Source organism: Pararobbsia alpina, assembly GCF_965118125.1.
GTDB classification, from domain to species: Bacteria; Pseudomonadota; Gammaproteobacteria; order Burkholderiales; family Burkholderiaceae; genus Pararobbsia; species Pararobbsia alpina_A.
This window is the reverse complement of the sequence record NZ_OZ221287.1, coordinates 2,070,624-2,185,966: the sequence shown is the minus strand read 5'-3', so window position 1 is coordinate 2,185,966 and position 115,343 is coordinate 2,070,624. Positions and strand designations below refer to the sequence as shown.

Here is a 115,343-nt window from a genome sequence, read left to right as displayed (position 1 = left end):
TAATCGAGCGACTTGAAGAACGCACCGATCACCGGCAGGTCGCCGAGCACCGGCACCTTGCTCACGTTGGTGATGGTTTCGCGATCAATCAGTCCGCCGATGACAAAGCTCTCTCCATCACCGAGTTCGACCGTCGTATCGGCGCGGCGCGTGGTGATCGCGGGCACGGAAACGCCCGAGATCGTGACGCCGTGCGCGAAGTCGAGATCACTCGCCTCAGGTGCCACTTTCAACGCAATGCGATTGGCCGACAGTACGGTCGGCGTCAGCGTCAGGCCCACGCCGTAAGGCTTGTATTCGATCGCCGTCGAGCCCAGGCCCTGCGGCACGGGGATCGGCACCTCGCCACCGGCAAGGAAATTGGCGCTTTGCCCGGACAGTGCGACAAGCGTCGGCTCTGCGAGCACGCGCGCGAGGCCGTCGCCCTCGAGAACGGAGAGGCTGCCCGTCAGGCCATGCGAGCTCCAGTTCGCGACCAGATTGAACGCGGTCGCCAGCGGCGCATCACTCGAGGCTGTGCCGGGGTTGGCGATGCCGTAAGAGAAGCCGCTCCCCATCTTCTGCAAGTTGAAGCCCATTTCCTTGAGCACGGAGCGGCTAAACTCGACGACCTTGACGTCGACCTGCACCACGGGCGATACGGCGATCGTCGACTGGTCGACGACAACCCCGTCCTTGACGTTGGCCGCCTTGGCCGCAGCCACTGCGCGCTCATGCGAAATGACCGATGGCGAGGAGCCTTTGATGATCGTCGTTGCACCGGCACTCGATATCGTCGCGCCACCGGGATCGGCGAGCGCATGCGCCGCAGCGCTCGTCACGTTGATCGTGTAGCGTTGTGCGTCCGCCGCATCGTGCGTCCACACAAGCAGGCTGGTCGTCCCGGGTGCCTTGGCGATCAATAACAGATTGCCGGTCCGGCTTCCGCGCATGACCATGACATCCGCGACACTCGGGTCGCCGATCGCGACACGACTCAGCGATTTGCCCACCGGGATGGACTGCTGAACGCCGACGACGAGCTGGATCACCGAACCGTCGCGGGCTGAGGTCGGTGTACCAGCGGCGTCAGAGACCGGCCTCGCGCCGGTCGCCGCGTCAGCGGCGGATGCCGAACTCGCGAACGCGGTTGCAATAGTCGCAGCCACCATCAGGAGCACAGTACGGGCGAAGCTCGCGAATGCATCGCGAACCTTGTGCCCGGCTTCGGCAGCGAGAGTAGTTGTTGTCATTGTTGTTCTCCGGTCCGCCTCACCAACCCACGGTCTCGCGGCTCGTGCCGCGAATCACTTCGACGCCCTGATTCGACGCACGAGGCGCGGAACTCCGGCTCGCCACCGGAATCATCTGGGGTAGCGGAGGTTGCGCTGCAACGGGAAGCGGCATGGGCACGCCCGTGCGCGGCGCATTTTTGTCGCGCACCAACTGTTCGAGCATCAGTCCGGCGGCTGCACGGTTCGGCGCATCGCCTTGCAAGGCGGCCGCTCCGTTCACGGGTACGAGCACGGTGCCGCTCGGGCCGAACGCGGCATCGTCGGCGACCTGAGTGTCCGCGGGGTTCCGCAGGGCCAGCAACAGGCGTCCCGCATTGTCAGCAAGTGCGAGGGCATCGACGTGATCAACGGGTACAGCGATCACGGCCGTATGCGCGTTAAGCGGATCGTTGGCAGCATTCGGCGGGTTTTGAACGCCCTGCGGGGCGGGCCGCGATGCGGCGGTACCCGAACTCGCATCAGCCGAAGCTGGTGCGACAGCCTGCGCGCCCGTGTCGGTCACCGTCAGGTCCGCACGCCCGTAGGCCAGTACCCGCACTTTCGACAAGAGCAAGCGCGCCTGAGTACGGCCAATTTCGCCGTCCTGGCCGTCACGCCGCAGCAGCATGAAAACGTCGACCCAATCGCCAGGACGCACACGTCCGCCCACGCCGGCGAGTTCGTCCACTTTGACGGCGATCGCGCGTTCGCCGGGCTCGAGACGCCCCGCGAGTCCTTCGAGCAAGGCGCTAACGACGACGGGCTGTCCGGCATTGATATCCGAGAGCGGGACCCGACCGATCACCGACGTCGTATCCGCATAGGAGCCTGTCGGGCTCTGCGCGATGCGCTTGACATCAAGCGCGTCTGCCTTGATGGGTTGACCCGCCGGCAACGTGTGCGCAGCAACGACCACCGCGAATGTCGGCGCCGCCACGTGCGATACCGCAACGGGCGGAGGTTGCCTTGCGATCATCCACGCAAATATGCCGAGTGCAACGGCAACGACAAGCAGCAGTCCGGCCAGGACCTTCGTCAGCTTCACCATGTTCTTCTTAGCGAGTATCGATGCGACCTCGCCCCTCTTTTCCGTTATGCGCGAACCTCGCGGCTTGCAAGTTCCCGTCGCTGCGCCGCCTCGATTCACGTTCCCCCTGCGTCCCGCGTCGAACCTGGCCACGAACACCCGATCAGCGTGTGCATGTCAGTTCAGTGCCGGCTCGCGATCCGTCGCTGCCGTGCGGGTCCCTCATGTCCGTTGCCCGGACGCGCTTGCTCCTCGTAAGGCCGAACCATCGTGGCAAATTCGTCGGTTTGCCCGGGGCCGGCTGCGATCGCTCGTCGTCGATCGCGGATTCAATTCAGCAGACACGTCACCTGCGTCTGACGTGTTGTGTTTTCTCACTGCCCCGCTGTATCGCGAGGTCGCCTTGCCTTGCTTCGTTCTTCGAACTACATGTTCGACATGACTGCGGCCGGATCCAGCTGAACCGTCGAGCTTGCGCCGAGATTCGTCGGCGTGACGAATCCGAGTAGCGGAAGCTTTGGAACGATCGGATGATCGGCGTAGTCGTAATTCATCGTCACTGTGACGCAAACCATCGCATTCGACGGGCCACACGGCGCTTGCGACACGGTCGTGCATGAGGCGGCGCCGGCGGGACACTGTCCGGTCGACTGACCGCACGTCGTATTCGCCGTCGCACCGGTGAGCCATGTTGCGAGGCCGTTGGCACGCGAACACGCGTTGGCCATGCGCTGCGTGTATTGACCCGAAAGCGTTGTGACACCCGCCGCGTTGTTCAGCGCCGCACGCGCGCCTTCCTGGGTTGCGCCCGACAGCGCCATGTTCGCGCACAGGATCAGGCAGTACGCGACGATCGCGTAAAGCACCACGAAAAACAGCGGAAACACGAACGCAAACTCGATCGCCGCGACGCCCCTCTGCGCGTGCAACTCGTTGAGCTGCTTGTATCGCGCTGCGCTTCGACCGGCGATACGGTCATTGACCGGATGCCGGTGCACGCTCGTTGGAGCGAGCTTCGATGTGCGACTGGACGGAGCGGCGCGACGCATCGTCAACCCCCGATTCCAAAGAAGTCGGCCGGGTAAAGCCGATGCAGTGCGACGAAACAGGCGGCGATCACGAGAAACGCCGCATAAGGAGCGCCACGCAGTGGCTGCGATCCCGTGCCGCCATGAACGGCGCCAGATCCGAGCACGCGTCCGAACGCGACAACCGGCGGCACCCGCGGCCTCGCAATCGCGTAGATCGCATGCACGCCCGCCGCCGCGCTCGCGATCATCCAGACCGGCAGCAGCGTGCCGACGCCGAGCCAGAGTCCGAGGACCGTGAACACCTTGACGTCAGCGGCACCCATCGCGCGGAACACGTAAAGCGGCAGGAAGACGATGAAGGCGATCAATCCGCCCATCAGCGATTGTTCGATGGTGAACGGCAGTACCCGGAATCCGTCCAGGTACTGCGCAATCGCGCACACCAACCCGATTACGACGAGCCAGTTTGGCACTCGCCGGAAACGAACATCGAATACCGCTACCGCCGCCGTCCACGCTCCGAGCATCAGAAGCGGAATCGGCGTCATCAGCGTGCCGTCAGTTGGCCGACGCGTTCGACGCCGCCTGCTGGATGTTCGAGAACACTGTCTTCAGGTTGCCCCCGAGGGTGGTCAGCGTCGCAATAAGCGCGGCGACGATCAGTCCGGCAATAAGCCCGTACTCAATGGCCGTCACGCCGGTTTCGTCTTTAAGAAAGGTCTGAATTTGGGTTTTCATATTGGCCCCGATATATTTGTTTAGCCCGGAGAAACGATAATCCGAAACGGATTCAATGAATTTCACCGGGATTCATCAAACTTAACTCGCCTATTAGAAACAGGATCACACAGGCGAACCATAAATCATTTGAAAGTCTTTATTCAGCGTATCGATAGGCCACCTCCCCAGATTGCCTGTAGTCGAACTTATAGCGGACGTCCCAAATACAAGCAACATCTTTGTGTGATGAATCGTACAGACCACAGATGGGTACCGTTTTAGACGATTCGCGAGCGCGCAACAAGTACTCAACCACTGTTTTGAACGCCACCTCTAGTGCTTGTGCGCCATGACTGGCGGGGGTTCTAGAATTTTTTTCCTTTTAAACAGGCAACGTTTAAAACATCGGTCAATCCGTTCTGAGGGTTTTTACGGACCCACCTGTTACGTGACTCCCGTTACGAGTTCGAACGCACGTAACGTTACGAATCCGTTGGCATACCGCTCGCAAACGTTTTACAGATCGCGTTAACTTTCTTTTGACCGATTGATTCAAGCACCTCTCAACTCCCCGCAAACCCGCGCCGTTATTAGCATTCGTAGGATGAACCCGAGGTACTAATGCGTTTGTTTAGATGACATTGGCATAGGTGTTGCTGTTATTGGCTCGCCAAAGTTCATTCGGCCAATCAATAACGGGGGAAACCATGAAAAGCCAATCGACCTACGGGGTATTCAAACAAACTGCGATCGTCGGATCGATTGCCGCTTTAATGGCGCTCACCGGCTGCGCCGGATCGGGCTCGGCCAACATGGGCGCAAGCGGCTCGTCAGGCACGACGGCCACCACGGGCGGCAGCACGTCGGGTGGCGGCACATCCGGCGGCACGACCGGCGGTGACAACACCGGCGGCACGACGGGCGGCGGCGGACTCTCGGGCGGTACCGGCGGCGGCACGACTTCCGGCGGCTCGGGTGGTGGCAGCACCGTCGGCGGCACCAGCGCGAACGCCGTCGGTACGGTGGTCGGCAACACGGGCAACACGGTGACGGATGCAGGCGGTGTGGTGTCGTCGATCGGTAACCAGATCGGTAACACATCACTACCCGGCGTCAGCGCATCGACCACGCAAGCCGCAGGCACGACGGTATCGAGCGTCGGCACGATCGTCGGCGATCTCGGCAACGGCATCGCCGGCGGTCTGGGCCAGCTCGGCGCAAGCAGCAACCCGGTCGGCACGACCGTCGGCTCGCTCGGCAATGTCGTGACGGATGCGGGCCACACCACGCAAGACGCCGGTGCGCTCGTTACGAGCCTCGGTTCCGGATCGCTCGCTCCCCTCGCACCGGTCACGGGCGCGGTCGGCTCGGTCGTCAACACGGCAGGCGGCGCCGTCGTCAACGTCGGCACCCAACTGGGCACCGCACTGACGACAGGCCCGGTCGAACAACTGACGAGCACGACGAGCTCGGTGATCACGCCGATCACGTCGACGGTCGCCTCGGTCACGCAAACGGTGGGCAACGCGACCGGACTCGGCGCACCGCTTGCCGGCGCGCTCGGCACGCTCGGCGGCGCCTTCAATCTCGCCGGCTCGAAGATCGCAACCACGACGAACAACCCGATCGGGGCATCGACAGGTGCGCTCGTGTCGTCGGTCGGCACGACGGTCGCCAGTGTCGGTGGCCTGGTATCGGGTAACGCGACGCTCAACCCGGTCGCAAGCCTCACGGGCGCACTCGGTGGCGTGACAGGCACGCTCGGCGGCCTGGGCAGCCTGGGCGGCCTCGGCAACAGCAGCCCGCTCTCCGGTGTCACGGGGTCGCTGAGCGGTGTGACGGGCGCACTCGGCAACGCAGGCGCGGGTACGCCGCTCGCCGGCGTCACGGGCGCCGTCACTGGCGTCGTGTCGGGTCTCGGTTCGGCACTCGGCGGCGCCACGGGCGGCGCGGCAGGCAACCCGCTCGGGTCGCTGACCGGCGCGCTCGGCGGCCTCGGCGGTGCAACGGGCAGCAACCCGGTGACGGGCATCGTGAGCGGCCTCACGGGTTCGATCGGCGGTGCGACGGGCGGCGCTGGCGCAAGCAATCCGCTGGGTGCCGTGACCGGTGTCCTCAGCACGGTCACGAGCACGCTCGGCAGCACGGTCAGCGCCACGACGACCTCGACGCCTGCGCAAACCACGACGACAGCAAGCACGCCCGCAGGCGGCCTGGTCGCCAGCACGGGCACGAGCGGTTCGTCGGCGTCCGGCAGCGTCGCGGGCGTAGGCGGCCTGCTCGGCGGTGTCGTCGGCGGCCTGCTCGGCCACAAGTAAGCACGGCATGGCTCGCGTGACTTCGCGGGCACCGGCCACGCGCCGGGATCTTCGAAGTCACGCGGGAGCAGCACGGTTTTTCCGGGGGCGAGCCGGGGTGGAGTCACCCGGCCTGCCGGTGGTACCGGTAGTACCGGCCCGGCGTCCGCTTGACGCTCCGGTTCGGCTCGCGAGTCCTACACAAGGGAGACAAGACATGGATGGCATCGTCCAGCACGCAGTACCCACCGGGCACGCCGCAAGCGAACGTCCGGACGCTGTTTCAACGCAACGCCGGCGTGGCCGCATGGCCCGCGCGCTGTCGCTGAGCGCACTCGCCGCGGCCTGCGCACTCACGCTCGGGCTGACGGGCTGCGGTTCTGACGGCACGTCGACCACGGGCTCGACGGGTGCCTCGGGTGGCACCGGCACGACCGGCGGCTCGGGCACGACCGGCACGACCACGGCTTCGACAACGGGCGTCGCAACCGAAGTCGGCAAGACGGCGACCGATCTCGGCAACGTGATCGCCACGACGCCGCTGCCCGGCGGCATCAACGCGCAAGTGTCGCAAGGACTCGGGTCGACAGTCGCGAGCACGGGTGACATCGTCAGCGATCTCGGCACGGGCATCGGTAACGGTCTCGGCAAGATCGGCACGACGAGCGACCCGGTCGGTACCACGGTCTCGAGTCTCGGCAATGTCGTGACGGATGCCGGTGGCGCGGTCGTCGGCGTCGGCACCGCGATCGGCGGTCTGGGCGCCGCAGGACCGCTGAGCCAGTTGAACCCTGTCACGTCACCGCTCGCCGGCGCCGTCGGGCTGATCGGCGTCACGATCGAAAGCGGCGGCCAGACACTCGGCGCCACGCTGTCGTCGGGCCCGGTCCAGCAGCTCACGCAGCAAACGAGCACGGCGATCACGCCGATCGTCGCGACGCTCGGCAACGCAACGCAGACCATCGGCGGCGCCAGCGGCCTCGGCGCACCGGCGGACAACCTGCTGCAAACCGTCGGCGGCGCCGTGTCGCAAGGCGGCAAAACCGTCAGCCAGTCGACGAACAACGTCGTCGTCGCCGACCTCGGCAATGTCGTCAGCAGCGTCGGCAACACGGTCGCCGGTGCGGGCAGCGTGCTCGATCGCAACGGCATCAATGGCAGCGCGCCGATCGCAGGCCTGCTCGCCAATCTCGGCAATGTCAGCGTCGCGCCGACGACGGGCACGGGCACTTCGGGCGGCACGCTCGGACCGCTCTCGGGTCTGCTCGGAGGCCTGGGCTCGCTCGGCGGCTCGACAGGCGGCAACCCGTTGGGTTCGTTGACTGGTGCACTCGGCGGTCTGTCTGGCAGCAATCCGCTCGGTGGCAGCAACCCGCTGGGTTCACTGACCGGTGCGCTTGGCAGCGTCTCAGGCGGCAGCGGCGCAAGCAACCCGCTCGCACCGGTGACCACGATCGTGACGACGACCGTCGCGACGGTGACGTCGGCAGCAGGCGGCAGCTCTGCAGGCGGCGCGGGTCTCGGTTCGGTGACCTCGCTGCTGAGCAGTGTCACCGGCAGCCTCGGCGGCATCGGTGGTGTCGCGAACAGCAGTGCCGTGAATCACTCGGAAAAGACGCCGGGCGCCGTCGTGCACTAGTTGCATAGCAAACGGTCGCGCATCAGAGCGTGCATCGACACGCGCGCGACCGGCGCATCGGGCATCAGGAAGGAAGCAGGCATCAATCGGCAGGACCGCAGGGGACGACAGCGCGAGCTCAGGGAGGCAGAACAAGCGGGCGTAGCGCAATGCAGAGCCGGTATTTGACCGACGACGACGTCGGCGGGGTTCGAACCGATGGCAGGCGCGCAGCGCCTCGCCTCCCGGGCTCACCGCCACACGCGATGTCTACGGTCACACCGGTGCAGGGAGGACGGTGCCGGAAGGCGCCTAAAAAAATTGACGGGATGCCGGCGCGCAAGCGCCGGCCCTCCGCAGGCCAAGACAAGAAATCAAGAAACTACGAGGACGCATCATGAAGAACGCGCAGATCCTTTCGCCGATCGTCGCCGCATTGGGGGTCATCACGCTCGGCGCCGCCAGCCCGGCCTTCGCACAAGCCACGCGCGCACCGGTCGGCGGCAATCCCGTGCAGACCCTGCCGCAGATGAACGCGCCGCAGCCGGCGCCGAACGTCACGGTCCAGGTCGAAAAACCCAATCCGCAACTCGAACAACTGCTCGCGCGCAAGATCACACCGAGCAAGGTGCAGGTCGAGGGCGTCAAGGCGCTGCCGTTCAATGAAGTCGCTCAACGTTTCACGCCCCTCGTCGGCCACGAAACAACCATCGGGCAACTGATCGAGACGGCCAACGGCGTCACCAAGCTCTACCAGGACCGCGGCTACGCGCTGTCGTTCGCCTTTATCCCGGCGCAGGACTTCGCCGACGGCGTCGTGCGCGTGACCGTTGTCGAAGGGTATGTGTCGAAAGTACAGATCAGCGGCGACGCAGGCAATGCAGAAGCCAAGATCCGCGCGATCGCCGCGCATATCGAAGCCGACCGGCCGCTGCGCCGAAGCACTTTTGAGCGCTATATCAACGTGCTCGGGCTCATGCAGGGCGTCAAGATCGCAGCCAATGTCGCGCCCCCGACCACAACCGATGGCGGCACGACGCTCGACCTGAAAGTCGAACGCAAACGGTTCGATTTCAACGTCGGCACGGATTTCAACCATCCAGGCGTGCAAGCCCTCGCCACCGCCGTTGAAAACGGCGTGCTGGGCCTCGGGGAACAGTTGAGCGTCAGCGCCCTGTTTCCGCCCGGACGCGATGACCAGACGTATTTCGCGGCGAACTTCTCGGCGCCGCTCGGCAGCGACGGGCTGCTCGGCAAGCTCAATGCGTCGCACTATCACGGCGAGCCCACCGACAATCCCGGGCTGCCCTCGTCGGTGCACCGCGATGTCACGCAAGACAAGTTCGGCGGCGCGATTGCCTACCCGTTCCTGCTGTCGAACCAGCGCAGCCTCGTCGGCCAGCTCAGCGCGTACGCGACGCACGACGAAGATCGCTATACCAATACGATCACTGGCGCGGAACTTGGACTCAAGTCGAATGTGCGCGTGCTCTCCCCTGAACTCGACTATGTCGACACCAGCGACGGACAGACGCGCAAGGCGTCGGTGTCGATCTCCAAGGCATTCAATATCCTCGGCGCATCGAAGAGCGCGTTTTCGAATGTGGCAGGCGCCGCGCCGCAAAACCAGGTCGATATCCAGTTCTTCAAAGCCAACGCGAGCTACACGCAATCGAATACCTGGCCCTACGGCTTCGGCACGACGTTCTCGCTGGCCGGGCAATACAGCGCCGATTCGTTGCCGACGTCGGAACAGATCACGTTCGGCGGCCCGCGCTTCGGTCTCGGCTACGAGCCGGGCGAGGCAGCCGGCGACTCCGGCTGGGGCGCGTCGATCGAACTCAACCGGCAGTTCAACCTCGGCTATACCTATCTCCAGACCGTGCAGCCTTATCTTGAATTCGATACGGCGCGCGTCTACCTGCACTCGGGGCCGACCTATCCGAATCACCTCGCCTCGGTTGCGATCGGCGTGCGTTTCGGCGACCTCAAGCACTACTCGCTCGACCTCGCGCTCGGCAAGGCAGTCGGCGACGCGCCCGTCGAAAGCGCATCGCGCAGCCCCAGAGTCAACGCGAACTTCTCGTATAACTTTCAGTGAAATCGAGCGCCGGCGCGGCCTTGCGCGTGCCGGCGGTGCTTGAGACGAATGTTTAGAAGTGTCTCTCCGAGATACGCACGGCGCTTTCGCTTATGCTGGCTTCGCCTGCACGACAGCCCCACGCCCGACAAGGCGTGTGACGCGAGGCGCGCCCTGAGCCTCTCAAGGCGCCTTTCGCGCGGAACCGGTCCTCATCGCGGCCGGTCGTGCCGGCAGCGGGTATGACAACAACACACGCCAGGTTCACCCGGCGGAACCCGGCGTCCGTCGACAGGCCTGTGGAGCCCACTCCATGGTCTATCCGGCTGGCGCCATTCAAGGAGGAAGACATGGCAACTCAGACTGATTACGCGGCGCCGCGCACGCGCCGTTTTCTGCGACAGCTCCCGCTGATCGTCGCGGCGAGCGCGAGCCTCGCCTGCGCCTCGCTCTCTACGCTGGCACGCGCCGATATGCCCGCGACGCCGGTCGGCGTCTGGCAAACGATCGACGATCACACCGGGCAGCCCAAGGCACTCGTGCAGATCTCGCAGGACGCCGACGGCACCCTGAGCGGCAAGATCATCAAAGGCCTGGGTCCGAACGATCAGCCCGACCGCAAATGCGAAAAGTGCACGGACTATCGCAAGGACCAGCCGATGCTCGGCATGACGATCATCAACGGCATGAAGTCCGATGGCGACAAGTACGACGGCGGCCAGATTCTCGATCCCGAAAATGGCTCGCTCTACAAATGCACGATGCACACTGAAGACGGCGGCCAGAAGCTGATCGTCCGCGGCTATATCGGCATCTCGTTAATCGGCCGCTCGCAGACCTGGAATCGGCAGCAGTAAGCGGCGGTCACGGCGTTCCGGTACTGGCGGCGTGACCTGCGCTGCCGGTATCGACGCCCTTCACGACCCGAGTCGCTCACGCCGCTACCAACGCAAACGCGACCGCATCGAACACCGCCTGGCGGTGCGTCGATCGGTCGCGTTGCTGTATCGAAATCCGATACGAATGGGCTGGCTCGAAGCGAGACCCTTAGTTCGCTGACGGGGGTACGTGGTCGTCCGGTTCGTCGTCCGACCCGGTGTCCGGTTCGTCGTCCGGTTGGTTGTCCGGTTGGTTGTCCGGTTGGTTGTCCGGCAGGTTGTCCATTGAGCGTTGCGCTGTGTGGATCGGAGCCGGCGAAGATACCGACTCGGATTGCTCCGATGCCGATGCGTCTTCAGAGCCTGCAACCTGCGCAGAAGCGGACGCGGGTGCAGCGGCAGGCGCCGATTCGGATGCGGACTTCATCGGATTGGCCCACGCCGCACCGGCGCTGCTTCCCCATGGGCGAACCGTCGATGCGCTCGCGCTGGAAGCTGGCGGCGCCTGTGTCGCCCTGAATGGATTTCCCGCGCCGGCGACGCCCGCGCTCGGGTACGACGCCAAGGGCGCGCCATCCGACGTGCGGTGTCCTGCATACGCCTGACCTTGCGCCCCATACGACGCACGGGTGGCCTCATGCTCAGGCGAGTCGTACGCGGAAGCGGCCTGCGCCGCTTCGGCGCTCAAGGAAGCCGGCGAACCGGACGCATCGTCATGCAGACTCGCTACCGGCTCACAGGCCATCAGCGGCGCGCGCGAAGACATCGGCGAGAACGCGCTCTGTAACGCCGCCGCGTCCCACACCTTGTCAGGCCCCAGCGCACTCGACGCAGAGGCACCTTCGCCACATTTGGGCTTCGCCGGGGCACCCTCGACCTGAGGATGGCGCATACGCGCCACGATGGCCGTGTGGAACTCGTCGCCGGCCGGACCGAACAGGCGGTTCAGCACGGTCTTGAGCACACCCGTGCGTTGCCACGCCTTGAAGCGCCGGTGACAGGTTTGATAAGACGGGAACCGTCGCGGCAACATCGACCACGACGATCCACTGTGCATGACCCACAGCACGCCATTGAGGACTTCGCGCGTATTGGTCAGCGGGCGACCGCGCGTTTCCTTGCGCGGTTGCAATTCGGGCAGCAGCGGGGCAACCGCCAGCCACTCCTCATCGGTGAGGACTCGATAAGGTTTCATACGCTCTCCTGGTTATTTCAGCCACGCCAACCGCCAAGTGCGGCTGGCCAGCCCACCGAACTGAATTCAGATCGGACAGGGAGAACGTTATCGAGACGATGAGGTCCGGCAAATCAGATAAGTCCTAAATGCCAGTCAGTCTATGTCAATGAAGTGTTCACAATACGCCTCGGCGATTCGAGATACTCGGTTGACTGCATCTCGGTAATGCGCGAAACGGTACGAGAAAATTCATTAGCCATCGTACCTTCAACGTACAACTGATCGGCTGGCACCTCGGCCGACATCAGCAACTTGACCTTGTGGTCGTAGAGCACATCCACGAGCCAGGTGAAGCGCCGCGCCTCGGATGCCATCCGAGGTGTCATGCGAGGGACGTCCGACAGGACCACCGCGTGAAAGCGCGATGCGAGTTCCAGATAGTCGTTCTGCGACCGCGGGCCGCCGCATAGCGTCGCAAAATCAAACCATACTACGCCGTCCGCTTTGCGCAACGCCTTGAGTTCCCGTTGTTCTATATGAAGAATCGGACTTTCATCCGGAACAGCGGCCAAAGAGGCGAAGGCATTTCTGAGTGCCTTGTCGGCCTCAGCCCCGAGTGGTGTCAGATAAGCCTGAACCTGGGACAACGTACGCTGGCGGTAGTCGACACCCGCATCGACGTTCAGCACATCGAGCCGGCTGTTGAGCAGTTCGATCGCGGGCAGGATGCGGTCGCGATGCAGGCCATCGGGGTAGAGATCGTCGGGCTTGTAGTTCGACGTCATGACGAATTGCACGCCGTTCTCGAACAAGCCGAGCAGGAGCTTGTAGAGAATCATCGCGTCCGCGACATCGGACACGTGGAATTCGTCGAAACAGATCAGCCGGAATTTCTTCGCGACACGTCGCGCCAGCTCGTCGAGCGGGTCAGACGTGCCCTTGAGCTCCTGCAGCTGGCGATGCACCTCGCGCATGAACTCGTGAAAGTGCAGCCGCGTCTTGCGCTGCACCGGCACGCATGCATAGAAGCTGTCCATCAGGAAGCTCTTGCCGCGCCCCACTCCACCCCACAGATACGCGCCTTTCGGAATATCGGGGTGCAGGATCAGCTTGCGAAACGCGTTCGAACGCGTGGCCTTGTACTCGACCCATTCGTCGTAGCACGTTTGCAGACGATCGACCGCGGCGCGTTGCGCCGGGTCCGCCTGATAGCCACGCGTGGCCAGTTCGTGTTCGTAGTATTCAGTGACATTCATCGCGGGAATCGACCCATAACGGACAAAGGCGAGTCTATGCTCGCCTTTGTCCGGTTACTGCCATACACCGTGCGGTGCACGCCGCATTCAACCCGGAACCGTACCTTCGTGAGGCACGATTCGGTCAATGCGGCGCGTGGTGCTTACATATTGATCGCGCGCTTGTCGGCGGCGAGCGCGGCTTCGCGCATCACTTCGGACAACGACGGGTGCGGGTGGCAGATCCGGGCGATGTCTTCCGACGCCGCCTTGAACTCCATCGCCACCGCCGCCTCAGCGATCAGATCCGATGCGTTGGGTCCGATGATATGGACGCCCAGCACTTCATCGGTCTTCGCATCGGCGATCACCTTCACGAAGCCTTCCGCCTGATTGATACCCAGCGCGCGGCCATTCACCGCGAACGGGAACTGACCGGCCTTGATGTCGCGACCTTCGGCCTTCAGCTGCTGTTCCGTCTTGCCGACCCATGCGATCTCGGGCGACGTGTAAATCACCCACGGAATGCAGTTGTAGTCGATATGCGGCTTCTGGCCATCGATGACTTCCGCCACGAGCACGCCTTCGTCTTCCGCCTTGTGCGCAAGCATCGGGCCGCGCACGACGTCGCCGATCGCGTAGACGTTCGGCAGCTTCGTACGGCAGTGGTCGTCGACGTCGATAAAGCCACGCTCGTTGACGCCCAGACCGATATTCTCGAGGCCCAGGTTGTCGGTGTTCGGCACACGGCCGACCGACACGATCAGGCGGTCCGCATCGAGCTTCTGCTCGTTGCCGTCCTTGTCGGCGTACGCAATCGAGACACCCTTGTCCGACGTCGTCACGCTGCCGATCTTCACGCTCAGGTGAATATCGAGACCTTGCTTCTTGAAGATCTTCGCGGCTTCCTTCGCCACACCGACATCGCACGCGCCCAGGAACTCGGGCAACGCTTCGAGCACCGTGACTTCGGCGCCGAGACGACGCCAGACCGAACCGAGTTCGAGGCCGATGACGCCTGCGCCGATCACGGCGAGCTTCTTCGGCACCGAGTCGAACGACAGTGCGCCTTCGTTGTCGGCGACGAGCGTGCCGTCGACCTTCGCGAACGGCAGATGGCGCGCCTTCGAGCCCGTCGCGATGATCACATTGCGTGCGGTCACGGTTTCGGCTTCACCTTCGCCCGACACTTCGATCTGATAGCCGCCGTCGGTCTTCGAGACGAACTTGCCATGGCCCTTGAGCCAGGTGATCTTGTTCTTGCGGAACAGGAACTCGATCCCCTTGGTCATCTTCGTGACGATGCCTTCCTTGCGGGTCAGCATCTTCACGAGGTCGATCTTCGCGCCTTCGACCGTGATGCCATGGTCAGCGAGGTGATGATTGACCTTCTCGAACTCTTCCGACGAGGCCAGCAGCGCCTTCGACGGAATGCAGCCGACGTTCAGGCACGTGCCGCCAAGTGCCAGTTCGCCCTTCGGGTTCTTCCACTTTTCGATACACGCAACCGACTTGCCCAATTGCGCGGCGCGAACGGCGGCCACGTAACCGCCAGGACCTGCGCCGATTACGACAACATCAAATTCCTTAGCCATATTTCTTCTTTATCCGTATCCGTCGCGAGTGATTACAGGTCGAGCAGCAGGCGCGCCGGATCTTCGAGCGCTTCCTTCATCGCGACCAGCGCGAGCACGGCTTCACGGCCATCGATGATCCGGTGGTCGTACGACATGGCAAGGTAATTCATCGGGCGAACCACGACCTGGCCGTTTTCGACCACAGCGCGGTCCTTCGTAGCGTGCACGCCCAGAATCGCCGATTGCGGCGGGTTGATAATCGGCGTCGACAGCATCGAACCGAACGTACCGCCGTTCGAGATCGAGAACGTGCCGCCCGTCAGGTCTTCGAGCGAGATCTTGCCGTCCTTCGCCTTCTGGCCGAATTCGGCAATCTTCTTTTCGATGTCGGCGAGGCTCAGCTGATCGGCATTGCGCACGATCGGCACCACCAGACCGCGCGGCGAACCGACGGCGATACCGATGTCGAAGTAGCCGTGATAGACGATGTCCGTGCCGTCAACCGACGCGTTCACGACCGGGTACTTCTTCAGCGCGTGCACAGCGGCCTTCACGAAGAACGACATGAAGCCGAGCTTCACGCCATGTTCCTTCTCGAACTGGTCCTTGTACTTCGCGCGCAGGTCCATCACGGGCTTCATGTTGACTTCATTGAAGGTCGTGAGGATCGCGTTCGTGGCTTGCGATTCGAGCAGACGCTCGGCGACACGCGCGCGCAGGCGCGACATCGGCACGCGTTGTTCCGGACGGTCGTTGAGCCAGTCGGCAGCCTTGGTCGGCGCGGAGACCTGGGGCAGTGCCGGGCGTGCGGGCTTCGCAGCGGCGGGCGCAGCAGCCGGAGCGGCCGGCTTGTTGCCTGCGGCGAGCACGTCACCCTTCGTGATGCGGCCGTCGCGGCCCGTGCCCGACACGTCGCCAGCCGACAGACCCTTCTCGGCCATCAGCTTGGCGGCCGACGGAGCAGCCACGCTGCCCGACGATGCCGATGCGGCGGGTGCAGCGGCTGCGGGAGCGGCTGCCGGTGCCGGCGCAGCGGCCGGAGCCGGTGCTGCCTTGACTTCCGACGGCGCCGTACCGGCCTTGCCTTCGGTGTCGATCGATGCGATGACCTGATCGGCCGTCACAGTTGCGCCGTCGTCCTGGTCGAGCTTGACGATCACGCCAGCAGCCGGTGCCGGCACTTCGAGCACGACCTTGTCGGTCTCGACTTCGATCAGGATTTCATCCTGGGCGACGGCGTCGCCTGGGCGCTTCTTCCACGTCAGCAGGGTCGCTTCGGACACCGATTCGGACAGCTGCGGGACTTTGACTTCTACGATTGCCATTTCTGTGATCCTGAACTTGTTTTATGTGAGCTAGGCGCGCGCGTCTGCGCACCGTGCGGAGAGCCGCGCTCCCCGCACGTCGAAACGCCCGGTTATTTCGTGGTGACTGCGCCCTTCAGACGGCCGAATGCGCCTTCGATCAACGCCTTCAGCTGCTCGTAGTGCTTCGCGTAGTAACCGACGGCCGGCGATGCCGATGCCGGACGGCCGCTGTACGCAAGCTTCTGGCCTTCCTTCAGGCCTTCGAGCAGGTGATGCTCGATGTAGAACCACGGGCCCTGATTCTGCGGCTCGTCCTGGACCCACACGACTTCGGTCAGGTTTTCGTACTTCTTGAGTTCGGCTTCGTACGCCTTATGGCCGAACGGATAGAGCTGCTCGACGCGAACGATCACGACATCCTTGATCTTCGCTTCGCGGCGATGCGCGATGAGGTCGAAATACACGCGGCCCGAGCAGACGAGCATGCGCTTGACCTTCTTCGCGTCGATCGTGTCGTCGGTTTCGCCGAGCACCGGATGGAAGCTGCCCTTCGCGAGTTCCGACAGATCGCTGATCGCTTCCTTGTGACGCAGCAGCGACTTCGGTGTGAACACGATCAGCGGCTTGCGGAACAGGCGGATCATCTGACGGCGCAGCAAGTGGAACACCTGAGCCGGCGTCGTCGGCTGGACGACCTGCATGTTGTGGTCCGCGCAGAGCTGGAGGAAACGTTCGATACGTGCCGACGAGTGTTCCGGGCCCTGGCCTTCGTAACCGTGCGGCAGCAGCATCGTCAGACCCGATGCGCGGCCCCACTTGACTTCACCCGACGAAATGAACTGGTCGATCACGACCTGTGCGCCGTTCACGAAGTCGCCGAACTGCGCTTCCCATGCGACGAACGTGTTCGGTTCGGCGCTCGAGTAACCATATTCGAAGCCGAGCACGGCTTCTTCCGACAACACCGAGTCGATGACCGTGAACTTGGCCTGGCCGTCCGCGACGTTTTGCAGCGGGATGTACGTGCCGTCGTTCCAGCGTTCGCGATTCTGGTCGTGCAGCACGGCATGGCGGTGCGTGAACGTGCCGCGGCCGCTGTCCTGGCCGGTCAGGCGCACTGCATAGCCCGATGCGACGAGCGATGCATACGCGAGCGCTTCGCCCATGCCCCAGTCGAGCGGCGTTTCACCACGGCCCATCGCGCGGCGATCGTTGATCACGCGTTCGACGAGCGGATGGACCTTGAAGTTTTCGGGGTACGTCGTGAGACGCTCGGCCAGACGCTTGAGTTCAGCGAGCGGCACCGCCGTATCGGCAGCATCCGTCCACTTGCGGTTCAGGAACGGCACCCAGTCCACCGCGTACTTGCTCTTGTAGTTCGAGAGCACCGGGTCGATCGTGTGATGACCTTCGTCCATCGCCTTGCGGAACTGCTTCGAATACGCTTCGGCGTCATCTGCCGTGACCACGCCCTGGGCAACCAGGCGTTCGGCATACAGCGCGCGCGTGCCCGGATGCTTGCCGATCGTCTTGTACATCAGCGGCTGCGTGACCGCCGGCGTGTCCTGCTCGTTGTGGCCGAGCTTGCGGAAGCAGACGATGTCGACAACGACATCCTTGTGGAATTCCTGACGGAAATCGAGTGCGAGCTGCATGGCCAGCACGACCGCTTCCGGATCGTCGCCGTTCACGTGCAGCACCGGCGCTTCGATCATCTTGACGACGTCCGAGCAGTACAGCGTCGAGCGCGAGTCGCGCGGATCCGACGTCGTGAAACCGATCTGGTTGTTGATGACGACGTGAACCGTGCCGTGCGTGCCGTAGCCGCGCGTTTGCGCGAGGTTCAGCGTTTCCATCACGACGCCCTGGCCTGCGAAGGCGGCGTCGCCGTGGACCTGCACCGGCAGCACTTGCAGCCCCTGCTCGTCGCCGCGGCGTTCCATCCGTGCCTTGGCCGAACCTTCAACCACCGGGTTGACGATTTCAAGGTGCGACGGGTTGAACGCGAGCGAGAGGTGAACCGGGCCGCCGCTCGTCGAGATATCCGACGAGAAGCCCTTGTGATACTTGACGTCGCCAGCCGGCAGATCGTCGACGTGCTTGCCTTCGAATTCCGCAAACAGGTCCGACGGCATCTTGCCCAGCGTGTTGACGAGCACATTCAGACGGCCGCGGTGGGCCATGCCGATCACGATTTCCTGAACGCCCTTCGCGCCTGCGTGGTGTACGAGTTCGTCCATCGCCGCGATAAAGCTTTCGCCGCCTTCGAGCGAGAAGCGCTTCTGGCCGACGTAGCGCGTATGCAGGTAGCGTTCGAGACCCTCAGCAGCCGTCAGGCGCTCGAGGATGTGCTTCTTCTTTTCGGCCGAGAACGTCGGGGTCGCGCGCGTCGATTCGAGACGCTCCTTCCACCAGCGCTTTTGCTCGGGATCCGAGATGTACGCGTATTCGGCGCCGATCGTGCCGCAATACGTGTCGCGCAGCGCCTTGATGATTTCGCGCAGCGTGGCTTGCTGGAAGCCGAAATACAGGTTGCTCGCGTCGAACACCTGGTCCATGTCGGCTTCGGTGAAGTCGTAGAACGCCGGTTCCAGTTCCGGAATCTGCGGACGTTCCTGACGCTTGAGCGGATCGAGATTCGCCCAGCGTGCGCCGAGGAAGCGATAGGCATCGATCAGCGACTGGACGAACACCTGCTTGCGCGCGGTCGACATCTCGGTCGCACCGGCACGGGGCAGGAAGGTGTTGGAGCGCGCGCGTTGCGCAAAGGATTCGACGATCGGCGCGTGGGCCACGTCGTTGGCGGCCGAGCCGTCGACTGCGGGCACGTTCTGGAGCGCGTCGAAATACTCGCGCCAGTTGTCGGGCACCGAAGCCGGGTTGTCGAGATACGCCTCGTACAGTTCTTCAACGTACGGAGCATTGCCGCCGAACAGATAAGAGTTCGACTGGGATTCTTTCATCATTTTGACGCTCACCTTTCTTCGAGTTTCTCGAGAAACGCGTGGTTACTCAACCTTCCGCGACACGGCCTGACCGATTAGCGGATGCGCAAACATCAAGTTGTGCAGGAAGGACCAGAAAACAATGCTTCACTACGCGGCGAGAATATCACGTAAGCATAGTCGACGCAGGGCCGGACACAAGCCTTGTGCCTCGCCCCGCCTTGTCTGGCGGGGCTTTCGCCCGGCTCTGCACGTGTTCCGGGCGTCACGTCTGGCTTGTGTACGGCGCACGTATGACACGCCTTACACCGTTCAATCTCGCCACTTCGATCCGCGCTGACTGCATTTACGGCTCAAAAAGCGACTTCTTTACTGCCTATATTGCGACAACTGCAATTTCTGCAACGCACACCCCCACCGGGCCGTGCACCGCGGAAACAAAAAAAATGGGCCGCACGATCCTCTCGTACGGCCCATCTGACTGACTTAGTCGGTGACCGCCTCACGGCTGGCCTTGCGACGTTCGTGCTCCTTCAGGAAACGCTTGCGCAGACGAATCGTCTTCGGCGTGACCTCGACGAGCTCGTCGTCATCGATAAATTCCACTGCGTATTCCAGCGACATCTGGATCGGCGGCACCAGGCGAACCGCTTCGTCGGTACCCGACGCGCGGACGTTGGTCAGCTGCTTGCCCTTGATCGGGTTCACGACGAGGTCGTTATCGCGGCTGTGAATACCGATGATCATGCCTTCGTACAGCGCATCGCCCGGCACCACGAACATGCGGCCGCGATCCTGAAGCTTCCAGAGGGCGTATGCCACCGCGGCGCCGTCATCCTGCGAAATCAGCACGCCGTTACGACGTTCGCCGATGCTGCCGTCCTTGATCGGGGCGTACGAGTCGAAAATATGGCTCGCGAGGCCCGTGCCGCGCGTCAGCGTCAGGAATTCGCCCTGGAAGCCGATCAGGCCACGTGCCGGGATGCGGTATTCGAGACGCGTACGGCCACGGCCGTCCGACGCCATATCGAGCAGTTCGCCCTTGCGGCGGCCGAGTTCTTCCATGACCGCGCCCTGATGGCCGTCTTCGAGGTCGACCGTCAGCAGTTCGTACGGCTCGCTGCGCACGCCGTCGATTTCGCGCGTCACCACACGCGGACGCGACACGGCGAGCTCATAGCCCTCGCGGCGCATGTTTTCGATCAGGATCGTCAGGTGAAGCTCACCGCGGCCCGACACTTCGAACACGGTTTCATCGCCAGTGTCGCGCACACGCAACGCCACGTTGTGGTTGAGTTCGCGATTCAGACGGTCGCGAATCTGGCGGCTCGTGACGAACTTGCCTTCCTTGCCGGCGAGCGGCGACGAGTTCACGAGGAAGTTCATCGTGATCGTCGGTTCGTCGACGGTGATGCGCGGCAGCGCTTCAGGCGCTTCCGGCGAGCAGATCGTGACGCCGATGCCGATGTCTTCAATCCCGTTGATCAGCACGATATCGCCGGCTTCAGCCGATTCGACCTGCTGGCGATCAAGGCCCTGGAACGTCAGGACCTGGTTGATCTTGCGGTTCTGGATCTCGCCTTCCGGGCCGTACTGCATCACAACCGGCATGCCGGGCTTGATGCGGCCACGACGGATACGGCCCACGCCGATACGACCGACGTACTGCGAGTAGTCGAGCGAGGTGATCTGGAGTTGCAGCGGGCCTTCCGGGTCAGCGTCACGCACGGGCACGTTTTCGAGGATGGACTCGAAAAGCGGGCGCATCGTGCCTTCGCGGTCTTCCGAATTCAGGCTGGCGTAGCCGTTGAGCGCCGACGCGTAGACAACCGGGAAATCGAGCTGTTCGTCGGTGGCGCCGAGCTTGTCCATCAGATCAAACGTCTGATTGATCACCCAGTCCGGACGCGCGCCCGGACGGTCGATCTTGTTGACGACCACGATCGGCTTCAGGCCGAGCGCGAGCGCCTTGCGCGTCACGAAGCGCGTCTGCGGCATCGGGCCTTCGACGGCGTCGACGAGCAGCAGCACCGAGTCGACCATCGACAGCACGCGCTCGACCTCACCGCCGAAGTCGGCGTGGCCCGGGGTGTCGACGATGTTGATGTGGGTGCCTTCGTACTCGACAGCGCAGTTCTTCGCAAGGATCGTGATGCCACGTTCCTTTTCGATGTCGTTCGAGTCCATGACCCGTTCGGCAACCGCCTGGTTGTCACGGAAGGTGCCCGACTGGCGGAGCAATTGGTCGACGAGTGTGGTCTTGCCGTGGTCGACGTGGGCAATGATGGCGATGTTGCGTAGAGCGCGGGTCATATAGAGGGGGCAGCAGGCCGAACGGACGAAGGGATGGGCTGTATCGGCAGGGATTGCGGTCAGATGCGATTCAGCGCAAGTCGTGCGTTAGGCCTTTTTCGACTATCGAAAACCCGTAATTCTAGCACGGAGATAAGTCGAAAGCTTGTCTGCTTATAGAAGAGGTAACCGGTAAGTGTGACGCAAATGTCATTTTGCTGCCAGGGAGATACTTGCCGCGTCAATCAAGCTCGCCTACACTTCTGCCTAGACAAATATTGCAGTCGCACTTAAAACACTACATGCACGAGTTGACGCCGCCGACATCCGCCGAATTCGCCGCCCGCATGGAGGACAGCATCGGCTACCTGCTCGCGCGGGTGCGTTCGAACCTCTGGAACGCCGTGACTCAGCACACGATGCAGGAACTCGGCGTGACCGCGACCCAGGCGTCGATGCTCTCGATGCTGGCAAGCGGCCAGTGCCTCGCCGCCGCCGAACTCGCCCGACAGTACGGCATTGATGCAAGCGCGGTGACCCGCCTGCTCGACCGGCTCGAAAAACGCGGCCTGCTTGTACGGGTGCGCAGCCAGGACGACCGGCGTGTCGTCAAGCTCAGGTTGACCGAGCAAGGCAGCGAGTTCGCGGAGCGGATGCCCGCGATCTATGAAGAAGTCGTCGACCGGTTGTTGCGGGGATTCGCCCCCGACGAAGTCAGTTTGCTCAGAAGCATGCTCAAGCGGATGCAGACCAATTCGAATGACCCGGTCTGAAACGGGTTCGATGCCGGGCTGAATCCAGGCTGATACCGGGCCGAACGCAGCGCATTCCGCTGGATTCCGGCCCCGGTCGGGCCGAAATCGCAGAACACAGAATTATCGCCTTACCGTCTTTATCGCCGTACCGTCGTCGCCGTATCGTTGCCGTTTCATCGCCTGATCGCCGCCGCTGCACGCGTGCGGGCGCCGCGTTCGAACCGATTCACCCGGTCCGGACCGTGCCCTGCGTTCATCAATCGGCGTCGATCGGCGTGCCGGCCCTGTTGCACCGATCTATTGAAGGATTAACTTGAGTCAGGCAATGAGTGCTTTTCTCCCTCTTTCCACCCGCCTGCCCCGGCAGCGGGCGATTGCGTCAGCCGCCGCGCTCGCGCTTGCCGTATCGCTCTCCGGCTGCGCCGGCTGGCGCGGCATCGGTAGCGACAAGACGACGACGGATGTCAATCAGCTCGACGCGCATCTGAGCATCCCGGCGCAAGGCGGCAAGTGGCCGGATGCAAGCTGGGCCGATCAGTTCGGCGACGCGCAACTCGGCCAGCTGATCGCCGAGGGCCTGACCGACAGCCCGACGATCGCTGAAACGAAGGCGCGCCTCGAAAAGGCCGCGGCCTACGTGCAGAGCGAACGCGCGGCCGAGATGCCCGTCATCAGCGGCAAGTATTCGTGGACCCGCGAGCTCTATTCAGGCAACGGCCTGTTCCCGCCGCCGTACGGCGGGACGTGGTACAGCGAGAACAACGCCCTGATCAACGCCACGTGGGATCTCGACCTCTGGGGCAAGAACCGTCAGGCGACCGCTGCCTCGATCTCGCAGCAGAAAGTCGCCGAAGCCGACGCACAGGAAGTGCGCCTGACGCTCGCGACCTCGATCGCGCAGACATACACCGAACTCGCTCGCGAGTACGCGCTGCTCGACGTCGCCCAGCGTGAAACCGAGTCGCGCCGCGAAGTCGGCCGCATCACGGTCGGCCGCGTCGCTGCCGGCCTTGACACCCAGGTCGAACGTCGCACGTCGGACGGCAATATCGCGTCGAGCCAGGCATCGATCACGCAACTCGAAGGTCAGATCACCACCACGCGCTATCAGCTCGGCGCGCTGCTCGGCAAGGGCCCCGATCGCGGCCTGTCGATCGCCAAGCCGACAATGAATCCGACCGTCGATGTGCCGATGCCCGACAACGTGCCGGCGAATCTGCTGTCGCGCCGGCCCGACCTCGTCGCCGCGCGCTGGACGATCGATGCGAACCAGCACGACATCAAATCGGCCAAGGCTGAGTTTCTGCCTGACGTGAATCTCGCCGGTTTCGCGGGCTTCGACGGGTTCGGCTGGGCGAAATTCCTGCAATTCGGCAGCCGGCAGTTCCAGGTCGGCCCGGCGATCAATATCCCGATCTTTGCCGGTGGCGCGCTGCGTGCCAACCTCAAGGGCAAGTACGCGGACTTCGATCTGGCTGTTGCCGAGTACAACCAGACGCTCGTCAATGCGCTCAACGATGTGGCGACGCAGATCGCGTCGATTCATTCGACCGAGAAGCAGCTCGTCGACGCCGAAGCCGCGTATGACGCGCAACGCCATGCGTACGAACTCGCGGTCATCCGCTACAAGGCCGGCCTGTCGCCGCAGCTTCAGGTGCTCAACGCCGACGAAAACCTGCTTGCGCAGGAGCAAGGCGTCGTCGCCCTGAAAATGAACCGGCGCTCGCAACAGATCGCGCTGATCAAGGCGCTCGGCGGCGGCTTCGATGCGCAGGAAGAAGGACTCAATCCGCCGCTCGCGGGCGCGGTCAAGGGTTCGGATGACGCAGCCGGCATTCCGGGTACTGAAGGTGCCGCAGGCGCCTCGGCCCCGGGCGCTGCATCGGCAGCCGCTGCAGCGACACCGCCGTCCCAGGCATCGAATAACTAACGCGAACGCCCCTGAATACAACATCGGCGCATCGAGCGACCGAACCCGGGCATACCACCATTACGAGTGAATCTCTTACTGAGATTCAGGCACGAGATCAGAGAGTACGGAGCAAACCATGAGCACCCCCCAAGGCGCGGCACCGGCCGAACAACCGAAGAGCGGCAAGCGCGCTCGCATGATGCTGCTGCTGGCGCTGGTCATCCTGATCGCGGCTGTCGGCTACGGCTTTTACTACTTCACGTATGCGCGCTATCACGAAGACACCGATGACGCCTATGTGAACGGCAACGTCGTGCAGATCACCCCGCAAGTCGTCGGCACGGTGGTCGCCGTCAACGCGGACGACACGCAGACCGTGCAGATCGGTCAGCCGGTCGTCGTGCTTGACGCGGCGGACTCGAAGATCGCACTGCAGAACGCGGAAGCCACGCTCGCGCAAACTGTGCGTCAGGTGCGCACACTTTACGTGAACAACAACGCGTATCAGGCCGACGTTCAACAACGCCAGGCCGACCTCGCGCGCGCGCAGGACGACCTCAAGCGCCGCCTGGCTGTGGCGCAGACCGGCGCCGTCTCGCTCGAAGAAATTTCGCACGCGAAGGACTCGGTGAAGGTTGCGCAAGCCGCGCTGATCGCGTCGGAACAGAACCTCGCATCGAACCGTGCGCTGACGGAGCGTACGACGATCGCCGGCCACCCGAACGTGATGGCCGCTGCGTCGAAGGTGCGTGACGCCTATCTGAACTTCGCACGCAACACGCTGCCGGCGCCGGTCACGGGCTACGTTGCGAAGCGCTCGGTTCAAGTGGGCCAGCGCGTCTCGCCGGGCACGCCGCTGATGGCCGTCGTGCCGCTCAACGGTGTCTGGGTCGATGCGAACTTCAAGGAAGTCCAGCTCAAGAACATGCGTATCGGCCAGCCCGCCGAACTGACGGCTGACGTGTATGGCTCGTCGGTTGTGTACCACGGCAAGGTGGTCGGCTTCTCGGCAGGTACCGGCAGCGCGTTCTCGCTGCTGCCCGCGCAGAACGCGACGGGTAACTGGATCAAGGTCGTACAGCGCCTGCCGGTGCGTATTGAACTCGATCCGAAGGAACTCGAAGCGCATCCGCTGCGCATCGGCCTGTCGATGCAGGTCAATGTGGATGTGAAGGGTTCGAACGGCAGCCAGCTCGGCAACGCGAAGAACACGGTCTACGAGACGGACGTGTTCGCGAAGTACGGCGAGCAGGCGGATCAAGAGATCGCTCGCATCATTGCTGAAAACACGGGTTCGACGTCGCTCGCGACGAAGTAAAAGCCTTGAGCGACATCGCGGTGTCGCGGTGTCGCGGTGTCGCGGTGTCGCGGTGTCGCGGTGTCGCGGTGTCGCGGTGTCGCGGTGTCGCGGCATGACGAACGCTCACAGGCTTGCAGTTCCGTAGTTACGTAGACACGCAGTCATTCAGAGGCAGCAAGATGGCGGAAGCCAAACATATCGAGCACGGCCCGCTCACAGGCGGGCAGCTCGTGATCGGCACGATTGCCGTGTCGCTCGCGGTGTTCATGAACGTGCTCGATACGTCGATCGCCAACGTGTCGATCCCTTCGATCTCGGGCGATCTCGGCGTGTCGTCGGACCAGGGCACGTGGGTCATCACGTCGTTCGCGGCGGCCAACGCCATTTCGGTGCCGCTCACGGGCTGGCTCACGCAGCGCATCGGACAGGTCAAGCTGTTCACCTGGTCGATCGTGCTGTTCGTGATCTCGTCATGGATGTGCGGCCTGTCGCCGACACTCGGGTTCCTGCTCGCCTCGCGCGTCCTGCAAGGGGCCGTTGCCGGACCGATGATTCCGCTGTCGCAAACCCTGCTGCTCGCGAGCTATCCGCGCGCGAAAGCGCCGATGGCCCTCTCGTTATGGGCGATGACGACGCTTGTCGCGCCCGTGTGCGGGCCGATTCTCGGTGGATGGATCTCGGACAACATCTCGTGGCCGTGGATCTTCTACGTCAATATCCCGGTCGGGATCCTGGCGGCGTTTGCAAGCTGGTGGGTGTTTCGCACGCGCGAGTCGGCAAAGCATCACGCACCGATTGACGCGATCGGGCTTAGCCTGCTGATCGTCTGGGTCGGGACACTGCAGGTCATGCTCGACAAGGGCAAGGACCTCGACTGGTTCTCGTCGACGACGATCGTTGCGTTGACGTTGATCTCGGTGATCTCGTTCGCCCTCTTCGTGATCTGGGAATTGACCGAGGACCATCCGGTCGTCGACCTGTCCCTGTTCACGCGCCGGAATTTCACCGGCGGCACGATTGCGCTCTCGATCGGCTATGGTCTGTATTTCGGCAATCTCGTGCTGATCCCGCTGTGGCTGCAGACCACCCTCGCCTATACGGCGACCAAGGCCGGTCTCGTGATGGCGCCGGTCGGGTTGTTCGCGATCCTGCTGTCACCGCTCACGGGCAAGTTCCTGCCGAAGACCGATCCGCGCTTTATTGCCACGGCATCGTTCCTGATCTTCGCGCTGGTGTTCTGGCTTCGTTCGCTCTACACGACGAACGTCGACACGTATTGGCTCGTCATGCCGACCCTGCTGCAAGGCATAGGGATGGCCGGTTTCTTTATCCCGCTTGTGTCGATCACGCTCAATGGTCTGCCGGGTAACAAGATCGCGGCCGCATCGGGGCTCTCGAACTTCGTGCGGATCATGTGCGGCGGTATCGGTTCATCGATCTTCACCACTGCATGGGATCGCCGTTCGACCCTGCATCATGCGCAACTCACTGAGCAGGCTAATGCCTATAATCCGGTGTTCACGCAGAACATGCAGATGTTCCAGTCGCATGGCGACAACTCGCTCGGCTATCTGATGTTCAACAACTCGGTATCGCAGCAGGCTGCCATGCTCGGGGTCAATGACCTGTTCTGGCTGTCGTCTGCGATTTTCGTCGCGCTGATCGCGCTGATCTGGATCACGAAGCCTGAACGTTCGACGCCGGACTCGGCCGCAGCGGCATCGGCAGCGCACTGATCGGTTCCTGTCGGGAACGCGCGCAATGAAAAAGCGCCGGACGCGTTGAGCGTCCGGCGCTTTTTGTTTTGGGGCAGACTTCGTGAGCCTCGAACCGTTGGCCTTTAATCTTTAATCCTTAGACCTTGGTCCTTGGTCCTTGGTCCTTGGTCCTTGGTCCTTGGTCCTTGGTCCTTAGTCCTTGGTCCTTGGTCCTTGGACGGAAGACCACCTTAACGACGGTTCCTCCGGTCTTCGTGCATGCGTCCTTAGGCCGACTCGGACGACGAGGCAATCACACGCTCCGGTGCGATCACACCTTCGAGTAGTTGCGCCGTGCCGAGCAATCGCGCGTCATGCGCATACACACGCACGCGCTCAGGCGCTCCTGCGACGCGCTCTCCAACGCGAAGCTTTTGCCCATGGAGAAATCGTTTCGTCTGCTCCGCATCGAGATCGACGCGCTTGAACGTGGACAGCAGTGCATCTACTGGTGCGAGCAACGCGTCGCGCGATTCGAGCGGCGATGCATCGATCTGCTCGAGCGTGACCGCGCCATCCAGCGTCAACGCTCCGACGCCGGTGCGCCGAAGCATCGTCAGATGCGCACCGCAGCCGAGCGCCTCGCCAATGTCTTCACCAAGCGTGCGCACGTAGGTGCCCTTGCTGCACGTGACGCGAATCGTCGCGAACGGCAATGCGCAGTCGATGAGTTCAAGATGATGAATCGTGACTTCGCGTGCCTCGCGTTCAAGCGTTTCGCCTGCACGCGCGTATTCGTAGAGCGGCTTTCCGTCGCGCTTGAGCGCCGAATACATCGGCGGCACTTGTCGGATCAGGCCACGAAAACCGTCGAGACTCGCGGCCACATCGTGCGCGGTGCACGTCACGTCGCGACGGTCGGTGACCTCGCCTTCCGCATCGCCCGTCGTCGTGCGTTCGCCGAGTTTCAACGTCGCTTCATAGGTCTTGTCGGCTTCAAGCAAGTCCTGCGAGAACTTGGTCGCCTCACCAAAACACAGTGGTAGCAAGCCCGTCGCGAGCGGATCAAGCGTGCCCGTGTGGCCGGCTTTCTTTGCGCTGAACAGCCGCTTGGCGCGCATCAGCGCATCGTTGCTCGACAAACCCAGGGGCTTGTCCAATAGCAAAACGCCGTCAAGCAGACGGCGCGGGGTCTTCTTTGGAGCGTTCATCGAGGCGTTATTCAGCAGCGTCGTCATCCTTGGCGCGCGTCGCGTTGGCTTCGTCGATCAGTCGCGACATCTCGACCGCACGCTCGACCGTCTGGTCGTAGATGAAGTGCAACGTCGGCACCGTATGGATATGCAAGCGTTTGAACAACAGATTATGCAAATGACCTGCGGCGTGATTCAACGCGACTTGCGTCGCCTTCGGGTCGCCCGTCAGCGTCGTAAAGAAGATCTTTGCGTGAGCATAGTCGGGCGTGAGCTCGACGCTCTGAATCGTCACAAGACCGATACGCGGGTCTTTGACCTCGCGCGCGATCAGCTCCGACAGATCGCGCTGGATCTGATCGGCAATTCGCACATTGCGATTGGGGGTGGCACTTTTTCTTGGCATCACAGACTCCTGTCCAATGCGGTTGCCGCTGCTTGCCGGCACATGGCGCCTGACAGGGCGCCTGGCGGCTTCCGGGCTTCGCCGGACGATCACCGTATTGCACGTATAGCTCAAATGAATTCGGCGGCCTGAGCCGCCGAACTCTCCACGGAACGTGCCACGCATCGGCGGCCGCTCCGGGCATCAATGGGACTGCAAACGGACCGCTTCGCACGTTGTGCGCTGCGGTCCGACGCGGCTTACAGCGTCCGCGCGACTTCCGTGACTTCGAAGACTTCGAACTGGTCGCCTTCGACGATGTCGTTGAAGTTCTTCACCGACATACCGCACTCGAAGCCTTGCTTGACTTCCTTGACGTCGTCCTTGAAACGCTTGAGCGAATCGAGTTCGCCCGTATGGATGACGACGTTGTTGCGCAGCACACGCACCGACGAAGAACGCTTGACGATACCGTCGAGCACCATACAACCGGCCACTGCGCCGATCTTCGGCACCTTGAAGACCTGACGGACTTCGACGAGGCCCGTGATGACTTCCTTCTTCTCGGGCGCCAGCATGCCCGACATAGCCGCCTTCACCTCATCCACAGCGTCATAGATGATGTTGTAGTAGCGGATGTCGACGCCGTTCGATTCGGCCAGCTTGCGAGCCAATGCATCCGCACGCGTATTGAAGCCGATGATGACCGCCTTCGACGCCGTCGCGAGGTTGACGTCCGATTCGCTGATGCCACCGACCGCCGCATGCACGATCTGCACACGCACTTCGCTCGTCGACAGCTTGGTCAGCGCATGCACCAGGGCTTCCTGCGAACCCTGAACGTCGGCCTTCACGATCAACGGCAGGTACTGGACTTCGCCTTCCGTCATCGAGTCCATGAAGTTCTCGAGCTTCGCGGCCTGCTGCTTGGCCAGCTTGACGTCGCGGAACTTGCCCTGACGGAACAATGCGATTTCACGCGCCTTGCGCTCGTCCGGCAGCACGATGACTTCTTCGCCTGCGTTCGGCACTTCCGACAGACCCTGGATTTCGACCGGGATCGACGGGCCGGCTTCCTTCGTCGGCTTGCCGTTTTCATCGAGCATTGCACGCACACGACCATAAGCCGTGCCCGCGAGCACCATGTCGCCGCGCTTGAGCGTACCCGACTGGACGAGCACCGTAGCGACCGGACCCTTGCCCTTGTCGAGCTTCGCTTCGATCACGAGGCCCTTCGCCGCAGCGTCGACCGGTGCCGTGAGTTCCAGCACTTCGGCCTGAAGCAGCACGTTTTCGAGCAGATCGTCGATGCCCATCCCGGTCTTCGCCGAAACAGGCACGAACGGCGCATCGCCACCGTACTCTTCCGGCACGACGCCTTCGGCGACGAGTTCCTGCTTCACGCGCTCGACGTTCGCGTCGGGCTTGTCCATCTTGTTGATGGCCACGACGATCGGCACATTGCCGGCCTTCGCGTGGGCGATGGCTTCCTTCGTCTGCGGCATCACGCCGTCGTCAGCCGCCACCACCAGAATCACCACGTCGGTTGCCTGGGCACCGCGGGCACGCATGGCCGTAAAGGCCTCGTGACCCGGCGTATCGAGGAACGTCACGACGCCACGCGGCGTTTCGACGTGGTATGCGCCGATATGCTGCGTGATCCCGCCGGCTTCACCCGCTGCAACCTTCGCGCGGCGGATGTAGTCGAGCAGCGACGTCTTACCGTGGTCGACGTGACCCATGACGGTCACGACCGGCGGACGCGGCAACGCTTCCGCGTCGTGCGCTTCACCGCCCATGTCTTCCGTCAGCAGCGCTTCCGGATCGTCGAGCTTCGCGGCAACGGCACGGTGACCGAGCTCTTCCACGACGATCATCGCCGTTTCCTGGTCGAGCACCTGGTTGATCGTGACCATCTGGCCAAGCTTCATCATGACCTTGATCACTTCCGAAGCCTTGACCGACATCTTGTGCGACAGGTCGGCGACGGAAATCGTCTCCGGCACGTGCACTTCGCGCACGATCGGTTCCGGCGCCGTGAATTGCGGACGGTCGTCCTGATGCTTGCCGCGGCCACGCGGGCCACCACGCCAGTTGCGGTCGACACCGCCGCTCGAATCACCGCGCGTCTTGATGCCGCGGCGCTTCGAGGCGTCGTCTTGCCAGCCACCCGGCTTCGCGCCGGGACCGCGCTTCTTGTCGGCACCGCCAGCCGGTGCGCTACCCGGCGCGGCCGGTTGCGCAGCAGCTGCAGCCGGCTTCTTCGCCGATGCTGCCGGACGAGCCGATCCGCTGCCCTCGGGGCGTGCGGGCTTGTGCAGCGTGCCCTTCGCTTCAGCCGACTTCGCGGCGGCGGCAGGCGCTGCCGCAGGCGCCGGCGCCTCGACAGGCTTCGGCGGCTCGACGACCTTCGCCTTGCGCGGCGTATTCATCATTTCGCGGATTGCGCGTGCTTCGGCTTCAGCTGCCGCACGGCGCTTGCGAATCTGCTCTTCCTCGGCACGGGCGCGATCGGCAACAGCCTTCGCTTCGGCCGCGGCCTTTTCGGCCTCGACACGCTTGGCTTCGCGTGCGGCATTCGCCTTGTCGTCGGCTTCCTTGTCGGCAGCTTCCTTGCGAGCCTGTGCTTCGCGGTCGTCCGCGCCCTGAGTCACCGCGGCCTTCTCGGCGGCGGCGCGCGCTGCGCGCTCCGCGGCTTCGGCGGCTTCACGCTGGGCGGCTTCTTCCTCGGCCTTGCGGCGTTCGGCAGCAGCGGCTTCCTCGGACTTGCGGCGCTCTTCCGCTTCGCGGGCGAGTTGTTCCTGACGAGCCTGAAGTTCGCGCGCCTCGCGTTCGAGCTGTTCGGCGCGTTGCGCCTCCTCGGCCAGGCGAGCAGCTTCCGCAGCCTCTTCGGCCTCGTTTGCGCCCGGCACTTCGACGCCATCTTCGCGCTTCACGAACGTGCGCTTCTTGCGTACTTCGACCTGAATCGTGCGAGCCTTGCCCGTCGCGTCGGATTGCTTGATTTCCGACGTTTGCCGGCGCGTCAGCGTGATCTTGCGCTTGTCTGCTTCGCCCCCGCCGTGCGCACGGCGCAGGTGATCGAGCAGGCGCGCCTTGTCCGCCTCGGACAAGGCATCCGCTTCACTCGCTTTCTGCACACCCGCCGCCTGCAGTTGTTCCAGCAGAACACCGGACGGCATCTTAAGTTCCGCGGCAAATTGGGCTACGTTGTTGCTCGCCATTCAAACCTCATCAGGCAGGACCTCGACGGCCCTGCGGTTAAAACAATCTCGACCGCTATCTCTAGACTCGCATACTGATCTCACTGAAACCAGTGTTCGCGCGCCTTCATGATCAGCGCCTTGGCGGATTCATCATCCATTCCGGTCATCTCAACCAGCTCATCCACTGCGAGTTCGGCCAGATCGTCGCGCGTCTGGACCTTGTGCTCGGCAAGTTTCGTAAGCAGGTCAGGGGTAATGCCGTCCAGGCTCTTCAAGTCGAGGGCAACATTCTCCACCTTTTCCTCGTTCGCGATGGCCTGCGTCAACAACGCGTCGCGCGCGCGGTTACGCAGTTCGTGAACGGTTTCCTCATCGAATGCCTCAATTTCAAGCATTTCGTTGAGCGGCACATACGCAATCTCTTCGAGACTCGTAAAGCCTTCGTCGATCAGGATGTCGGCGACTTCTTCATCGACATCCAGACGCGAAATGAACAAATCGCGATAAACGCTGCGTTCCTGATTCTGCTTCGCAGCCGATTCGTCCGGCGTCATGATGTTGATCTGCCAGCCGGTCAGCTCGCTCGCGAGGCGCACGTTCTGACCGCTGCGGCCGATCGCGACCGCGAGTTCGCTTTCGTCGACGACCACATCCATTGCATGCTTCTCTTCGTCGACCACGAGCGACTGAACCGCCGCCGGAGCCAGCGCGCCGATCACGAACTGCGCCGGATCTTCCGACCACAACACGATGTCGACGTTTTCGCCGCCGAGTTCGTTACGGACCGCCTGCACGCGCGAACCGCGAATGCCGACGCAGGTGCCGATCGGGTCGATACGCTTGTCGTACGCGACGACTGCGATCTTGGCGCGCACGCCCGGGTCACGAGCGGCCGACTTGATCTCGAGCAGGCCCTGCTCGATTTCCGGCACTTCGAATTCGAACAGCTTCATCAGGAACTCGGGCGCCGTGCGCGAGAGTTCGATCTGCGGGCCGCGGGCCGTGCGATCGACCTTCGTGATGTACGCACGTGCGCGATCGCCGACGCGCAGATTTTCCTTCGGGATCATCTGGTCACGGCGCAGCAGCGCTTCGACGCGGCCCGACTCGACGACGAGGTTGCCCTTGTCGAGACGCTTGACCGTGCCGGTCATGATCTTTTCGCCGCGTTCGAGGAAGTCGTTGAGGATCTGCTCGCGTTCCGCGTCACGCACCTTCTGCAGGATCACCTGCTTGGCCGCCTGCGCGCCGATCCGGCCGAACTCGATCGAAGCGATCGGTTCTTCGACGTAATCGCCGATGTTGATCTCCGGATTGTCTTCGCGCGCTTCGAACAGAAGGATCTGTTGATCGGGCTCTTGCAGACCTGCCTCGTCCGGCACGACCAGCCAGCGGCGGAACGTTTCGTGTTCCCCCGATTCGCGATCGATGTGCACGCGGATATCGGCATCGTCGTAAAGCTTCTTCGTGGCCGACGCCAGCGCGGCTTCGAGCGCGGCGTACACGACGTCCTTATTGACGTTTTTCTCGCGCGCCAGCGCATCGACCAGCATCAGTACTTCGCGACTCATTGTTTGCGGCTCCTAAAATCTACGTGCGGAACAAGACGTGCCTTATCGATATCGGCCAGTGTGAAATCGAGCATGGCCGGGCCATCCTTTCCTTCAAACTCCAGTCCTATCGTCTCGCCTTCCGGCGCATGCAGCACACCGCGGTACTGTTTGCGGCCATTCAGCGGCTTTTTCAACGTCACCGACGCCTCGCTTCCTGCGAAGCGCGTGAAATCCGCCAGCTTCTTGAGAGGACGATCGAGGCCAGGTGACGACACCTCGAGACGTTCGTAGTCGATGTTCTCGACCGTCAAAACGTGTTGCAGTTGGCGCGTGACCTTTTCGCAATCTTCAATTGCAATGCCGGCTGGCTGGTCGATGAACACGCAGAAATGTCCGCGCCCCGTTCGTTCGAAGTCGACCAGTTCATAGCCGAGGCCAGTCACTGTGCTTTCTATCAGTTCGGTCAGTTGCACCATTACCCCAGGAGTTGTTGCGTAAGCCCGGAGTGGTGAACCCGTCCGGCTGTCATTCGTGTTCCGGTCGCCTCGCTGCCCGTTCGCTTGGCTGCGCCAGCAACCGGCCCGCGAGCCAGCGAAAGGATGTCGTGCTAAACCGTTTCGGCAAAAAAAAATGGGCGTAACGCCCATCATCTCTTGCCGGTGGTCGCTCGTTGGGCAGCGCGAACGCGCTTTGATAAATCACCCAGCGACTGCGAGATTTTACACTTTATTCAATACATTGGCAACGCCGCGCCTGGCCCGAGGACCGCGCGCGGCGGTCCTGCGAAGCCCTTCACGGTGTTCAACGACCGCGTCCACGGTTGCGTTGACCGCCGCGGCCATTGCCTTGACCGCCAGCATGGCCACCGCCGTTCCCCTGGCCGCCAGCGTGCCCGCCAGCGTTGCCGCGGCCATTGCGCGGGCCGCCACGACCGTTACCGCGCGGCGCCGTGTTGCCATTGGCATTGCCGAATCCGCCAGCACCGGAATTGCCGTAGCTCGTGTTGCCGCGGCTGTTGCCAAACCCCGACTCACTCTTACCGAAGCCCGACTCACCCTTGCGCGGCGCACGATTGCCGATGTTGTCTGGCAAATGGCCGGTGTTGCGCGGCGTTCCCGTAAAGACACCGGTGAACTGCGCCTGAGTGCGACGGGGACCGCGCGGTCCGAAACGGCCCGCGCCGCCGGCACCCTGCTCGGCCGCAAAACCCAGCGCCGTCTGCATCGGATCGGGCTGGCGGCGCTGCGGCGACTGACCGCGCGATGCACCACCGCGCTCTTCGGTCGGCGCCTTCAGGCCCACGGCGCCCATCAGCGCGCGCACCTGGTTGTCCTCGAGCTCTTCCCAGCGGCCGCGCTTGAGGCCTCGCGGCAAGGTCACCGGGCCGTGACGCGTACGAATCAGCCGGCTCACTGTCAGGCCGACCGCTTCAAACATGCGGCGCACTTCACGGTTACGCCCTTCAGCAAGCGCCACGTGATACCAGCGGTTGGTGCCTTCGCCGCCGCCGTCTGCGATACGCAGGAAGTTCGCGGGACCGTCTTCCAGTTCGACGCCCGCGAGCAGCTTCTGACGCGAGCCCTCGGCCAGTTCGCCGATGACGCGTACCGCGTATTCACGCTCCACGCTGTAGCGCGGGTGCATGAAGCGGTTCGCCAGGTCGCCCGAGGTCGTCAGCATCAGCAGACCTTCGGTATTGAAGTCGAGACGGCCCACGGCCAGCCACTTCGCCGTCTTCATCGTCGGCAGCTTGTCGAACACGGACGGACGCCCTTCGGGATCCGAATGGCTGACGATTTCACCGGTCGGCTTGTGATAAATCAGCACGCGCGGCGGCTTGTTCTGGATCTTGCGCTTGACCGGCTTGCCGTTGATCCGGACCTGATCGGTCGGCATGATCCGCTGGCCGATATGCGCCGGCTCGCCGTTGACCGATACGCGCCCGGCCAGAATCAGCTCTTCCATTTCGCGGCGCGATCCCATGCCAGCTTCGGCCAGGACCTTGTGCAGCTTCGGTGCGTCGTCGTCCGGCGACAGCACGCGCTTGGGCTTGTCGGCCGGCTTGCGGCCACGGCGCAGCATCGGCGCGCGCACACCCGTGCCGCCGCTATTGTCGGCATCGAATGCCGGCGACGTCACATAGGCAAACAACTCTTCGGCATTGCCTTGCGCATTCGCGCCTGCATCGGCGCCGCCGTTCTTGCCGGCTCCGCGACCGCCTTGCTTCGGACCCTGCGCGGCGTCTTGCTGACGTCCGCGATTGCGTCCGTTGGCGTTGCGGCCCTGGCGTTCGCCACCTGCGCCGCCACGCGCTTCATTGCCACGCGCGTCGTTGCGGCCTTCGCCGCGTGCCTCGCCCTGACGGCGACCGTTGTTGCGACCCGGACGGCGGCCTTGCTGAGGCTGTGCGTCGTTCGACGCTGCGCCGGCCTCGGCGCTCACGCCTTCCGAACCCGATGCCGACTCAACCGGGGCTGCGCTGCTTTCGGCCGACACCGGCGCGAAAGACGCATCGCCTGCACTTTCGGACAGCGGCAGCTCGGCCTGCGCGGACGCGGTGTCTGCGCGCTTGCGGCGCGGCGCCGCCGCGCGGCGAGGACGCGTTCCTTCGCGAGCAGCGGCGGGACCTGCCTCGCCTTCCACGCCCGGCGCAGCGGCCTCGGCGCCAGCTGGCGCGTCGCCTGCAGCCTGCGCGCTCTCCGCGCCTTCCGCATCCTTCGACTTGCCGGCACGTCGCCGTGCAATCAGGCTGCGCGGACCGCGACGCAATCCACGGCGTGCGCCGCGTTCGCCGTCAGCACCCTCTTCGGATGCCGCAGCGGGCGCTGCCGCCTCGGATTGCACCGGCGCTTCTGCGCCCGACGCCTCGTGAGCGACGCCCGAATCGGGCGACGCCGGCTTGGCCTTCTTCGCGCGCGGCGTGCGTGCGCGAACCGGCCGCGGCTCGTCTTCACGATGCTCGGGCGAATCGTTGCGTTCTTCGTCTTTCAAACTAAACCTCTGAGAGTCGTGGCCGGGCCGCCCAGCAGGCGCGCAGCGGCCGTCCTACGCCGATCAGGTCTCGCGCGGAATGTCGTCCGGGCGTTCCGTCAGCGGATCGTTCGCATCGCCGTGCACCGGGTCGGTCGCGGTGGACGCGTCCGGATGCAGGCGTTCTTGCGGCCGATGCTCGTCGGCATCGACCATTGTGTTTTCGTGGGCCTCGGCGTGCAGCGCGGCATCGGCTTCCGATGCGTCTGCGTGCCCGGCCAGTTCATGCGCAACGCCCTGACCCGTGTGCTGCATCGAGTCATCGGCATGGGGCAGCACATCGTCGAGCGTGTCGTTCCACGCATCCTGATGCCCGAATTCGTCGCCGTGAGAAACCGTTCCGGCGACGTCACGGTCGGCAACGTCATGCTCTGCTTGTTCGGAAGCAGAAACGCCCGCCTCACCTTCTGCGGACTCATGCCCCGCGGGCTCACGCTCAAGTGTCTCACCGCCGGCGAGCTTGCCCGCATCCGGAAGCGAGTCCAATGCGACGCTTGCCGCATCGCCCGACTCACCGCCGATCGTCGACTCACCGGCAGCCGCCGGCTCCGGCGCGGTGTCGGCCGCCGCGTGCTGCGCAGGCTCGCCGTCCTCGGTCGTGCCGGCGTCATCTTCCGATGCGCTCTCGACACCCGGTGCGGCATGTGCCGCCTTGGCGACTGCCGCGGCGACCTTCTCCGCAAGCTCCTCTTCCGGCAAATCGTCGAACGCGATCGCGTGCTGAGCAAGCAAATCGGACTGGACTGCCGCGTCGGGCGTCACCAGCGATGGCAGTTCGTCGAGCGCCTTGAGCCCGAGGTCGTCGAGAAAGTGCTTGGTCGTCGCGTAAAGCGCAGGCCGGCCTGGCACATCCCGATGGCCGATCACTTCGATCCAGTCACGATCTTCGAGCTGCTTGATCACTTGCGTGCTCACTGCCACGCCGCGAATTTCTTCGATGTCGCCACGCGTCACCGGCTGGCGATACGCGATGATCGCCAGCGTTTCCAGCACAGCACGCGAGTATTTCGGCGGCTTTTCGGGATGCAGTCGATCGAGAAAGACACGCATCGCAGGCTTGCTTTGAAAGCGCCAGCCACTGGCGAGCGACACCAGCTCCACACCTCGTCCTGACCACTCACCACGCAGTTCTTCAAGCAGGGCACGCACCGTGTCGGCCGATACGGGCTCGGCAAACAGCTTGCGCAACTCGCCCAGCTTGAGCGGCTCCTGTGCACAGATCAACGCAGTTTCGAGGACGATCCTTGCCTCTTGAGTATTCATGCAGCTAGTCCCGACCTGAGCGGTCAGCAGAACGGGATCAAAAGAAACTGGAATAGAGAGAAACGCTCGCCCGATTGTGATCGGTCATAGTGACGGGAGCGTATCTCGGGAAGGCCGACGAATCGTCAACGATCGGCCGTATCACTTCTTGCCGTCAGCGCCCGGCACTACCGCCCGGACGCAAGGTGAATCTCACCCGGCGAGCCGTCGCGGCGCAATTCGCGCGGGCTTCGGCAGCAGACTCCGATTGAGACACCTGCGGGAGTCGCCTGATAACGACGCATCTTACGCAAAAAGAATCACGCCGTAAACGGGCCGTCAATTCCCGGCACGCGCCCGGGCAAGGAAATCCGGCTGTCCGAACGCGTTCTGCGGGTGCCGCGCCGGAAACACGCATGAATCTGAACGGACGAGGTACCCATCCACACGATGCCCCCGATGCCTTCGATGCGTCGGAGCCTACCCGCGACCTGCCCCGATTCATCCGATCGACCGGATTCACCCAATCTGCCTGTCAGGCGCCGCTGTCTAGACCTGTTCAAGAAACCGGGCAAGACGGCTGACCCCTTCGTCGAGCCGTGCCGTGCTGCACGCATAACACCACCGCACGAAGCCCTCGCCTTCGTCGCCGAACGCCACGCCTGGCGCAAGGCCGAGGCCCGCGCGCTGGACGAGTTGCTTGCATAAAGCGAGGCTGTCGCGTGCCGCGTCGAGACGGAAAAACAGGTACATCGCCCCGTCCCCGGGTTTGACGTCGACGCCCGGCAGCGCGCGAAGCGCCTGCACCAGGTGATCGCGTGATTGCCGCAACTGCGCGACCACGCCGTCCGTCACGGCGGCACCGTCGCGCACGGCGACCACACCGGCACGCTGCACGAAATCCGGCGCGCACGATGTGTTGTACTCGACCAGCTTGCCGAGATCGTCCATCAACGCATCGGGTGCGACGATCCAGCCGAGCCTCCACCCTGTCATCAGCCACGCCTTCGAAAACGAATTGACTGCAATCACGCGCTCGTCGCGACCGGCGAGATCGAGAAACGACGGCGCCGTGCGACCCGTCCCGTAGTACAGGCGCTCGTAGACTTCATCGGCGATGATCCAGATGCCATGGCGGCGGCAATGATCGAGCACCGCCTGTTGCTGGGCGCGCGTCATGACCCATCCGGTCGGGTTGTTCGGCGAATTGATCAGCACGGCGCGCGTTCCCGGCGTCAGCGCGGCCAGCAGCTGATCGAGATCGACGTCGAACCCGTTCGGCCCGTACCGCAGCGATACGGTTTCGACTTCGGCACCGAGGATTTTGGGAATCTCGACGAGATTCGGCCAGAGCGGCGTCAGCGCAACGACCCGGTCGCCCGCGCCGACGACCAGCTGCGATGCGAGCATCAGCGCGTTGACGCCAGCGCTCGTGACGGCGATATGGTCCGGGGACGTCGCCCCGTGCAGCACGGACACGTACTCCGCGATTGCGCCGCGCAGCGCAGGTATCCCGAGATTGTGGGTATAGAACGTGGCGCCGTCTGCCAGTGCCGCGCTGGCCGCATCGCGAATGAATCGCGGCGTTTGCTGGTCCGACTCGCCGAACCAGAACGGCAACACATCGGGCAGCCCCATCGCCGCATTCGCGACCTCGCGGATCTTCGACGCGCGCAAGGCGCGCACTGCTTCGCGCGCAAGCGGCGCGGCCGAGCCTTGTCTCGAGCCGGTCGCGAAAGATAGGGTTTCTGTCTGTGTCGCCATTGCAGTGCCACGCTCCCGATCGTCAAAAAAACGATGGTAGCAGCGCTGCCGCCGCGGTGCCTATGCCCCGAGGCTCATGCGCAATGGCACGTCGCGCACGATCTGCCAGACGGCGTCGGCCGCCGGGGACAGCGAGCGATCGCGCCGGCGCACGAGTGCAACGGTGCGCTCGGCGGTCGGCACGAGCGGGCGCGAAACAAGAGACATTCCGGCGGGCAGAGGCAGCGCGAGGTTCGGCAGCACGGAGATGCCGACACCCGCATCGACCAGGCCGAAGACGCTCGCCGGATGCGCCATTTCCTGCACCACCACGGGCTCGATACCGTGATCCCGAAACACTTTCTCGATCAGCGGACGGCTTCCCGAAGCCGTGTCGAGCATCACGAGCCGCTCGCCCTGCAGCGCGCTCCAGCTGATCGAATCGCTGAGCGCGAGCGGGTGATCGACGCGGCACACGACGCTGAACGAGTCGGTCATCACCGGCTCAAGTACCAGGCCATCCGCGGCAATGGGGTCGAGCAGCGGCGCGATGACCACGCCAAAATCCACCTCGCCCGATTTGACCTTGCGCAGCACGTCGTACTGCACCTCGTCGCGCAGCGAGAGCGCGATATACCGGTGCAGCGCGTTGCACTGCGCGACGGCAAGCGGCATGACGCGCGCCGACACCGTCGGCGCAGCAGCGACCACCACGCGGCCCCGGCGCTGCTCGCCGATCTCGCGGATTTCGCGCAGCGCTCCATCCAGTTCGCCTAGCAGGCGGGAGACGCTCGCGACCAGATTGAGCCCGGCCTCGGTGAGCACGACTTCGCGCGTGGTGCGATCGAGCAGCTTGAGCCCGAGCTCGTCTTCGAGTTCGCGGATCGACCGGCTGACAGCAGACTGCGTCAGACCGATCTTCTGGCCCGCACGGCTAAAACTCGCCAGCCGGGCCACCTCCATGAATACCCGCAACTGCCTCAGCGTCACGTTCATATTGTTGTTCGCGCTCCTGGCGCCTGATGCGTCAATCCGATAGACCGGCGCTGTCGATGTGCCTGCCGCATCATAGCGCGCACGCTCGTTTATGACGCACCGGGGTTGCGCATGGCGTCCCGCGGCGGCACCGCCCGAGCCTGTCAGACGGTGGCGCGAACGGTTGCGCGCGCACAACACGCGCGAAATGCGCCGAAATCCGACGAATTGCCTCATCACCGCCGCATACCGATTCGATCAGCGATTCCCCGCTCGCCTCGATGGTGCGCGTGCCGGCGATGCCCGGCCCCGGATCAGCCCGCCCGTGCACAAGATCGGTGATTCCACCGATTCCCGCCCCCTCCCATCCAGCGCTTTGATACAGCGTCTGAAACACCCTGAAACCCTTGTGCGGCGGGGGTTTGCGTTGCTGCACTGCAAGATTGGCATGGTTTTCGCTGAAGTGTGTTCAACCGGCTCGGGCCGTCACGCAATCGAGTGCGGCGACCCGAACCGGCAACTAAAGAGCCGCATCTTCTAGAAAACGTCCGCGCGTCTTAAGTGCACGGCGCGCATGGCGCGGGCCCACACTGGGGTAAGCATCGCTGAGGTGAAACATGATGGTATTCGACGATTTGAAAGACAACGAATGGGCCCTTGTCGAGGCGCTGTTCTGCGACGAGCCCAAGCGCAGCGAACGCCGCGGTCGCCCGCGCGTCGAAGCCCGTTCCGTCGTGAATGCAGTCTTGTGGGTGTTGAGCACGGGTGAAGGCTGGTCGAAGTTGCCGGGACGCTATCCGTCCCCGCCGACGTGCCGTCGCCGCTTCGACGAATGGCAGGCCGATGGAACGCTCGCTGAAATCGTCAAACGCCTGGGCGGCTGCGGACGGGAAATCAGTCTGCGCGGGCGCGCAGCGGCGACGGTCTCCAAACAGCCGGCGCCTCCGGCACGCGACCGTCTTCGCGGCGCGTTCTGGACCAACCCGGAGTCGTGGCGGGCTCCCGTGAAACTGGCCTGATTACACACGATTCGGGACCCTCTCGATCCTCGAGACTCGAGACCCTCGGGTTCATTTGCCGGATCTGTTACAGGCACGGCCACACACGGTACGGAGGCGCTCGTCAGCGAGATCGCCTCCGGCCCGCCTCGCATAGCGCCACGGCGGCACCCTGGCCGCATCCGGGCGCACCGGCGAAACGCGGATAAACATTCCTTTACGAACACTTACAGCTTGCGCGCGCCGAATCCGTAGACTGGACTTTCCCGGTTCAGGTCTGCAGGTTGCCCAATGAACGCGAAGAAGCTGCTCGCCGTCGGCGTCGCAGCGCTGCAACTTGGTGGATTTCTGATGGCGTCACCCGCGCGGAGTCAGGCTGCCTCGGCGTGGGCGTCGCATGCTGCGCCGACGACGCTGCCTGTCGACCGCGCGCCTCCGCGCGGCTCCGATTTCACGCCGCCCGCGCCGCGAGGCAATCTGCGCGGCGATATCGCCGCGAACTCGCACGACGATCGGCACGACCACGACCGTAACGAGAACGATCACAAACCGGCACGTCGATAGCGGTCCGGCGTAAGCCGGCGCGCGCGCCTTCGAAAATAAATCCCAAAATAAATGGAACCTGTATCGCCGTTGCGCGGTCGGATTCTTTGCCATGACCACAGCGTGGCATGTGTTACCCGGTATCGCCCGTATCTCCGGATACGGGCGTTTTTTTAGGTCATGCTGCTGCTGTCGCGACGACAGGCCGATCGAACGGCCGTTGGGCCGGGTCGACGAACTACGTACCCGTAGGCTTCGGTGCTTCGACCGGGACCAGATACAGATTGACACGCTCATCGGGCCAGGTCGGCGCGCGTTCGCTGCGCTCAAGGCGGACGATTTCGGCCTTGCCACGCGGGGTGAGCACGGCGATATCGACGGGGGCGTGATAGCCCGGACCATCGGGTGTGCGCTGACGGATCGTTTCGAGCAGCCCTGCCCCTCGAAGAAATTCAAATACCTTGGGTCGCTTCGGCCACGGCACTTGCCGATACTGCGCATGCCGCAGTGCCTCGAGGACGGCCTCGTTCGAGTGCTTCATTTCGCTCTCCGCGTTCCGGCCATCGGCCGCAATTCGACTTTTTGTTAGGACAGCGCCAACCCCATTTCAGACATGCGGTCAAACTGGCATACCTGCGTGGCAAACTGTGATCTTAAGCCCGACATATCGCGCAGGCAAAGTGTCGTAAAGCCCGACTTGCACTGGAATGCAACTCTGATTTTCCGAAAGGTTAGTAACAACTTGTAAGCGTGGTAAGCAAAATTAAGCGGGCGGCGGGCCTCCACGTCGCGCCGATAGAATGGAATTGTCTCTCGAATGCCATTTCGTAGCGGGTTTGCTTTTTTTCTCTCTTAGCGGAGGTTCAATCATGAAGAAAGTGTCCCTGGCGTTGGCAGTTTCCCTGATGTCGCTTGCAGGGATCGCCGCAGCGCAATCCGACGGTGTGACCATGAGCACCGACCCGGCGAAGGCGGCAGACGTCGAGGCCCGCGCACAGGCGCTTCAGGATTCGCAAGCGAAGGCTGAGTCGATGAAAATGAGCGCGCCGTCGCACAAGTCGATGCACCATCACGCCAAAAAGGCCGCTGCAGCCAGTTCGGCAGAGTAAGATAGCGCCCGCCGGATTCCGGCGATCGGCGTCGACCCGATTCCGATACGGAATCGCGACGCTCGCGAACTGTCGGGAGCCACGGCTTCCCGCACTCCGACAGAAGCCCGCCTCCGAGCGGGCTTCTGCTTTTTGTTGAATCTCAGCCTTAAGCGCGCTTTGAAGGAGCCAGTGTGAGCAATATTCAATTCGACATCGAATGGACCGACGCGGCAAGCCGCAAGATCGAAAAGCTGATGCCGAAGGCAAAGGGTCCTCAGGCCGGCGCGCAGGGCGAGCGTGAGCCGGTGCTCGCGCTGCCCCCGATCGAATGCCTGCCTGCCGAAGGCGATGTGCTGTTTCTCGGACCGAGAGGTAAACAGCAACCCTTCATCGTCGCGGAGCGTCAGTATCACCACGAAGGCGGCGGCGACTGGACCATCGTATTGATCCTCGATTTGCCTGACGAGGACTGAACGAAAAAAAACCCGCACTTTACGCAAAGTGCGGGTTCAAACCGTCGCCCTACGAGGAAAGGCGACGGGGCCAATCCAAAGACTCTCGTATTCGTTCCGACAGGTTGCCTGCCCCGATGGGCGCCGGGTCTCCCTGACCCGGTCTTCTCGCATCGAGCGACCCTGCTCCTGTTCCCTGCATGGCGCGATGACAGTGCGCGGCATCTTGCGCACCGGCAGCTGCGACACGCTTCAAAAGGCTGGCCGTGCACTACATAACGCAACAGCCATGCCATGCGATGCGATCTGTATGCGCGCCTGATACGGTCTGCGTCACAACCTGAAGCGAAGCCCCGCACAGCAAGGCGCTCCGGAAAAACGTCGATGTGCCGTGCTTCGCTCTGCGAATCGTGCTTCCAAATCGCTCGAACGTTTGATCGTTGGGTGTGTGGGGTGGATGTCAAGGGTAACGTTACGTTACGCGCGGACACTCGCAAGGCGACCCGAGGTGGGCTTGTACAATGCGCGACGTGCCAACGATGGAAGGAACCATGACCCGGCCGTTGCTTGCCCGTCCTCTGCTGTGCCTGATTTTGCTGTTGGTGTGTTACGCGACGCATGCATCGACCGAAGCATCCTCACCCCCGCTTCCGCCTTCCACGCTGTATGGTCCGCTGTTCGTCGCGGTGCAGAACGCGCGACTCTTTGCCGACGAAAAGACCTTCGCGGACATGGACCCGATCGGTCCGCCCGATCAGATCGTCGAGACATACGCGCGTATGAAGAGCCAGCGTGGCTTCAATCTGAGCGCGTTCGTCTATCAGCATTTCGTTCCTGCGCATCGCGCACCTGCCCCGGCTCCTGCCGATACGCGCGTCGATATCGACACCCACATCGAGACACTCTGGTCGGAGCTCGAACGCGCGCCGGACTCACCGGCTTCGCCTTTCTCATCGCAACTCGCCCTGCCCCGGCCCTACCTTGCACCCGGCACGCGCTTCAACGAAATTCGCTACTGGGACTCGTACTTCCTGATGCTGGGCCTCGAAGCCGACGGACGGCATGCACAGGCCATGAATCAGATCGACGACATTGCTTCGCTCATCGATCGATACGGATATATGCCCGCGAGTAACCGGAGCTATGACCTCAGCCGGTCGTCTCCGCCGTTTTTTTCGTTGATGGTCGATCTCGTCGCGCGACACGACGGCGCTCAGGCCTATCGACGCTATCGCCCGGAGCTCGAACTCGAATACGCGTACTGGATGGACGGCGCGTCGCGACTCGTCAGCGGCGCCGCGTGGCGCCGCGCGGTGCGCCTTTCCGACGGCAGCGTTCTCAACCGCTATTGGGACGACAACGCGACACCTCGCGATACGTCGTATCGCTCCGATATGGCGTTGGCCCAACGCGTCGATGGAGCGACACAAGCTGCGACAGCGAAACGTACCGAAGCGCTGCTGCGCAACCTGCGCGCTTCGGACGAAAGTGGATGGCCGGCAAGCTCGCGATGGATGAGCGACCCGAAGCGCGCATCGACGTTGCGCACGATGTCATTGATTCCCGTCGACCTCAACGCCCTGCTCTATCACCTCGAGATCACCCTGGCCCACGCGTATCGCGTCGAAGGCGATCGTGCCCACGCAGAGAACATGTTGCTGCGCGCCGCGCAGCGCAAGTCGGCCATGCAGCGACTGATGTGGGATTCGCAGATCGGCGCGTTCAGTGATCTCGACTGGATGACAGGCAAGCTCACGCATGACTTGACCGCCGCCACCCTGTATCCGCTCTTTGCGCATGTCGCGACGTCCGCGCAAGCGGCCACGGTCGCTCAGACGACGCGCGAGAAGCTGCTCGCAAGCGGCGGCGTCGTCACGTCAACGGTGGCGAGCGGCGCGCGGTGGGACGCTCCGTTTGGCTGGGCACCGATTCAATGGATCGGCATCGTCGGTTTTGGCGAATACGATCACGCCGATCTCGCGCGCACGATCGCGAAACGCTGGGTGAGCACGAATCTCGACGCCTATGCACGCACGGGCCGGCTCTCGGAAAAATATGATGTCGTTGCGCCGGCGCACAACGCGCGTCTGATCGCGAGCGAGATGTCGACGAGCAGCATCGGAGAGACCGGTGTGTCTCCTGTCGACCACGGCGCGGGATGGACTGCCGGGGTGTTGCGAGGGGTGCTCGCCACATACCCCGGTATCGCCTCCGCGCCCGCGTCTGCCGCGCCCGCAACACGCCCCTAACTAACGCACGCACGCGCGCGCGCCAATCGGAATGCGCGCAGACTCTCTCGAGTCGACGTGCAATCGACTTGCTCAAAGCGGAGCGTAGAGCGGTGCTTGATACAGCGCTTCAAGCGATCGCTTAAATCCGGTGCTTAAAGCGGGTACCTGAAGCGCGCACAAGGGTTCAATGCAGTCAGTGTCGGTGTCGACGCCCTGCATGAAGCTCAGGCGGATTCGACTCGTCGCGCGGCTCCGTCAGTGCGTGAGCCACGATAAAAACGAGCGCTGCCAGAAACACGATAAACGCCCACATCCAATACGGTATCAAGTCAAACATGATGCCCTCCCGTGCGGCTATTTATTGTTCTGATACTGCTGGCCGATCGAGACGCGCTTACGAGCGATAAGCCAGATCGCCCCACGCGTTGTGCTCGCCCGACGATGCTCAGGGGCGCTGTCGACGGCCTTTGCCTGCGTCAATGTGAATGGCGGCAGAACGACGCGTACCGGTGTCGGAACGGCGTCGATATTCGATTTCGATCACACGACGGCGTTGCGGCCGCAGGGCGCGGGTCGCGCTCGCCAACCGTCCGGTGATGCGAGCAAAGAGGGACTTGATCGCGTGAATCGCGTCTGTCAAATGAGTCTTCATTGTTTGCCCGTCCCCTATGTCTTTCTACGTCCTCAATCTACGTGCTGCCTCAGCGTTTCACTCTTACCTCTGATTTAGCAAGCTTCGGGCCCGCTCGCTGATTCAGTCGGCGCGACAGCGCGCGCGTTCAATCAACCTTCCCACACTTTATCGCCGCGCGCTACTGCGCAACGACCCTAGGTTACAGAAGCATTTCCACGGTCTAAAAATAAAAAAGCCGGCAAACGCCGGCTTTTCCTGATGAGCGGAAACCGCTCGCCGGACCCGTCGGAAGCGCCCACCCCACAAAGGGTCACGATCCCGATAAATCCAGCATAGGACAAATTAACGCATCTGAGTGCTGAGCAATCCCACGATCTGCTGTGCCTGCGACGTCGTCAGGATCTTGCCCGATTCGTCGACGACCGCGACGCGCGTCGAGTTCTCGGTCAGCGCGCGAACATTGATGCGATATTGCTTGGCTTCCTTGTCCTTGTGGCCGTGGAACAACTGGCTCCAGAAGCCTTGTTCGTCGGACGTGTGGTCGTTCGGATCCACATAGCGGATGTAGTAAATACCCTTCGTACGATCCTTGTCGTCGACCGTGAAACTCGCGCGATCGAGTGCGACGCCGACCGCGAGCCACGCGCGATCGTACGACGTATTCATATTGATTTCGGTGACCTTCGGTTCCGCACCGGTCGACTCGGTCGCATTGGCGTTGGCAGGCGCCGCGGCAGGCGCTGCTGCGCTCGCCCCCGATGCCGGCGCGGTATCGTCGGCGATCGGCTGGCCGCTCGTCTTGTTATACGAAATCGTCTGCATCAGCCGGCGCAGATATTCGACTTCGAGCGTCGGATCGTTCGGCGCGGCAGCCCACTCGCGGTTTTCGTTGTTCTGACCCGTCAGTTGCTCGGTCAGGCCACGCTCGCTGATGAACACGTAGGTCGAACCATCGGGACCCGCTTCGATCCGCGTGCGGTACTTATATCGGCTTGCGGCCGTGAACGCGCTGTCGAGGCTCTTGCCGATGAAGTTGCGCACGAAGCCCGCGTCGATGCTCGGACGCTTCTCGTTCCAGTCGGTTTCCATCACGCCCGATTTGCGCGATTCGACGACCAGCAGGAAACCCTGCTGCTGCCAGAATTTGCGGATCTGCGGCCACAGCACCTGGCTGTCTTGAGCTTCGACCACGAGCCAGCGTTCATTGCCGTCACGCTGGAGGTGAACGCCAGGCAACGACGGCAGCACCGAATCCGTCGTCTTCGGCGCGGTCTGCTCGGTTTGCGTCAGCGAGCTCAGCGACGCCTGACCATTCGTCGGCGCAGCAAGGCGCTGATCCGCGACCTGTGCGGTCAGATCCGGCGGTGCCGCGAGATTGGGCCCCTTGGTCTTTTCGGTACTTTTATATTCGATTGCATGCGGGTCCGGAGCGCTGCACCCGGCGGCCAGACCTGCCAGGGCGGCAAGCACTGCAACGTTCAGCGTAAGTCGATGAGCAATAACTTTCATGGATTCCTTCGGGCGCGCCACGGACCACCTTCCGTGGGATCAACTGGGCATTTTACCGGTCTTGCGGCGATCATTGCAAAAACAGCGCTGCCTGCCGATTTCCGGACGTTGCCGCGCGATGTCAAGCCTCCCCTGCGCGCACCGTCGCGAAGCGTTCATGCGCGTCACCGAACGCTTGCAAATGTCATCTTAAGCCCGCAACATCGACGTTCGCCTCCGTGGGTCCCAACCTTTTTGGGGGCGAAGAATGGCATTTGAGCCCGCGTCTACGCGGGCTTTCTTTTTTGGTGCGCCATCACCGTTCTTTTGAGGCGCCATCGCCGTTCTCCGGCCGCGCAACGACCGTCACGCGGCCTGCGATGGTCGCTGCTCGCGCGATATACCCACTGGTTGACCGCTCAGTGAGCAGGTCTCGACCGACGCGTCGTACAGACCGGCGTATGTCTCGCGCGGCAACACGTTCTTGTCGTCGCCCGGTCGCAGCCAGGCCCCGAGCTTCACAGGCTGCACACCCATGACATCGGCAAACGTTCGCCACGCGCTATTGCTGTTGCCGGTCGTGATGTCGTCGCCCGCTCCGCCCGATACGCGATATTCGATATGGGCGTCGTTAAGCGCCTCAGCCGCAACCAGCACACGTTCCCAACGCCGCAATGCATCGACGCCGTTGCTTTCGCATACGATGCGGCTCGGCTGTCCCGGATGATAAAAGCCTGAAAGACCGCGTCGCGTCGATGTGTGTTGCGACGCGGCGCCATCGCTCGAAAAGACCCACGCCTTCAATTGATCGCGGCGCGAGCCGATTGCGCGCGCGGCGCCGCTCTTGCGGTCCGTCGCAAGGCCGTGCAATTCCCCGATCAGCCGGCCATCTTCGTAGAGCGCCCAATAGGCGTGCGCGCCGAGCCACAGGATCCGGTATTCGCGTGCTTCAATCTGAAACATGGTCTGAGGCCTCTCGATCCGCGGATGACCATTGTGTTTGAAGAGCAGCGAACCCAATACAACAAAACGATCACACCAACTCGAATCATCACGCGTCGTATTGAGATCCACAGCACCCATAAACCGGTCGACCTTTTTTAGATTTAATTCACGCGACAATCGAGATTCAATCATCTAAACAACACAAAAATAAACGAAACAAAACCAAAAAATAATACGAAAGGAAAGTATTCGGGAGAGATAACCCGGGAAGATAGCCGGCGGGTCAGAAATATTGAAAACCGAAATAACGCCTATAAAAAAAGCCGATTCGGGACATCCCCGAATCGGCTTTGGGTGCACCGCACATCCGATTGACCGATCGCCTGAACGGCAAATCGCCTGAGCGTCTGAACGCTGATCACCTGAACGCCCGGTCTGCCGATTCCCGTACTATTTGGCCACCGGCATCGTAAATTCAGCGCCCTTCGCGATCGAATCCGGCCAACGCTGCATCACACTCTTGTAGCGCGTGTAGAAACGGACCCCCTCTTCGCCATAAGCGTGATGATCCCCGAACAACGAGCGCTTCCACCCGCCGAACGAATGCCACGCCATGGGGACCGGAATCGGCACATTAATACCGACCATGCCCACCTGAATCTGACGCGCGAACGCACGAGCGACGCCGCCGTCCGACGTGAAGCACGACACACCGTTGCCGAATTCGTGCTGATTGATCAACTCGACCGCCGACGCAAAATCGGGCACCCGCACCACGGACAGCACCGGGCCGAAGATCTCCTCTTTGTAGATCTTCATGTCGGGCTTCACGTTGTCGAATAACGTCCCGCCGAGGAAGAACCCCTCCTCATGTCCGGCGACCTGGTGGCCCCGCCCGTCAACGACGAGCTTTGCGCCTTCCGCAATACCGGCATCGATATACCCCTCGACCTTTGCCTTGTGCGTGCCTGTCACGAGCGGCCCCATCTCCGCATCCTTTTCCATGCCGTTCTTGACCGTCAGCGCACGCACACGCGGTTCGAGGCGGTCGATCAGCTCGTCGGCAATATGACCCACTGCGACGGCCACCGAAATCGCCATGCAGCGCTCGCCGGCCGAACCGTAGCCGGCGCCGATCAGCGCATCGACGGCCTGATCGAGGTCGGCATCGGGCATGACGACGAGGTGGTTCTTCGCACCGCCAAGCGCCTGGACGCGTTTGCCGCGCGCTGCGCCCTGGGTGTAAATGTATTCGGCGATCGGCGTCGAACCGACAAACGAGAGCGCCGCGACATCCGCGTGTTCGATCAGCGCGTCGACGGCTTCCTTGTCGCCCTGCACGACGTTGAAGACCCCGTCGGGGCAGCCCGCTTCCTTGAGCAGTTCAGCAAGGCGAATCGAGCATGACGGGTCACGCTCCGACGGCTTGAGCACGAAGGTGTTGCCACATGCGAGCGCCATCGGAAACATCCAGCACGGCACCATCATCGGAAAGTTGAACGGCGTGATGCCTGCGGCCACGCCCAATGGCTGGCGCATATTCCAGTTGTCGATGCCGCCGCCGATCTGCTCGCTGTACTGCCCTTTGAGCAGCTGCGGCGCGCCGCAGGCGAATTCGACGACCTCGATGCCGCGCGTGACTTCGCCACGTGCGTCCGTGAACACTTTGCCGTGTTCTTTGGTGATGAGCTCGGCGAGCTCGTCCGCATGCTGGTCGAGCAATTCCTTGAACTTGAAGAGAATGCGTGCGCGCTTGAGCGCCGGCGTCTCGGCCCACGCGGGAAACGCCGCTCGCGCGGCCGCGACAGCGCTGGCGACCTCGGCTTTCGATGCGAGCGGCACGCGCGCCTGCACTTTGCCCGTGGCGGGATTGAATACGTCGCCCGTGCGGCCGCTTGTTCCCGGCTGCACTTTGCCGCCAATGAAATGCGTGATGTTCCGGACCGCGCTATCGCTTGCGTGAGTGTCGCTCATGCTGTGTCTCCGAATCGTTCTGGATTGTCCCTGATCGTGTCTGGAACCGCCGCCAATGCGCCGCGCAGCCTCCATCCCGCGCTCCGCCGTGCGCACGTTGGTCGCGCCACTATGTGCCCCGCCGCCCGGTGCGCACATAGGCAGTTACCCAACTGCGATGACAACTGTATTGGTCGCAATATCCAAACTGTATTGGCAAAATGCGCCAGCCTTTCGTACGATCGAACTTCATCACGTCCGATTGCATGTGACCGGATCGATTGTGGGCGCCGCCCCCGTGAAGGACGACTTGCGACGCCGGCTCGTGACCCTTGATCCGTGACCTGCGGCCATTGCTCGCCCTGCCCGTTTTCAACGACCGACCGCCATGATCGAACTCGAACTTGTCCGCCAGCGCGCCAACGCGCCCACGCTTGTCGAACAACTTGTCAGTGCGTTCTCGGATGCGATCGAGCGCCACGCGCTCAAAGCGGGTACGCGTCTGCCCTCCGTCAGGCGGCTGGCCAAGGATCATGCGCTGAGCACGTTCACCGTCACCGAGGCTTATAACCGCCTCGTGTCGCTCGGCTTCGTGGTGGCGCGGCGGGGCTCCGGCTATCGCGTCGCGAGCCGGCCCTCTGCGGCGCGCGGCGACGCACCAGGTTGGGAGCCGCCCACGCTGAACGCAACATGGTTGCTGTCCGACGTATTCGCGGATCATTCCGTGCCGATCAAGGCGGGCTGCGGCTGGCTGCCGAACGAATGGGTCAACGAGGCCGGCCTGCATCACGCCCTGCGCGCAGTCAGCCGTACGCCGGCAGCCCGGCTCGCCGACTATGGCCATCCCTATGGCTTCGCGCCGCTGCGCGAACGTGTCGCCGCCGAACTCGATCGGTATGGGGTACCGGCCGATGCATCGAGCGTGTTGCTGACTCAGGGTGCAACGCAGGCGCTCGACCTCATCGTGCGCACGCTGCTTCGCCCCGGCGACGCCGTGGTCGTCGAAGATCCGGGCTACTGCAACCTGCTCCAGATCCTCAAACTTGCAGGCCTGAAGGTGCATGGCGCGCCCCGCACGCCCCAGGGTTTCGACCTCGAGGCGCTCGAAGAGATCGTAGTCACGCACAAGCCCAAGGCGCTCTTCATCAACACCGTGCTGCAGAACCCGACGGGCGCAAGCCTGAATATGGCGGCGGCATTTCGCGTGCTGCAGATTGCCGAGCGTCACGATCTGTGGGTCATCGAGGACGACGTGCATCGCGAACTCGCGCCGGCCGGCCCGCCGATGCTCGCCGCGATGGAGGGACTCAGGCGCGTCGTGTACGTGAGCAGCTTTGCGAAAACGATCAGCCCGGCGCTACGCTGCGGCTATGTCGCCGCCGAGCGCGACGTGTTGCGTGAACTCGCACGCACCAAGATGGCGGTCGGACTCACGTCGTCGGAAACGACGGAGCGGCTTGTCGACAAAGTCCTGGTCGAAGGCCGCTACGCGCGGCACGTCGAATTCGTCAACGACAAGCTCAAGGATGCCCATGCGCGCGTCGAACAGTACGTCGACGAACTCGGGCTCGAGCTGTTCCACCGGCCGCAAGCGGGCCTCTACCTCTGGGTGCGGCTGCCGATCGAGGCCGAGCGCGCCAGCGAAGTCGCTACGCGTGCATTGCGCTACGGGATCTGGCTGGCGCCTGGCTCGTATTTCAGGCCAGAGGATCAGCCGTCTCCATGGTTCCGCTTCAACGCGCCGTACGCGACGGATCCGAGACTCTGGGAATTCGTCGCGCAAGAAGCGCGGGCAGCGACGGTGTAGTCCGTCAGTTCGGTCAGTTCGAACCCGGATGCTGCTTCTGATAGTCGTCGAGCGCCTGCAGCGTGTTGTTCACGTGCTGCTCGGGATCCATGCTCGAGTACGCGTACCAGACATGGCCGTCCGGCTCGATCACATACGACACGCGATTGGCCATCGGCATCGCCGGCAGGGTCGCGTCATACGCCTTCATGATCGAACGGTCTGCGTCGGCGGCCACGGCAAATTTGCTTCGGCATTCGCTGACCGAAAACTTGTTGAGCGTGTCGATGTTGTCATGCGATACGCCGATCACCGTCGCATGACGCGCGTGAAACTGATCGACCGCATCGGCGAACAAATGCGCCTCGATCGTGCAACCCTTGGTGAACGCAGCCGGATAGAAATAGAGCACGACGGGCCCTTTCTTGAGCGCGTCGGCGAGCGAGAAATCGAATACCTTGCCGCCGATCGACGCTTGCGTCTTGAAGTCGGGCGCGGGGTCGCCCTTCTTCAATTCGGCATGCGCCACGGGCGCGGCGCCGAGCAGCGAAACTGTGACTGCCGCGGCAACCATTGCGCGACGCACGGCACTGGACGCGATATCGGACACGAAGCGCGCAGACACGAAACGCGCGGCCGTGGAAAGCGTGGACGTGAAAGGCGAATTGAAAGCCTGCGAGCGGTCCGCACCGCCCCGGGTGACGGACCTGAGGAACTTGCGCATCTGAGTCTCCGAACGGGCACAACGCCCAGACGCGTATTGTGCCCGTCCGCCCGCCATCGTGCTCGGACTTGCCCTGACTTGACCGGACTTGCCCGTCCTCGCTGAGCCTTGCTCAGGCGTGAGCGGACTTCGCGTCTTCGCGAGTACGCGGCGGATCGAACATCGGCACGAGCTCGGGGCTCGAAATCGAAAAACGCGCGACCGTGCTCGCGTGGTGCGCAAGCGCATGCACCATGCCCCGGTCGGGGTCCATCTCCTCGAGCATGCGCAGGATTTCCATATACCGGCCGCCGCCGCGAATGCGGTCGAAATGCAGGCGACGCAGACGCTGCATCAGGCCATACATATCTTCGTTGCGACGCGCGCTGGTGCTCTGCACGGCGACATACCGCTCGAACAACCGCGGAAGACCGCAGATGAATCCGAGCTGCGCGAGCACGGCGCGATAGTGCGGGCGCTCGCCGTCCGGACCGACGAACCCTTCGTTGGCGGCCGAACCGATTGCCGTCTTGATCAGATAGTACGCATACACGAGGCGCTGACCGCCGCCCGGCGTCTGGTTCGCAATGACGTCGAGTTGCTGGATCAGCCTGCGTTCATGCTGCGACAACGTCACCCCGTCGGCGCTTTCCGTCGACGCATCGGCGCCGTCGCCGCCCAGCTGATACCACCAGTCGTCCTCGTTTTCCGAAGCGAGCTCGGCCAGGTGTTCCGCCACCGATGCCGAATTGTGCGCAAGATTCGGTTCGACTTCGTCGCGAATCCAGTAGAACGTGTCGAATCGTCCGCACAGATAATCGTCGGACAACGTCGTCCCACCGGCGCCTGGCGTCGCCTCTTCGGTATTGCGCTTGGGCATCCCGGTTTCTTCGTCTTCGTTGACGACCTGGCGCTTTTCCGTTTCCCGGCGCAGCGTCTTGTTGACGCGCTCCTGGTCGAACACGGCGAACACGGTGAACTGCGGCATCGTCAGCAGCGCGTCGATCGCGCGCAATGCATCGGCAAGGGCAACCGGCCCGCATTTGTCGAGACCCTCAAAGAACACGACCACGCGGCCGATCGGCACGACGGGCTTCTTCGCTTCGACCACGGTCGGCGTGCTCAACGTCTCGACAATCGCTTCGTCTTCGTCGTCGGCGCCCTCAACTGAAGGATCGCCACCCTCTTCGTCCTCGCCCGAGTTCGCGGCGTACTCACCGACACCTTCGGTCGCCACGGCCGTTGCCACCGAAACTTCGGTGTGCGTGCTTGCCGGGGCGCGCGCTTTGGCCGGACGCATCGAGCGCGGAGGCCGCGACGGCGGTGCGTCGTTCGGATTGCCGCCGGGCGACGCGGCCGCGAGTTCGGCGCGCGCATTTTCGAGTTCGCGCTCGGCGGCATTCAGCACTTCGCGCGCATCGCCAAACCCGGTTTCGCGCTTGGCGAGCACGGTCACTTTCGCAACGCCCTTGGCCTTCTCGCGCACGATCTCGCGTTCGACTGTCGTTTCGATTTCCTTTTCGATGCCACGCAGATAGCTGATGGCGCGCGCCGGGCCGAACAGGCCGATTCGGAATGCGATCACGGCGGCGGTCAGTGCCACGCCGAAATCGCCCACCAGTCGCGCGATCTCTTCCGGCATGAACCGCGCAAGGTAGTCGGTGCCGATCGAATCGAACGCGACCGTCGCGGCAGCGGTGGCCAGAATCGACAAGACCGTTGTCACGAGGAAAATCAGGGGACGGCGCTTGGCGATCGTGACGAGCGACGACGCCAGCATGCGTGCGCGACCCATCCGGGTGCTCGCATCGCTCATCAGCGATTTGATGGTCGCGATATCCATGTTTCGCACGCCGAGGTCGCGCGAAAAGCGTTCGAGGCGGGGTTTGTCGGCGCTCAGGTGCTTGTCGAAGATCCCCTGCGTGACTTCGACCGCAACCGTGTCTTCGTTGCGCACGCGCTTGCCATAGATCGTCTCATACGCCTGTCGGGCGCGTTCGAGCCCCTCTTCGGCTTTCGTGACGCGTTCACGCGCGCGCATGACGCGCACCGCCTGGTCGTCGAGCTTGAACGTGTGCGTGAGTTGCGCGGCGAGCGGATCGGCATCGGCCGCCTCACCCGCCTGCACCGGGCCGAGCTTGAGCTCGGCAAACAGATGTTCGACGAAGGTGCCCCAAAGCTGGCCTGGTTCGCCCGGGAGAGGATGAAAACGTACGACGGCGAAACGGCCTTCGCGCTGCGCGTCGGCCGCCTGGGTCGCCGGGTCGTCCTTGGTCAGATCGCGGATCTTGGTGATCACGCGGTCGACAAACAGCCCTTTCGAGCTCGCCGAGTCGCCAAACAGGGCGATGGAGGCCGGAGCCGCGGGACCGCCTGCCACGATGACCTTGGCAAACGCGGCCGCTTCGGCCGACGCAAGTTTTCGATGCTGCTGATGCGCGCTGTCGCTCATGACCCGATTCTTTTTTATGCTGCGTGTGGTAACTGTCGCGGGTTCGATGCCGAGACGCCCGCTCGAGCTAGTTAACGGTTATCGGGCTGTAATCTTTAGGTAGCGACCCGGATAGGGCCATGGATGGCCCTCACGGATGGGCTCATGAATGGGCCTCCCGGGGCGCACCACCGTTCCGGTCATGGGCAGCGTCAGCGCGCCGATCGGCTGACACAATCGTCATCGCGGCGCATCGGCTTCACGGATCAGATCGTGATCAGATCGCGTACAGGTCCACATACTCGTTGACGGCCATCGACTCGAGCGTGCGCCGATCGAGCGATGCCGCCAGAATCGCCTGCTGCTGTTTCGCCGGAAATCGGCGCGCGAGGTTCGTCCGGAATTTCTCGATCAGCAACGGGATGCCATCAGACCGCCGGCGCCGATGGCCAATGGGATAGTCGACTTCGATTTCCTCGAAGCGCGTGCCGTCCTCGAACTCGATCGTCAGGGCATTGGCGATCGAACGTTTGTCGGGATCGTGATAGTCGCGCGTCAGTTGCGGATCTTCGACGCAGATGATTTTGGCGCGCAACGCATCGATACGCGGATCGGCCGCGACATCGTCTTCATAGTCGGACGCCGTCAGACGGCCAAAAATCAAGGGCACCGCCACCATGTATTGAATGCAGTGGTCGCGATCTGCCGGATTCGCAAGCGGACCCTGCTTGTCGATGATCCGGATCGCCGCCTCATGGGTGCGGATCGACACGCGGCGAATCGATTCAATGCTGCGCCCCGATTCGACGAGCTGCACATGCAGGGACATGGCGGCCTCCGCCGCGGTCTGCGCATGAAACTCGGCCGGAAATGCAATCTTGAAGAGCACATTTTCCATCACATACGTGCCGTATGGACGCTGGAACGCAAGCGGCTTGCCACCGAACAGCACGTCGTAAAAGCCCCAGGTTTTTGCGCTCAGCACCGACGGATAGCCCATCTCCCCCGTACTGGCGATCAACGCAAGCCGCACCCCGCGACTCGTGGCGTCGCCCGCCGCCCAGGACTTTCGGCTACCCGTATTCGGTGCATGCCGGTAGGTGCGCAAAGCATGGCCGTCGACCCAGGCGAGCGAGATCGCGTTGATCAGCTCGTCGCGCGAAAGGCCGATCATTTGCCCGACAACGGCGGTTGTCGCAAGTTTGACGAGCAAAACGTGATCGAGACCGACACGGTTGAACGAATTCTCGAGCGCAATACACCCCTGGATTTCATGCGCCCGGATCATGGCGACCAGCACGTCGCGCATCACGAGCGGCGCTTTACCCGAGGCGACGCGCGTGCGGGACAGCCAGTCGGCCGTCGCGAGAATCCCGCCGAGGTTGTCTGACGGATGACCCCACTCCGCGGCAAGCCACGTGTCATTGAAGTCGAGCCAGCGGATCATCGCGCCGATATTGAATGCTGCCTGCACGGGGTCCAGCTGGAATGATGTACCGGGCACCTTCGCGCCGTGCGGCACGATGGTCCCGGGCACGATCGGGCCCATCAGCTTGGTACAGGCGGGATACCCGAGTGCTTCGAGCCCGCAGCCCAGCGTATCGATCAGGCAATGCGCGGCCGTGTCGAGTGCGAGTTCGTTGTCGATCGGCGTGTCGAGCACGTAGTTGGCGATGTCGACAAGGACGCCGTCGGGCGGAGGCCGCACGCCGGCGGAACGTTGAGCGGATTCAGACATGGTCTCCCTCCTGGGTTCGGTCCACGTGGTTCGTTCAATCCGTTTAAGTCGGTCCTGTCAGGTTCCTGCATCGTAGCGGAGCGCAATGTGCCTGTCGGAGCAGCGCAACCTTGGCCGTCGGCCAAAGATGCCACCCGCCTTGCGTGCCATCCTGCAGCAAGTCACCGTCATCGGCAGCAAGCCCCGCGCCGCAACGCCCGGTAACACGCGGCGGATGCCGCACAGGCGCGGCAAATGCCCGCTACACTGCTGCATTTCCCCCACCCGCTACGCACGATCATCGCCATGAACGTACTTATCACCGGCGCCTCGGCCGGCTTCGGACGCGCTATTGCCCAACGTCTCGTCAAGGACGGTCACACCGTTTTCGCCACCGCGCGCCGCAAAGACAAGCTCGACGAACTGGTCGCATCGCTCGGCTCGAAGCTGATCGCATTCGAACTCGACGTGCGCGATCGCGAAGCGACCGCGGCCATCGTCAAGCAGATCGAGGCGACGCACGGCCCGATCGACGCCCTCGTCAACAATGCCGGCCTCGCGCTCGGCCTGGGCCCCGCTCAGCAATCGTCGCTCGATGAATGGGACACCATGATCGACACGAACATCAAGGGCCTGGTCTACATGACGCATGCCGCGCTGCCGGGCATGGTCGAGCGCAATCGCGGATGGATCATCAATCTGGGATCGGTCGCTGGCACCTACCCGTATCCGGGCGGCAATGTGTATGGCGCGACCAAGGCGTTCGTCCATCAGTTCACGATGAACCTGAAGTCGGACCTCGTCGGCAAGAAGGTTCGCGTGACGTCGATCGAACCGGGCCTGTGCGGCGGCACCGAGTTCTCGGTCACGCGCTTTGGCGGTGACGAGCAAAAAGCCGCGAACGTCTATCAGGGCACGCAGCCGATCACCGCGGACGATATCGCGGAGACCGTGTCGTGGATCATGTCGCTGCCCGAGCACGTGAATATCAACGCGATCGAAATGATGCCGACCTGCCAGGCACTGGGCGCATTCAACATCGTGCGCACGCCGGGCTGATCCGGTCGGGCTGATCCTGCGTCAGACGCAAAAAAACCCGGCAGGATCGCTGCCGGGTTTTAAACGTGCCGCACGGGTGGGCGGCACGAGGAGTGATCGTCGAGTGGCAATTCGGGGAGGGAATCGCCGGACAACCCCGCGCCGCGATGTCATTCCATCAGCGGCGCGGTTCGTTCTACAAACTCAACTTATTCCTGAGCGTTGCTCGGAACAGCCGTCTTTGCATAACGAGCCTGGCTGTGTTGCGTAGCAACAGCGTACGTGCCCGACGTAGCGGCGCGCGTCACGGGGAATTCGTTACGGCCACGTTGTTGTTCGAGCTGACCACCAGCTTGAGCAGCAACCAGTTGAGCCTTGACTTGCTCACGGGTCAGGCCCGTGCTTTGTTGCGCGAAAGCGGGAACAGCAGCAGCGAAAGCGGCCGAAACGAGCAGAGCGGATACGAGAGTGCGCTTCATGGTGTAACTCCTGATTATTGAATCCGGGGATTCGGCCGGGTCCAGTTCTGGACCGCTCGCCGTTGGGAAGTAATGTAAACCCTAGGCTATCGGCTAAAAAGGGTGATAAGCGGAATAGATAGTTCGAGGATTCGTAACAATGAAGGCACGCTTGCTGCATCGCAAAACCCTGCTCCCGACAGGGCGGGTCAGCGTACATCCCTGATATACCGTGTGTTTCGAGTAGAAAGCCGAACGAAATTTAAATAGTGAAGTTTTTTCTTTCGTCAGCGCGGTATTTCAGTCCGCAGCACAAATTCGAAAAGCGTGCAGAAGTCTGGCTGTCGAGCGACATCCAAATCCACTTTTGGATCATGTTGGACGGCCGGAATATGCAAATTGCACAACGCAACTTGGCACTTCAAGGCCCGTCGAGCAGGCCATCGCTTGCGGAAAGAGGCACGCAAAGCCCGAAGCGGAACGTTATCTCTCCGCGGCCGCATATAGCACCGCGGATCCGCTTTACGTGTTCGCCACGGCCCGTAGCGTACGGATAACGAGGCAGAAACGGTCGCCGCCAGCGAACCGCCGCCAGCGAACCGCCGCCAGCGAACCGTCCGTACGCTCAGAGTTTGAGCGTCGACAGCAGAATGCTCGTCTCGGTTGCGCCAATTCCGTCGATCAGCCGGATTCGCGTCAGGACCTGGTCGAACGCCTCGAGATTGTCGGCGCGAACCTCAGCGACGATATCCCATCGGCCATTGGTGGTGTGCAGCGACTGAACGCACGGCTCGCCGCGCAGGGCCGCCAGCACGTGCCCTGCCCGGTTTCCCTCCACGGCAATGCTCATCCAGCCGCGCACGCGCTGTTCTTCGGCCTCGGGCTTGAGCCGGACCGTATACCCGACGATCACTCCGTCGGCCTCCATCCGGTCGAGCCGGTTCTGCACCGTGCCGCGCGACACATGCAGCACTTTCGCCAGATGCGCCACCGGCAACCGGGCGTTGTCGCGCAGCAGGCCCACGAGCTTGCGATCCGTGTCATCGAGCGAATGCAGTGCTTCGGCCATGGCCGTCTCCGGTAATCCTTCCCGCTCAGGGTATCGGATGTCGAGATGACTGGCAAATCGGCATTCATTGCAGACAATCTGCCATATCCGTCTAACATATTGCGCAGTCTGCTGGCTATGTGTTGAACGGGCAAACCGGCACAATGAATCCAGGCGTTGAACGGCCCTGGCTGCGGCCCGGGTCCGTCGATCTCCGGCGCGGCTGCCGGTCCGATGGCCACCGAAACGCAAACGGGACCGCAACGCGATCGCCATGCGTCCGGAATTCAACGCCGCTTTCCGGATTTGCACCGTTTCACAGGGAGACAATCATCATGACCCGCTATCTCGACGTCACCGACCTGTTCAGGTTGATCGACGCGGTCGGCGTGCCACGGATGTTGCAGGACATCGCCAGCGAAATCGAAGCCGATTTCCTGCGCTGGGCATCGTTCGACAAGACCGCGCGCGTTGCCGCGCACTCACGCGACGGCGTCATCGAATTGATGCCGGTCGCCGACACGCGCCGTTTCGGCTTCAAGTTCGTCAACGGCCACCCGAACAACACGCGCGCAGGCCTGCCTACCGTGATGGCATTCGGCGCCCTGGCCGACGTTGCGACAGGCTACCCGCTGCTGCTCAGCGAATTTACGCTGGCGACGGCAATGCGCACCGCGGCGACGTCGGTCGTCGCAGCGCGTCGTCTGGCACGCCGCAATGCACGCACGATGGCGCTGATCGGCAACGGTGCGCAATCCGAATTCCAGGCGCTCGCCTTTCACACGATGCTCGGCATCGACGAGATTCGCGCTTTCGACGTCGACGAAGCTGCGACGGAAAAGCTCGTGCGCAACCTGGCTGCCTGGCCAGGCCTGAAGATCGTCCGCACCCGTTCGGTGGCCGAGGCCATGCGCGGCGCCGACATCGTGACCACGGCAACGGCCGACAAACGTCTCGCGACGATCGTCGACGCATCGCTGGTCGAACCGGGCATGCACTTCAATGCCATTGGCGGGGACTGCCCGGGCAAGACGGAGCTCGATCCGAAGATCCTCGAGTGCGCACATGTCGTGGTCGAATATGAGCCGCAGTCGCGTATCGAAGGCGAGATCCAGCAGATGGCCGATACGTTTGCGGTCACGGAGTTGTCGCGCGTGCTCGACGGGTCGCAACCCGGGCGCGTGTCGCCCGACGATGTCACCGTGTTCGATTCGGTCGGCTTTGCGCTCGAAGACTTTTCGACGTTGCGCTATTTGCACGCAACGGCCATGCGGCTCGGGATCGGTCAGGACATCGGCCTTGTCGCCGAGGCACCGGACCCCAAGAACCTGTTCGGCTTCCTGCTCGACAATCGGCCCGCGGGTACAGCGGGTCCGGCCCGCCAGCCCCTGCCCGGCAGTGCCGCGACAGCGTATTCCGGATCGTCGGACGATCCCGTGTCGGTTCGGGCGGCATAACCTGCACAGACATATTCCGGCTTGGAGGTGCGCATGCGTGCGCGCCCTCACCCCGTAATTCAATACCGGCAGTCTGTGAAAGCGGCCGGGCATCAATGCCCGGATCATCTCCGAACACACCGGGCGTCCTGCCGTCCGGCGCTTCCGGAGATCGCTATGTATCGTTTGTCGAGAGGCGATTCACCGCCTCCGCTATCCCGCACGCATCGTCAGACGCCAGGCTGTCCCGTTACCGAAGGCCATCGTAGCGATGCGTCGGTCTGGACAACCCGGACGAGCGGTCCTGCCATCATTCGAATACGTAATAACGGCGCGTACAGTTGGCCACGTACCGTACTGTATGAACCGCGGCTTCCGTATCGCGAGTGCCCGCCCTATGTCGGTCCGCGGGGCGCCACGCCTCCCCCACCGTACGAAGGCACGACCTGGTCCGCGGATCATTCGGTGACCCCGGACGAAAGGGACGGCCTCGATGAGCTGGCGCCGGGCTGTCGAGCCGCGGCGTCTGCGTCTGCGTCTGCGCCTGCTGACGCCTGCGCCTCCGACTCGGATGGCTCGATGCAATTCTCGACTCAGTCTCTGCGGGGCTCGTTGCGCCCGGGCCAGATGGCCTCCTTGTACGCGAGCTACGGCGTTACGCCCGATATCGGCACACGCACGCCCGTCGAAGTCTTCGACGTCGCGCGCCGCACAACCCGTGAGTTCCAGATGTTCTACCGGCCCGAGTTCGAGCACGCTCTCGCCGGCCACCCGGAACTCAACGACGTCTTCACTGAAGAGACGCTCGAGAGCGCGTTCCTTCGGCAATTCACCCGACTCGAGCGAGAAGGCGCGCGCGGGACGCGCATGCGAACGATACGCGACGGGTTGTCTCTCGCAACCAGCGCCATTTTGCTCACCGGCGTCGCCGTGCAGGTTTCCCAAGACGCCCGCGAAACAGGCCTCTGGAATCTCGAGGCCTACCATCACGCGAACATGCCCTTTGGTGATCTTCATGCATCGTGGGCCATGACCGGCGTTGAAATCACCAAGGCCGCCATCACTTCGGCGCTGACCTATTTCACACTGCCGTCGCACCATGTCGTCGACGAATGGCTGAAGCGGTATGAACTCACCATGGCCGCGTTGATCGCGGCATTGCACGATATCGATCCGCCCATCGCCGCCGTGCTCGAGGAGGCGGGCCGTCTCACACGCGCCGGAACTGCCAGTCATGTTGCAAGCGAAGCGGGCCGACAGCTCTCGTCGCTCTTTACCGTCGTCAACTACGTGCTCGCACCGGCGCGCATCGCCTTGTTTGCGTCGGACCGGATCGGGAGCCTCGAACTCCACACGCCGATCGAATGGCGCGAGCCGTTGATGGGGCTGTTGCGCGTCGTCGCGAGTGTGTCCGACCTGTTGCGCGCAGTCTTGAGCCAGATAGGCACGCATGGGCGGCAGTCGCACTTCGGCGCCCGGATGCAGGCGTTATGCGCGCAAGCGGCGATGCTCGATGCGATGGTGGAAAGCGAACCGGCCTTTCCGCGCGCCGCGGCGCGGTTCCGGAGGGCCTTCCGTCTGGTCGGTGCAGTATGCGACAGATCGAGCAACGGAGTCCTCGGGCAGTTCGCGCAAAACGCTGCGTTACGTGAACTGCTTCGCGACATTCTCGTCCCCGCGCAGGGGTCGATCAAACCCGACCCGCTCGGCCCGCAGGCATTGCGATGGTTCGATGTGAGTGTCGCCCCTCGCATGAACGCGCGAGATTCAGATCGTCTGGAGTCGGGTCGTCCGTACAGGCTATTCACGGACACGCCTGAGGATCATTGGGGCCTGGGGCCCGGCGGAGCCCTCCGCGCAATGACGCTGATCCGGACCGTGTATCGGATCACGCTGACGCTTCAGGCACTCGGCTCGCGAATCGTGAGCGCCGTGAACTGCGCGGCACGTCACACGCATCGCTTTCAGCCATCCGCGTCGGCGCCAGGCGCCTCGACGGACGACGCCTATGTGAGAACGGACGCCGTGTGAACCGAGGGTCGACCTACGGCGCGCCGGCCCTCGGGTACGCGTAGCTTTTGATGCACCTGTCGTTGACACGCCTACCTTCGACACGCCTACGTTCGACACGCTGCCCCCCGGACACGCTTAGCCTCAGGCAGGCCTATCCTTCAGCAGCCTCAGGCAAATCGCGGTCGTCGCGCGGCGTGCTCATGCCGAGCGCGCTCATCAGGCGATACAGGGTCACGCGTGAGATACCCAGTTCACGGGCCGCGTCGACGAGACGTCCGGGATGCCGCTCGAGCGCGAGCTCGATCGCCTCGCGTTCAGCGCGCTCGCGCGCCTCGGCCAGCGTCTTGAGTTCCGTGCCCTGACTCTGGCCGAGTTCGAGGTCGGCGGCCGTGACAAGGCGGCCATCGGTCATCACGATGGCCCGACGCACGCGGTTGATCAGCTCACGCACATTGCCCGGCCATTCGTAGTTGTAGAGCGCGCGCACGCCATCGTCCGAGAAGCCGCGCAGCGTGCGCGATGCATCGCTCTTGTAGCGCTCGAGCACATGACGCGCGAGCACCTCGATATCCTTGCCCCGCGCCCGCAACGGCGGATTGTCGATACGCAACACGCACAGCCGGTGGAACAGGTCGGAGCGAAACCGGCCCTCGCCCATCAGCACCTGAAGGTCGAAGTGGGTGGCCGAAATCACGCGCACGTCGACAGGAATCGGATCGAAGCCACCCAGGCGATCGATCGTGCCTTCCTGCAAGAACCGCAACAGGCTCGCCTGCGCTTCGAGCGGCAAATCGCCGATCTCGTCGAGAAACAACGTCCCTGTATGAGCGGCCTCGATCCGTCCGATCTTGCGCTGGTTCGCCCCGGTAAAGGCGCCGCGCTCGTAGCCGAACAACTCCGACAGCAGCAATTGCGGAGAAATGGCGCCGCAGTTGATCGCGACAAAAGGCGCACGGCGGCGCGCCGAATGCTCGTGAATCGCCTGGGCGCAGAGTTCCTTGCCGGTCCCCGACTCACCATGGATATAGACCGGTGCGTCGGTCGCCGACACCTTCCGGATCGCGCGGAACAAGCGCAGCATGGCCTCGGATGCGCCGACCATCTCGCCGAGCGGGCCTTGGGCCGCCGCAGCTTCGCTCGGGCCGACCGTCAGCGCGGCCATGCCGTAAGCATGTCCGAGTGCATTGACGATCTTCTCGTCGGGGCACGGCAAGGTGACGTAGTCGAAGCAGTAGTCGCGAATCAGGCGGCGAATCGCGGGGTCGGCCATCTGATCGACCGTCGCCGCCGCCACCCAGCCCACTTTCGACGCGGTCAGGCACCGTTCGAGCGACGCGAGTTCGTGCTTGTCGAACTGGCTGCTCAGGTCGAGCAAACCCGCCGACGCGGCATTGCGCGACGCTTCACGTTCGGCTTCGCGCGACGAACCGACGACCCGGATACTCCAGCCGCGATCGGCCAGCAGATCGCGCAACGTCTGGTCCAGCGTTCGCGTCAGGTAGATCAGGTTCCGCGGGCTAGCATCCATCGCCTGGCTCCGGCTTCACGCACGAGCAAATAATCCAGGTATCACCCCGGTTGTTATCGGTAATACACACCTTAGTTTGGCAACTACGAATAAGGACCCCCGGCTCTCTCAATCGGCCGCATAACTGGATAACGGTGGCGGCGAGCACAATATTGAGCCGTTTCATCGTCTCGCTCCATGCGGAAACGCACGCGAATCGAGCGTTCGCGGACTTTCGCCGCGCAAGTCAGTGCGGCAGTAATCCCAGGAGCCCGAGTTGCCGGGCCACGCCGTATGCAGCACCCAAAAACACGAGCCAGGCGGCATAGCGCCCGTAACGGACCGCGCGCGGCACATCCCAGCCACGTCGGCGTGCGACGTTCGCATAGCTCGACAGTGACGCCGCAACGACGCCCGCGAGGGCCAAAACAAAAAGCATCGATTGAATCTCAAACAGATGGCGGCCTATGGATCGGTCGCGTGATGGCGCCGCCGTCGATGAATCACTTGCGGGAATAACGACCGGACACGCGGACCGGGACACGCAAATCATCGTGCGCAAACGTCGCAGCATTGTCCATGCGATTCGCCAAGCTCGCAAAAGAATATCTCGAATGAAGCCTTTAGCGATGGCGATTGACAACAGTTCAGGCTGAAATCGCGTGAGCCCGCCTCACGGCCCGTTACCACGCCCTCAGGGTTTGCCCCAACCCGCTCGCGCTGGACCTCGTCTGGGCCATCGGCAACAATGTGCGCTAGTTGACGTTAACGTCAAGTAACGACCAGGAGACACCCATGCTTGCGCCCCTCGGCCTGTCGGCCAACCCGGATCTGGACGCGCTGCGCGAATCGATCGCGACGTTTGCGCAGGCCGAAATCGCCCCGCGAGCTGCGGAAATCGACCGTACCGACCAGTTCCCGATGGACCTCTGGCGTAAATTCGGCGACCTCGGCGTGCTCGGCATGACCGTGAGCGAGGAATACGGCGGCACCGGACTCGGCTACCTCGCCCATATGATCGCGATGGAAGAGATCTCGCGCGCGTCCGCCTCGGTCGGTTTGTCGTATGGCGCGCACTCAAACCTCTGCGTGAACCAGATCCATCGCAACGGCACTCCCGAGCAAAAGCAACGCTATTTGCCCAAGCTCGTCAGTGGCGAACACGTCGGCGCGCTCGCCATGAGCGAGCCCAACGCCGGTTCGGACGTCGTCAGCATGAAGCTGCGCGCCGAACGGCACGGTGACCACTATCGCCTCAACGGCACGAAGATGTGGATCACGAACGGGCCAGATTGCGACACCCTCGTGGTCTATGCAAAGACCGATCCCGATGCGGGCGCACGCGGCATCACGGCCTTTATCGTCGAAAAAGGGATGAAGGGCTTTTCCGTCGCGCAAAAGCTCGACAAGCTCGGCATGCGCGGTTCACACACGGGCGAGCTCGTGTTCCAGGACGTCGAAGTGCCGGTGGAAAACATCCTTGGCCAGCTGCACGGCGGCGTCAAAGTGCTGATGAGCGGCCTCGACTACGAGCGCGCCGTACTGGCCGGCGGCCCGGTCGGCATCATGGTTGCCGTGATGGACGCTGTGATCCCCTACATCCACGACCGCCATCAGTTCGGCCAGCCGATCGGTGAATTTCAATTGATCCAGGGCAAGGTCGCCGATCTCTATACGACGTTCCAGGCGTGCCGCGCCTATCTTTATGCGGTCGGCCAGCGGCTCGACAGCCTCGGCGAGGGCCATCTGCGCGACCTGCGCAAGGACTGCGCGGGCGTGATTCTCTACACCGCCGAAAAGGCCACGTGGATGGCCGGCGAAGCGATCCAGATTCTCGGCGGCAACGGCTATATCAACGACTACCCCGTCGGACGCCTGTGGCGTGATGCCAAGCTCTATGAGATCGGCGCGGGCACGAGCGAGATCCGCCGCATGCTGATCGGCCGCGAACTGTTCAACGAAACGGCCTGAGGCCTGAAGCGATGCCCGTCCTCGAAAGCAAGCTGAACCCGCGCGGCGAAGACTTTGCCGCGAACACCGACGCAATGCGCGCGCTGGTCGACGACCTGCGTGTGCAGACTCAACAGGTTTCGCAGGGCGGCGGCCACGCGGCGCGGGAGAAGCATCTCGCGCGCGGCAAGATGCTGCCGCGCGATCGCGTCGCGCATCTGCTCGATCCGGGCACACCGTTTCTGGAACTGTCGCCGCTCGCCGCCCATGGCATGTACCACGGCGACGCACCCGGCGCGGGCATCATCACCGGCATCGGACGCATCGCGGGCATCGAATGCGTGATCGTCTGCAACGATGCGACCGTCAAGGGCGGTACGTACTACCCCGTCACCGTGAAGAAGCACCTGCGTGCGCAGGAAATCGCAGCCGAAAACCAGTTGCCCTGCGTGTACCTGGTCGACTCGGGGGGCGCGAACCTGCCGAATCAGGACGAAGTGTTTCCGGATCGCGAACATTTCGGGCGCATCTTCTATAACCAGGCTAACCTGTCGGCTCAGGGCATCGCGCAGATCGCGGTCGTCATGGGTTCGTGCACGGCCGGTGGCGCGTATGTTCCGGCGATGAGCGACGAATCGATCATCGTGCGTGAACAGGGCACGATCTTTCTGGGCGGTCCGCCGCTCGTCAAAGCTGCGACGGGTGAAGTCGTGAGCGCCGAAGATCTCGGTGGCGGCGATGTGCATACACGCCTGTCGGGTGTCGTGGATCATCTGGCCGACAACGATGCGCACGCGCTCTCGATTGCGCGCACGATCGTGGCCAATCTCAACGCTCGCATGCGTGCGCACCGTGCCGCAGATGTCCGGGACGGCGGCGACGGGATCGACCTCCACGTTCGCGCCGGCGCCGGCGAAGCGCGCAATATTCACGCCACTCACGCCACGCGACCCGCGCTGCCCCCGCGTTACGACCTCGAATCGATCTACGGCGTGATTCCCACCGACACGCGCAAACCGTTCGATATCCGCGAAATCATTGCGCGTATCGTCGACGACTCCGAATTCGATGAATTCAAGGCGCGCTTCGGCACGACGCTCGTCACCGGATTCGCGAAGATCTGGGGCATGCGCGTCGGCATCATTGCCAACAACGGCATCCTCTTCTCGGAGTCGGCGCAGAAAGGCACGCATTTCATCGAGCTCTGCTGCCAGCGCAAGATCCCGCTTGTGTTCCTGCAGAACATCACGGGGTTCATGGTGGGCCGCAAGTACGAGAATGAAGGCATCGCACGCCATGGCGCCAAGATGGTCACGGCAGTGGCCACGGCGCAAGTACCCAAGCTCACGGTCATCATCGGCGGTTCGTTCGGCGCGGGCAACTACGGTATGTGCGGCCGCGCGTATTCGCCGCGCTTTCTCTGGATGTGGCCCAACGCGCGCATCTCAGTCATGGGCGGTGAACAGGCCGCGTCGGTGCTTGCCACCGTCAAGCGCGACGGCATCGAGGCGAAAGGCGGCGCGTGGAGCGCGCAAGACGAAGACACCTTCAAGCAACCGATCCGCGAGCAGTACGAACGCCAGGGGCATCCGTACTACGCCACGGCCAGACTCTGGGACGACGGCATCATCGATCCCGCGCAAACGCGCGACGTGCTGGGGCTCGGATTGTCGGCGGCGCTCAATGCGCCGATCGCCGACACGAAGTTCGGCGTGTTCCGGATGTGATGGCGCCTGCCCCTGAAACCCACTTACGAACCGACACCATGTTCAAGAAGATCCTGATCGCGAATCGCGGCGAAATCGCCTGCCGCGTCGCGGCGACATGCCGGCGGCTGGGTATCGCGACTGTCGCGGTGTATTCGGATGCCGACGCGAATGCAAAGCACGTCGCGGCCTGTGACGAAGCCGTTCATATCGGCCCCGCGCCGGCGGCTCAAAGTTATCTCGTCGCCTCACGCATTCTCGATGCTGCCCGCGCGACGGGTGCCGAAGCGATCCATCCGGGATACGGTTTTCTCTCGGAGAACGAGGCGTTTGCGCAGGCTTGTGCCGATGCGGGCCTCGTCTTTATCGGTCCGCCTGCAAGTGCGATCGCCGCGATGGGATCGAAGGCCGCGGCCAAGGCCATGATGGCCGACGCCGGCGTGCCGCTGGTGCCCGGCTATCACGGTGAAGACCAGGACCCCGGCCACTTGCGCCGCGAAGCCGACGCGATCGGTTATCCGGTGTTGCTCAAGGCAAGCGCCGGCGGCGGTGGCAAAGGGATGCGCGTGGTCGAGCGAAGCGAGGACTTCGTCGACGCCCTCGCCTCATGCCAGCGTGAGGCACGCGCGAGCTTCGGTGACGATCGCGTGCTGATCGAGAAGTACCTGACGCGCCCCCGCCACGTCGAGATCCAGGTGTTCGCCGACACGCTCGGCGGCGCAGTCTATCTGTACGAACGCGACTGCTCGGTTCAGCGGCGCCATCAGAAAGTGCTCGAAGAAGCACCGGCGCCCGGGCTCGGCGAAACACGCCGCCGCGCCATGGGCGAAGCCGCGGTCGCGGCAGCACGCGCAGTCGGCTACGTCGGCGCGGGCACGGTCGAATTCATCATGGCCGATGGCGCGTTCTACTTCATGGAAATGAACACGCGCCTGCAGGTCGAGCATCCGGTCACTGAAATGATCACCGGCCTCGATCTCGTCGAATGGCAGATCCGGGTCGCCTCAGGCGCCGCGCTGCCGTTGAGCCAGGACGCGTTGCGCTTGCACGGTCACGCGATCGAAGCGCGCATCTACGCTGAAAATCCCGCGCGCGGCTTCCTGCCGTCGACGGGCCGGCTCTCGCATCTGCGCACACCGCGTGCGATCGAGTTTGCCGTCGATGCTTCGGACTCGACCGTGCGTATCGACAGCGGCGTGCGTGAGGGGGATGAAATCAGCCCGTTCTACGACCCGATGATTGCCAAGCTCATCGTGCACGGTCCGGACCGCAATGCCGCGTTGCGAGCGATGCAGGCCGCGTTGCGCGAATACGAGGTGATCGGCCTCTCGACGAACCTGAGCTTTCTGCAACGGCTCGTCGCGAGCGCGCCCTTCTCGAGCGCGGACCTCGATACCGGCCTGATCGAGCGCCATCACGACGCGCTCTTTCCTGCAGCGCCCGATGCGCCTGCGATCGCCCTCGCCGCCGCGCTGGCCGCCTTGCTCGATCGCGACACGCGCGGTCATACCGAGGCGACGCCGTGGACCCGTCTCGGGGGCTGGATGCTCAACGCGCCGTATCGCCGCGCGTTCGCCCTTGCATCGCTGGGCGAAGGGGATGCCGCGCCAAAACCACTGAGCTTGATCTATATCAAGGACCGCGGCGCGCAATCCGTTGAAATAGACGGCGCCGCGCATGCATTCAGCTTCGCACGCGCGGACGAACCGCATACGTTTCGCGTCACGTGCGGCGATCGGCAACGCGAGGTGCGTGCCGTGATCGTCGCGCAGGTCGTCTACGTCTTCAGCGGCGGCGAAGCATGGCGCTTCGAATGGCAGGATCCGCTCGCGCATACGAGCGACGCTGAACACGGTGATGGCCGCCTGACCGCGCCCATGCCCGGTAAAGTGGTCGCGATTCATGTTGCGCAAGGCGACGCCGTCACCAAGGGCAAGCCCTTGCTCGTGATCGAAGCCATGAAGATGGAACATACGATCGTCGCCCCGTCCGACGGGATCGTCGATGCGGTGTTGTTCGGCGTCGGCGATCAGGTCACTGACGGCGCGCAATTGCTTCATCTCGCTACGCCCGCCACCGCTGACTAGACTTCCGGCTCTGCTGTATCGCACGGCACGACACTGCACTGACGCGAAACGCATCCTTCTTCGGCACATTTACCGGGGCTGCCCACGGGTTCCCGAGTGGAATACTCGGAAACCCTTCAGCCCTGAAAGGATGCGGTCGATAAACGAGACAGGATTGAATTCATTTCGACGTCAGAACGATTGCATCGGACACCCGCCGCCTGTCCGGTCGCCGTGCAGCAAAGGAAGTCATGCGAAACAACCAGCCCGTCACGCAGCACGAATATGTGCTCGACGATGCCGACATGCTCGTGTCGGCCACCGATCTCCAGGGCAATATTGCTTACTGCAACCCCGCGTTCATTCGGGCCTCGGGGTATGAGAAGGATGAACTCGTCGGACAGCCGCACAACATCATCCGTCACCCCGATATGCCGCGCGAGGCGTTCGCCGATCTGTGGCAGAGCGTTCGCGCAGGACATCAATGGGGTGCGCTCGTCAAGAATCGTCGCAAGAACGGCGACTACTACTGGGTGCGCGCGAGCGTCACGCCGGTGCTCGAACAAGGACGCACCGTCGGGTACCTGAGCGTACGCGTGAAGCCCTCGCGCGACGAGATACGCGAAGCCGATGCACTCTATAACGCGGTGCGTGAAGGCCGCTTCAGCGGCCGCAAGCTCGCGCGTGGACGCGTTGTGCGCACAGGCTGGCGCGCTGTCTTCGAGCAATGGTCCCGGCTCGCGCTTGCGCGACGCGTTGCGCTGACCAATCTGGTCGGTGCGCCCGTCGCAACGCTTGCGATCGGCTGCATCGTCGACCATGGCGTTCCGGGCCTCGCCTACTGGATCGCGACAACCGTCACCGCCGTGTTCGGCGCGGTCACAGCGAATCGCCTCGCAAAACACCTGGGCCGGCCGCTCGAGGAGATCACGCAGTTTGCGATGCGTCTCGCCGCGGGCGACCTGCGCGCCGATCTCGCCACCGACCGGCAGGACGATCTTGGCGATCTGCAACGCTCGTTGCAACAGTTGAAGTCGAACCTCAGCGCAATCGTGTTCGACGTCCGCTCGCAGATCACGGGCGTATCCGACGCCGCGAGTGAAATCGGCAGCGGCAATGCCGACCTGTCGCGACGTACCGAGATGCAGGCGGCCTCGCTCGAGCAAACCGCCGCGACAATGGATGAGCTGACCTCGACCGTGCAGGCCAACGCCGATTCGGCCACGCGCGCGCTGAACCTGTCGCAGGAAGCACAAAAGGCCGCGACCGAAGGCGATCAGATGGTGGCGCGAGTCGAACAGACGATGGCCGGCATTGCGACCGCATCCAGGCGCATTGGCGACATCACGAGCCTGATCGACAGCATCGCGTTTCAGACCAATATCCTCGCGTTGAACGCGGCCGTCGAAGCCGCGCGAGCGGGCGAAGCAGGACGCTCATTCGCCGTGGTGGCCACGGAGGTCCGCAATCTTGCGCAAAGCAGTGCGAAGGCCGCACAGGAGATCAAGTCGGTCATCGACGCGAGCACGGCTGAAGTTGAAAAAGGCTCGCTGCTCGTGTCGCAGACCGCGGCCCAGGTCCGTGCGATCGACGAAGCCGTGCAACGCGTCGCGGCGATCATCGTGGAGGTCGCCGACGCCAGCAGTGAACAGGCCGACGGTATCCGCCAGGTCACGCAGGTGGTCGCGCAACTCGACAGTGCGACGCAGCAAAACGCGGCACTCGTGGAGCAATCTGCGTCGACCGCGCAGAACCTCGGCTTGCAGGCGGGCGTGCTCAGCGACGCGGTACGTCTGTTCTCGCTGGAACACGCATAGCCTCGCCCTACGCGCTCGCCTCGTCGAGTTCGGCCATATCTTCCGCGCTCAGCGTGAGCTGTGTCGCCGCGACGAGCGCGCCGAGCTGTTCGAGCGACGTCGCGCTCGCGATCGGCGCCGTCACGCTGGGCCGTGCGATGAGCCACGCCAGTGCCACGGTGGCGGGCGTGGTCGAATGCCTGGACGATACGGCGTCGAGTGCAGCGAGGATGCGCTTGCCGCGCTTGTTCAGGTAGCTCTCGACCGCACCGCCTCGCTTGCTCTTCGACAGATCGTCGAGCGAGCGGTATTTTCCGCTCAGAAATCCGCGCGCCAGCGAGAAATAGGTCACCACGCCAATGCCGAACTCCGACGCGACAGGCTCCGATTCGCGCTCGTATTCGACACGTTCATAGAGGTTGTATTCGGGCTGGATCACCTGATATTCCGGCAGCCCGTGCGCGCGGCTGATTTCGCGCGCTTCGCGAAGCCGCGCGCCGCTGTAGTTCGACGCGCCGATCACGCGGATCTTGCCGGCGTCGATCAGTGTCTGATACGCCGACAAGGTTTCCTCGAGCGGCGCCGATTCGGCGAAATCGCGGTGCGAAAAATAGACGTCGATATGGTCGGTCTGCAGACGACGCAAAGAATCGTCGGCCGCCTTCAGGATGTTGTCTCGCGTCAGGCCGGGGCGCGTCGCAAGCGATCCGACCTTGGTCGCGAGCACGACCTTGTCGCGCTTGCCGGAACGCTTGAACCATTTGCCGATGAGGGTTTCCGACTCGCCACCCTGATTGCCGGGCACCCATGCGGAATAGACGTCGGCCGTGTCGATGAAGTTGATACCCGCGTCGGCCAGCGCATCGAGCAAGGAAAACGACGTCGCTTCGTCAGCGGTCCATCCGAACACGTTGCCGCCGAACATCAGCGGCGACACCTTGATCCCGGTTGTTCCCAGTTCGCGCGATTGCATCGGTTCACCCCGTTGTCGAGAATCATTGCAGTCTCAACGACTTCGAGGACAGATGCAACCCCTGCACTGCGCATGCCAGCGCCGACGAAGCTCGCAAGCTGCAGACACCAGCGCCAGACGCAAGCCTCAGACGCGAGCAGCAAGCACAAGTAGCAGACTACTGCGCTACCGGGATCCACGATGCACGTGCCGCATCGCTCTTGCCGAATGCCGGGAGTTTTGCCGAGAGATCGTCGATCGTCTTCACGTCCAGGCGATTCAGGTCCGCACGTGTCACAAGCGCCGGCTTGATCTCGATCGTATGACCCGGATCCTGACCGGCCACGGACAACGCAACCGCGCGCACGGACACCGCACCGACCACCGCCGGGTTCGTGGCGCTTGTCGCGACCCATGGACTATCGGGCTCGCGAATTTCAGCGATATCGGCCGTCGAAATATCCGCGCTATAAATCTTCAGTTTCTTGTTGATCCCCAGATCGTTCGCGGCGAGCTTGGTGCCTCGCGCAAACTCGTCATACGGTGCGAACACAACGGTAATGTCCGGGTTGGCGCGCAATGCCGCGTTGGCCTGCGCGGCCACCGATGTCGGAATCGGCGCGTCGACCGTGCCCCAGCGCGCCTTTTCAACGATGCCCGGATGCGCCTTTCGGGTGTCGCTCCAGACCTGATCGCGCCGATCGAGCGGCGCAAAGCCCGCGACATAGACGTAACCCGCCTTGAACGCCGCGCCGTTGTCCTTGATGGCCTGATCGAGGGCTGTCTTCGCCAGTTCGTGGTCGCTCTGCTCGATCTGCGGAATCTTCGGGTTGTCGAGGTTCACGTCGAACGCCACGACCTTGATCCCTGCATCGAGTGCCTTTTGCACGACATCTTTCAGCGACTCGGGCAGACCGTGATTGACGATGATCCCTTTGACGCCGAGGTTGATCGCCTGCTGAATCTGTTCCTGCTGAAGCGCGGCATCTTCCTTGCCCGGGAAGACCTTGAGGTCGATGCCCAAGGCCTTCGCCTGCTTCTGCGCACCGCTGTCGTAAGCCTGGAAGAAGTCGCCGGTCGACAGATAATTGACGAGCGCGATCTTGACGCCGCCCTTGTCGAACGGCGCCGGTGCGCCAGGAATGCCGCTTGCATACGCAGGGGTCAGCCACGCCGGCGATGCGAGCGCCGACACAACGAGTGCGGACGTCGCACCGATCGTCACGGCCTTGCGACGTAGTCTCGCCGAAGTGAAGCTGGAAAGTGTGCGCTCGAGTGTCATGGCTCTCTCTTCTTGTCGTTGGATATCAGGCGTTCCCGGTTCCTGTGCCTGCCTGCATGCAGCAGGTGATGACAAGTTAACCATGCACGCCGCGCGCCTCCCACCAATCGATTTTCCTTAGCAATGGCGCGATTTTCTCGATTGCAAATCGCGGTTCGCATGGAAAGCAAATGGCAAAACGGGGTTTTGGATATGATGAGAGCCGGTCGTTCAAGCCTCGTTTCGAAATCCTGAACGCCCGACATTCCAACTATTGAAATTCCCGGCGCCCGGCGATCGATCGCACGAGGCGTGGTTCGACATACAGCGCATGTTCAAGCGCGCCCTCACCCCAGGAGACAATCGTGGCCCGCTATTCCGAATCCGAACACGATGCGTTCGCGCGAGATTTCGAGCGCGACGGACTTGTCGTATTGCGCCAGCATCTGCCGCGCGACGTGCTGAACACGTGGGCACACGCCTTCGCGCCGTTGCTGGCCGACCGGATCGCAAGGCAGGCGACGGCCGTGCGCGGGGATAACCGGCACTACATCACGCTGCCGTTTCTGGGTGTGTTCGCCGATGAGCGGATCTTTTGCGACGACGACATTCTGGCGATCGTTGAACGCGTGGCCGGCGAGGACCCGGTGATGTGTCAGCTGGCGACCGATACGCCGCTCAAGGGTTCGACGTATCAGGACGTGCATCGCGACACGCCTGCCCTGTTCGACAATGAGCCGGAGACGCCGTCGTTCCAGCTCGCCGTCAATTTCGCACTCTGCGACGTAACGGTCGAGAACGGTGCATTTGAAACCACCTTCGGCACGCACCGGATGGACAAGGACGAAGGCATGCGCGCGTACGAGAGCGGCGAGAAGCCGCTACGCGCAATTCCGATGCAGTTGGGGGACGTGATGATTCGCGACGTGCGCGGTTTGCACCGCGGCACGCCGAACCAGACCGACGCGCCACGCCCGATGGTGGTCATCGGGTACAGCCGCCGCTGGTACTACCGGCCCGAGGTCAAGGTGGACGTGCCGCGCGATGTGTACACGGGCCTCAGCACCCGCGCGAAGCGATTGCTGCGTTATATGCCTCAGATCGACGATGTGGGCACACTCGCCGATTCCGAGGACTATCTGAAGTTCGCGTATTGAAGCTGAACGGCGAGCCGGATCAGTGACGTTGATAAGTGACGTCGATAAGTGACCTTGATCAGCCGCGCGGATCGATGACGCTGATCCATGGCGTTGATCAGTGACGCTGATCCGCGAGCGGGATCAGACGCGCTCGATCACGCACGCAATCCCCTGCCCGACGCCAATACACATCGTGCACAGCGCAAAGCGGCCGCCGGTGCGCTGCAACTGGTACGCCGCAGTCGTCACCAGGCGTGCGCCCGACATGCCGAGCGGGTGACCCAGCGCAATGGCGCCGCCGTTCGGGTTCACGCGAGGATCATCGTCGGCCACGCCGAGTTGACGCAGCACGGCGAGGCCCTGCGATGCAAACGCTTCGTTGAGTTCGATCACATCGAACTGATCGATTGTCATGCCCAGACGCGCCATCAGCTTCTGCGCCGCCGGCGCAGGTCCGATCCCCATGATGCGCGGCTCGACGCCCGCGGTCGCAACGCCGACGATGCGTGCACGCGGTGTGAGGCCAAACTGCCGTGCCGCCGCTTCGCTCGCGATCAGCAGTGCGGCTGCACCGTCGTTGACGCCCGACGAATTGCCCGCGGTCACCGTGCCATCCGGCTTCACGACGCCCTTGAGCTTCGCGAGCGCTTCGAGGCTGGTTTCACGCGGGTGCTCGTCGCGATCGACAACGATCGGATCGCCCTTCTTCTGCGGCACCGTCACCGGCACGATTTCCTGCGCAAGCGTGCCGTCCTTTTGCGCGCGCGCCGCATTGAGCTGGCTGCGCAGGCCCATCTTGTCCTGGTCTTCGCGCGAGATCTGGAACTGCTGCGCGACGTTCTCGCCCGTCTCCGGCATCGCGTCGACACCGTAGAGCTGCTTCATCAGCGGGTTCACGAAACGCCAGCCGATCGTCGTGTCATACACCGCCGACTGACGCGAAAACGCGGACGTGGCCTTCGGCATCACAAACGGCGCGCGACTCATGCTTTCGACACCGCCCGCAATCATCAACGTCGTTTCATCGGCGCGAATCGCACGGGCTGCAATGCCCACGGCATCCATGCCCGAGCCGCACAAGCGGTTCACCGTGCTGCCGGGCACCGACACTGGCAGACCCGCGAGCAATAGCGACATGCGCGCGACGTTGCGGTTGTCTTCGCCGGCCTGGTTCGCACAGCCGTAAATCACATCGTCGATCGCTGCGGGATCGAGATTCTTGTTGCGTTCGAGCAGCGCACGCAGCGGCACCGCGCCGAGATCGTCGGCTCGCACGGAAGACAGGGACCCGGCATAGCGGCCGATCGGCGTGCGAATTGCGTCACAAATAAAGGCTTCAGTCATGATGGATGGAGATCAACGAGGAATCGATTCAGGCGGCGTCCTTCGCGGTCGCGTCGATCGGCTCGAACCGCATCGGCACGCCGGTGAGCTTGACCAGCTCGTCGAACGACAAGTCCGTAAAGATCTCGCGGACCACAAGGCCTTCGGGCGTCACATCGATGACGGCCAGGTCCGTATAAATGCGGCCGACACAGCCGATGCCGGTCAACGGATACGAACACTCGGCCACCACCTTGCTCTCGCCGCCCTTGGTCAAGTGTTCCATCATCACGAACACTTGCTTGGCACCGATGGCCAGATCCATCGCACCGCCGACAGCAGGGATCGCGTCGGGTGCACCTGTGTGCCAGTTCGCGAGATCGCCCTTGGCCGACACCTGGAATGCGCCGAGCACGCAGTAGTCGAGATGACCGCCGCGCATCATGGCGAACGAGTCGGCGTGATGGAAAAACGCACCGCCGGTCAGCAGCGTCACATGCTGCTTGCCTGCGTTGATCAGTTCATCGTCCTCTTCACCGGGCGCGGGTGCCGGGCCCATGCCGAGCAGACCGTTCTCGCTATGCAGGAAGATTTCGCGGTCCGCGGACAGATGGTTGGCGACCAGCGTCGGCACACCAATGCCGAGGTTCACATACGCGCCTTCGGGAATGTCTTGCGCGACACGGCGCGCCATTTCATCACGAGTCAGTTTTTTCATCGCCGTTGTCCTCAGGCTGCGGCCTGCGCCGTTTCGGTTGCCGTCACGGCGGACTGCACCGCCACCACACGCTGGACGAAGATGCCCGGCGTCACGATATGTTCGGGGTCGAGGCCGCCGAGCGGCACGACTTCCGAGACCTGCACGATCGCCGTCTTCGCGGCCATCGCCATGATCGGACCGAAATTGCGTGCGGTCTTGCGATAGATGAGGTTGCCCCAGCGATCGCCCTTGAGGGCCTTGATCAGTGCAACGTCGGCATGCAGCGGCGACTCGAGCACATAGTGACGGCCGTCGATCAGACGCGTTTCCTTGCCCTCGGCAAGCAGCGTGCCGTAGGCGGTCGGCGTGAAAAAGCCGCCGATGCCCGCGCCCGCGGCGCGAATGCGCTCGGCCAGGTTGCCTTGCGGCACGACTTCGAGCTCGATCTCGCCGGCGCGGAACAGGCCGTCGAACACGTACGAATCGGTCTGGCGAGGGAACGAGCAGATGATCTTGCGCACGCGGCGCGCCTTGAGCAACGCGGCGAGACCGATCTCGCCATTGCCCGCGTTATTGCTCACGATCGTCAGGTCGCGCGCGCCCTGGTCGATGAGGCCGTCGATCAGCTCCGACGGCATGCCTGCCGTGCCGAACCCGCCGATCATCACCGTCGAACCGTCGCGAATGCCTTCCACAGCCGCGGTGACTGAATCAAAGATCTTGTCGATCATCCTGTCTTCCTCTACGATGCCTACCGAAAAATAATGTTCGCTATACGCACATAGATTCGTTTAGCGAACGTTTTGTGCGATAGTAGAGACTGCGGCGGCGCCCTGTCAAGCCAGGACCCTGCCGCGAATGTGGGTGCAAGGCGCGCGCAAGGCCCGAAAACCGCTGTTCGGGACCGTGCGCGATCGGCACCACCGGACGATGTTTCGCGCCGCCTGCACCGCGAAGCTTCGAGACAAGGATTGCCGCCTCGTGTGCGCGGCGTACTGGATGATCTGGACGACCTGAACTGCCATGCTGAACAAATCGGAAACGCCCACGGATCCGCTCGCGAACACCGCGACCCTGCCACCCCTGCCCGGCGACGACGCCACCGGGTCGACTGACGCGGCCGAGCGTCCGGGCGACTCGTTCGTGCAGTCGTTTGCACGCGGCCTTGCCGTGATCCGCGCATTCGATGCGCAACGTCCTTCGCAGACCTTGTCTGAAGTGGCCTCTGCCGCCGGCCTGACGCGCGCCGCGGCGCGTCGCATCCTGCTCACGTTGCAGACGCTCGGCTATGTCGAGGCCGATGGACGTCACTTCCGCCTCACCGCCAAGATTCTCGACCTCGGGTTTGCGTACCTGACGTCGATGCCGATCTGGAATCTCGCCGAGCCGGTCATGGAGCACCTCGTTGCACAAGTGCATGAGAGCTGTTCGGCATCGGTGCTCGACAAGACCGATATCGTCTACGTGCTGCGCGTGCCCACGCAAAAGATCATTGCGATCAACCTCGCCACCGGCAGCCGCTTGCCGGCGTTCTGCACGTCGATGGGCCGCGTGCTCTTGTCGGGACTCGAAGAAGACAAACTCGAGGCGGTGCTCGCCGCTTCGGAGCTTCGGCAACGCACACCGCGCACCGTGGTCGACCCGGCGCAGCTCAAGTCGATCATTGCGCAAGTGCGCGAGCAGAACTGGGCGATCGTCGATCAGGAACTCGAAGTCGGATTGATCTCGCTGTCGGCACCGATCCGTGATCGTCAGGGACGCATCATTGCCGCGATGAATGTGAGCGGCAACGCGCAACGCAGCACGGCCAAACAAATGATTCGCGATTTTCTGCCGCCACTGCAGGCCGCCGCGCAGCGTGTGTCAGCCCTCGTCGCGTTGCGCGGGTAAGCGAGCTGTCGAACACGCGAACTGTCGACAATCCACGTCATGCGCGCGCATGACGTGAGCAACGCAGCGAGCACGAACGACTCAGTTGCCGGATTCAACGCGATCAATCGTTTTTTAAACGTCTAGACATCCCCACATTCACTGAACCGTCACACGCGATTCCTAGAATGCGCTCGACTAGTCAGCACTCAGTGTTGACGTATCGAATACGAGGCAAGCATGGAACACGCGATCCGCATTGAGCGGCTCAGCAAAACCTTCCCGAACGGCCGCAAAGGACTCGATAGCATCGACCTGCGCGTCGCCCCTGGCGAGATGGTCGCGTTGATCGGCGCATCGGGCTCGGGCAAATCGACGTTGCTCCGGCATATCGCCGCGTTCAGCGAGGGCGACCCGTGTCCTTCGACGGTCGACATCCTCGGACGGCCGATTCAGCACAACGGCAAGATCGTGCGTGAAGTCCGCCGTATTCGTCGCGACATCGCCTTCGTGTTTCAGCAGTTCAACCTTGTCGGACGCCTGAGCGTTCGCACCAATGTGCTGATCGGCGCACTCTCGCGCCTGCCGCTGTGGCGCAGCCTGCTGGGTCGCTTCCCGCAACACGAATGCGCGCTTGCGATCGACGCACTCGCCGAAGTGGGGATCGCGGAACATGCGTATGAGCGTGCAAGCACACTCTCAGGTGGCCAGCAGCAGCGCGCCGCGCTCGCACGTGCGCTCGTGCAGCGCGCGAAAATCATTCTGGCCGACGAACCCATCGCCTCGCTCGACCCCGAGTCGTCGCGCCGGGTCATGGATCTGCTGCGCAGCCTGAATCGCGAACACGACCTGACGGTCGTCGTCTCGCTGCATCAGCTCGATGTCGCGCTCAAGTATTGCGCCCGCACGGTCGCGCTCGCAAACGGCAAGGTCGTCTACGACGGCCCCTCGGCTGCACTGACGCCGGAGCTCATCAAGAAACTCTACGGCAGTGCGGCCGACGAACTGCTCGGCATGCCGCGCAACGATCCCGACGCCTCATCCAGCGACGACGTCAATCGCTCTGATCGTTCCGATCGTTCCGATCGCCCGGAAAGCACGCGTGTATCGGGCGAACTCGACAAACCGGGCGACAGCCCGACACCGGCCGCGGTTGCCACGACCGTGACTTCATCTGGCGATCTCTCGCCGAGCCACACAGGCTCGGGCGCGGGCGTCGTCGAATTGCGTTCTCCGCTCCTTGCCTGACACGATGAAACTGCTCTCCACTCTCGTCGTCGCCGCCGCCGCGGCGCTCGCATGTGTCGCCGCACACGCTGAAACCGTGAGCTTCGGCATCATCTCGACCGACTCGTCGTCGGCGCTCAAGGAGCGCTGGATGCCGCTGATCGAGGACATGCACAAGCAGACCGGCCTCGACATCAAGCCGTATTTCGCCACCGACTACTCGGGCATCATCGAAGCCATGCGCTTCAACAAGGTGCAGGTCGCGTTCTTCGGCAACAAGTCGGCGATCGAAGCGGTCGATCGCGCAAGCGGCGAAGTCTTCGCCAAGGTCACGTACGCGAACGGCGAAGCCGGCTATCACTCGGTACTGATCACGAACGTCGACAGCCCGTACAAGACCGTCGACGACGTGCTCAAGAACGGCAAGAACGTCAACTTCGGCATGGGCGATCCGGAATCGACCTCGGGCACGCTCGTGCCGATGTACTACATCTTCTCGAAGAACCATATCGATCCGAAGACGTACTTCAAGTCGGCGAATCCGTCGAGCCATGAAGCGAACGCACTTGCGGTCATCAACAATCAGGTCGACGCCGCGACGTGCAACACCGACATGCTCGAGACGCTCAAGCAGAAGCATCCGGACAAGCTCGCGAAGATCCGCGTGCTGTGGCAATCGCCGCTGATCCCGTCGGATCCGCTCGTGTGGCGCAAGGACCTGCCGGCAAGCGAAAAGACGGCGATCCAGAAGTTCTTTGTGAACTACGGCAAAACGGATCCGAAGGAGAAGCAGATCATTGAAGCGATCTCGGGCTACTCGGGCTTTGTCGCTTCGACCGATGCGCAGCTCGTGCCGATCCGCCAGCTCTCGCTGTTCCAGGATCGCCAGAAGATCGAGGCCAACGCGAATCTGTCCGACTCGGACAAGAAGACGCAGCTCGCATCGATCGACGCGAAGATCGCTGAACTCAACACCGCCGCCGGCAAGCAATGACGCAACTCGCCTCCGGAACCTCGCACGGCGGCGAGATCGCAGCCGACTCGCCGACCGGCGAGCCGGCTCGTCGCGCGATCCCCGTCGCGCCGATGCGCAAACACAGCTGGCTGTCGTTCGCGGGCTGGATCGTTGCGATCGCGGTGCTCGGCGCGGCGTGGCATGGCGCGGACATGCGCCCGGTCGATCTGCTGCGCGACTCGGGCAACATGACGCAGTTCACGCGCGAGTTCTTTCCGCCCGACTTCGGCGACTGGCGTGCCTATCTTGGCGATATGTGGACAACGGTGGCGATCGCGATCTGGGGCACCGTGCTTGCGATTGTCTGCGCGGTTCCGCTCGGGCTGGCCTGTGCATCGAATATGGCGCCGACATGGGTCGTTCAGCCGGTACGACGCCTGATGGACGCCTGCCGCGCGATCAATGAAATGGTGTTCGCGATGCTGTTTATCGTCGCGGTCGGTCTGGGTCCATTCGCCGGAGCACTCGCGCTCTGGGTGCACACGACGGGCGTGCTCGCGAAGTTGTTTGCCGAAGCGGTCGAAGCGAGTGACCCGCGACCGGTCGACGGCGTGCGCGCCACGGGCGCGAGCAGCATCGACGAGATCGTCTACGGCGTGCTGCCTCAGGTCCTGCCGTTGTGGGTCTCGTACACGCTGTATCGCTTCGAGGCCAATGTACGCTCGGCGACCGTCGTCGGCATGGTCGGCGCCGGCGGCATCGGCGTCTCGCTCTATGAAGCGATCCGCTCGTTCAACTATGCGCAGACGTCGGCGATCATGCTGGTCATCATCGTCTTCGTCGTGGCCATCGACGTCGGCTCGGCGCAGCTGCGCAAGAAGGTGATCTGAAGCAACGATCTACCAGGCGCGATCGAATACGTCGATCAGGGCTGCAATCGCGTCGCGCATGCGTTGCCGTCTTGCGAATATACCCGATCGTGCAGATCGAATGGCATCACGCTTACCACGCAGTCGACACACAAAAAACGGGACGCCTGGGCGTCCCGTTTTTATTCGCGGCCGCTCTGCATGAGCGGTGGGCGAAGGTCAATCAAGCGTCTCAAGCATTTCGAGCAGCATGCGTGCAGCGTCTTCGAGCATCCCTGAGTTATCGATCGTCGTCATCGACACGCCTTCGGGCACATCGAGCGCCACGCGCCGGGCAAGGCGCGCTTGCACCTGCTCTGCGCTCTCGCGCCCTCGGGCGGTCAGGCGCGCAGCAAGCACCGTCGGATTCGCATCGATCAATACGACTTCGAGCTGCGGATAGCGCTCGATTGCTTCGGCCAGGTGCCCGCGCGAGCCATTGACGACGACCGTGCATCCTCGCTCGAGCCACGCGTCGATTTCAACGCCGATACCGTAACGCAACTGATGACTCTGCCAGGCCAGCGCGAAGAGTCCCAGTGCGGCGCGTGTGTCGAACTCGTCGTCGCTGAGAAACACATGATTCTCGCCGCCGGCGTCGGCCAGGCGCGTGATGTAGCGATGGGCGAACAATACGCTCGTGCCTGAGAGTTTCGCGCGGGCGAAGGCCAGCAGCGTATCCTTGCCCGCGCCCGAAGGCCCCATCACGTAGATCAGCCGCCCGCTCGGGCGTGCGTTCGCATGACCGTCGGTATGCGCGCTCATGCGGCAGCCCCGAACGGCAGTCTCGCCCACAACGTGAATGGCGCACCGGGTTCCGGCTCGATGTAGAGGGCAGCGCCGTCGATCTGCATCGGCCCCAGCCCGGGCACGCGTTCGCGCCACCAGTTCAGCACGGCTTGACGATCGCTGTCGTTGGGCAGCGAGTCGCTGAGCGTCATATGGAACCGGAACTCATCGAGCACGTACGGATAGCCCCAGGCGGCCAGCAGCTCCCGCTGCCTTGGCGTGAGGTTCGATTCGAGCCGGCGTTGCATCTCGCGCTCGCCCGGCATCGCGCGCAGTGTCGAGCATGCGCCAAGCGCGCTTGAAGCGACCGCATTGATCGCCGTCGCGCCATCGAGCGTGGCGGGACGAATGGCGACGAAGGTGCCGAGCGTCTCGACCTCCACGTCAAGCGTGAACGCCTGCTGGCGCTCGGCCCATTGCGCTGCACGTGCGAGCACCTCGTCCGGCGCGATACCCGGTGCACACCGCGCGGGGGCGACGAGCGTGCCGTGCCAGCCGTACCGTTGCGGCGCGACGCTCAGCGATGCCACGTCGATACCGCGTTGCGTCAACGTTGCGATCCCGGGCGGCGTGTACCGTTCGCCTGTTTCGGGATCGCGGCCCAGCCACTGGCAGCCTGCCGTCCACCAGGCGGACTCACGCGCGGGCGCGTAGTAAAGCGCAAAGCGCGTGGCCGGCGTCCAGGCGTCGATCACCGCGCGCACGGATGACATGGACGATGTCGATGTCGATGTCGATGCCAGTGCAGATGCCGGTGCACATGCAGATGCAGATGCAGATGCAGATGCAGACGCAGTTGCGGATGTCGATGCAGATGCCGATGTCGATGCCGCCGATGCGATCACTTTGTTCAGGAGCGTTCCATCCTCGCTCATACGTCCTGCTCCACGTAGAGCTGGACGCGGTCGGCCGCGAAATGCGTGATGCCGTACTTGACGGGCGTGCCCTGCGCATCGACGTCGACGTGCTCGACCCACAGGACCGGCTGCTGACGATTGATATTGAGGCGTCGCGCAGTCTCGGCATCCGGCAGCATGCTGCCGATGCGGCTCCAGCGCCGCGTGTAGTCGGACACACCGCACTCGGCGAGCGCCGCGCTGATGCCGCCGTGGGTACGCTCGAGCGCCTCGGGGAAGTCCTGCAGGCGCGCTGCGGGATACCAGCCGCGCGCATACGTCATGGGGACGCCGTCGGCTTCGTGCAACGACTCGATCCGGTAGACGAAACTGCCCGCGCGCAAGCTCAGCGCCTTCGCCACCGCAGGCTCGGCCTTCACGCGCGCTGTCGCGAGGATCTTGCCGCTCGTGACCTGGCTCTGCTCTCGAAGATTCTCGGTAAATCGTGTGCGACGCCCGATCTGATAGTCGATCGCGCCGGGCTGCACAAAGGTGCCGCGCCCCTGCTCGACGCTCACTAAACCTTGCGCGGCAAGGCCGAGCATCGCGCGCCGTACGGTATGCCGGTTCACGCCAAAACGCTTGGCGAGCTCGCCTTCGCTTGGCAGGCGCCCTTCTTCGCCGAAACCGCTGGCCGCGATTTCATTGGCAAGCGTCTGTTCGATCTGGCGCCAGACTGCAACGCCCGCGCCACGCTCGACAGCGGTGCTCGCGATATCCGTGCCACCGCCCGCTGTGCCGCCCGTTCCGTTGTCGCTGAGTTTCATCGTGTTGTCATTCCGTTTCGCTTCAATATGCCGCAAATATTGTAGTTGCGCACCGGTGATTAAATTGTGAAAGTGCCACATGCGGCGCTGGAACACATGCTAGCATGTCTACCAAGTCGTCTAGACGTTTAGACGCCTAGCCCAGTAGTCATCTAGGGACCGTCGCCTGGTCGACCGAATCACCCGACGTGCCGCGATGCCCTGTCATCCGTAATCTGTACGAAGGACGAACCGATGAATCCGCCTCTCTCCGGGCACCGGCAGCCTCAGGCCGGTCCTGAGCACGAGCCTGACGCCCGCTCCGATTCCCCGCAGAAAGCCGAGTCCTCGAGCGACGCGACGGCAGAACGTCGCGAATGGTTGTCGTTGCTGGCTCGCGCGTCGCGTGCCGAGCTCGACACGGCCCTCCAGCACGTCTTCGATGGCACGTCCCGTCCGGCATTCGACTGGCTTCGCGTGCCGGAGACCGGTCTTGCCATGGTCCGCGGCCGGATGGGCGGCACGGGCGACCCGTTCAACACCGGCGAAGCGACCGTGACACGCGCCACGCTGCGCCTGAAAACCGGCACCGTCTCGCGCCCGGTGGGTGTTGCCTACCAGCTCGGCCGCGACAAGCGGCGTGCCGAGCTCGCCGCGCTGTGCGATGCGCTGCTGCAGACCGCTGAGCATGCGCCGGCGATACGCGCCCACGTGCTGGGTCCCGTTTCGCGCCGGCTGATCGCGCAGCGCGAAGCACGTCGCGCCGAAGTCGCCGCAACGCGCGTCGAATTCTTCACCATGGTCCGAGGCGAGTGATGAACGATACCTCCCTGTCGCTGGATAACCTGGCCGCCGGACTCGGCGATCCCGTTCACGATTCGCAGGCGATCTTCCGTGTGCTGCTCGACACGCTGTCGCGCCCGGGCACCCTCGGCCGCATTCAGCCGGTGCTCGATGCCGATGGGCCTCTTGCGCATATCCCCTGCTCGGCGTTCGCTGCGCTCCTGACACTCGCGGACTATGCGACACCGGTGTGGATTCAGCAGCATGACGATGCGCTCGCAGCCACTGTGCGCTTTCATACCGGTGCACCGATCGCCCAGCACGCGAACGAAGCGGCGTTTGCCTATATCCACGAGGCCGCCGATATCCCGGCCGCCGACACGTTCGCGCTAGGCGAACCTGAAACGCCCGATCGCTCCACGACGCTGCTGATCCGAGTCGATGCACTCGAGGGCGGCCGCCCGCTGACGCTCAGCGGACCCGGCATCGAATCGAGCGTGACCATCGCGCCGCGCGGCATTCCCGATGCGTTCTGGCATGCCCGTGCCGAGCTGGCACCCGCCTTTCCGTGCGGGATCGATTGCTACCTCGTGTGCGGCGCCGAATTGATGGGTATTCCACGCACGACTCTTGTGGAGATGAACTGATGTACGTCGCTGTCAAAGGAGGCGAGCGTGCCATTGAGGCGTCATGGCGCATGCTCGATACCGCGCGTCGCGGTGATACGGCGCAGCCCGAACTCAGCATCCGGCAGATTCGCGAACAACTTCGCCTGTCGGTCGCGCGCGTGATGACCGAAGGCTCGGTCTATGACGAAGACCTCGCAGCGCTGGCGATCAAGCAGGCTGCCGGCGACCTCGTCGAGGCCATCTTTCTGCTGCGCGCGTATCGCACCACATTGCCGCGATTTGGCTATACCCGCGCGATCGATACGGAGAAGATGGAAATCCGCCGCCGTATTTCGGCGACGTTCAAGGATGTCCCCGGCGGACAGATGCTCGGCGCGACGTACGATTACACGCAGCGCCTGCTCGATTTCTCGCTGCTGGCCGAGAAAGATCCTTCGGACAGCACATCGGCCGAGGACGGCGCAGCCGGTATAGCAACCGGTGCGACTACTGCGACCACTGCGACTATTGCGGGCGTAGCGGGCGTTACGGGTGCAGGCGCCACGGCACAACACGCACGCGTGCCGCGCGTTGTCTCGCTGCTCAACGCGGAAGGCCTGATCGAACAGGAACTGCCCACGCCCGACGCTGCCGAACCGGGCGACCTGTCCCGCGAGCCGCTGTCGATTCCGGCGAACCGCTCGACACGCCTGCAGAATCTTGCGCGCGCCGACGAAGGCTTCCTGCTGTCGATGGGCTATGCCACGCAACGCGGCTATGCACACAGCCATCCGTTCGCCGGCGAAATCCGCTTCGGCACCGTGTCGGTCGAGATGGAGATCGACGAGCTCGGCTTCGCGGTCGACATCGGCGATATCGACGTCAGCGAGTGCCAGATGATCAATCAGTTCGCAGGCAGCCCGACGGTCGCACCGACCTTCACGCAGGGCTACGGCCTCGCATTCGGCCATTGCGAACGCAAAGTCATGGCGATGGCGCTCGTCGATCGCGCATTGCGCGCCGAAGAACTCGGCGAAACGATTCATTCGGCCACGCAAGACCCCGAATTCGTGCTGTACCACAGCGACAACGTCGAAGCATCGGGCTTCACCCAACATCTCAAGCTGCCCCACTACGTCGACTTCCAGTCTGAACTTGAACTCGTGCGACGCCTGCGCGCCGAACATGCGAAAGCGGCCGGTGCACAACACGAGGAGCATGCGGCATGAATATGCGAGACCCTCACACTCCGCTCGAAACCGAAGACTTCAGCGGCTACAACTTCGCCTATCTCGACGAGCAGACCAAGCGCATGATTCGCCGCTCGCTGCTCAAGGCCGTCGCGGTGCCCGGACATCAGGTGCCGTTCGGCTCGCGCGAAATGCCGCTTCCGTATGGATGGGGCACCGGCGGCATTCAGGTCACGGCAGCGATCATAGGGCGCGACGACACGCTCAAGGTCATCGACCAGGGATCGGACCAGACGACCAATGCGGTCAATATCCGGCGATTCTTTGCTCGCACTGCCGGTGTGCCGACGACGACGCGTACGACGGACGCGACGATCATCCAGACGCGCCACCGGATTCCCGAAACGCCGCTGACCGACAAGCAGATCCTCGTCTACCAGGTGCCGATGCCCGAACCGCTCTACCGGCTCGAGCCGCACGTGGCCGAATGCCGCAAGCTTCACGCGCTCGCCGACTACGGACTGATCAGCGTCAAGCTCTACGAAGACATCGTGCGCCACGGCAGCATCGCAACGACTTACGACTATCCGGTGATGGTCAACGAGCGCTACCTCGCGTCGCCCTCGCCGATTCCGAAGTTCGACAATCCGAAGATGCATATGAATCCGGCGCTGCAACTCTTCGGCGCGGGCCGTGAACGACGCCTCTACGCGATTCCGCCGTACACACGCGTGCGCAGCCTCGATTTTGACGACCATCCGTTCGAGATCCAGCGTTGGGAGCATGCGTGCGCGCTCTGCGGCTCGCGCCAGAGCTATCTCGACGAGATGATCGTCGACGACCAGGGCAAGCGCATGTTCGTCTGCTCGGACAGCGACTACTGCCAGGAACGCGTGGCCGAGCAGGACGAAGCCCGTGCACGCGACGCTGACCGATACGTCGAAGCCCGCGCGGATGGGCCCGAAGCCGTTGCGCGCGGCCCGCAGGTTCGTGTTGGCGGAGGTGCAGCATGACGCCGCTTCTGAGCGCCCGCGGCCTGGGCAAGCACTACGGTTCGCGCATCGGCTGTACCGACGTGAGCTTCGATCTGTATCCGGGAGAAGTACTCTGTGTGGTCGGCGAATCGGGCTCCGGCAAATCGACGCTGCTCAACACGATCGGTTTGCGCATCGCGGCCGATGCGGGCTCGCTGAGCTATACGACCACGCAAGGCACGCCCCTCGATTTGCTGAGCCTCTCTGAACCGCGGCGCCGTCTGCTGCTGCGCACCGAGTGGGGCTTTGTCGAACAGAATCCGCGCGATGGCCTGCGTTCGGGCGTTTCGGCGGGCGCCAATATCGGTGAGCCGTTGATGGCCGTCGGCGCGCGCCACTACGGACAGATCCGCGACACGGCCGCGACATGGATGCGTCGTGTCGAACTCGACGCCGAACGCATCGACGATTTGCCCAAGTCGTTTTCGGGCGGCATGCAACAGCGCCTGCAGATCGCGCGCAATCTCGTGACCGGCCCGCGCCTCGTGCTGATGGACGAGCCGACGGCGGGCCTCGATGTGTCTGTGCAGGCGCGTCTGCTCGACCTCCTTCGCACGCTGACGTCGCAACTGCACCTTGCCTGCCTGATCGTCACGCACGATATCGGCGTTGCAAGACTGCTCGCGCACCGACTCATGGTCATGCAAGGCGGCCGCGTGGTCGAATCCGGCCTGACCGACCAGGTGCTCGACGATCCGCAACATCCGTACACACAGTTGCTGGTGTCTTCGGTGTTACCGGTATGAAGCCGGGAAATCAGACCTGGCAAAGCGTCCGGGACATGAGGTCTGGAAACGAGACCCAACGCCGATGCCGGACAACGAAGCCGAACCACGAACACGGCAATCAGGCCAGCGGCCTCGACCTTTTCACGCATCGTGTGAGCCTTAGATGAACACCGACACCCTCCAGACGCATTCGCATACCGAGGTCGATACCCGCTTCGCGCACGACCCTGCCCTGATGCTTTCGGCGCGTGGCGTGGCGAAGACGTTCACGCTGCACACGCAAGGCGGCCAGCAGATTCCCGCGCTCGACGGCGTCGATCTCGATGTATCGCGCGGCGAATGCGTGGTGCTCGTCGGCCCGTCGGGTGCCGGCAAGAGCACCTTGCTGCGCTGCCTGTACGGCAACTACCTGGCCTCGACGGGCACGATCCGTCTGCGCGACGACAGCCGGCCGGAGCACTACCTGAACGTCACCGGCGCGCAACCGCACGAGATCATGCGCGTGCGTCGCGACGTGATCGGCTACGTAAGCCAGTTCCTGCGCGTGATACCTCGCGTCTCGACGCTCGATCTCGTTGCCGAGCCGCTGATCGCGCGCGGCGTCGACGAACACGACGCCCGTCGCCGGGCCGGCGACTTGCTGGCTCGCCTGAATATCTCGACGCGGCTCTGGCCACTGGCGCCTGCGACATTCTCGGGTGGCGAGCAGCAGCGCGTGAACATCGCGCGCGGGCTGATCGCTGCGCATCCGGTGCTGTTGCTCGACGAGCCGACCGCATCACTCGACGCGGAGAACCGCGACGTCGTGGCAAGCCTCGTCACGGAAGCGCGCGAACAGGGTGCGGCGATCGTCGGCATCTTCCACGACGAAGACACGCGCGCGAAGATCGCCACCCGCCGGCTGGAACTCGCACCCGTTGCGATGCCGGCGGCGGCCTGAGGACTGCATGAGACACTGTGCCCTGACGGGCTCACACCGAACCGATTGTGGAGCAGCAGCATGCTGATCAAGAATGCACGGATCGTCGGCCGCGATGAGGATTTCATCGGCGTCGTCCGGATCGAAAACGGCGTATTGACCGACGTCGCGCGCGGCACGACGAGCGCGCTCGAGGCCGAAGACTGGGACGGCGACTACCTGCTGCCCGGCCTTGTCGAACTGCATACCGACAACCTCGAGAAGCACCTCGCACCGCGCCCCGGCGTGCTCTGGAACGTCGAGGCCGCGTTCGTGATCCACGACGCGCAAGTCGCGGCGGCCGGCATTACGACCGTGTTCGACGCACTGGCGATCGGCTCTCGCGTCGATGTGGGATTGCGCGGGCGCGAGACGCAGCGCAAGGCCGCTGCCGCGCTCGAACACCTGTCGTCGCAAGGCCTGCTGCGCGCCGATCACTATCTGCACCTGCGCTGTGAAGTCGCCACGAGCGATGTGCTCGAAGCGTTCGACGAGCTCAGCGATCATCCGCACCTGCATCTCGCCTCGGTGATGGACCATACGCCGGGCCAGCGTCAGTGGCAGGACCCGGCCAAGTGGCGCCAGTATCAGGAGCGCAACGGCAAGTGGACCGATGAAAAGATGGCGACGGCGCTCGTCGAGCTTGCCGAGCAGCAGGAGCGCTTCGCACATTCGCATCGCCGCGCGATCATCGAGCGATGCAACCAGCTGAACGTGCCCGTCGCCAGCCACGACGACACGCTGATCGAGCACGTCGCAGAAGCCGCCGACGACGGCATCGCGATCTCCGAGTTTCCGACAACGCTCGAGGCGGCACGCGCTGCACACGAGCGTGGCCTTGCGACCGTCATGGGTGCGCCGAACGTCGTGCGCGGCGGTTCGCATTCGGGCAATGTATCGGCGCTCGATCTCGCGAAGCACAGCCTGCTCGATATCCTGTCGTCGGACTACGTGCCGTCGAGCCTGATGATGGCGACGTTCGAACTCACGCGTGCGGCAGGCTGGTCCTTGGCCAAAGCGGTGGCGTCAGTGTCGATCACGCCGGCGAAGGCTGCCAACCTGCATGATCGCGGCGCGATCGACGTGGGGCTGCGTGCGGATATCGTGCGCATCTCGCTCGCGGGCGCGATGCCCGTGCCGCGCGCAACGTACTCAGCCGGCCGGCGTATCGCTTGAGGATTCCGGCAGGACTGCGACCGTGTCGACCGACGCGGTCGCAGTCGCGATCCACGCATCGAGCGCGGGGATCGCGTCGCTCAGGCCGAGCCGGCCACCCGCCAGAAGGCGCTTCGTCGCGGCCGGCAGCCGCTTGACCGCATATTCCGCCTTCGACGCCACCGAACGATCGGGCAACTCGAACGTCGCCAGCAGACGTCGCGGCGCGCGTGAACGCGTGTACCGCGCGCCTGTGCCCTTCACATGTTGTTCGTAACGTGCTGCGACATCGACGGCAATCCCCGTATAGAGACTGTCGTCCGCACATTCGATCAAGTAAAGAAACCAGGCCATAGCGACAAGAAATGCGAGGGGCGTCATCGCGCCCCGATGCCGGAGCGCCGACGGCGCAATGGCCCGCATTATCGCCGATCGGAAGCCGCGGCGCCCTGCCCGCCCCGAAGAACAGCGAGTCCGAAGATCGGGCGCCCCGAAGTTCAGGCGATCCGAACGTCAGGCGATCTTGAAGATGCTGACGACTTCGGCCAGGCGCGCGCCCTGCACTTTCAGATCCCCGGCCGATTGCTCGGCGGTTGCCACGAGGTCGGCGCTCTGCTGCGTTGCTTCGCCGATCTGCGTCACGGCGATATTGATCTGCTCGATGCCCGTCGATTGCTCGCGCGACGCGATATTGATATCGGACATGATCGAGTTGACTTGCTCGACGCGCGTCACGATATCGCGCATCGTCTCGCTCGCCTGCTCGGCGATCTTGTAGCCATGCTCGACCTTCGTGACCGACTCTTCGATCAGCGCGCCGATTTCCTTCGCGGCCTGCGCACTACGTTGTGCGAGCGCGCGAACTTCCGATGCGACCACAGCAAAGCCGCGGCCGTGCTCGCCGGCTCGCGCCGATTCGACCGCTGCGTTCAGCGCAAGGATATTGGTCTGGAATGCAATACCTTCGATCACCGACGTGATATCGCCAATACGCTTGGCCGAATCGCTGATATCGCCCATGGTCGACACCACTCGCGTGACGGCCTCGCCACCGTCCACAGCCGCGCTCGCGGCACTCGCGACCAGACGATCCGCTTCGTGTGCATTTTCCGCATTGCGATGCACGGTCGACGTCAGTTCTTCCATGCTCGCAGCAGTCTGCTCGAGGCTGCTTGCCTGGGTCGAGATGCGCAGCGCGATCTCTCCGCTGTCCTGCGCGATCGAGTCGGTTCCGTTCGAGATATCGCCTGCCACATCGCGCACTTCCGCGACGATGTTAGCCAGGCCATTGCCCATCTTGTCGATCGAGGTCATCAGGCGGCCGATTTCGTCGGCGCGCGAGGTTTCAAGACGCGCGCGCAGATCGCCTTCGGCGAAACGCTCCGACAGCGTCACGACCTCATCGAGCGGGCGTACGACGAGCTTGCGCGTGACCGTCACGAAGAACAAAGCAAAGGCCACCACGAGCGCGGCGCCGATCGAGAACGCGCGATTGCGCGCGGTCATCACGTCGGCCAGCAACTCGTCGCGATCCGCCGAACCCGCGACGATCCAGTTCCATTCCGGCACAGCCGTGTAGCTGACGATGCGATGACGCGCATCGGTATAGCCCGAGGCCGTATCGACCGCCTTATATTCGATCAGGCCGTTCTTGGTATCGAGCATCTGGCGATACACGCCATCCGCGTCATCCGGCGCCTTGCCCTCGGAATCGGGGTGCACGAGGAACTTGCCGCGATTCGGACCATTCGACGCGTCGAGCGCAAAGAAATAACCGTGCTGACCGATCTTTTTGTCGAGAATCTTCTGGCGGACTGCCGCATATTGCTCGCTGATATCGACACCGACGAACAGTGCGCCGATCACGCGTCCATTGGCGTCTTTGACCGCCTGGTATTTCGTGATGTATTGCTTGCCGAACAGCTTCGCAATGCCGAGATACATCCCGCCACTCGACACCGGACCGTAGGCCGGCCCCTTGCGATCGAGCAGCGTGCCGATGGCGCGCTCGCCGTTTTGCTGTTTCAGGGAAGTCGTCACGCGAACGAAGTCGTCACCCGAACGCGCGAAGATCGTCGAGATCGCGCCGGTGCGGGCGAGGAACGCGTCGGGAATCGAGAAGTCGAGGTTCAGCGTCTGATCGCCAGCCTTCATCGTCGGCGTCGGCTTGCCGTTGATGGCGACCGTCTGCGTTTCATCGACCGAGAATGTCGAAGGCAGGAAGCTCGCAAACAACCCCATGAAATGGTCGACTTCGGCATTCAGGCTCGCGTTGTACATCGCGACCATGTCGGCAATGCCGCGGTCCTGCTCGTGAATCGATGCGACCGCCTCTTCGCGGACCAGCGATCCCGCCGTGCTCGTGAGCGACCAGGCGAAGAATGCAAAGAGGACGGCGACGATACCGCAGGCCAGCAGCGCCAGCTTTGCGCCGATGCTCTGATGCCGAAACGACAATTTGTTCATAGGTGCCAAAAGGTAAAAATGACTCAGCACAAGGCGGCGTACAGCCACTGCGCCGCATTTCCGCGCCCGCTTGCGGTACGCGTTATGGGTATGGGACTGAGTGAGATATCGGCACGAATGAGCCAGACTTTACAGATTATTTCATTGACGCATATTGAATCGGGGAAATGAACAGGGAAATGAGCAGGCAAATGGGGGTTATCGATATTGGCTTGAATTCATATTAATTCTGGTATTTCGGAATGCGCTTCTGGAATACGGGAATGACACGTTGTCAGCACGAATCATTGTCATCGCAATGTGTTTCTAATTCGTCATATTTAAATAATCATTTAAAGCCAGTCGCGCATCCGGTACCAGGCCATGGCCAGAACCAATGCAGGCATGCGCAGCAACGCACCGCCCGGAAAATCGCGGTGGTCGATTTTGGCGAACACGTCGAAACGGCCGGCTTGCCCGGCAATGGCCTCGGCAATCAGTTTCCCGGCCAGACCCGTCGTATTGACGCCGTGCCCCGAAAAACCCTGCGCAAAATAAATCGTCGGCGACAGGCGCCCAAAATGCGGTGCACGATTCATCGTGATATCGCATAAGCCACCCCATGCGTAGTCGATGCGCGCATCCGCAAGCTGCGGAAACGTCTTGAGCATGTCGCTGCGCATCGCCTGGGCAAGATTGGGCGGTTGCACGGTCGAGTAGCTGACCTTTCCGCCCCAAAGCACGCGCCCATCCGGCGACATGCGGAAATAGTCGAGCACGAAACGGCTGTCGCACACCGCGGCGTTTGCCGGCATCAGCGCTTGCGCGCGCGCGACGCCAAGCGGTTCCGTCGCGATGACATAGGTCCCCACCGGCATGATCTTGCGCGCGGTCGCCGGCACGAGCGTACCGAGATAGGCGTTGCATGCGAGCACGACGAACTTCGCTTTCACCCGCCCGTCATCCGTCGCGACTTCATGCTTGCCCGACGCAGAATCGAGTCCGGTGACAAAGCTGTTTTCGAAAATGCGCACACCTGCTGCCCGCGCGGCGCGCGCAAGCCCAAGCGTGTAGTTGAGCGGATGAAGATGCCCGCTATGCGGGTCAAGCAGCCCGCCGAGATACCGGTCCGACTGCACGTACTGACCCAACGACTCTTTCGGAATCCAGCGCAGGCCGTTCTGCCCGAAACGCCGTGCCGTGTCGTCGCGGTCCTCCTGCAGCGCACTCACGTCGCGGGGTTTGTTCGCCGCATGCAGATAGCCGAACGTGAGATCGCAATCGATCGCATGACGCTGCACACGCTCGCGGATGATGTCGATGGTCTCCTGCCCCATCTCCCAGACCGCGCGAACTTCGGCCTCGTCGAGTTGCGACGCGAACGTGTCGATGCCGCACGCATAGCCGGCGATCATCTGCCCGCCATTGCGCCCGCTCGCACCCCATCCGACCTTCGCTGCCTCAAGCACGACGACCGACAAACCGCGCTCGGCAAGATTGAGCGCCGTCGAGATTCCGGTCAGGCCCGCGCCGACGACGCAGACATCACAGTCGATGTCGCCTTCGAGCACAGGGTAAGGAAAATGATCGTTGGCCGTCGCGGCGTACCACGACGGCTCATGCGATTGATTCGCGATATTGAACATAAGCTCAGTGCAAAAAAAGCAAGCTGCCGCGCATCGGCTGCGATTGTCCTTTGCGGGCACAGCGTGCGTGCAGAACACGTACCGCAACGGCGCATACCGACCCCGAAGCCGCGGCATCCGTGTCGCCCGCGTCCGGCCCGATGCGATGCGCATGACGCAGGCATCACGCGCATCGCACTCCCCTCGCCTGGATCAGAACGAGTAAATCAACTGCGTACCGAACAGATCGTTGCTGCGCGAATACGAACCGTCGTTGCGCAGGAACACACTCTGGCTCGCCCAGTCGTGGCGATATTCCGCCTTGACCGTGATCTGCGCGGTCGGATACCAGAGCAGGTCGAGCGCGACGTCCATGCGGTTCGCACCGCTGCAATCGCTGCCGTTGCCGCCGTTGGCAATCGAGTTCGCGAGGCACTGACGCGAAATGCCGAAGCCGTTGTACGGATCGCCACCGCTGCCGTCGAGCACGATACCGCCGCCACCGCCACCGTTCTTGTGGTCAGCCAGGTAGTCGTAGCGCACCGTCCAGCCCATGCGACCGATCGTCGGCAGGTTGAAGCCCTGATGCGCCTGCAGCGACACGCCGTACCACTGCGCCTGACCGCCGTTGAACGCTGCGTGCTCCTGCTGACCGTAGTCGACTTCCGCGTTCAGCAACAGATCGGCGGTCGTATAGGTCATATCGGCCTCGGCGAAGAAGAACGTACCGAACGCCGAAGTGCCCAGTCCGCCCGGACCATACATCGCCGGCGTCGGATTGCCGCTCGCATCGACACCGGCCGGCGTCGACTGCAGCGTCTGACGGCCGATATTGAACGAGCCGCCGATATCGAGCCGGCTGTTCGCCGTGTAGTCGACCCGCGTCGTAAACGTCGGGATCTTGTTGCTCGTCGTGATCGGATCGCCGAACTGGTTCGTGTTGTTGTTCGCGACCGCGCCATACGTGCGGTACTGCTCGTTGGCGAGGAAGAACTTCCAGGCCCAGTCGCCCTTCGTGTAGTTCGCCCCGACGCCGACGTAGCTGCCCGGATCCGACCAGTCGTACAGCAGGTTGTGGGTCAGCGTATTCATCTGGTTCGACTGCTGGACTTCATAGCCGCCGAAGCTCGGGATCAAGCCGATGACGGCCGTCCATTCCGCCGTGACCGGTACGTTGACGACGGCCGTATTCAGAATGTTGTTGCCGATATCGCCGTGCTCGTTCGTCAACAGTGTGATGCCGTTGCCGCGGTTCGGCATCAGGGTGATTTCGGCCGACGGCGCCATCGGTCCGACACCGAACGTCTTCTTGATGTCGAGATACAGATCGCCGAACGTGCTGTTGTAGTAGTTGTAGGCCGACTCATGGTTCGCGAACAGGAAGCTCGACGAGCTCTGCGCGCGATTGTAGATATAGGTCGGATCGAGATAACCCGTGATCGACAGGCCCGCGAGCGGTCCCGTCTGCGCCGCGTCGTTGAGCGTATCGACCTTGAGCTGCTGGTTCGAGACCTGCTGCTTGAGTGCGTCGAGATCGGCGTTGGTGATGTGCGCTGGCGCAGCGTCGTACTCGGGCGTACCGGGCTCCGGTGCGGCTGCAGCCGCCGTGGCCGGCGTGCCGTTTGCAGATGCGGCGACCGCTGTGCCTGTCGTACCGCCCGCTGGCGCCGGACCCGCTGCCGCTTGCGCATGCTCGAGCGCATCGACCTTCTTCTGCAGCGCGGCAAGTTGCTTCTTGAGCTCCTTGATCTCGCTGCTCGTCGAATCTGCCATGGCGAGTCCCGGCAACGTCGCCGCGACCAGCAGGCAGATAAGCTTCTTCTTCATGACCATTCTCCGTAGTAAGTCGTGTGCCAACTTTCTTGAGGTCCTTCGAAACCGCCCGAATACCGCTAAGTCCCGCTGTGTACCGCCCGATACCGCTCAATACCGCTGAATTCCGTTCGCGACGGCCATCCGGCATTGCCACCCGCATGGCCGTCCGAAAATCCGCCTGTGACGCGTGCCCGTCAGACCGCGGCCGTGCTGGCCGGTGCAACCGCCGGCATCGGTGCGAATGCGAGTTGCATATCGCGAGTGCGCTTGCGTTCCTTGGTGACCATGAGCTGATTCACCACGATCACGCCGACCGTCACCACTGAAATGAACAGGGTCGCCAGTGCATTCATCTCCGGATTCAGGCCAAGCCGCACGCGTGAAAACACCACGAGCGGCAGCGTCGTCGAGCCGGGGCCGGAGAGAAATGCGGAGAGCACGAGGTCGTCGATCGACAACGTGAACGAGAGCAGCCAGCCCGACAGAATCGCTTGCGAGATCAGCGGCACGGTGATCACGAAGAACACCTTGAATGGCGTCGCACCGAGATCGAGCGCGGCCTCTTCGATCGAGCGATTCATCTCCTTGAGGCGCGACTGCACGATGATCGCGACGTAGGAAATACAGAGCATCACGTGACCGATCCAGATCGTCAGCATGCCGCGGCCCTTGGGCCAGCCAAGCAGCTGCTCCATCGCCACGAACAGCAACAGCAGCGAGATGCCCTGGATGACCTCGGGAATCACGAGCGGCGCATTGATCATTCCCGTAAAGAGCGTGAAGCCCTTGAAGCGTCCGAAGCGCGCCATCACGAAGCCGGCCCACGTGCCGATCACGATCGACGCGGTCGCGGTCAGCAGGCCGATCTTCAGGCTCAGCCATGCGGCCTGAAGCAACTCATCGTCGTCGAGCAGCGCCCCATACCACTTGACCGAGAAGCCGCTCCAGACCGTGACCAGCTTCGATTCATTGAACGAGAACACGATGAGGCTCAGGATCGGGATATACAGAAACGCAAATCCCGCCGCGAGCACTGCAAAGGACAAGGCACGATTGGGCCGGATCATGATTGCCCCTCCATTTCGCGGACCTGGTAGTACTGGAACACCGCCATCGGCACGAGCAGCAGCAACACCATGGCGACCGTGACCGCCGAGGCCATCGGCCAGTCGACATCGTTGAAGAACTCGTCCCACATGACGCGGCCGATCATCAGCGTGTCGGCACCGCCGAGCAGTTCGGGGATCACGTACTCACCGACGGCCGGAATGAACACCAGCAGACAGCCGGCGATGATCCCGTTCTTCGACAGCGGAATCGTGATGCGCCAGAACGCGACCCAGGGCTTGGCACCGAGGTCGTACGCCGCCTCGAGCAGACGCAGGTCCATCTTCACGAGGTGCGCATACAGCGGCATCACGAGAAACGGCAGGTACGAATAGACCATGCCGATATAGACGCCCGCATCGCTGTGATACAGCTTCAGCGGCGACGTGATCAGGCCGATGCTAGCGAGGAAGTGATTGAGCAGCCCGTCGTCCTTGAGGATGCCGATCCATGCGTAGACGCGGATCAGGAACGACGTCCAGAACGGCAGCATCACCGCCATCATCAGCAGGTTGCGCGTCGCCGGGTTGGAGCGTGCGATGTAGTACGCCATCGGATAGCCGATGAGCAGACAGAGCACGGTCGAGATCGCCGCCATCTTCAGCGAACTCAGATACGTCGCCACGTAGAGACTGTCCTGCAGGAGGAACAGGTAGTGCCCGAGCTGGAACGCAAAATTGACGACACCATCCTTGATCTGCACGAGATCGGTATAGGGCGGCACCGACAGTTGCGCGCTGGCGAAACTGATCTTGAGCACGAGCACGAACGGCACGGCGAAGAACAGGACGAGCCAGAAGAACGGCGCTGCGATGACCAGCGTGCGGCCCGACGGCACGAAGCGTTGGAGTGAGGTGGCGGCTTTCATACCGTGAGCACCGTGCCGGATGACGCGGACCACGTCACATAGACTTCGTCGCCATACGCCGGCGCCCCCTGCTGCATGAGTCGCGAACTCGACAGGTTCGCCACGACGACCTTGCCGCTGTCGAGCTTGACGTGATACAGCGTGTAGCTGCCCATATACGCGACGTTGCTCACGGCACCGCGCGCATAGTTGTCGTTACCTTCCGGCTTCGCCGTCGACACCAGCACGCGTTCCGGCCGGATCGAGATCGAGACCGGCATGCCAAGCGGCCCTGTGATGCCGTGGCTGATATGCATGCGCACCGGCAGATCGGCGCATTCCACGTAGATGTGATCGGGCTCGTCTTCAACGACGTGCCCGTCAAACAGGTTCGTCGAGCCGATGAACTGCGCCGAGAAGCGCGTGTTCGGATACTCATAGACCTCGTTGGGTGTACCCACCTGAACGATGCGGCCTTCGCTCATGACGGCGAGACGGCTTGCCATCGTCATCGCCTCTTCCTGATCGTGCGTGACCATCACGCACGTCACGTCGACCTTGTCGATGATGTTCACGAGTTCGAGCTGGGTCTTCGCACGGATCTGCTTGTCGAGCGCCGACATCGGCTCGTCGAGCAGCAGCAGCTTCGGCCGCTTGACGAGGCTGCGCGCCAGCGCGACACGCTGCTGCTGACCGCCCGACAGCTGATGCGGCTTGCGTTGCGCGAAGCGGCCCATCTGGACGAGATCGAGTGCGTCTTTCACGCGTTCGCGAATCTCGGCGCGCGGCACGCCTTCCTGCTTGAGACCGAACGCGATATTGCCCTCGACCGACATGTGCGGAAACAGCGCGTACGACTGGAACATCATGTTCACGGGCCGCTTGTACGGCGGCATCGTCGCGAGATCCTGTCCGTCGACAAACACGCGCCCGCTTGTCGCCGTCTCGAAGCCCGCCAGAATGCGCAGCAGCGTCGACTTGCCACAGCCCGAGCTGCCGAGCAACGCGAACAGCTCGTTCTTGCGAATCGACAGCGACACGTTGTCGACCGCCACGCTGTCGCCGAACTTCTTGACCACGTTGTCGATCCGGATGAACTCCGGTGCGTTTGCCCGAAGCGGCACACGATGCGCCTCGCTGCGCGCATCGCTCTGACCGACAGGTGGAGCCGTGCCCCCCGGCGCCGTGATGGCCGCAAAAGTCGCTCCGAGTCCGGGCGCCGACGGCAGCGATTGCAGCGGCGCCTTCCTGTTCAACCAAGCTGTGGGCAAAGAGAAGTTCATAACGCTAAAACCCTTTCTCAGAATTTGGGCGTGCAAAGCCCCGTTGCGTGCGCCAGAGGGCGCCGCAATCCATGCAGGCTGCGTCAGGCGCGCTTGATCGAAGCGCGCCTGAAACGGCCGTCCTGCGGTATGTCAGTGAAAGCGCAAAGCGGGACTACATGCGTTGCAGAGCGGGTTGGCGCTCATTTGGCGTTCGTTTCTACGCGTGATTTCAAACGCATAACGCGCCTATTAATGCTGCATTAACGACGCATTACCGATGCATTAACGACCCATAAGCGACGCATAAGCGGCACTTGACGTGTGCACCAGCGCGTCACAATCGACCCATTGAGCTGATCGCCATGCTTCACATTCCTTAACGTCCCGTCTTGAGTTCAGCCCAAAGGCGGTTTTCAAGGCGGAGGATGTCCGACGGTACCGGCTTCATCACCGTGAGCTTGGCCAGCACGTCGGCCGGCGGGAACACGTTCGGATCGTTGGCCGTTGTCGGATCGACGAATTGCTTCGAAGCCAGGTTCGCGGTCGGATAGAACACTTCGTTCGTGATCGCCGCGCTGACCTTTGGCTCCTCGATGTAATTGATCCACTTGAGCGCTGCCTCAGGGTGCGGCGCATCCTTCGGAATCACCATGATGTCGAGCCACAGCAGACCGCCCTCCTTCGCGTTCGAGAACTTGATCTCATACGAACGCTTCGCTTCGCTCGCACGGCGGCGCGCGATGCCGACGTCGCCCGAGTAACCGAGCGCGACACAGATATCGTTGTTGGCGAGGTCGTTGATATAGCCCGATGAATTGAACTGCGTGATGTACGGGCGGATCTTCTTGAGGACCTCGAGCGCCGCCATATAGTCGGCCGGGTTGGTGCTGTTCGGATCCTTGTGCAGGTATTGCAACACCGACGGGAACACATCGGACGCTGCGTCGAGCAGCGACACGCCACAGCTCTTGAGCTTCGAGATATTCGCCGGATCGAAAATCAGCGCCCAGCTGTCGACGGGTGCGCCATCGCCGAGCACCTTCTTGACCGCCTCGACGTTATATCCGATGCCGTCGGTACCCCAGGCCCACGGCACACCGTATTGATTGCCCGGATCGGCCTGTGCGACGAGCTTCATCAGCGCGGGATCGAGATTCGACAGGTTCGGCAGCTTGGACTTGTCGAGCTTCTGATAAATGCCGGCCTGGATCTGCTTGGCCATATAGGTCGACGTCGGCACGACGATGTCGTAGCCCGAGCTGCCGGCCAGCATCTTCGCCTGGAGCGTGTCGTCGCTGTCGTAGTTGTCGTACTTGACCTTGATACCCGATTCCTTTTCGAAGTTCGGGATCGTGTCCTTCGCGATGTAGTCGGACCAGTTGTAGACGTTGAGCGCCGTATCGGCCGCGCTGGCCGGCGCCGCGATCATCGAACCCGCCACGGACACCGCGAACAGCGCCGCCGCGAACACGGATTTGCGAAGATGACATTCATTCATGATGATGAGTTTTCCCCTTGCGGTTGAAGAGCCGTTCTGCGCGATCTTGTCGGTGGCGGCAGGTCCGGCATGCTTTGAATCGAATTGCGTTCTTCCCTGAGCGACTGCATCTTCGTTGCGACGCCGCGTGGCGTGTCTGCATGGCCGGCCGGCGTCGCTTATCTCCATGACCTTCTACGTGACCTGTCTGTGTGGCTGAGCTGCGCGACCTATCCTTGCACGCCAATTTTCTTTGCCGTGAGATCGATCGCACGTGCGGCCTTCGAAACCAGCTCGTCAATTTCGGCACGTGTGACGACGAGCGGCGGCGACAGCAGCATCCGGTCGCCCGTGGCTCGCATGATCAAGTCCGATCCGAAGCAGAAATCGCGGCAGATCGTGCCGACGTCGCCGCCATTGGCGAAGCGCTGGCGCCCGACGCCGTGCGCATCGCCCTTGCTTTGCGCAAGCTGGATGCCGGCAACGAGCCCTGCTCCGGAGATGTCGCCAACGATCGGGCTTGTCGCGAGCGCATCGCGCAGCGACTGCTGGAAATACGGGCCGACATCGTTCTTCACGCGATCGACGATGCCGCCGTCGCGCAGCAGCCGGAGATTCGCGACCGCCACCGCCGCCGCGACCGGGTGGCCCGAATACGTGAGGCCGTGATTGAACTCGCCGTTCTCGACGATCGCCTGTGCGACGTGGTCCTGGATGCCGACCGCGCCCATCGGCACGTAGCCCGAAGTCAGGCCCTTCGCCATCGTGATCAGATCGGGTTTGAAGTCGAAGTACTGATGCGCGAACCACTCGCCCGTGCGGCCGAAACCGCCTATCACTTCGTCGGCCACGAGCAGGATGTCGTACTTGCGGCAAATGCGCTCGATCTCCGGCCAGTACGTCGCCGCCGGAAAGATCACGCCGCCCGCACCCTGGAACGGCTCGCCGATAAAGGCCGCGACGTTCTCGGCGCCGAGCTCCAGAATCTTTGCTTCAAGTTGTTGTGCACACTGACGGCTGAACGCCTCAGGCGACAGGTCGCCACCATTGCCATACCAGTACGGCTGGTCGATATGCACGATGTGCTCGACCTTCGACGGCATTTGCTCGTGCATATAGTCCATGCCGCCGAGCGTCGCACCCGCGATCGTCGAGCCGTGATACCCGTTATTGCGCGAGATCACATACTTCTTCGATGCCTGCCCCTTCACGCGCCAGTACTGCCACACCACGCGCAGCACAGTGTCGTTGCCTTCCGAGCCCGAGTTGCAATAGAAGAAATGATTGAAGCCCGGCGGCGTGACTTCGGCGAGCAGCGCCGAGAGTTCGATGACCGGCGGGTGCGTCGTCTTGAAGAACGTGTTGTAGAACGGCAATTCGAGCATCTGGCGATACGCGACTTCGGCCAGCTCCTTGCGTGCATAGCCAACGTTCACGCACCACAGCCCTGCCATCCCGTCGATGATCTTGTGGCCGTCGGAATCCCACAGATACACACCCTCGGCGCGCGTGATGACGCGGCTGCCGACGCGATTGAGCGCGCCCATGTCCGAGAACGGATGGATATGGTGTGCCGCATCGAGTGCGCGATATTCGGCGGTGCTGCGCGCAGCGCGCTGCGCCGTCGCGGCGCCGAGTGCGCCGGACACGCTTTGCGAGGCGGTCGGCCGACTGCCGGCCGATGCGACGATCGAAACAGGGTCATTGCTGAACGACATGGTGTTCTCCGTACTTGAGGGTCATGCCGCCGTGCGGCCGCATGACCTTTGCTAAGTTCGCGCTACGCGGCGACGCGCGGTTCGGTACCGGCGCGAACTGATGCTTGCTGATGCGTACTGACGCGCACCCACGCACACCGACGCGCACGCCGCGTCATCACAGTCATCACACGTGCAACAACAAATGCTTGCGTTCCCACGAGCTGATCACGCGGAAGAACGCTTCGTATTCGGTTTCCTTGAGCGCGAGAAACGCTTTGACGAAGCGATCGCCCATGATCTCGGCAATCGGCTCGCACCCCGCCATCCGCACAATGCCCTCTTCGAGATTGCGCGGCAGCTGATACGGCAGGCCGTAGCCATCACTCGTCAGCGGTTCGGTCGGCTTGAGCTTCTTCGTCATGCCGAGATAGCCCGCCGCGAGCGTCGCGGCAATCGAGAGATACGGATTGGTGTCGACGCCCGGGATCCGGTTTTCGACGCGCCGTGCGTTCGGCGTCGAATACGGCACGCGGAACCCGACGGTGCGGTTGTCATAGCCCCACTGCACATTGATCGGTGCAGCCATGAAACGTGACAGACGCCGATACGAATTGATGTACGGCGCAAAGATCGGCATCAGGCACGGCGTATATTCCTGCTCGCCCGCGAGATACCCGTAGAAATGCTCCGTGGGCTGACCGTTGTCGTCGGTGAACAGCGGCTTGCCCGTCTCGAGATCGATCACGCTCTGATGGATATGCATGGCCGAGCCCGGTTCGTTCTCCATCGGCTTGGCCATAAACGTCGCGTACATGTTGTGCCGCAGCGCGGCCTCGCGCACGGTACGCTTGAACAGGAACACACGATCGGCCAGATCGAGCGGATCGCCGTGCAGGAAGTTGATCTCCATCTGGGCCGCGCCGACCTCGTGAATCAGCGTGTCGACTTCGAGGTCCTGAAGCTCGCAGTATTCGTAGATGTCTTCAAACAAGGGGTCGAACTCGTTCACCGCCTCGATCGAGTAGCTCTGCCCGCCGGTCTCGGGGCGCCCCGTGCGACCGACCGGCGGCGTGAGCGGCATGTCCGGGTCCTTGTTCATGTCGACGAGATAGAACTCAAGCTCCGGCGCGACCACGGGTTTCCATCCGCGTGCCTTGTACAGATCAAGAACCTTGCGCAATACATAGCGCGGCGAGATCTCCACAGGCGTGCCGTCGAAATGCACGGCGTCGTGAATGACCTGCGCGGTCGGGTCGACGGCCCATGGGATCAGGCGCATCGTCGACGGATCGGGCACGCAGATCATGTCGGGGTCGGTCACCCCGGTCAGAGAGCCATCTTCGGGATAGTCGCCCGTGACGGTCTGCACCATCACAGCGAGTGGCAGGCGCATGTTCTCGCCCGTTTCGAACTTGCTGCGCGGAATGATCTTGCCGCGCGCGACCCCGGCCATGTCGGGAATCACGGCTTCCACTTCGGTGATCCGGTGCTTCTTCAGAAACTCGTCAATGCTTTGCATGATGGTTCTCGATGTGTCGGAATCCGGCTCGCCGGCGCGCTACGAGTGCATTACTCGTGAGTCGCCAGCCGGGCCTCGCTCCGTTTTCGACAGGCCTCGCCAAACGCGGCGAACAACGCGGACGACACAGCGTCCTGCGCGTATTTCCACTCCGGGTGCCATTGCACGGCGAACGCAAACGCCTGCGCATCGGTCACGCTGAACGCTTCGATCAGCCCGTCGGCCGCGGTCGCTTCGACCGTGAGGCCATTGCCGAGCTTGTCCACGCCCTGGCCGTGCAAGGAGTTCACCTGGATGTCGAGTGCGCCCGCTATCCGATGCAGGATCCCGTCGGGAACGACATGGACCGGATGGGAAGGCGCGTATTGCCTGTCGAGGGGATCGTCATGGTTCTCGCGGTGATCGTTCAGCCCTTCGACCGCGTGAACCCTTTGATGCAGGGTGCCGCCGCGCACCACATTCATTTCCTGAAAGCCCCGGCAAATCGCGAGTACGGGCACACCGGCCTTGATGGCCGCATCGATCAGCGGCAAGGCGGTGTTGTCCCGGTGCGGGTCATGCAGCGTGCCGTGTTCACTCGGCGCACCGCCATATCGATGCGGCTCGACGTTCGAATAACTGCCCGGAAACAGCAGGCCGTCGACAAGTTCGAGCGTGCGTGCAATCGACTGCGGCGTTTCGAGCACCGGCAACAGAACCGCGAAGGCACCGGCTCCGCCCGTGACCGCCGTGATGTATTTCTCGGCGACCGTATGGGACGGATGCTGCCCGATCAGTTTTCGGTCGGCACAGACGCCGACGATCGGTAGATGTGACATGACCCACAACCCGCGTTAGAGGTGATTGCGTTGGCTTGCAGAAAATCGAAGCGTAGGCGCGAGGCTCGACAACGCCCGCGTCACGAATGCGCTTGCGCGCTTGTTCTGCGCGTGCCCGACATCACTCCGATGCGAAGCATCGAAGCGCGGCGCGACGAAAGAGAGTTTCGCCGGCCGGTAACCCGGAGCACATGCCGTTAGGACAGGTGTCGGGCTGCAGGGCAAGCGGGAAGGAAACTACGGCAGCAATGAAGCGACTTCGTCGCAATGCACCGCGATAAACGCGCGTGCATGGATGGCGTTGTGACGTCGCACCGACCGGCGCGACAGGATCGTATAGATCGAAGCGAACCGGCACAGCGCCGAAACGTAGTGGGTACCGCGCAACCCCTCGGCACAATCACGAGTGGAGCATGCCGCGGACCGCAGGTGTGAGCCAAACGTCTGGCGATCCCACCTCAGTAATGGACCTCGTACTCTCACGATGGCACTCTTTTCAGGGAATGTCGTGCGTTAAATATTTTCGACGCAAGCGTTTTTCTGATACCTGTTTCGCGACCGTGACGTGTTTAACGTTGCGGTACGCGTGCGTCGATTTCATCGAACCAAGGTGGAAAAATTTTTTCGCCTGTGGCACCGATGACTCCAGCATAGTCGAGTCAAAATTGCCTTGGTAGCCCTTTATACCCTTAGAAGGCTAGTGCTTACCCTAACAATCCCGATCGTTTGTGTCTGCTTAGAATAGGTACTCTTGCGCGCCCCTGCACGTCGACCCGCTTATTTTATTCAACACGGGACAGCGTCACGCGGCTCGAAATTCTCGACAGTCATCGCCTGGAGCCAGGATGTCAGTGGAAGTCGCGACGCGGTTGCAATACATCCGCAAGAAGAACGGTCTGTCTCAGCGCGAGCTCGCCAAGCGGGCCGGCGTGACCAACGGCACCATTTCGCTGATCGAGCAGAACCGTGTAAGCCCCTCGGTCGGCTCGCTCAAGAAATTGCTCGAATGCATCCCGATGAGCCTCGCGGAGTTTTTCACGTTCGAGCTCGACGAGAACAAGTCGGTCGTGTTCTGCGCGGAGTCGCTGCCCAATCTCGGCAATGAATCGATCCAGCTCCGCCTCGTCGGCTCGGGCGTCAAGGATCGCAATATGTGCATCATGCGCGAGGTCTACGAGCCGCAGGCGGATACGGGCCCCGAGGTGCTCGAGCATGCGGGACAGGAAGGCGGTGTCGTCGTGCGCGGCGAAATCGAGCTGACCGTCGACGGTCAGTCGTACACGCTGCGTCCCGGCGATGCGTATTACTTCGAGAGCAAGCTACCCCACCGCTTTCGCAATCTCAGCGATACCGAACCCTGCGAGATTGTTTCGGCGAATTCTCCGCCGACGTTTTGAATTCACGCATTCACTCTTCAATGGCATGACGTGCACACCGTGCACAACGCGCTGGCCGCCTGCAGGACGAAGTGGCACACATCGCGCGCCCTAACCTGATGACCGGAGGTCCGATGGATACGAAGGCAACGAAAGATTTGCAGTACTGGAAAAACTACGCGAGTTCACTGAAGATCGATGCACGCGCGTTTATCGATGGCAAGTCCGTCGAGGCCGCAGACGGGGCGACGTTTGATTGCGTGAGCCCGATCGACGGAAAAGTCATCGCCAAAGTTACACAAAGCGGCGAAACCGAAATCAACCTTGCCGTCGCCGCGGCACGGCGCAGCTTCGAGCAAGGTGTCTGGGCCGGTCTGAATCCGCGCAAGCGCAAGAGCGCGATGCAGCGATGGGCCAGTCTGCTGCGGGAGCATGCCGACGAGCTGTCGGCGCTCGAGACCATCGACGCGGGCAAGCCGATCGGCGATACGACGAGCGTCGATATTCCGGGTGCGATCTATTGCGTCGAATGGTTTGCCGAGGCCATCGACAAAGTCGGCGGTGAAGTTGCGCCCGTCGATCATCATCTCGTCGGTCTCGTCACGCGTGAACCGATCGGCGTGGTGGCGGCCGTCGTACCGTGGAATTTCCCGCTGCTGATGGCATCGTGGAAATTCGCGCCCGCGCTTGCCGCGGGCAACAGCGTCGTGCTCAAGCCCTCGGAGAAGTCTCCTCTGACGGCAATCCGCGTCGCGCAACTCGCGTTTGAGGCGGGCATCCCCGCCGGCGTATTCAACGTCGTGCCGGGCTTCGGCTCGGCGGGCAAGCTCCTCGCCCTGCATATGGACGTCGACTGCATCGCGTTCACGGGATCGACCGCGGTCGGCAAGCAAATCATGCAGTGCGCGGGGCAATCGAACCTCAAGCGCACATGGCTCGAACTCGGCGGCAAGTCGCCGAACATCATCCTCCCCGACTGCCCCGATCTCGATCGCGCGGCGTCGAGCGCGGCGAGCGCGATCTTCTACAACATGGGCGAGATGTGCACGGCCGGCTCGCGCTTGCTCGTGCATCGCGACATCAAGGACGCGTTCATCGAAAAGCTGCTCGTTGCCGCGAAAAGCTATACGCCCGGACATCCGCTCGATCCGTCGACGTCGATGGGCGCGATTGTCGATACGATCCAGCTCGAGCGCGTGCAGTCGTATATCGAAGCCGGGCGTGCCGAGGCATCGCTGCTGACGGGTGGCAATCGTACGTTGCAGGATACGGGCGGGTATTACATCGAGCCAACCGTGTTCGATGTGTCCAATCCCGCCGCGCGCATCGCGCGAGAAGAGATCTTCGGGCCGGTGCTGTCGGTGCTGACCTTCGACTCGGTCGATGATGCCGTACGCATTGCCAACGACAGCGAATACGGACTCGCTGCGGCGGTCTGGACCTCGAACCTGACCACCGCTCACGAAGTCTCGCGGCGTCTTCGTGCAGGCACGATCTGGGTCAACTGCTACGACGAAGGCGGTGACATGAACTTCCCGTTCGGCGGCTACAAGCAGTCCGGCAACGGGCGCGACAAGTCGCTGCACGCGCTTGAAAAGTACACCGAGCTCAAGTCAACGCTGGTGCGCTTGCGGTAAATCGAGCGCGCAACGCACGCGGCGCATGGCAGATAAGCCGCGTGTGCGCTCGAGGGTCTTCCTGTCACCAGCGCCGGGCAATCGTGCTTGGGCCGTGCATGGACCGGAATGAATCGAAACACGGCATTGAAGACGACCTCGTCATCAAGCATGGGCGCATCGCCGGCCTCTCATCTTTTTCCTACACACACCGAGATCATTTCCTGTCTCGCAATCCATAGCTGCTGACGAACGCCGGGCACGCGCCTGATAGCTGCCGCGTGCCCGCGCGCCCAGAATGGTTCTCTCGTTAATCATTATTGGACACAGAGAACCATGCCACCCGACGTTCACATCCCACCCAGTTCTTACCTTTCCTTTCTCGATCCAGAAGATCAGCAAGAGCTTTACGTCAAAGTGATGACCACCAAGCTCACACCGGAACGCAAAGCACAACTCGAGCACCACCGCGAAGTCGCCGAACGGATGCTCCGCGGCGAATTTGTCTCATTTCCGTTTCCTCGACCGAGATAGTTCCATGAAATCACGCGCCTTGTATCGCATCGATCAGGTGGCAGCAAAACGGCTGGAAGGGTTTCGTTGCGGCGATCCCAACCTTGATCAGTTCCTTGCTGAATACGCAATAGCGTATTCGCTAGCCGGGCTCACGCAGACGTTCATCATGATTGAACCCGACTGCGAGGTGCCCGTTGCGTACTTCAGCTTGTCTACCGATGGCATGCCACTCGACTTTGTTGAGCGCAACCGACTGAGTCTGGCATTCGATTGTTCGTTGAGCTTTTTCCCGTCCATCAAAATCACCAAGTTTGCCGTACGGGAGGATCTTCAATCGAACGGAATCGGAACCGACTTGATCGACACCATCGGAGGCCTGGCGCACACGCCCAACGTGTCTGCGCGCTTGCTCACCGTCGACGCCGCAAGCAACCCGAGAACGATAGCGTTCTATGAGCGCAACGGGTTCCGAACGAGCCGACGGCATGCAGACCGAGCGACCATGAGGAATTCGCGAAACCGGTCCGCTCAAGGCGATTCGCGCACGGTGCATATGTTCCGCGACCTATACGATCCGGAAGAAGCACATCCTCTTGCGTCGCGCTGGCCGCAGCCGCTCAAAGTTGAGGATCGGTTACCCGCTGGATGGAGTTCCCGTCCCACGAGGCCGCTTACAACCCGAACGCCGTCGAGCGTGTGGCAATAGCGTTGGCTTGTTTTGGCGAGCCGTCGACATCGCCTCCCGTCTCGTCGGCCTATTTTGAAAGCACAGTAACCACCGCCTTGTCCCGCAACGACTTAGCGGCCTTCTCCCTGGGTTATCCACAGATTTACGCACCTCATCTGTGGGTAACCGGGTACTTGCTCACAGGCCAGTTCGAAAAAGCGTTTCACAAGTGAACACATTTCATTTTTGTGTCTGCATTGGGCGATTGACGTACGCGTCGGGAGACCCATCGAAATGATGCAGGCTAGATGTGTTTATTTATCGAAAAGCGGTTCCTCGACGTCGTCGACCTACGACACAATCGAGTTGATCTGCGCCATATTGGGCACGCTGCTCCGACAACGGAGACGCAGAACCGAGACCCACAAACGAGGCCCACAACCGAGACCGTGTGAATCAACTGCCCGCTCACACACCCAATGCTTCGCGAAGCCGGTGATAGAGAAAGCCGATTTCGAGCACAGGCCGGCGTAATGCCTCGCCACCCGGGAAGCGCTCATGCTTGATCCGTGTAAAGAGATCAAAGCGACTCGCCTGCCCCGCGATCGCCTCGGCCACAATGCGTCCCGCCATGCCGGTCAGTGCCACCCCGTGCCCTGAGAAGCCCTGCAGATAGTAGATATTCGGCGCGATCCGTCCGAAGTCCGGCGCGCGATTGCGTGTGACGTCGACAAAACCACCCCACGCGTACTCGATCTTCAGATCCGACAGCTGCGGATAGACCGTCAACATGCGTTGCCGCAGGATCGGCGCGATCGCATTCGGATCGACAAAGGCCGTCGTCGCACGTCCGCCGAAGAGCAAGCGGTCGTCAGCCGACACACGGTAGTAGTCGAGAAAGAAATTGTTGTCGCACACTGCGGCGCGGTCGCGCACTAGGCTCGATGCGCGATCCGGATCCATGCGTTCGGTCGCAACGATAAACGACCCGATTGGCGCAATCCGGTCATGCACCTTGGGCAGCACGCGGCCGATGCTCGCATTGCCGGCCACCACCACAAACGAACATTCGATATCGCCGTGTGCCGTCCGAATGCGGGGCTTTGCGCCCTCGACGATCTGCGTCACCGGCGTATGCGCATACAAGCTCGCGCCCGAACGCCTGACGGCGTCCGCGAGGCCGAGGCAATACTTGAGCGGATGCAAGTGCCCGGAGAAGCTGTCGTGCACTCCGCTCAGGTAATGATCGGTATCGATATGGTCGTTCGCGTCTTCGACCCAGGTCAGGTGCGAGTAGTCGAATCGCTTGCTGGCCGTATCCATCCACTCGCGCAGATCAGGGATACGCTTGGTATGCGTGGCGACGGTTAAATATCCACTCGTGAAATCGCATTCAATCGAATACTTCGACATGCGTTCGCGCACGAGGGACACGGCATCGACCGACATGCGCCATGCGCGTTTCGCATCTTCACCAAGCTGCGCGACAATTGTGTCGTCATTGGCAAAGCCGACAAGGCATTGCCCGCCATTGCGACCCGAGGCACCCCATCCGGGTTCATGTGCATCGACGACCGCGACCGAGAAGCCCTTCGCACGCAGATCGAGCGCGGCCGAGAGTCCTGCAAACCCGGCTCCGATCACGCAGACATCGACCTGGGCATTGCCTTGCAACGGCGCATCGGCCGGAGGCCGCGTCACGGTCGCTTCGTAAAAGGAACGCCGGGTCAGCGGATCGTCATCGAGCGCTTGCACAGTCATATCGCTTGTCGCGGGTTGAAGTGAACGCAACATGATCGGCGTGTCATCCGTGCTTGGCAAGCCGCCGTATCGCAAGATGCTGCGAAACAACGACTGCCACTCGAGAGTCCGTTACTGATGACTGGCATACCACGGCTCAAACTCACCGTCCGATGCATCATGGCCACGACTTCATCGCCACGACCTTGACGCGCTACCCTCAATCACTACATCTCATCCGCCTGCGTGACCTCGGCCGACGGCGTGCTGTCCGCCGAGAGCTGCATGAAGATCCAGGCCGACGCGGACGTGATGATCCCGACACAAATAAACGTCAGATGGAATGCGGGCAACGCATTCGCATAGTCGACTTCACGGCCCATATGCGCACGAAAGGTCTGCAGCAACGCCCCGGCAGACGTGACGGCCAGACTCATCGACAGCATCTGCACCATCGACAGCAGACTATTGCCGCTGCTGGCGCCGCCCCGGCCCAGATCCTTGAGCGTCACCGTGTTCATGCCAGTGAACTGGATCGAATTGACTGCACCGAACAGCGCGAGCTGAATCAGCATGAGCCATATCGGTAACGCTGGTGAAATCGCCGCGAACGACGCGATCGCCACACCCACGAGAAATGTATTGGTCACGAGTACACGCCGATACCCGTAGCGCTCGATCAGCCGAGTCGCGAGCCGCTTGGACAACATACCCGCGAAGGTGATGGGCAGCATCATCAGCCCGGCCTCGATCGGCGTGTAGCCGAGACATACCTGCAGCACCAGCGGAATCAGAAACGGCATACCGCCGTTGCCAATGCGAGCGAACAGGTTACCGAGCAAGCCCACGCTGAAGGTGTGGATTTTGAAGAGGTTCAGCGAAAACAAAGGCTCCGGATGTCGCGTCGCATGGAGGCCATATGCCGTCAGTGCGGCCAGTGCGCCGATCAGCAGCATGAGCACCGTGGCATGCTCGAAACCCAGCTCGGCGAGTCCGTCCAGCGAGAACGAGATCGCGACCATAAACAGCGCAAGCAGCACATAGCCGCTCATATCGAACCGGCCCATCCCGCTTTGCTTGCTGTTGGGCATATAGACGATCGTCGCGATGCCACCGATCACCCCGACGGGCACGTTGATCAGAAAGACCCAGTGCCACGAAAAAGTCTCGGTCAGCCAACCGCCAAGCGTCGGGCCGATCAGCGGCCCGATCATGCCCGGGATCGCCACAAAGCTCAGCGCTTGCAGATAACGGTCTTGCGGAAAGGTCCGAAGAACGGCAAGACGTCCAACCGGCAGCAGCATTGCGCCGCCGACTCCCTGCACCACGCGTGCCGCGACCAGCGCGTCGAGCCGGTTGGCCATCGCACAGAAGATCGAGCCCAGCACGAACAGGATGATGGCCGATTGAAAGATGCGCCGGGTGCCGAAGCGGTCGGCCAGCCAGCCCGACGCCGGAATCACGACCGCCATGGTCAGTGAATAACCGATGATGACCGACTGCATGCGCAGCGGGCTTTCGCCAAGGCTCTGCGCAATCGGCGGGAGCGCGGTGTTGACGATCGTCGAGTCGAGCGTCTGCATGAAGAACCCGACGGCAACCACCCACAACATGATGGTCAGCGATCGATCCTGCTCCCGTGTCACAGTCATCGTTCGTAAGGGGCGGGCTAACGGAACAATGATTTTACGCGAGCGACTCTGTGGACGTAGGTCGTCGTCGGTCTTGCCGTAGCCGACATAGCCGCCCAATTCGAGCCGCAGCGGTAAAGGCCTGCTGGCGCGACGGATACGCCTTCTCGGCTCAACGCCGTTTGTGACGCGGGACAAGGGACACGGAGATCGGAACCCGCTTCGCTCGATCGCACAGCGACGCGCCGTCGGCTGACGCCGGCTGGTGATGCGAGCGACACCGCCTCGACGCCGTCGCTCTCCTCGAACCCGGACTGGCTGGACTAACCGACCTGCCGACGGGCGATCGGCGTTTCCGGTGTCGGATACCCTGCCTTGCCGAAGGTATCGATGATCGTCCGATTGGTATCGAAGTACACCTGCCAGTAATTCGCGTTGTCCGTATAAGGCCGTACGGCAAGCAGCGGCCCCTCGGGTGTGAACGACAGCACCTCGACGTCAGGCGCAGGCGTTTCCTTGACGTTCGGAATGGTGGCGATCGCCGCCTTGAGCCGTGCCATCGCGTCGAGCGGATCGACGCCATTGGCGATCTTCGCGGTCAGCTCGACACGCCGGTAAGGCTGCACGCTGAAGTTCGAGATCGTGTCGGAGAAGATCTTGTTGTTGCCGATGATGGTCGTCACGTTGTCGGGCGTCAGCAGCGTCGTGCCGAACAGGCCAATCTCGGTGACGGTGCCGGTCACGCCGCCGCCGGTGATGAAGTCCCCGACTTTAAACGGACGCAACACCTGCAGAAACAGCCCCGCCGCAAAATGGGCAAGCAATCCGCCCCACGCCGCCCCGATCGCCAACCCGGCACCGGCAAGCAGGGCCGCAAAGGACGTGGTCTGAATGCCGAAGACCTGCAGGATCGCCAGCACGAGCAGCAGCGTCAGCAGCCCGGCGAGGATCGAGCCCAGATAGTGCGCGAGCGTCGGGTCGACGCGGCCGTTGCGCGACAGCGCGCTGCGCATGACCCGAATGATCAGGCTGATGATCCAGCGCCCGATAATCCAGATCACAATGGCCGCGACCACCTTGATGCCGAAGTCGATGCCGCGCGTCATCAGGAATACGCGTACGGTTTCAAGATCCATGGCTTTCTCGCTGAGGAATCACATCCACCGCAACGCCGGGCGCGATGCGTGCTGTACGAAGTTATACGTGAGCCATTCAGGCCGTGCAAGGCGGGAGCCAGCGCATACGATTGTCGCGCTAATGAATGACGGCTTCGAGACGGAAGGTATGAACCGGAACGGGCGATTGATTCGCCTGTCGGCGAGAGGCACCGGACGAGCCGAATGGCCGTGGTCAGGCGACTGGCTTTGAACAGGCTACTGGTCTTGAGAAAGGCCACTGGTCTTGAGAAAGGCCACTGGTCTGGGACAGGCTAAAGGCTGAGAGCACGGTCGCAAGCACAAGCTTCGCCAACCCAGGCCCGAAGTCGATACATGCATTTATTTTCAGTTAATGTATCGGCCTCGAACACGCAATCCACGTA

At 62.8% G+C, this 115,343-nt stretch carries 90 protein-coding genes and 1 pseudogene (1 of these 91 only partly in view); 36 read left to right on the top strand and 55 right to left on the bottom strand.

Annotated elements, in window-relative coordinates:
• The 5 genes from ACMFWR_RS09540 to ACMFWR_RS09520 form a co-directional block, all read right to left on the bottom strand.
• Nucleotides 1-1,151: the 5' portion of a type II and III secretion system protein family protein gene (locus tag ACMFWR_RS09540; protein ID WP_413194839.1), read on the bottom strand. Its footprint begins 178 nt before the window's first position; 1,151 of the gene's 1,329 nt are visible here — the first part of the coding sequence; the start codon lies at nucleotides 1,149-1,151; its stop codon lies off the left edge, out of view.
• 100 nt (nucleotides 1,152-1,251) lie between these two features.
• Nucleotides 1,252-2,301: a Flp pilus assembly protein CpaB gene (cpaB, locus tag ACMFWR_RS09535; protein WP_413191439.1), complete on the bottom strand. Its 1,050-nt coding sequence runs from the start codon at nucleotides 2,299-2,301 to the stop codon at nucleotides 1,252-1,254.
• 404 nt (nucleotides 2,302-2,705) lie between these two features.
• A complete protein-coding gene (locus ACMFWR_RS09530; protein ID WP_413191438.1) occupies nucleotides 2,706-3,329 on the bottom strand; it encodes a TadE family protein in 624 nt (207 codons plus the stop codon).
• A 2-nt stretch (nucleotides 3,330-3,331) separates the two neighbouring features.
• On the bottom strand, nucleotides 3,332-3,859 hold the full coding sequence (locus ACMFWR_RS09525) for a prepilin peptidase (RefSeq protein ID WP_413191437.1): 528 nt from the start codon (nucleotides 3,857-3,859) through the stop codon (nucleotides 3,332-3,334).
• A 10-nt stretch (nucleotides 3,860-3,869) separates the two neighbouring features.
• Nucleotides 3,870-4,115: a Flp family type IVb pilin gene (locus tag ACMFWR_RS09520; RefSeq protein WP_413191436.1), complete on the bottom strand. Its 246-nt coding sequence runs from the start codon at nucleotides 4,113-4,115 to the stop codon at nucleotides 3,870-3,872.
• 623 nt (nucleotides 4,116-4,738) lie between these two features.
• Here ACMFWR_RS09520 and ACMFWR_RS09515 point away from each other — a divergent pair.
• The 4 genes from ACMFWR_RS09515 (at nucleotide 4,739) to ACMFWR_RS09500 (ending at nucleotide 10,883) form a co-directional block, all read left to right on the top strand.
• On the top strand, nucleotides 4,739-6,349 hold the full coding sequence (locus tag ACMFWR_RS09515; protein WP_413191435.1) for a collagen-like triple helix repeat-containing protein: 1,611 nt from the start codon (nucleotides 4,739-4,741) through the stop codon (nucleotides 6,347-6,349).
• A gap of 196 nt (nucleotides 6,350-6,545) precedes the next feature.
• Entirely contained in the window at nucleotides 6,546-7,967 is a 1,422-nt protein-coding gene (locus ACMFWR_RS09510; protein ID WP_413191434.1) for a collagen-like triple helix repeat-containing protein, read from the top strand.
• A 376-nt stretch (nucleotides 7,968-8,343) separates the two neighbouring features.
• Entirely contained in the window at nucleotides 8,344-10,047 is a 1,704-nt protein-coding gene (locus tag ACMFWR_RS09505; protein WP_413191433.1) for a ShlB/FhaC/HecB family hemolysin secretion/activation protein, read from the top strand.
• 329 nt (nucleotides 10,048-10,376) lie between these two features.
• Entirely contained in the window at nucleotides 10,377-10,883 is a 507-nt protein-coding gene (locus ACMFWR_RS09500; RefSeq protein ID WP_413191432.1) for a DUF2147 domain-containing protein, read from the top strand.
• 190 nt (nucleotides 10,884-11,073) lie between these two features.
• Here the strand turns inward: ACMFWR_RS09500 and ACMFWR_RS09495 are convergent, their stop codons facing one another.
• The 6 genes from ACMFWR_RS09495 to typA form a co-directional block, all read right to left on the bottom strand.
• On the bottom strand, nucleotides 11,074-12,099 hold the full coding sequence (locus ACMFWR_RS09495) for a transposase (protein WP_413191431.1): 1,026 nt from the start codon (nucleotides 12,097-12,099) through the stop codon (nucleotides 11,074-11,076).
• A gap of 140 nt (nucleotides 12,100-12,239) precedes the next feature.
• A complete protein-coding gene (gene zapE, locus ACMFWR_RS09490; RefSeq protein ID WP_413191430.1) occupies nucleotides 12,240-13,337 on the bottom strand; it encodes a cell division protein ZapE in 1,098 nt (365 codons plus the stop codon).
• Between the two features lie 143 nt (nucleotides 13,338-13,480).
• On the bottom strand, nucleotides 13,481-14,911 hold the full coding sequence (lpdA, locus tag ACMFWR_RS09485; protein WP_413191429.1) for a dihydrolipoyl dehydrogenase: 1,431 nt from the start codon (nucleotides 14,909-14,911) through the stop codon (nucleotides 13,481-13,483).
• A 32-nt stretch (nucleotides 14,912-14,943) separates the two neighbouring features.
• On the bottom strand, nucleotides 14,944-16,218 hold the full coding sequence (gene odhB / locus ACMFWR_RS09480) for a 2-oxoglutarate dehydrogenase complex dihydrolipoyllysine-residue succinyltransferase (RefSeq protein ID WP_413191428.1): 1,275 nt from the start codon (nucleotides 16,216-16,218) through the stop codon (nucleotides 14,944-14,946).
• Between the two features lie 92 nt (nucleotides 16,219-16,310).
• Nucleotides 16,311-19,166, bottom strand: a complete 2,856-nt coding sequence (locus tag ACMFWR_RS09475; RefSeq protein ID WP_413191427.1) for a 2-oxoglutarate dehydrogenase E1 component — start codon at nucleotides 19,164-19,166, stop codon at nucleotides 16,311-16,313.
• Between the two features lie 465 nt (nucleotides 19,167-19,631).
• A complete protein-coding gene (typA, locus tag ACMFWR_RS09470) occupies nucleotides 19,632-21,458 on the bottom strand; it encodes a translational GTPase TypA (RefSeq protein ID WP_413191426.1) in 1,827 nt (608 codons plus the stop codon).
• 281 nt (nucleotides 21,459-21,739) lie between these two features.
• Here typA and ACMFWR_RS09465 point away from each other — a divergent pair, with 281 nt between their 5' ends.
• The 4 genes from ACMFWR_RS09465 (at nucleotide 21,740) to ACMFWR_RS09450 (ending at nucleotide 27,140) form a co-directional block, all read left to right on the top strand.
• Entirely contained in the window at nucleotides 21,740-22,210 is a 471-nt protein-coding gene (locus ACMFWR_RS09465) for a MarR family winged helix-turn-helix transcriptional regulator (protein WP_413191425.1), read from the top strand.
• A 307-nt stretch (nucleotides 22,211-22,517) separates the two neighbouring features.
• A complete protein-coding gene (locus ACMFWR_RS09460; protein ID WP_413191424.1) occupies nucleotides 22,518-24,122 on the top strand; it encodes an efflux transporter outer membrane subunit in 1,605 nt (534 codons plus the stop codon).
• A gap of 118 nt (nucleotides 24,123-24,240) precedes the next feature.
• On the top strand, nucleotides 24,241-25,422 hold the full coding sequence (locus tag ACMFWR_RS09455; protein WP_413191423.1) for an HlyD family secretion protein: 1,182 nt from the start codon (nucleotides 24,241-24,243) through the stop codon (nucleotides 25,420-25,422).
• A gap of 161 nt (nucleotides 25,423-25,583) precedes the next feature.
• Complete coding sequence (locus ACMFWR_RS09450) at nucleotides 25,584-27,140, top strand: DHA2 family efflux MFS transporter permease subunit (RefSeq protein ID WP_413191422.1); 1,557 nt, start codon at nucleotides 25,584-25,586, stop codon at nucleotides 27,138-27,140.
• A gap of 248 nt (nucleotides 27,141-27,388) precedes the next feature.
• Here ACMFWR_RS09450 and truB read toward each other — a convergent pair whose 3' ends face one another.
• The 9 genes from truB to ACMFWR_RS09405 all read right to left on the bottom strand — a co-directional run bounded on the left by truB (nucleotide 27,389) and on the right by ACMFWR_RS09405 (nucleotide 40,449).
• Nucleotides 27,389-28,312, bottom strand: coding sequence for a tRNA pseudouridine(55) synthase TruB (gene truB, locus ACMFWR_RS09445; RefSeq protein ID WP_413191421.1), 924 nt, complete (start codon nucleotides 28,310-28,312; stop codon nucleotides 27,389-27,391).
• A 7-nt stretch (nucleotides 28,313-28,319) separates the two neighbouring features.
• Nucleotides 28,320-28,700 (bottom strand): 30S ribosome-binding factor RbfA, encoded by a 381-nt coding sequence (gene rbfA / locus ACMFWR_RS09440; protein ID WP_413191420.1) that lies wholly within the window; start codon nucleotides 28,698-28,700, stop codon nucleotides 28,320-28,322.
• Nucleotides 28,701-28,939: 239 nt separating this feature from the next.
• Nucleotides 28,940-31,903, bottom strand: coding sequence for a translation initiation factor IF-2 (gene infB, locus ACMFWR_RS09435; protein ID WP_413191419.1), 2,964 nt, complete (start codon nucleotides 31,901-31,903; stop codon nucleotides 28,940-28,942).
• Nucleotides 31,904-31,983: 80 nt separating this feature from the next.
• The gene (gene nusA, locus ACMFWR_RS09430; protein ID WP_413191418.1) at nucleotides 31,984-33,456 is read right to left on the bottom strand and encodes a transcription termination factor NusA; all 1,473 of its coding nucleotides are present in this window, start codon (nucleotides 33,454-33,456) and stop codon (nucleotides 31,984-31,986) included.
• Nucleotides 33,453-33,911 (bottom strand): ribosome maturation factor RimP, encoded by a 459-nt coding sequence (gene rimP / locus ACMFWR_RS09425; RefSeq protein WP_413194838.1) that lies wholly within the window; start codon nucleotides 33,909-33,911, stop codon nucleotides 33,453-33,455. Before rimP ends, nusA begins: the two co-directional genes overlap by 4 nt.
• Before the next feature lie 328 nt (nucleotides 33,912-34,239).
• Nucleotides 34,240-36,081, bottom strand: a complete 1,842-nt coding sequence (rluB, locus tag ACMFWR_RS09420) for a 23S rRNA pseudouridine(2605) synthase RluB (RefSeq protein ID WP_413194837.1) — start codon at nucleotides 36,079-36,081, stop codon at nucleotides 34,240-34,242.
• A gap of 411 nt (nucleotides 36,082-36,492) precedes the next feature.
• Complete coding sequence (scpB, locus tag ACMFWR_RS09415; protein ID WP_413191417.1) at nucleotides 36,493-37,731, bottom strand: SMC-Scp complex subunit ScpB; 1,239 nt, start codon at nucleotides 37,729-37,731, stop codon at nucleotides 36,493-36,495.
• Nucleotides 37,732-38,259: 528 nt separating this feature from the next.
• The gene (locus ACMFWR_RS09410) at nucleotides 38,260-39,474 is read right to left on the bottom strand and encodes a pyridoxal phosphate-dependent aminotransferase (protein ID WP_413191416.1); all 1,215 of its coding nucleotides are present in this window, start codon (nucleotides 39,472-39,474) and stop codon (nucleotides 38,260-38,262) included.
• Nucleotides 39,475-39,534: 60 nt separating this feature from the next.
• Nucleotides 39,535-40,449 carry a LysR family transcriptional regulator gene (locus ACMFWR_RS09405; RefSeq protein WP_413191415.1) on the bottom strand — a complete coding sequence of 305 codons (915 nt, stop codon included), beginning with the start codon at nucleotides 40,447-40,449 and terminating at the stop codon, nucleotides 39,535-39,537.
• A 599-nt stretch (nucleotides 40,450-41,048) separates the two neighbouring features.
• Here ACMFWR_RS09405 and ACMFWR_RS09400 point away from each other — a divergent pair.
• Both ACMFWR_RS09400 and ACMFWR_RS09395 read left to right on the top strand, forming a co-directional pair.
• A pseudogene (locus tag ACMFWR_RS09400) lies at nucleotides 41,049-41,444 on the top strand (transposase); the annotation flags it as partial.
• A 273-nt stretch (nucleotides 41,445-41,717) separates the two neighbouring features.
• A complete protein-coding gene (locus ACMFWR_RS09395; protein WP_413191414.1) occupies nucleotides 41,718-41,990 on the top strand; it encodes a hypothetical protein in 273 nt (90 codons plus the stop codon).
• A gap of 217 nt (nucleotides 41,991-42,207) precedes the next feature.
• On the opposite strand, the gene ACMFWR_RS09390 is transcribed toward ACMFWR_RS09395, so the two are convergent.
• Nucleotides 42,208-42,510 carry a hypothetical protein gene (locus tag ACMFWR_RS09390; RefSeq protein WP_413191413.1) on the bottom strand — a complete coding sequence of 101 codons (303 nt, stop codon included), beginning with the start codon at nucleotides 42,508-42,510 and terminating at the stop codon, nucleotides 42,208-42,210.
• Between the two features lie 328 nt (nucleotides 42,511-42,838).
• Between ACMFWR_RS09390 and ACMFWR_RS09385 the strand changes: the two genes are divergently transcribed.
• The 3 genes from ACMFWR_RS09385 to ACMFWR_RS09375 all read left to right on the top strand — a co-directional run bounded on the left by ACMFWR_RS09385 (nucleotide 42,839) and on the right by ACMFWR_RS09375 (nucleotide 45,761).
• Entirely contained in the window at nucleotides 42,839-43,078 is a 240-nt protein-coding gene (locus tag ACMFWR_RS09385; RefSeq protein WP_413191412.1) for a hypothetical protein, read from the top strand.
• A 173-nt stretch (nucleotides 43,079-43,251) separates the two neighbouring features.
• Nucleotides 43,252-43,533 carry a DNA-binding protein gene (locus ACMFWR_RS09380; protein ID WP_413191411.1) on the top strand — a complete coding sequence of 94 codons (282 nt, stop codon included), beginning with the start codon at nucleotides 43,252-43,254 and terminating at the stop codon, nucleotides 43,531-43,533.
• A 530-nt stretch (nucleotides 43,534-44,063) separates the two neighbouring features.
• Nucleotides 44,064-45,761, top strand: a complete 1,698-nt coding sequence (locus ACMFWR_RS09375; RefSeq protein WP_413194718.1) for a trehalase family glycosidase — start codon at nucleotides 44,064-44,066, stop codon at nucleotides 45,759-45,761.
• Nucleotides 45,762-45,936: 175 nt separating this feature from the next.
• Here ACMFWR_RS09375 and ACMFWR_RS09370 read toward each other — a convergent pair whose 3' ends face one another.
• From ACMFWR_RS09370 to ACMFWR_RS09355, 4 genes are all read right to left on the bottom strand, one after another.
• The gene (locus ACMFWR_RS09370; protein ID WP_413194717.1) at nucleotides 45,937-46,080 is read right to left on the bottom strand and encodes a hypothetical protein; all 144 of its coding nucleotides are present in this window, start codon (nucleotides 46,078-46,080) and stop codon (nucleotides 45,937-45,939) included.
• Nucleotides 46,081-46,719: 639 nt separating this feature from the next.
• Nucleotides 46,720-47,886: an outer membrane protein assembly factor BamC gene (gene bamC / locus ACMFWR_RS09365; protein WP_413194716.1), complete on the bottom strand. Its 1,167-nt coding sequence runs from the start codon at nucleotides 47,884-47,886 to the stop codon at nucleotides 46,720-46,722.
• 345 nt (nucleotides 47,887-48,231) lie between these two features.
• Nucleotides 48,232-48,828, bottom strand: coding sequence for a hypothetical protein (locus tag ACMFWR_RS09360; RefSeq protein WP_413194715.1), 597 nt, complete (start codon nucleotides 48,826-48,828; stop codon nucleotides 48,232-48,234).
• A gap of 432 nt (nucleotides 48,829-49,260) precedes the next feature.
• A complete protein-coding gene (locus ACMFWR_RS09355; RefSeq protein ID WP_413194714.1) occupies nucleotides 49,261-50,784 on the bottom strand; it encodes a CoA-acylating methylmalonate-semialdehyde dehydrogenase in 1,524 nt (507 codons plus the stop codon).
• Between the two features lie 367 nt (nucleotides 50,785-51,151).
• On the opposite strand from ACMFWR_RS09355, the gene ACMFWR_RS09350 reads away from it, so the two are divergent.
• Complete coding sequence (locus ACMFWR_RS09350) at nucleotides 51,152-52,570, top strand: PLP-dependent aminotransferase family protein (RefSeq protein WP_413194713.1); 1,419 nt, start codon at nucleotides 51,152-51,154, stop codon at nucleotides 52,568-52,570.
• Between the two features lie 13 nt (nucleotides 52,571-52,583).
• Here the strand turns inward: ACMFWR_RS09350 and ACMFWR_RS09345 are convergent, their stop codons facing one another.
• From ACMFWR_RS09345 to ACMFWR_RS09335, 3 genes are all read right to left on the bottom strand, one after another.
• Nucleotides 52,584-53,135 carry a peroxiredoxin gene (locus tag ACMFWR_RS09345; RefSeq protein WP_413194836.1) on the bottom strand — a complete coding sequence of 184 codons (552 nt, stop codon included), beginning with the start codon at nucleotides 53,133-53,135 and terminating at the stop codon, nucleotides 52,584-52,586.
• 250 nt (nucleotides 53,136-53,385) lie between these two features.
• The gene (locus tag ACMFWR_RS09340; RefSeq protein WP_413194712.1) at nucleotides 53,386-55,704 is read right to left on the bottom strand and encodes a hypothetical protein; all 2,319 of its coding nucleotides are present in this window, start codon (nucleotides 55,702-55,704) and stop codon (nucleotides 53,386-53,388) included.
• A 256-nt stretch (nucleotides 55,705-55,960) separates the two neighbouring features.
• A complete protein-coding gene (locus ACMFWR_RS09335) occupies nucleotides 55,961-57,421 on the bottom strand; it encodes a bifunctional 2-methylcitrate dehydratase/aconitate hydratase (protein WP_413194711.1) in 1,461 nt (486 codons plus the stop codon).
• Nucleotides 57,422-57,706: 285 nt separating this feature from the next.
• Between ACMFWR_RS09335 and ACMFWR_RS09330 the strand changes: the two genes are divergently transcribed.
• Nucleotides 57,707-58,459 carry an SDR family NAD(P)-dependent oxidoreductase gene (locus ACMFWR_RS09330; protein WP_413194710.1) on the top strand — a complete coding sequence of 251 codons (753 nt, stop codon included), beginning with the start codon at nucleotides 57,707-57,709 and terminating at the stop codon, nucleotides 58,457-58,459.
• A 188-nt stretch (nucleotides 58,460-58,647) separates the two neighbouring features.
• Here ACMFWR_RS09330 and ACMFWR_RS09325 read toward each other — a convergent pair whose 3' ends face one another.
• The gene (locus ACMFWR_RS09325; RefSeq protein WP_413194709.1) at nucleotides 58,648-58,917 is read right to left on the bottom strand and encodes a DUF4148 domain-containing protein; all 270 of its coding nucleotides are present in this window, start codon (nucleotides 58,915-58,917) and stop codon (nucleotides 58,648-58,650) included.
• 604 nt (nucleotides 58,918-59,521) lie between these two features.
• Nucleotides 59,522-59,965, bottom strand: coding sequence for an Lrp/AsnC family transcriptional regulator (locus ACMFWR_RS09320; protein WP_413194708.1), 444 nt, complete (start codon nucleotides 59,963-59,965; stop codon nucleotides 59,522-59,524).
• A 314-nt stretch (nucleotides 59,966-60,279) separates the two neighbouring features.
• On the opposite strand from ACMFWR_RS09320, the gene ACMFWR_RS09315 reads away from it, so the two are divergent.
• Both ACMFWR_RS09315 and ACMFWR_RS09310 read left to right on the top strand, forming a co-directional pair.
• Entirely contained in the window at nucleotides 60,280-61,401 is a 1,122-nt protein-coding gene (locus ACMFWR_RS09315; RefSeq protein WP_413194707.1) for an ornithine cyclodeaminase, read from the top strand.
• A gap of 558 nt (nucleotides 61,402-61,959) precedes the next feature.
• The gene (locus tag ACMFWR_RS09310) at nucleotides 61,960-63,411 is read left to right on the top strand and encodes a hypothetical protein (RefSeq protein ID WP_413194706.1); all 1,452 of its coding nucleotides are present in this window, start codon (nucleotides 61,960-61,962) and stop codon (nucleotides 63,409-63,411) included.
• Nucleotides 63,412-63,544: 133 nt separating this feature from the next.
• On the opposite strand, the gene ACMFWR_RS09305 is transcribed toward ACMFWR_RS09310, so the two are convergent.
• Nucleotides 63,545-64,921 carry a sigma 54-interacting transcriptional regulator gene (locus tag ACMFWR_RS09305; protein ID WP_413194705.1) on the bottom strand — a complete coding sequence of 459 codons (1,377 nt, stop codon included), beginning with the start codon at nucleotides 64,919-64,921 and terminating at the stop codon, nucleotides 63,545-63,547.
• 226 nt (nucleotides 64,922-65,147) lie between these two features.
• Nucleotides 65,148-65,339 carry a hypothetical protein gene (locus tag ACMFWR_RS09300; protein ID WP_413194704.1) on the bottom strand — a complete coding sequence of 64 codons (192 nt, stop codon included), beginning with the start codon at nucleotides 65,337-65,339 and terminating at the stop codon, nucleotides 65,148-65,150.
• A 356-nt stretch (nucleotides 65,340-65,695) separates the two neighbouring features.
• On the opposite strand from ACMFWR_RS09300, the gene ACMFWR_RS09295 reads away from it, so the two are divergent.
• The 4 genes from ACMFWR_RS09295 (at nucleotide 65,696) to ACMFWR_RS09280 (ending at nucleotide 72,439) form a co-directional block, all read left to right on the top strand.
• The gene (locus ACMFWR_RS09295) at nucleotides 65,696-66,871 is read left to right on the top strand and encodes an isovaleryl-CoA dehydrogenase (protein WP_413194703.1); all 1,176 of its coding nucleotides are present in this window, start codon (nucleotides 65,696-65,698) and stop codon (nucleotides 66,869-66,871) included.
• Between the two features lie 11 nt (nucleotides 66,872-66,882).
• Nucleotides 66,883-68,577 (top strand): carboxyl transferase domain-containing protein, encoded by a 1,695-nt coding sequence (locus ACMFWR_RS09290; protein ID WP_413194702.1) that lies wholly within the window; start codon nucleotides 66,883-66,885, stop codon nucleotides 68,575-68,577.
• Nucleotides 68,578-68,615: 38 nt separating this feature from the next.
• Complete coding sequence (locus ACMFWR_RS09285; RefSeq protein WP_413194701.1) at nucleotides 68,616-70,643, top strand: acetyl/propionyl/methylcrotonyl-CoA carboxylase subunit alpha; 2,028 nt, start codon at nucleotides 68,616-68,618, stop codon at nucleotides 70,641-70,643.
• Nucleotides 70,644-70,873: 230 nt separating this feature from the next.
• Nucleotides 70,874-72,439, top strand: a complete 1,566-nt coding sequence (locus tag ACMFWR_RS09280) for a methyl-accepting chemotaxis protein (protein ID WP_413194700.1) — start codon at nucleotides 70,874-70,876, stop codon at nucleotides 72,437-72,439.
• 7 nt (nucleotides 72,440-72,446) lie between these two features.
• On the opposite strand, the gene ACMFWR_RS09275 is transcribed toward ACMFWR_RS09280, so the two are convergent.
• Nucleotides 72,447-73,391, bottom strand: coding sequence for an aldo/keto reductase (locus tag ACMFWR_RS09275; protein WP_413194699.1), 945 nt, complete (start codon nucleotides 73,389-73,391; stop codon nucleotides 72,447-72,449).
• A 157-nt stretch (nucleotides 73,392-73,548) separates the two neighbouring features.
• Nucleotides 73,549-74,652, bottom strand: coding sequence for a substrate-binding domain-containing protein (locus ACMFWR_RS09270; RefSeq protein WP_413194698.1), 1,104 nt, complete (start codon nucleotides 74,650-74,652; stop codon nucleotides 73,549-73,551).
• 344 nt (nucleotides 74,653-74,996) lie between these two features.
• Here ACMFWR_RS09270 and ACMFWR_RS09265 point away from each other — a divergent pair, with 344 nt between their 5' ends.
• Nucleotides 74,997-75,788, top strand: a complete 792-nt coding sequence (locus ACMFWR_RS09265) for a phytanoyl-CoA dioxygenase family protein (protein ID WP_413194697.1) — start codon at nucleotides 74,997-74,999, stop codon at nucleotides 75,786-75,788.
• A 123-nt stretch (nucleotides 75,789-75,911) separates the two neighbouring features.
• Here ACMFWR_RS09265 and pcaF read toward each other — a convergent pair whose 3' ends face one another.
• The 3 genes from pcaF to ACMFWR_RS09250 are packed head-to-tail and all read right to left on the bottom strand — an operon-like array spanning nucleotide 75,912 to nucleotide 78,524.
• Nucleotides 75,912-77,114, bottom strand: coding sequence for a 3-oxoadipyl-CoA thiolase (pcaF, locus tag ACMFWR_RS09260; protein ID WP_413194696.1), 1,203 nt, complete (start codon nucleotides 77,112-77,114; stop codon nucleotides 75,912-75,914).
• A 28-nt stretch (nucleotides 77,115-77,142) separates the two neighbouring features.
• Nucleotides 77,143-77,811 carry a 3-oxoacid CoA-transferase subunit B gene (locus ACMFWR_RS09255; RefSeq protein ID WP_413194695.1) on the bottom strand — a complete coding sequence of 223 codons (669 nt, stop codon included), beginning with the start codon at nucleotides 77,809-77,811 and terminating at the stop codon, nucleotides 77,143-77,145.
• 11 nt (nucleotides 77,812-77,822) lie between these two features.
• Nucleotides 77,823-78,524, bottom strand: coding sequence for a 3-oxoacid CoA-transferase subunit A (locus tag ACMFWR_RS09250; protein WP_413194694.1), 702 nt, complete (start codon nucleotides 78,522-78,524; stop codon nucleotides 77,823-77,825).
• A gap of 292 nt (nucleotides 78,525-78,816) precedes the next feature.
• On the opposite strand from ACMFWR_RS09250, the gene ACMFWR_RS09245 reads away from it, so the two are divergent.
• The 4 genes from ACMFWR_RS09245 to phnE all read left to right on the top strand — a co-directional run bounded on the left by ACMFWR_RS09245 (nucleotide 78,817) and on the right by phnE (nucleotide 82,734).
• Nucleotides 78,817-79,683, top strand: coding sequence for an IclR family transcriptional regulator (locus ACMFWR_RS09245; RefSeq protein WP_413194693.1), 867 nt, complete (start codon nucleotides 78,817-78,819; stop codon nucleotides 79,681-79,683).
• A gap of 219 nt (nucleotides 79,684-79,902) precedes the next feature.
• The gene (phnC, locus tag ACMFWR_RS09240) at nucleotides 79,903-80,910 is read left to right on the top strand and encodes a phosphonate ABC transporter ATP-binding protein (RefSeq protein ID WP_413194692.1); all 1,008 of its coding nucleotides are present in this window, start codon (nucleotides 79,903-79,905) and stop codon (nucleotides 80,908-80,910) included.
• 4 nt (nucleotides 80,911-80,914) lie between these two features.
• Nucleotides 80,915-81,883, top strand: coding sequence for a phosphonate ABC transporter substrate-binding protein (gene phnD, locus ACMFWR_RS09235; protein ID WP_413194691.1), 969 nt, complete (start codon nucleotides 80,915-80,917; stop codon nucleotides 81,881-81,883).
• A 92-nt stretch (nucleotides 81,884-81,975) separates the two neighbouring features.
• Nucleotides 81,976-82,734, top strand: coding sequence for a phosphonate ABC transporter, permease protein PhnE (phnE, locus tag ACMFWR_RS09230; protein ID WP_413194835.1), 759 nt, complete (start codon nucleotides 81,976-81,978; stop codon nucleotides 82,732-82,734).
• Nucleotides 82,735-82,932: 198 nt separating this feature from the next.
• Here the strand turns inward: phnE and phnN are convergent, their stop codons facing one another.
• From phnN to phnF, 3 genes are all read right to left on the bottom strand, one after another.
• Nucleotides 82,933-83,517, bottom strand: a complete 585-nt coding sequence (phnN, locus tag ACMFWR_RS09225; RefSeq protein WP_413194690.1) for a phosphonate metabolism protein/1,5-bisphosphokinase (PRPP-forming) PhnN — start codon at nucleotides 83,515-83,517, stop codon at nucleotides 82,933-82,935.
• Nucleotides 83,514-84,254, bottom strand: coding sequence for a DUF1045 domain-containing protein (locus tag ACMFWR_RS09220; protein WP_413194689.1), 741 nt, complete (start codon nucleotides 84,252-84,254; stop codon nucleotides 83,514-83,516). The genes phnN and ACMFWR_RS09220 overlap by 4 nt, the downstream gene beginning before the upstream one ends.
• 158 nt (nucleotides 84,255-84,412) lie before the next feature.
• Nucleotides 84,413-85,204: a phosphonate metabolism transcriptional regulator PhnF gene (gene phnF / locus ACMFWR_RS09215; protein WP_413194688.1), complete on the bottom strand. Its 792-nt coding sequence runs from the start codon at nucleotides 85,202-85,204 to the stop codon at nucleotides 84,413-84,415.
• A gap of 234 nt (nucleotides 85,205-85,438) precedes the next feature.
• Between phnF and phnG the strand changes: the two genes are divergently transcribed.
• From phnG to ACMFWR_RS09180, 7 genes are all read left to right on the top strand, one after another.
• A complete protein-coding gene (gene phnG, locus ACMFWR_RS09210) occupies nucleotides 85,439-85,999 on the top strand; it encodes a phosphonate C-P lyase system protein PhnG (protein ID WP_413194687.1) in 561 nt (186 codons plus the stop codon).
• Nucleotides 85,999-86,613, top strand: coding sequence for a phosphonate C-P lyase system protein PhnH (gene phnH, locus ACMFWR_RS09205; protein WP_413194686.1), 615 nt, complete (start codon nucleotides 85,999-86,001; stop codon nucleotides 86,611-86,613). Before phnG ends, phnH begins: the two co-directional genes overlap by 1 nt.
• Nucleotides 86,613-87,803, top strand: a complete 1,191-nt coding sequence (locus ACMFWR_RS09200; protein ID WP_413194685.1) for a carbon-phosphorus lyase complex subunit PhnI — start codon at nucleotides 86,613-86,615, stop codon at nucleotides 87,801-87,803. Before phnH ends, ACMFWR_RS09200 begins: the two co-directional genes overlap by 1 nt.
• Nucleotides 87,800-88,777, top strand: a complete 978-nt coding sequence (locus ACMFWR_RS09195; RefSeq protein WP_413194684.1) for an alpha-D-ribose 1-methylphosphonate 5-phosphate C-P-lyase PhnJ — start codon at nucleotides 87,800-87,802, stop codon at nucleotides 88,775-88,777. Before ACMFWR_RS09200 ends, ACMFWR_RS09195 begins: the two co-directional genes overlap by 4 nt.
• Nucleotides 88,774-89,544, top strand: a complete 771-nt coding sequence (phnK, locus tag ACMFWR_RS09190) for a phosphonate C-P lyase system protein PhnK (RefSeq protein ID WP_413194683.1) — start codon at nucleotides 88,774-88,776, stop codon at nucleotides 89,542-89,544. Before ACMFWR_RS09195 ends, phnK begins: the two co-directional genes overlap by 4 nt.
• Nucleotides 89,545-89,689: 145 nt before the next feature.
• Entirely contained in the window at nucleotides 89,690-90,466 is a 777-nt protein-coding gene (gene phnL / locus ACMFWR_RS09185; RefSeq protein ID WP_413194682.1) for a phosphonate C-P lyase system protein PhnL, read from the top strand.
• 60 nt (nucleotides 90,467-90,526) lie between these two features.
• Nucleotides 90,527-91,660, top strand: a complete 1,134-nt coding sequence (locus ACMFWR_RS09180) for an alpha-D-ribose 1-methylphosphonate 5-triphosphate diphosphatase (RefSeq protein ID WP_413194681.1) — start codon at nucleotides 90,527-90,529, stop codon at nucleotides 91,658-91,660.
• Here the strand turns inward: ACMFWR_RS09180 and ACMFWR_RS09175 are convergent.
• From ACMFWR_RS09175 to ACMFWR_RS09120, 12 genes are all read right to left on the bottom strand, one after another.
• Nucleotides 91,637-92,020: a GIY-YIG nuclease family protein gene (locus tag ACMFWR_RS09175; RefSeq protein ID WP_413194680.1), complete on the bottom strand. Its 384-nt coding sequence runs from the start codon at nucleotides 92,018-92,020 to the stop codon at nucleotides 91,637-91,639. The genes ACMFWR_RS09180 and ACMFWR_RS09175 overlap by 24 nt on opposite strands.
• Nucleotides 92,021-92,152: 132 nt before the next feature.
• The gene (locus ACMFWR_RS09170; protein WP_413194679.1) at nucleotides 92,153-94,105 is read right to left on the bottom strand and encodes a Cache 3/Cache 2 fusion domain-containing protein; all 1,953 of its coding nucleotides are present in this window, start codon (nucleotides 94,103-94,105) and stop codon (nucleotides 92,153-92,155) included.
• A 332-nt stretch (nucleotides 94,106-94,437) separates the two neighbouring features.
• Nucleotides 94,438-95,730, bottom strand: coding sequence for an NAD(P)/FAD-dependent oxidoreductase (locus ACMFWR_RS09165; protein WP_413194678.1), 1,293 nt, complete (start codon nucleotides 95,728-95,730; stop codon nucleotides 94,438-94,440).
• Nucleotides 95,731-95,922: 192 nt separating this feature from the next.
• Entirely contained in the window at nucleotides 95,923-97,536 is a 1,614-nt protein-coding gene (locus ACMFWR_RS09160; RefSeq protein ID WP_413194677.1) for a DUF3138 family protein, read from the bottom strand.
• A gap of 182 nt (nucleotides 97,537-97,718) precedes the next feature.
• On the bottom strand, nucleotides 97,719-98,591 hold the full coding sequence (locus tag ACMFWR_RS09155) for an ABC transporter permease subunit (protein WP_413194676.1): 873 nt from the start codon (nucleotides 98,589-98,591) through the stop codon (nucleotides 97,719-97,721).
• Entirely contained in the window at nucleotides 98,588-99,499 is a 912-nt protein-coding gene (locus ACMFWR_RS09150) for an ABC transporter permease subunit (RefSeq protein ID WP_413194675.1), read from the bottom strand. Before ACMFWR_RS09150 ends, ACMFWR_RS09155 begins: the two co-directional genes overlap by 4 nt.
• Complete coding sequence (locus ACMFWR_RS09145; RefSeq protein WP_413194834.1) at nucleotides 99,496-100,602, bottom strand: ABC transporter ATP-binding protein; 1,107 nt, start codon at nucleotides 100,600-100,602, stop codon at nucleotides 99,496-99,498. The genes ACMFWR_RS09150 and ACMFWR_RS09145 overlap by 4 nt, the downstream gene beginning before the upstream one ends.
• Nucleotides 100,603-101,119: 517 nt before the next feature.
• Nucleotides 101,120-102,241: a polyamine ABC transporter substrate-binding protein gene (locus tag ACMFWR_RS09140; protein ID WP_413194674.1), complete on the bottom strand. Its 1,122-nt coding sequence runs from the start codon at nucleotides 102,239-102,241 to the stop codon at nucleotides 101,120-101,122.
• 209 nt (nucleotides 102,242-102,450) lie between these two features.
• Entirely contained in the window at nucleotides 102,451-103,938 is a 1,488-nt protein-coding gene (locus ACMFWR_RS09135) for an aspartate aminotransferase family protein (protein WP_413194673.1), read from the bottom strand.
• A 166-nt stretch (nucleotides 103,939-104,104) separates the two neighbouring features.
• Entirely contained in the window at nucleotides 104,105-105,439 is a 1,335-nt protein-coding gene (locus ACMFWR_RS09130; protein ID WP_413194672.1) for a glutamine synthetase family protein, read from the bottom strand.
• Between the two features lie 50 nt (nucleotides 105,440-105,489).
• On the bottom strand, nucleotides 105,490-106,257 hold the full coding sequence (locus ACMFWR_RS09125; RefSeq protein ID WP_413194671.1) for a gamma-glutamyl-gamma-aminobutyrate hydrolase family protein: 768 nt from the start codon (nucleotides 106,255-106,257) through the stop codon (nucleotides 105,490-105,492).
• Between the two features lie 237 nt (nucleotides 106,258-106,494).
• On the bottom strand, nucleotides 106,495-106,740 hold the full coding sequence (locus ACMFWR_RS09120) for a hypothetical protein (protein ID WP_413194670.1): 246 nt from the start codon (nucleotides 106,738-106,740) through the stop codon (nucleotides 106,495-106,497).
• A gap of 362 nt (nucleotides 106,741-107,102) precedes the next feature.
• Between ACMFWR_RS09120 and ACMFWR_RS09115 the strand changes: the two genes are divergently transcribed.
• From ACMFWR_RS09115 to ACMFWR_RS09105, 3 genes are all read left to right on the top strand, one after another.
• A complete protein-coding gene (locus ACMFWR_RS09115; protein WP_413194669.1) occupies nucleotides 107,103-107,654 on the top strand; it encodes a cupin domain-containing protein in 552 nt (183 codons plus the stop codon).
• Nucleotides 107,655-107,767: 113 nt separating this feature from the next.
• Complete coding sequence (locus ACMFWR_RS09110) at nucleotides 107,768-109,270, top strand: aldehyde dehydrogenase (RefSeq protein ID WP_413194668.1); 1,503 nt, start codon at nucleotides 107,768-107,770, stop codon at nucleotides 109,268-109,270.
• Between the two features lie 517 nt (nucleotides 109,271-109,787).
• Nucleotides 109,788-110,471, top strand: a complete 684-nt coding sequence (locus ACMFWR_RS09105) for a GNAT family N-acetyltransferase (RefSeq protein ID WP_413194667.1) — start codon at nucleotides 109,788-109,790, stop codon at nucleotides 110,469-110,471.
• A 429-nt stretch (nucleotides 110,472-110,900) separates the two neighbouring features.
• Here the strand turns inward: ACMFWR_RS09105 and ACMFWR_RS09100 are convergent, their stop codons facing one another.
• The 3 genes from ACMFWR_RS09100 to ACMFWR_RS09090 all read right to left on the bottom strand — a co-directional run bounded on the left by ACMFWR_RS09100 (nucleotide 110,901) and on the right by ACMFWR_RS09090 (nucleotide 114,939).
• On the bottom strand, nucleotides 110,901-112,226 hold the full coding sequence (locus ACMFWR_RS09100) for an FAD-dependent oxidoreductase (RefSeq protein ID WP_413194666.1): 1,326 nt from the start codon (nucleotides 112,224-112,226) through the stop codon (nucleotides 110,901-110,903).
• Between the two features lie 173 nt (nucleotides 112,227-112,399).
• Complete coding sequence (mdtD, locus tag ACMFWR_RS09095; protein ID WP_413194665.1) at nucleotides 112,400-113,824, bottom strand: multidrug transporter subunit MdtD; 1,425 nt, start codon at nucleotides 113,822-113,824, stop codon at nucleotides 112,400-112,402.
• 302 nt (nucleotides 113,825-114,126) lie between these two features.
• Nucleotides 114,127-114,939, bottom strand: a complete 813-nt coding sequence (locus ACMFWR_RS09090) for a mechanosensitive ion channel family protein (protein WP_413194664.1) — start codon at nucleotides 114,937-114,939, stop codon at nucleotides 114,127-114,129.
• Between the last annotated feature and the right edge of the window lie 404 nt (nucleotides 114,940-115,343).

Bases quoted from the DNA above. Each gene is read 5' to 3' on its own strand.
- ACMFWR_RS09115 (WP_413194669.1), top strand. From the start codon at position 107,103: ATGTCAGTGGAAGTCGCGACGCGGTTGCAATACATCCGCAAGAAGAAC.
- ACMFWR_RS09405 (WP_413191415.1), bottom strand. From the start codon at position 40,449: ATGAACGTGACGCTGAGGCAGTTGCGGGTATTCATGGAGGTGGCCCGG.
- ACMFWR_RS09275 (WP_413194699.1), bottom strand. From the start codon at position 73,391: ATGCAATCGCGCGAACTGGGAACAACCGGGATCAAGGTGTCGCCGCTG.
- ACMFWR_RS09200 (WP_413194685.1), top strand. From the start codon at position 86,613: ATGTACGTCGCTGTCAAAGGAGGCGAGCGTGCCATTGAGGCGTCATGG.
- ACMFWR_RS09170 (WP_413194679.1), bottom strand. From the start codon at position 94,105: ATGAACAAATTGTCGTTTCGGCATCAGAGCATCGGCGCAAAGCTGGCG.
- ACMFWR_RS09290 (WP_413194702.1), top strand. From the start codon at position 66,883: ATGCCCGTCCTCGAAAGCAAGCTGAACCCGCGCGGCGAAGACTTTGCC.
- ACMFWR_RS09475 (WP_413191427.1), bottom strand. From the start codon at position 19,166: ATGATGAAAGAATCCCAGTCGAACTCTTATCTGTTCGGCGGCAATGCT.
- phnK (WP_413194683.1), top strand. From the start codon at position 88,774: ATGACGCCGCTTCTGAGCGCCCGCGGCCTGGGCAAGCACTACGGTTCG.
- phnG (WP_413194687.1), top strand. From the start codon at position 85,439: ATGAATCCGCCTCTCTCCGGGCACCGGCAGCCTCAGGCCGGTCCTGAG.
- ACMFWR_RS09130 (WP_413194672.1), bottom strand. From the start codon at position 105,439: ATGCAAAGCATTGACGAGTTTCTGAAGAAGCACCGGATCACCGAAGTG.
- ACMFWR_RS09335 (WP_413194711.1), bottom strand. From the start codon at position 57,421: ATGTCTGAATCCGCTCAACGTTCCGCCGGCGTGCGGCCTCCGCCCGAC.
- ACMFWR_RS09280 (WP_413194700.1), top strand. From the start codon at position 70,874: ATGCGAAACAACCAGCCCGTCACGCAGCACGAATATGTGCTCGACGAT.
- ACMFWR_RS09285 (WP_413194701.1), top strand. From the start codon at position 68,616: ATGTTCAAGAAGATCCTGATCGCGAATCGCGGCGAAATCGCCTGCCGC.
- cpaB (WP_413191439.1), bottom strand. From the start codon at position 2,301: ATGGTGAAGCTGACGAAGGTCCTGGCCGGACTGCTGCTTGTCGTTGCC.
- typA (WP_413191426.1), bottom strand. From the start codon at position 21,458: ATGACCCGCGCTCTACGCAACATCGCCATCATTGCCCACGTCGACCAC.
- ACMFWR_RS09465 (WP_413191425.1), top strand. From the start codon at position 21,740: ATGCACGAGTTGACGCCGCCGACATCCGCCGAATTCGCCGCCCGCATG.
- scpB (WP_413191417.1), bottom strand. From the start codon at position 37,731: ATGAATACTCAAGAGGCAAGGATCGTCCTCGAAACTGCGTTGATCTGT.
- zapE (WP_413191430.1), bottom strand. From the start codon at position 13,337: ATGAATGTCACTGAATACTACGAACACGAACTGGCCACGCGTGGCTAT.
- phnC (WP_413194692.1), top strand. From the start codon at position 79,903: ATGGAACACGCGATCCGCATTGAGCGGCTCAGCAAAACCTTCCCGAAC.
- ACMFWR_RS09175 (WP_413194680.1), bottom strand. From the start codon at position 92,020: ATGACGCCCCTCGCATTTCTTGTCGCTATGGCCTGGTTTCTTTACTTG.
- ACMFWR_RS09100 (WP_413194666.1), bottom strand. From the start codon at position 112,226: ATGTTGCGTTCACTTCAACCCGCGACAAGCGATATGACTGTGCAAGCG.
- ACMFWR_RS09460 (WP_413191424.1), top strand. From the start codon at position 22,518: ATGAGTGCTTTTCTCCCTCTTTCCACCCGCCTGCCCCGGCAGCGGGCG.
- phnD (WP_413194691.1), top strand. From the start codon at position 80,915: ATGAAACTGCTCTCCACTCTCGTCGTCGCCGCCGCCGCGGCGCTCGCA.
- ACMFWR_RS09325 (WP_413194709.1), bottom strand. From the start codon at position 58,917: ATGAAGCGCACTCTCGTATCCGCTCTGCTCGTTTCGGCCGCTTTCGCT.
- phnE (WP_413194835.1), top strand. From the start codon at position 81,976: ATGCGCAAACACAGCTGGCTGTCGTTCGCGGGCTGGATCGTTGCGATC.
- ACMFWR_RS09135 (WP_413194673.1), bottom strand. From the start codon at position 103,938: ATGTCGTTCAGCAATGACCCTGTTTCGATCGTCGCATCGGCCGGCAGT.
- phnN (WP_413194690.1), bottom strand. From the start codon at position 83,517: ATGAGCGCGCATACCGACGGTCATGCGAACGCACGCCCGAGCGGGCGG.
- ACMFWR_RS09450 (WP_413191422.1), top strand. From the start codon at position 25,584: ATGGCGGAAGCCAAACATATCGAGCACGGCCCGCTCACAGGCGGGCAG.
- nusA (WP_413191418.1), bottom strand. From the start codon at position 33,456: ATGAGTCGCGAAGTACTGATGCTGGTCGATGCGCTGGCGCGCGAGAAA.
- phnL (WP_413194682.1), top strand. From the start codon at position 89,690: ATGAACACCGACACCCTCCAGACGCATTCGCATACCGAGGTCGATACC.
- infB (WP_413191419.1), bottom strand. From the start codon at position 31,903: ATGGCGAGCAACAACGTAGCCCAATTTGCCGCGGAACTTAAGATGCCG.
- ACMFWR_RS09255 (WP_413194695.1), bottom strand. From the start codon at position 77,811: ATGAAAAAACTGACTCGTGATGAAATGGCGCGCCGTGTCGCGCAAGAC.
- ACMFWR_RS09160 (WP_413194677.1), bottom strand. From the start codon at position 97,536: ATGAAGAAGAAGCTTATCTGCCTGCTGGTCGCGGCGACGTTGCCGGGA.
- ACMFWR_RS09165 (WP_413194678.1), bottom strand. From the start codon at position 95,730: ATGTTCAATATCGCGAATCAATCGCATGAGCCGTCGTGGTACGCCGCG.
- ACMFWR_RS09510 (WP_413191434.1), top strand. From the start codon at position 6,546: ATGGATGGCATCGTCCAGCACGCAGTACCCACCGGGCACGCCGCAAGC.
- ACMFWR_RS09350 (WP_413194713.1), top strand. From the start codon at position 51,152: ATGATCGAACTCGAACTTGTCCGCCAGCGCGCCAACGCGCCCACGCTT.
- ACMFWR_RS09220 (WP_413194689.1), bottom strand. From the start codon at position 84,254: ATGTCATCCGTGCGCGCGGTGATCGACGCCTGGACGCCGGCCACGCGC.
- ACMFWR_RS09300 (WP_413194704.1), bottom strand. From the start codon at position 65,339: ATGCTTTTTGTTTTGGCCCTCGCGGGCGTCGTTGCGGCGTCACTGTCG.
- ACMFWR_RS09455 (WP_413191423.1), top strand. From the start codon at position 24,241: ATGAGCACCCCCCAAGGCGCGGCACCGGCCGAACAACCGAAGAGCGGC.
- bamC (WP_413194716.1), bottom strand. From the start codon at position 47,886: ATGAAAGTTATTGCTCATCGACTTACGCTGAACGTTGCAGTGCTTGCC.
- ACMFWR_RS09370 (WP_413194717.1), bottom strand. From the start codon at position 46,080: ATGTTTGACTTGATACCGTATTGGATGTGGGCGTTTATCGTGTTTCTG.
- ACMFWR_RS09270 (WP_413194698.1), bottom strand. From the start codon at position 74,652: ATGACACTCGAGCGCACACTTTCCAGCTTCACTTCGGCGAGACTACGT.
- rbfA (WP_413191420.1), bottom strand. From the start codon at position 28,700: ATGCCAAGAAAAAGTGCCACCCCCAATCGCAATGTGCGAATTGCCGAT.
- pcaF (WP_413194696.1), bottom strand. From the start codon at position 77,114: ATGACTGAAGCCTTTATTTGTGACGCAATTCGCACGCCGATCGGCCGC.
- ACMFWR_RS09385 (WP_413191412.1), top strand. From the start codon at position 42,839: ATGAAGAAAGTGTCCCTGGCGTTGGCAGTTTCCCTGATGTCGCTTGCA.
- ACMFWR_RS09150 (WP_413194675.1), bottom strand. From the start codon at position 99,499: ATGAAAGCCGCCACCTCACTCCAACGCTTCGTGCCGTCGGGCCGCACG.
- lpdA (WP_413191429.1), bottom strand. From the start codon at position 14,911: ATGGCTAAGGAATTTGATGTTGTCGTAATCGGCGCAGGTCCTGGCGGT.
- ACMFWR_RS09505 (WP_413191433.1), top strand. From the start codon at position 8,344: ATGAAGAACGCGCAGATCCTTTCGCCGATCGTCGCCGCATTGGGGGTC.
- ACMFWR_RS09330 (WP_413194710.1), top strand. From the start codon at position 57,707: ATGAACGTACTTATCACCGGCGCCTCGGCCGGCTTCGGACGCGCTATT.
- ACMFWR_RS09360 (WP_413194715.1), bottom strand. From the start codon at position 48,828: ATGTTTCAGATTGAAGCACGCGAATACCGGATCCTGTGGCTCGGCGCG.
- ACMFWR_RS09295 (WP_413194703.1), top strand. From the start codon at position 65,696: ATGCTTGCGCCCCTCGGCCTGTCGGCCAACCCGGATCTGGACGCGCTG.
- ACMFWR_RS09375 (WP_413194718.1), top strand. From the start codon at position 44,064: ATGACCCGGCCGTTGCTTGCCCGTCCTCTGCTGTGCCTGATTTTGCTG.
- ACMFWR_RS09315 (WP_413194707.1), top strand. From the start codon at position 60,280: ATGACCCGCTATCTCGACGTCACCGACCTGTTCAGGTTGATCGACGCG.
- phnF (WP_413194688.1), bottom strand. From the start codon at position 85,204: ATGAAACTCAGCGACAACGGAACGGGCGGCACAGCGGGCGGTGGCACG.
- ACMFWR_RS09305 (WP_413194705.1), bottom strand. From the start codon at position 64,921: ATGGATGCTAGCCCGCGGAACCTGATCTACCTGACGCGAACGCTGGAC.
- ACMFWR_RS09155 (WP_413194676.1), bottom strand. From the start codon at position 98,591: ATGATCCGGCCCAATCGTGCCTTGTCCTTTGCAGTGCTCGCGGCGGGA.
- mdtD (WP_413194665.1), bottom strand. From the start codon at position 113,824: ATGACTGTGACACGGGAGCAGGATCGATCGCTGACCATCATGTTGTGG.
- odhB (WP_413191428.1), bottom strand. From the start codon at position 16,218: ATGGCAATCGTAGAAGTCAAAGTCCCGCAGCTGTCCGAATCGGTGTCC.
- ACMFWR_RS09140 (WP_413194674.1), bottom strand. From the start codon at position 102,241: ATGAATGAATGTCATCTTCGCAAATCCGTGTTCGCGGCGGCGCTGTTC.
- ACMFWR_RS09105 (WP_413194667.1), top strand. From the start codon at position 109,788: ATGAAATCACGCGCCTTGTATCGCATCGATCAGGTGGCAGCAAAACGG.
- ACMFWR_RS09310 (WP_413194706.1), top strand. From the start codon at position 61,960: ATGCAATTCTCGACTCAGTCTCTGCGGGGCTCGTTGCGCCCGGGCCAG.
- ACMFWR_RS09340 (WP_413194712.1), bottom strand. From the start codon at position 55,704: ATGAGCGACAGCGCGCATCAGCAGCATCGAAAACTTGCGTCGGCCGAA.
- ACMFWR_RS09320 (WP_413194708.1), bottom strand. From the start codon at position 59,965: ATGGCCGAAGCACTGCATTCGCTCGATGACACGGATCGCAAGCTCGTG.
- ACMFWR_RS09245 (WP_413194693.1), top strand. From the start codon at position 78,817: ATGCTGAACAAATCGGAAACGCCCACGGATCCGCTCGCGAACACCGCG.
- ACMFWR_RS09125 (WP_413194671.1), bottom strand. From the start codon at position 106,257: ATGTCACATCTACCGATCGTCGGCGTCTGTGCCGACCGAAAACTGATC.
- ACMFWR_RS09515 (WP_413191435.1), top strand. From the start codon at position 4,739: ATGAAAAGCCAATCGACCTACGGGGTATTCAAACAAACTGCGATCGTC.
- ACMFWR_RS09390 (WP_413191413.1), bottom strand. From the start codon at position 42,510: ATGAAGCACTCGAACGAGGCCGTCCTCGAGGCACTGCGGCATGCGCAG.
- truB (WP_413191421.1), bottom strand. From the start codon at position 28,312: ATGAACGCTCCAAAGAAGACCCCGCGCCGTCTGCTTGACGGCGTTTTG.
- ACMFWR_RS09500 (WP_413191432.1), top strand. From the start codon at position 10,377: ATGGCAACTCAGACTGATTACGCGGCGCCGCGCACGCGCCGTTTTCTG.
- ACMFWR_RS09530 (WP_413191438.1), bottom strand. From the start codon at position 3,329: ATGCGTCGCGCCGCTCCGTCCAGTCGCACATCGAAGCTCGCTCCAACG.
- ACMFWR_RS09110 (WP_413194668.1), top strand. From the start codon at position 107,768: ATGGATACGAAGGCAACGAAAGATTTGCAGTACTGGAAAAACTACGCG.
- ACMFWR_RS09410 (WP_413191416.1), bottom strand. From the start codon at position 39,474: ATGGCGACACAGACAGAAACCCTATCTTTCGCGACCGGCTCGAGACAA.
- ACMFWR_RS09195 (WP_413194684.1), top strand. From the start codon at position 87,800: ATGAATATGCGAGACCCTCACACTCCGCTCGAAACCGAAGACTTCAGC.
- ACMFWR_RS09180 (WP_413194681.1), top strand. From the start codon at position 90,527: ATGCTGATCAAGAATGCACGGATCGTCGGCCGCGATGAGGATTTCATC.
- ACMFWR_RS09090 (WP_413194664.1), bottom strand. From the start codon at position 114,939: ATGGATCTTGAAACCGTACGCGTATTCCTGATGACGCGCGGCATCGAC.
- ACMFWR_RS09355 (WP_413194714.1), bottom strand. From the start codon at position 50,784: ATGAGCGACACTCACGCAAGCGATAGCGCGGTCCGGAACATCACGCAT.
- ACMFWR_RS09495 (WP_413191431.1), bottom strand. From the start codon at position 12,099: ATGAAACCTTATCGAGTCCTCACCGATGAGGAGTGGCTGGCGGTTGCC.
- ACMFWR_RS09395 (WP_413191414.1), top strand. From the start codon at position 41,718: ATGAACGCGAAGAAGCTGCTCGCCGTCGGCGTCGCAGCGCTGCAACTT.
- phnH (WP_413194686.1), top strand. From the start codon at position 85,999: ATGAACGATACCTCCCTGTCGCTGGATAACCTGGCCGCCGGACTCGGC.
- ACMFWR_RS09525 (WP_413191437.1), bottom strand. From the start codon at position 3,859: ATGACGCCGATTCCGCTTCTGATGCTCGGAGCGTGGACGGCGGCGGTA.
- ACMFWR_RS09250 (WP_413194694.1), bottom strand. From the start codon at position 78,524: ATGATCGACAAGATCTTTGATTCAGTCACCGCGGCTGTGGAAGGCATT.